Origin of the sequence: Corynebacterium sp. Marseille-P4611 (genome assembly GCF_916618765.1) — a bacterium.
GTDB lineage: Bacteria > Actinomycetota > Actinomycetes > Mycobacteriales > Mycobacteriaceae > Corynebacterium > Corynebacterium marquesiae.
Map to the genome: position 1 here is coordinate 1,940,921 of NZ_CAKAKD010000001.1, position 114,580 is coordinate 2,055,500.

General features: G+C 58.0%; 106 protein-coding genes, 2 tRNA genes, 4 pseudogenes and 1 riboswitch (2 of these 113 cut by a window edge). Of the genes and pseudogenes, 69 read left to right on the forward strand and 43 right to left on the reverse strand.

Features of this window, described 5'->3' with window-relative positions; genetic code table 11:
* A protein-coding gene (mptB, locus tag LG376_RS09305) for a polyprenol phosphomannose-dependent alpha 1,6 mannosyltransferase MptB (protein ID WP_225746920.1) crosses the window boundary here: on the reverse strand, window positions 1-252 show its 5' end (the start). 1,473 nt of this gene lie to the left of the window's left edge; 252 of the gene's 1,725 nt are visible here — the first part of the coding sequence; the start codon lies at window positions 250-252; its stop codon lies beyond the left edge, outside the window.
* 269 nt (window positions 253-521) lie between these two features.
* Here mptB and LG376_RS09310 point away from each other — a divergent pair, with 269 nt between their 5' ends.
* The 9 genes from LG376_RS09310 to LG376_RS09350 all read left to right on the forward strand — a co-directional run bounded on the left by LG376_RS09310 (window position 522) and on the right by LG376_RS09350 (window position 9,869).
* Window positions 522-1,259, forward strand: a complete 738-nt coding sequence (locus LG376_RS09310; protein WP_198493087.1) for a metalloregulator ArsR/SmtB family transcription factor — start codon at window positions 522-524, stop codon at window positions 1,257-1,259.
* Complete coding sequence (gene sufB, locus LG376_RS09315) at window positions 1,256-2,695, forward strand: Fe-S cluster assembly protein SufB (RefSeq protein ID WP_005324837.1); 1,440 nt, start codon at window positions 1,256-1,258, stop codon at window positions 2,693-2,695. The genes LG376_RS09310 and sufB overlap by 4 nt, the downstream gene beginning before the upstream one ends.
* A 5-nt stretch (window positions 2,696-2,700) precedes the next feature.
* The gene (gene sufD, locus LG376_RS09320; RefSeq protein WP_005328395.1) at window positions 2,701-3,855 is read left to right on the forward strand and encodes a Fe-S cluster assembly protein SufD; all 1,155 of its coding nucleotides are present in this window, start codon (window positions 2,701-2,703) and stop codon (window positions 3,853-3,855) included.
* A gap of 30 nt (window positions 3,856-3,885) precedes the next feature.
* Window positions 3,886-4,644 (forward strand): Fe-S cluster assembly ATPase SufC, encoded by a 759-nt coding sequence (gene sufC / locus LG376_RS09325; RefSeq protein WP_198493085.1) that lies wholly within the window; start codon window positions 3,886-3,888, stop codon window positions 4,642-4,644.
* Window positions 4,645-4,689: 45 nt separating this feature from the next.
* On the forward strand, window positions 4,690-5,937 hold the full coding sequence (locus LG376_RS09330) for a cysteine desulfurase (protein WP_225746921.1): 1,248 nt from the start codon (window positions 4,690-4,692) through the stop codon (window positions 5,935-5,937).
* The gene (gene sufU, locus LG376_RS09335) at window positions 5,934-6,386 is read left to right on the forward strand and encodes a Fe-S cluster assembly sulfur transfer protein SufU (protein ID WP_005324831.1); all 453 of its coding nucleotides are present in this window, start codon (window positions 5,934-5,936) and stop codon (window positions 6,384-6,386) included. The genes LG376_RS09330 and sufU overlap by 4 nt, the downstream gene beginning before the upstream one ends.
* Window positions 6,387-6,794: a metal-sulfur cluster assembly factor gene (locus LG376_RS09340; RefSeq protein ID WP_005324830.1), complete on the forward strand. Its 408-nt coding sequence runs from the start codon at window positions 6,387-6,389 to the stop codon at window positions 6,792-6,794.
* Between the two features lie 114 nt (window positions 6,795-6,908).
* Window positions 6,909-8,540 (forward strand): ABC-F family ATP-binding cassette domain-containing protein, encoded by a 1,632-nt coding sequence (locus LG376_RS09345; RefSeq protein ID WP_225746922.1) that lies wholly within the window; start codon window positions 6,909-6,911, stop codon window positions 8,538-8,540.
* Window positions 8,541-8,546: 6 nt separating this feature from the next.
* On the forward strand, window positions 8,547-9,869 hold the full coding sequence (locus tag LG376_RS09350) for a DUF2254 domain-containing protein (RefSeq protein ID WP_198493081.1): 1,323 nt from the start codon (window positions 8,547-8,549) through the stop codon (window positions 9,867-9,869).
* A 24-nt stretch (window positions 9,870-9,893) separates the two neighbouring features.
* Here LG376_RS09350 and LG376_RS09355 read toward each other — a convergent pair whose 3' ends face one another.
* Both LG376_RS09355 and LG376_RS09360 read right to left on the reverse strand, forming a co-directional pair.
* Window positions 9,894-11,258, reverse strand: coding sequence for a PFL family protein (locus tag LG376_RS09355; protein WP_225746923.1), 1,365 nt, complete (start codon window positions 11,256-11,258; stop codon window positions 9,894-9,896).
* A gap of 1 nt (window position 11,259) precedes the next feature.
* Window positions 11,260-11,529 carry an ACT domain-containing protein gene (locus LG376_RS09360; protein ID WP_198493077.1) on the reverse strand — a complete coding sequence of 90 codons (270 nt, stop codon included), beginning with the start codon at window positions 11,527-11,529 and terminating at the stop codon, window positions 11,260-11,262.
* Between the two features lie 104 nt (window positions 11,530-11,633).
* Between LG376_RS09360 and LG376_RS09365 the strand changes: the two genes are divergently transcribed.
* From LG376_RS09365 to LG376_RS09385, 5 genes are all read left to right on the forward strand, one after another.
* Entirely contained in the window at window positions 11,634-12,308 is a 675-nt protein-coding gene (locus tag LG376_RS09365; RefSeq protein ID WP_198493075.1) for an NAD(P)H-binding protein, read from the forward strand.
* Window positions 12,309-12,329: 21 nt separating this feature from the next.
* Window positions 12,330-13,301 (forward strand): nucleoside hydrolase, encoded by a 972-nt coding sequence (locus tag LG376_RS09370; protein ID WP_198493074.1) that lies wholly within the window; start codon window positions 12,330-12,332, stop codon window positions 13,299-13,301.
* Between the two features lie 126 nt (window positions 13,302-13,427).
* Window positions 13,428-14,195, forward strand: coding sequence for an ECF transporter S component (locus LG376_RS09375; protein WP_225746924.1), 768 nt, complete (start codon window positions 13,428-13,430; stop codon window positions 14,193-14,195).
* Window positions 14,195-14,887, forward strand: coding sequence for an energy-coupling factor transporter transmembrane protein EcfT (locus LG376_RS09380; protein WP_225746925.1), 693 nt, complete (start codon window positions 14,195-14,197; stop codon window positions 14,885-14,887). The genes LG376_RS09375 and LG376_RS09380 overlap by 1 nt, the downstream gene beginning before the upstream one ends.
* Window positions 14,878-16,014: an ATP-binding cassette domain-containing protein gene (locus tag LG376_RS09385; protein ID WP_225746926.1), complete on the forward strand. Its 1,137-nt coding sequence runs from the start codon at window positions 14,878-14,880 to the stop codon at window positions 16,012-16,014. The genes LG376_RS09380 and LG376_RS09385 overlap by 10 nt, the downstream gene beginning before the upstream one ends.
* Before the next feature lie 76 nt (window positions 16,015-16,090).
* Here the strand turns inward: LG376_RS09385 and LG376_RS09390 are convergent, their stop codons facing one another.
* A complete protein-coding gene (locus LG376_RS09390; protein ID WP_198493070.1) occupies window positions 16,091-16,666 on the reverse strand; it encodes a TetR/AcrR family transcriptional regulator in 576 nt (191 codons plus the stop codon).
* Between the two features lie 190 nt (window positions 16,667-16,856).
* Window positions 16,857-19,670 carry an aconitate hydratase gene (gene can, locus LG376_RS09395; protein ID WP_225746927.1) on the reverse strand — a complete coding sequence of 938 codons (2,814 nt, stop codon included), beginning with the start codon at window positions 19,668-19,670 and terminating at the stop codon, window positions 16,857-16,859.
* 329 nt (window positions 19,671-19,999) lie between these two features.
* Between can and LG376_RS09400 the strand changes: the two genes are divergently transcribed.
* The 3 genes from LG376_RS09400 (at window position 20,000) to LG376_RS09410 (ending at window position 24,753) form a co-directional block, all read left to right on the forward strand.
* On the forward strand, window positions 20,000-20,464 hold the full coding sequence (locus LG376_RS09400) for a DUF6676 family protein (RefSeq protein ID WP_225746928.1): 465 nt from the start codon (window positions 20,000-20,002) through the stop codon (window positions 20,462-20,464).
* A gap of 1,717 nt (window positions 20,465-22,181) precedes the next feature.
* Window positions 22,182-23,648, forward strand: coding sequence for an NlpC/P60 family protein (locus LG376_RS09405; RefSeq protein WP_225746929.1), 1,467 nt, complete (start codon window positions 22,182-22,184; stop codon window positions 23,646-23,648).
* Between the two features lie 31 nt (window positions 23,649-23,679).
* On the forward strand, window positions 23,680-24,753 hold the full coding sequence (locus LG376_RS09410; RefSeq protein ID WP_225746930.1) for a ferrochelatase: 1,074 nt from the start codon (window positions 23,680-23,682) through the stop codon (window positions 24,751-24,753).
* Here the strand turns inward: LG376_RS09410 and LG376_RS09415 are convergent.
* Window positions 24,750-25,523 carry a hypothetical protein gene (locus LG376_RS09415; protein ID WP_225746931.1) on the reverse strand — a complete coding sequence of 258 codons (774 nt, stop codon included), beginning with the start codon at window positions 25,521-25,523 and terminating at the stop codon, window positions 24,750-24,752. The genes LG376_RS09410 and LG376_RS09415 overlap by 4 nt on opposite strands.
* Window positions 25,524-25,556: 33 nt before the next feature.
* Here LG376_RS09415 and LG376_RS09420 point away from each other — a divergent pair, with 33 nt between their 5' ends.
* The gene (locus LG376_RS09420; RefSeq protein ID WP_225746932.1) at window positions 25,557-26,396 is read left to right on the forward strand and encodes a DUF3097 domain-containing protein; all 840 of its coding nucleotides are present in this window, start codon (window positions 25,557-25,559) and stop codon (window positions 26,394-26,396) included.
* On the opposite strand, the gene LG376_RS09425 is transcribed toward LG376_RS09420, so the two are convergent.
* Window positions 26,393-26,971: a MarR family transcriptional regulator gene (locus LG376_RS09425; protein WP_225746933.1), complete on the reverse strand. Its 579-nt coding sequence runs from the start codon at window positions 26,969-26,971 to the stop codon at window positions 26,393-26,395. The two genes, LG376_RS09420 and LG376_RS09425, sit on opposite strands and share 4 nt — an antisense overlap.
* A gap of 54 nt (window positions 26,972-27,025) precedes the next feature.
* A complete protein-coding gene (locus LG376_RS09430) occupies window positions 27,026-27,742 on the reverse strand; it encodes a TVP38/TMEM64 family protein (RefSeq protein ID WP_225746934.1) in 717 nt (238 codons plus the stop codon).
* Window positions 27,743-27,993: 251 nt separating this feature from the next.
* Between LG376_RS09430 and LG376_RS09435 the strand changes: the two genes are divergently transcribed.
* Window positions 27,994-29,196: an IS481 family transposase gene (locus LG376_RS09435; RefSeq protein ID WP_225746188.1), complete on the forward strand. Its 1,203-nt coding sequence runs from the start codon at window positions 27,994-27,996 to the stop codon at window positions 29,194-29,196.
* 53 nt (window positions 29,197-29,249) lie between these two features.
* Here the strand turns inward: LG376_RS09435 and LG376_RS09440 are convergent.
* Window positions 29,250-29,335: transfer RNA gene (locus LG376_RS09440), tRNA-Leu, on the reverse strand.
* A gap of 227 nt (window positions 29,336-29,562) precedes the next feature.
* Between LG376_RS09440 and LG376_RS09445 the strand changes: the two genes are divergently transcribed.
* Both LG376_RS09445 and LG376_RS09450 read left to right on the forward strand, forming a co-directional pair.
* Window positions 29,563-30,102: a YbhB/YbcL family Raf kinase inhibitor-like protein gene (locus LG376_RS09445; protein WP_225746935.1), complete on the forward strand. Its 540-nt coding sequence runs from the start codon at window positions 29,563-29,565 to the stop codon at window positions 30,100-30,102.
* Window positions 30,102-30,494, forward strand: coding sequence for a hypothetical protein (locus LG376_RS09450; protein ID WP_225746936.1), 393 nt, complete (start codon window positions 30,102-30,104; stop codon window positions 30,492-30,494). The genes LG376_RS09445 and LG376_RS09450 overlap by 1 nt, the downstream gene beginning before the upstream one ends.
* A gap of 90 nt (window positions 30,495-30,584) precedes the next feature.
* On the opposite strand, the gene LG376_RS09455 is transcribed toward LG376_RS09450, so the two are convergent.
* Window positions 30,585-31,700, reverse strand: coding sequence for a quinone-dependent dihydroorotate dehydrogenase (locus LG376_RS09455; RefSeq protein WP_225746937.1), 1,116 nt, complete (start codon window positions 31,698-31,700; stop codon window positions 30,585-30,587).
* Between the two features lie 4 nt (window positions 31,701-31,704).
* A complete protein-coding gene (locus LG376_RS09460; RefSeq protein WP_225746938.1) occupies window positions 31,705-32,751 on the reverse strand; it encodes a hypothetical protein in 1,047 nt (348 codons plus the stop codon).
* Between the two features lie 66 nt (window positions 32,752-32,817).
* Between LG376_RS09460 and LG376_RS09465 the strand changes: the two genes are divergently transcribed.
* From LG376_RS09465 to LG376_RS09500, 8 genes are all read left to right on the forward strand, one after another.
* Complete coding sequence (locus LG376_RS09465) at window positions 32,818-33,672, forward strand: undecaprenyl-diphosphate phosphatase (RefSeq protein ID WP_225746939.1); 855 nt, start codon at window positions 32,818-32,820, stop codon at window positions 33,670-33,672.
* A 25-nt stretch (window positions 33,673-33,697) separates the two neighbouring features.
* Window positions 33,698-34,936 (forward strand): cysteine--1-D-myo-inosityl 2-amino-2-deoxy-alpha-D-glucopyranoside ligase, encoded by a 1,239-nt coding sequence (mshC, locus tag LG376_RS09470; protein ID WP_225746940.1) that lies wholly within the window; start codon window positions 33,698-33,700, stop codon window positions 34,934-34,936.
* A 24-nt stretch (window positions 34,937-34,960) separates the two neighbouring features.
* Window positions 34,961-35,344, forward strand: coding sequence for a hypothetical protein (locus LG376_RS09475; RefSeq protein ID WP_198493056.1), 384 nt, complete (start codon window positions 34,961-34,963; stop codon window positions 35,342-35,344).
* A 184-nt stretch (window positions 35,345-35,528) separates the two neighbouring features.
* Window positions 35,529-36,194 (forward strand): HAD family phosphatase, encoded by a 666-nt coding sequence (locus LG376_RS09480; protein ID WP_225747382.1) that lies wholly within the window; start codon window positions 35,529-35,531, stop codon window positions 36,192-36,194.
* A 52-nt stretch (window positions 36,195-36,246) separates the two neighbouring features.
* Window positions 36,247-36,510 carry a phosphoribosyl-ATP diphosphatase gene (locus LG376_RS09485; RefSeq protein WP_198493055.1) on the forward strand — a complete coding sequence of 88 codons (264 nt, stop codon included), beginning with the start codon at window positions 36,247-36,249 and terminating at the stop codon, window positions 36,508-36,510.
* Window positions 36,511-36,539: 29 nt separating this feature from the next.
* Window positions 36,540-37,385, forward strand: a complete 846-nt coding sequence (hisG, locus tag LG376_RS09490; RefSeq protein ID WP_225746941.1) for an ATP phosphoribosyltransferase — start codon at window positions 36,540-36,542, stop codon at window positions 37,383-37,385.
* 109 nt (window positions 37,386-37,494) lie between these two features.
* Window positions 37,495-39,054 (forward strand): aspartate ammonia-lyase, encoded by a 1,560-nt coding sequence (aspA, locus tag LG376_RS09495; RefSeq protein ID WP_225746942.1) that lies wholly within the window; start codon window positions 37,495-37,497, stop codon window positions 39,052-39,054.
* Window positions 39,055-39,405: 351 nt separating this feature from the next.
* Window positions 39,406-40,713, forward strand: a complete 1,308-nt coding sequence (locus tag LG376_RS09500; RefSeq protein WP_225746943.1) for an anaerobic C4-dicarboxylate transporter — start codon at window positions 39,406-39,408, stop codon at window positions 40,711-40,713.
* Window positions 40,714-40,748: 35 nt separating this feature from the next.
* On the opposite strand, the pseudogene LG376_RS09505 reads toward LG376_RS09500, so the two are convergent.
* Both LG376_RS09505 and LG376_RS12695 read right to left on the reverse strand, forming a co-directional pair.
* A pseudogene (locus LG376_RS09505) lies at window positions 40,749-41,968 on the reverse strand (IS30-like element IS1513 family transposase).
* A gap of 19 nt (window positions 41,969-41,987) precedes the next feature.
* Window positions 41,988-42,437 (reverse strand): annotated as a pseudogene (locus LG376_RS12695) (helix-turn-helix domain-containing protein); the annotation flags it as partial.
* A 133-nt stretch (window positions 42,438-42,570) separates the two neighbouring features.
* Between LG376_RS12695 and LG376_RS09515 the strand changes: the two are divergent.
* Window positions 42,571-44,238: a formate--tetrahydrofolate ligase gene (locus LG376_RS09515; protein WP_225746944.1), complete on the forward strand. Its 1,668-nt coding sequence runs from the start codon at window positions 42,571-42,573 to the stop codon at window positions 44,236-44,238.
* Between the two features lie 12 nt (window positions 44,239-44,250).
* Here the strand turns inward: LG376_RS09515 and LG376_RS09520 are convergent, their stop codons facing one another.
* Window positions 44,251-45,081 carry a RecB family exonuclease gene (locus tag LG376_RS09520; RefSeq protein WP_225746945.1) on the reverse strand — a complete coding sequence of 277 codons (831 nt, stop codon included), beginning with the start codon at window positions 45,079-45,081 and terminating at the stop codon, window positions 44,251-44,253.
* Between the two features lie 46 nt (window positions 45,082-45,127).
* On the opposite strand from LG376_RS09520, the gene LG376_RS09525 reads away from it, so the two are divergent.
* From LG376_RS09525 to LG376_RS09585, 13 genes are all read left to right on the forward strand, one after another.
* On the forward strand, window positions 45,128-46,381 hold the full coding sequence (locus tag LG376_RS09525; RefSeq protein WP_225746946.1) for a M18 family aminopeptidase: 1,254 nt from the start codon (window positions 45,128-45,130) through the stop codon (window positions 46,379-46,381).
* 28 nt (window positions 46,382-46,409) lie between these two features.
* On the forward strand, window positions 46,410-47,246 hold the full coding sequence (locus LG376_RS09530) for a tRNA (adenine-N1)-methyltransferase (protein WP_005324783.1): 837 nt from the start codon (window positions 46,410-46,412) through the stop codon (window positions 47,244-47,246).
* Window positions 47,247-47,331: 85 nt separating this feature from the next.
* Window positions 47,332-48,897 carry a proteasome ATPase gene (gene arc, locus LG376_RS09535; protein WP_225746947.1) on the forward strand — a complete coding sequence of 522 codons (1,566 nt, stop codon included), beginning with the start codon at window positions 47,332-47,334 and terminating at the stop codon, window positions 48,895-48,897.
* A complete protein-coding gene (gene dop, locus LG376_RS09540) occupies window positions 48,894-50,426 on the forward strand; it encodes a depupylase/deamidase Dop (RefSeq protein WP_225746948.1) in 1,533 nt (510 codons plus the stop codon). Before arc ends, dop begins: the two co-directional genes overlap by 4 nt.
* 44 nt (window positions 50,427-50,470) lie before the next feature.
* Window positions 50,471-50,662 carry a ubiquitin-like protein Pup gene (locus tag LG376_RS09545; RefSeq protein ID WP_198493046.1) on the forward strand — a complete coding sequence of 64 codons (192 nt, stop codon included), beginning with the start codon at window positions 50,471-50,473 and terminating at the stop codon, window positions 50,660-50,662.
* 38 nt (window positions 50,663-50,700) lie between these two features.
* Window positions 50,701-52,080 carry a Pup--protein ligase gene (gene pafA / locus LG376_RS09550; RefSeq protein WP_225747383.1) on the forward strand — a complete coding sequence of 460 codons (1,380 nt, stop codon included), beginning with the start codon at window positions 50,701-50,703 and terminating at the stop codon, window positions 52,078-52,080.
* Window positions 52,081-52,116: 36 nt separating this feature from the next.
* Window positions 52,117-53,103, forward strand: coding sequence for a YafY family protein (locus tag LG376_RS09555; RefSeq protein ID WP_225746949.1), 987 nt, complete (start codon window positions 52,117-52,119; stop codon window positions 53,101-53,103).
* Between the two features lie 2 nt (window positions 53,104-53,105).
* Window positions 53,106-54,062 (forward strand): YafY family protein, encoded by a 957-nt coding sequence (locus tag LG376_RS09560; RefSeq protein WP_225746950.1) that lies wholly within the window; start codon window positions 53,106-53,108, stop codon window positions 54,060-54,062.
* Window positions 54,063-54,159: 97 nt separating this feature from the next.
* Window positions 54,160-54,423 carry a Sec-independent protein translocase subunit TatA gene (gene tatA / locus LG376_RS09565; RefSeq protein ID WP_005324774.1) on the forward strand — a complete coding sequence of 88 codons (264 nt, stop codon included), beginning with the start codon at window positions 54,160-54,162 and terminating at the stop codon, window positions 54,421-54,423.
* A gap of 108 nt (window positions 54,424-54,531) precedes the next feature.
* Window positions 54,532-55,626: a twin-arginine translocase subunit TatC gene (tatC, locus tag LG376_RS09570; RefSeq protein ID WP_225746951.1), complete on the forward strand. Its 1,095-nt coding sequence runs from the start codon at window positions 54,532-54,534 to the stop codon at window positions 55,624-55,626.
* A 21-nt stretch (window positions 55,627-55,647) separates the two neighbouring features.
* Window positions 55,648-58,464 carry an RNA helicase gene (locus LG376_RS09575; protein WP_225746952.1) on the forward strand — a complete coding sequence of 939 codons (2,817 nt, stop codon included), beginning with the start codon at window positions 55,648-55,650 and terminating at the stop codon, window positions 58,462-58,464.
* 32 nt (window positions 58,465-58,496) lie between these two features.
* Window positions 58,497-59,624, forward strand: a complete 1,128-nt coding sequence (locus LG376_RS09580) for a Xaa-Pro peptidase family protein (protein ID WP_225746953.1) — start codon at window positions 58,497-58,499, stop codon at window positions 59,622-59,624.
* Complete coding sequence (locus tag LG376_RS09585) at window positions 59,624-60,370, forward strand: SDR family oxidoreductase (RefSeq protein WP_225746954.1); 747 nt, start codon at window positions 59,624-59,626, stop codon at window positions 60,368-60,370. The genes LG376_RS09580 and LG376_RS09585 overlap by 1 nt, the downstream gene beginning before the upstream one ends.
* 14 nt (window positions 60,371-60,384) lie before the next feature.
* Here LG376_RS09585 and LG376_RS09590 read toward each other — a convergent pair whose 3' ends face one another.
* Window positions 60,385-61,170, reverse strand: coding sequence for a precorrin-3B synthase (locus LG376_RS09590; RefSeq protein WP_225746955.1), 786 nt, complete (start codon window positions 61,168-61,170; stop codon window positions 60,385-60,387).
* A gap of 85 nt (window positions 61,171-61,255) precedes the next feature.
* Between LG376_RS09590 and LG376_RS09595 the strand changes: the two genes are divergently transcribed.
* From LG376_RS09595 to LG376_RS09605, 3 genes are read left to right on the forward strand one after another with little or no spacing between them, the layout of a single operon-like run.
* A complete protein-coding gene (locus LG376_RS09595) occupies window positions 61,256-61,858 on the forward strand; it encodes an FxsA family protein (RefSeq protein ID WP_225746956.1) in 603 nt (200 codons plus the stop codon).
* 2 nt (window positions 61,859-61,860) lie between these two features.
* Window positions 61,861-63,387, forward strand: coding sequence for an apolipoprotein N-acyltransferase (lnt, locus tag LG376_RS09600; RefSeq protein ID WP_370633382.1), 1,527 nt, complete (start codon window positions 61,861-61,863; stop codon window positions 63,385-63,387).
* Window positions 63,388-63,392: 5 nt separating this feature from the next.
* On the forward strand, window positions 63,393-64,286 hold the full coding sequence (locus tag LG376_RS09605) for a polyprenol monophosphomannose synthase (RefSeq protein WP_225746958.1): 894 nt from the start codon (window positions 63,393-63,395) through the stop codon (window positions 64,284-64,286).
* A 78-nt stretch (window positions 64,287-64,364) separates the two neighbouring features.
* On the opposite strand, the gene LG376_RS09610 is transcribed toward LG376_RS09605, so the two are convergent.
* Window positions 64,365-64,748, reverse strand: a complete 384-nt coding sequence (locus LG376_RS09610) for an RNA polymerase-binding protein RbpA (RefSeq protein ID WP_023021567.1) — start codon at window positions 64,746-64,748, stop codon at window positions 64,365-64,367.
* 130 nt (window positions 64,749-64,878) lie between these two features.
* Between LG376_RS09610 and LG376_RS09615 the strand changes: the two genes are divergently transcribed.
* The 4 genes from LG376_RS09615 (at window position 64,879) to LG376_RS09630 (ending at window position 68,106) form a co-directional block, all read left to right on the forward strand.
* Complete coding sequence (locus LG376_RS09615; RefSeq protein WP_225746959.1) at window positions 64,879-65,220, forward strand: hypothetical protein; 342 nt, start codon at window positions 64,879-64,881, stop codon at window positions 65,218-65,220.
* Window positions 65,221-65,223: 3 nt separating this feature from the next.
* Entirely contained in the window at window positions 65,224-65,925 is a 702-nt protein-coding gene (locus LG376_RS09620; RefSeq protein WP_225746960.1) for a YceI family protein, read from the forward strand.
* 15 nt (window positions 65,926-65,940) lie between these two features.
* Window positions 65,941-66,105: a hypothetical protein gene (locus LG376_RS09625; RefSeq protein WP_204611469.1), complete on the forward strand. Its 165-nt coding sequence runs from the start codon at window positions 65,941-65,943 to the stop codon at window positions 66,103-66,105.
* A 1,092-nt stretch (window positions 66,106-67,197) separates the two neighbouring features.
* A complete protein-coding gene (locus LG376_RS09630) occupies window positions 67,198-68,106 on the forward strand; it encodes a Dyp-type peroxidase (RefSeq protein WP_225746961.1) in 909 nt (302 codons plus the stop codon).
* A 26-nt stretch (window positions 68,107-68,132) separates the two neighbouring features.
* On the opposite strand, the gene LG376_RS09635 is transcribed toward LG376_RS09630, so the two are convergent.
* Window positions 68,133-69,446: a class I SAM-dependent methyltransferase gene (locus tag LG376_RS09635; protein ID WP_225746962.1), complete on the reverse strand. Its 1,314-nt coding sequence runs from the start codon at window positions 69,444-69,446 to the stop codon at window positions 68,133-68,135.
* Between the two features lie 233 nt (window positions 69,447-69,679).
* Here LG376_RS09635 and LG376_RS09640 point away from each other — a divergent pair, with 233 nt between their 5' ends.
* The 4 genes from LG376_RS09640 to LG376_RS09655 all read left to right on the forward strand — a co-directional run bounded on the left by LG376_RS09640 (window position 69,680) and on the right by LG376_RS09655 (window position 74,238).
* Complete coding sequence (locus tag LG376_RS09640) at window positions 69,680-71,023, forward strand: NAD(P)/FAD-dependent oxidoreductase (RefSeq protein ID WP_005324756.1); 1,344 nt, start codon at window positions 69,680-69,682, stop codon at window positions 71,021-71,023.
* 159 nt (window positions 71,024-71,182) lie between these two features.
* Window positions 71,183-71,280: riboswitch (TPP riboswitch) on the forward strand.
* The gene (gene thiM, locus LG376_RS09645) at window positions 71,268-72,080 is read left to right on the forward strand and encodes a hydroxyethylthiazole kinase (RefSeq protein ID WP_225746963.1); all 813 of its coding nucleotides are present in this window, start codon (window positions 71,268-71,270) and stop codon (window positions 72,078-72,080) included. (Overlaps the previous riboswitch by 13 nt.)
* On the forward strand, window positions 72,081-72,710 hold the full coding sequence (gene thiE, locus LG376_RS09650; protein ID WP_225746964.1) for a thiamine phosphate synthase: 630 nt from the start codon (window positions 72,081-72,083) through the stop codon (window positions 72,708-72,710).
* On the forward strand, window positions 72,703-74,238 hold the full coding sequence (locus LG376_RS09655) for a bifunctional hydroxymethylpyrimidine kinase/phosphomethylpyrimidine kinase (RefSeq protein WP_225746965.1): 1,536 nt from the start codon (window positions 72,703-72,705) through the stop codon (window positions 74,236-74,238). The genes thiE and LG376_RS09655 overlap by 8 nt, the downstream gene beginning before the upstream one ends.
* Here the strand turns inward: LG376_RS09655 and LG376_RS09660 are convergent.
* The gene (locus tag LG376_RS09660) at window positions 74,235-74,837 is read right to left on the reverse strand and encodes a bifunctional 2-polyprenyl-6-hydroxyphenol methylase/3-demethylubiquinol 3-O-methyltransferase UbiG (protein WP_198493029.1); all 603 of its coding nucleotides are present in this window, start codon (window positions 74,835-74,837) and stop codon (window positions 74,235-74,237) included. The two genes, LG376_RS09655 and LG376_RS09660, sit on opposite strands and share 4 nt — an antisense overlap.
* 108 nt (window positions 74,838-74,945) lie before the next feature.
* Here LG376_RS09660 and LG376_RS09665 point away from each other — a divergent pair, with 108 nt between their 5' ends.
* The 4 genes from LG376_RS09665 to LG376_RS09680 all read left to right on the forward strand — a co-directional run bounded on the left by LG376_RS09665 (window position 74,946) and on the right by LG376_RS09680 (window position 78,903).
* On the forward strand, window positions 74,946-76,019 hold the full coding sequence (locus LG376_RS09665; protein WP_225746966.1) for a magnesium and cobalt transport protein CorA: 1,074 nt from the start codon (window positions 74,946-74,948) through the stop codon (window positions 76,017-76,019).
* A 23-nt stretch (window positions 76,020-76,042) separates the two neighbouring features.
* On the forward strand, window positions 76,043-76,951 hold the full coding sequence (locus LG376_RS09670; protein ID WP_225746967.1) for a trans-acting enoyl reductase family protein: 909 nt from the start codon (window positions 76,043-76,045) through the stop codon (window positions 76,949-76,951).
* Window positions 76,952-77,275: 324 nt separating this feature from the next.
* The gene (locus tag LG376_RS09675; RefSeq protein ID WP_225746082.1) at window positions 77,276-78,484 is read left to right on the forward strand and encodes an IS110 family transposase; all 1,209 of its coding nucleotides are present in this window, start codon (window positions 77,276-77,278) and stop codon (window positions 78,482-78,484) included.
* Window positions 78,485-78,708: 224 nt separating this feature from the next.
* Complete coding sequence (locus LG376_RS09680) at window positions 78,709-78,903, forward strand: hypothetical protein (protein WP_225746968.1); 195 nt, start codon at window positions 78,709-78,711, stop codon at window positions 78,901-78,903.
* Here LG376_RS09680 and LG376_RS09685 read toward each other — a convergent pair.
* Complete coding sequence (locus LG376_RS09685) at window positions 78,900-79,346, reverse strand: PaaI family thioesterase (protein WP_198493027.1); 447 nt, start codon at window positions 79,344-79,346, stop codon at window positions 78,900-78,902. The two genes, LG376_RS09680 and LG376_RS09685, sit on opposite strands and share 4 nt — an antisense overlap.
* A gap of 59 nt (window positions 79,347-79,405) precedes the next feature.
* Between LG376_RS09685 and gndA the strand changes: the two genes are divergently transcribed.
* The 4 genes from gndA to LG376_RS09705 all read left to right on the forward strand — a co-directional run bounded on the left by gndA (window position 79,406) and on the right by LG376_RS09705 (window position 84,014).
* Window positions 79,406-80,857 (forward strand): NADP-dependent phosphogluconate dehydrogenase, encoded by a 1,452-nt coding sequence (gndA, locus tag LG376_RS09690; RefSeq protein WP_005324746.1) that lies wholly within the window; start codon window positions 79,406-79,408, stop codon window positions 80,855-80,857.
* 107 nt (window positions 80,858-80,964) lie between these two features.
* Window positions 80,965-82,263, forward strand: a complete 1,299-nt coding sequence (locus LG376_RS09695; protein ID WP_225746969.1) for a DEAD/DEAH box helicase — start codon at window positions 80,965-80,967, stop codon at window positions 82,261-82,263.
* Between the two features lie 19 nt (window positions 82,264-82,282).
* Complete coding sequence (locus LG376_RS09700; RefSeq protein ID WP_225746970.1) at window positions 82,283-83,131, forward strand: 3-methyladenine DNA glycosylase; 849 nt, start codon at window positions 82,283-82,285, stop codon at window positions 83,129-83,131.
* Between the two features lie 40 nt (window positions 83,132-83,171).
* Entirely contained in the window at window positions 83,172-84,014 is an 843-nt protein-coding gene (locus LG376_RS09705) for a hypothetical protein (protein ID WP_225746971.1), read from the forward strand.
* Between the two features lie 286 nt (window positions 84,015-84,300).
* Here LG376_RS09705 and LG376_RS09710 read toward each other — a convergent pair whose 3' ends face one another.
* The 5 genes from LG376_RS09710 to secA2 form a co-directional block, all read right to left on the reverse strand.
* Entirely contained in the window at window positions 84,301-84,864 is a 564-nt protein-coding gene (locus LG376_RS09710; protein WP_225746972.1) for a MerR family transcriptional regulator, read from the reverse strand.
* A gap of 146 nt (window positions 84,865-85,010) precedes the next feature.
* Window positions 85,011-85,604 carry a bifunctional nuclease family protein gene (locus LG376_RS09715; RefSeq protein WP_225746973.1) on the reverse strand — a complete coding sequence of 198 codons (594 nt, stop codon included), beginning with the start codon at window positions 85,602-85,604 and terminating at the stop codon, window positions 85,011-85,013.
* Between the two features lie 38 nt (window positions 85,605-85,642).
* On the reverse strand, window positions 85,643-86,389 hold the full coding sequence (locus LG376_RS09720) for a MerR family transcriptional regulator (protein WP_049378120.1): 747 nt from the start codon (window positions 86,387-86,389) through the stop codon (window positions 85,643-85,645).
* A 98-nt stretch (window positions 86,390-86,487) separates the two neighbouring features.
* On the reverse strand, window positions 86,488-86,922 hold the full coding sequence (gene odhI, locus LG376_RS09725; protein ID WP_049378119.1) for an oxoglutarate dehydrogenase inhibitor Odhl: 435 nt from the start codon (window positions 86,920-86,922) through the stop codon (window positions 86,488-86,490).
* Window positions 86,923-87,007: 85 nt separating this feature from the next.
* Window positions 87,008-89,299, reverse strand: coding sequence for an accessory Sec system translocase SecA2 (gene secA2 / locus LG376_RS09730; RefSeq protein WP_225746974.1), 2,292 nt, complete (start codon window positions 89,297-89,299; stop codon window positions 87,008-87,010).
* Window positions 89,300-89,386: 87 nt separating this feature from the next.
* On the opposite strand from secA2, the gene LG376_RS09735 reads away from it, so the two are divergent.
* The 3 genes from LG376_RS09735 (at window position 89,387) to LG376_RS09745 (ending at window position 91,078) form a co-directional block, all read left to right on the forward strand.
* Window positions 89,387-90,544: an alpha/beta fold hydrolase gene (locus tag LG376_RS09735; protein ID WP_225746975.1), complete on the forward strand. Its 1,158-nt coding sequence runs from the start codon at window positions 89,387-89,389 to the stop codon at window positions 90,542-90,544.
* Complete coding sequence (locus LG376_RS09740) at window positions 90,544-90,933, forward strand: YchJ family protein (RefSeq protein WP_225746976.1); 390 nt, start codon at window positions 90,544-90,546, stop codon at window positions 90,931-90,933. Before LG376_RS09735 ends, LG376_RS09740 begins: the two co-directional genes overlap by 1 nt.
* Window positions 90,934-91,004: 71 nt before the next feature.
* Window positions 91,005-91,078 (forward strand) — tRNA-Pro (locus tag LG376_RS09745).
* Window positions 91,079-91,127: 49 nt separating this feature from the next.
* On the opposite strand, the pseudogene LG376_RS09750 reads toward LG376_RS09745, so the two are convergent.
* A pseudogene (locus LG376_RS09750) lies at window positions 91,128-91,459 on the reverse strand (cadmium resistance transporter); the annotation flags it as partial.
* A gap of 230 nt (window positions 91,460-91,689) precedes the next feature.
* On the opposite strand from LG376_RS09750, the pseudogene LG376_RS09755 reads away from it, so the two are divergent.
* Window positions 91,690-92,268: pseudogene (locus LG376_RS09755) on the forward strand (DNA-binding response regulator); the annotation flags it as partial.
* A 44-nt stretch (window positions 92,269-92,312) separates the two neighbouring features.
* Here LG376_RS09755 and LG376_RS09760 read toward each other — a convergent pair.
* The gene (locus LG376_RS09760; RefSeq protein ID WP_225746977.1) at window positions 92,313-93,695 is read right to left on the reverse strand and encodes a TetR/AcrR family transcriptional regulator; all 1,383 of its coding nucleotides are present in this window, start codon (window positions 93,693-93,695) and stop codon (window positions 92,313-92,315) included.
* A 204-nt stretch (window positions 93,696-93,899) separates the two neighbouring features.
* Window positions 93,900-94,073, reverse strand: a complete 174-nt coding sequence (locus LG376_RS09765) for an Rv0909 family putative TA system antitoxin (protein ID WP_198493015.1) — start codon at window positions 94,071-94,073, stop codon at window positions 93,900-93,902.
* 336 nt (window positions 94,074-94,409) lie between these two features.
* On the opposite strand from LG376_RS09765, the gene LG376_RS09770 reads away from it, so the two are divergent.
* Window positions 94,410-95,669 (forward strand): site-specific DNA-methyltransferase, encoded by a 1,260-nt coding sequence (locus LG376_RS09770; RefSeq protein WP_225746978.1) that lies wholly within the window; start codon window positions 94,410-94,412, stop codon window positions 95,667-95,669.
* Here the strand turns inward: LG376_RS09770 and LG376_RS09775 are convergent.
* The 3 genes from LG376_RS09775 to LG376_RS09785 are packed head-to-tail and all read right to left on the reverse strand — an operon-like array spanning window position 95,666 to window position 99,794.
* On the reverse strand, window positions 95,666-96,583 hold the full coding sequence (locus LG376_RS09775; protein ID WP_225746979.1) for a PHB depolymerase family esterase: 918 nt from the start codon (window positions 96,581-96,583) through the stop codon (window positions 95,666-95,668). The genes LG376_RS09770 and LG376_RS09775 overlap by 4 nt on opposite strands.
* 38 nt (window positions 96,584-96,621) lie before the next feature.
* A complete protein-coding gene (locus tag LG376_RS09780; RefSeq protein ID WP_225747384.1) occupies window positions 96,622-98,364 on the reverse strand; it encodes an ABC transporter ATP-binding protein in 1,743 nt (580 codons plus the stop codon).
* On the reverse strand, window positions 98,364-99,794 hold the full coding sequence (locus tag LG376_RS09785) for an ABC transporter ATP-binding protein (protein ID WP_225746980.1): 1,431 nt from the start codon (window positions 99,792-99,794) through the stop codon (window positions 98,364-98,366). The genes LG376_RS09780 and LG376_RS09785 overlap by 1 nt, the downstream gene beginning before the upstream one ends.
* Before the next feature lie 37 nt (window positions 99,795-99,831).
* On the opposite strand from LG376_RS09785, the gene LG376_RS09790 reads away from it, so the two are divergent.
* Complete coding sequence (locus LG376_RS09790; RefSeq protein ID WP_225746981.1) at window positions 99,832-100,632, forward strand: class I SAM-dependent methyltransferase; 801 nt, start codon at window positions 99,832-99,834, stop codon at window positions 100,630-100,632.
* A 2-nt stretch (window positions 100,633-100,634) separates the two neighbouring features.
* Here the strand turns inward: LG376_RS09790 and LG376_RS09795 are convergent, their stop codons facing one another.
* The 5 genes from LG376_RS09795 to scpB all read right to left on the reverse strand — a co-directional run bounded on the left by LG376_RS09795 (window position 100,635) and on the right by scpB (window position 105,966).
* Entirely contained in the window at window positions 100,635-102,020 is a 1,386-nt protein-coding gene (locus LG376_RS09795; RefSeq protein WP_225746982.1) for an anaerobic C4-dicarboxylate transporter, read from the reverse strand.
* Window positions 102,021-102,176: 156 nt separating this feature from the next.
* Complete coding sequence (der, locus tag LG376_RS09800) at window positions 102,177-103,757, reverse strand: ribosome biogenesis GTPase Der (RefSeq protein WP_225746983.1); 1,581 nt, start codon at window positions 103,755-103,757, stop codon at window positions 102,177-102,179.
* Window positions 103,750-104,445 (reverse strand): (d)CMP kinase, encoded by a 696-nt coding sequence (cmk, locus tag LG376_RS09805; protein WP_225746984.1) that lies wholly within the window; start codon window positions 104,443-104,445, stop codon window positions 103,750-103,752. Before cmk ends, der begins: the two co-directional genes overlap by 8 nt.
* Window positions 104,445-105,356 carry a pseudouridine synthase gene (locus tag LG376_RS09810; protein ID WP_225746985.1) on the reverse strand — a complete coding sequence of 304 codons (912 nt, stop codon included), beginning with the start codon at window positions 105,354-105,356 and terminating at the stop codon, window positions 104,445-104,447. Before LG376_RS09810 ends, cmk begins: the two co-directional genes overlap by 1 nt.
* A gap of 55 nt (window positions 105,357-105,411) precedes the next feature.
* Window positions 105,412-105,966: an SMC-Scp complex subunit ScpB gene (scpB, locus tag LG376_RS09815; RefSeq protein ID WP_225746986.1), complete on the reverse strand. Its 555-nt coding sequence runs from the start codon at window positions 105,964-105,966 to the stop codon at window positions 105,412-105,414.
* Between the two features lie 87 nt (window positions 105,967-106,053).
* Between scpB and LG376_RS09820 the strand changes: the two genes are divergently transcribed.
* Window positions 106,054-106,620 carry a GNAT family N-acetyltransferase gene (locus tag LG376_RS09820; RefSeq protein ID WP_225746987.1) on the forward strand — a complete coding sequence of 189 codons (567 nt, stop codon included), beginning with the start codon at window positions 106,054-106,056 and terminating at the stop codon, window positions 106,618-106,620.
* Here the strand turns inward: LG376_RS09820 and LG376_RS09825 are convergent.
* The 8 genes from LG376_RS09825 to recN form a co-directional block, all read right to left on the reverse strand.
* Window positions 106,617-107,414: a ScpA family protein gene (locus LG376_RS09825; protein WP_225746988.1), complete on the reverse strand. Its 798-nt coding sequence runs from the start codon at window positions 107,412-107,414 to the stop codon at window positions 106,617-106,619. The two genes, LG376_RS09820 and LG376_RS09825, sit on opposite strands and share 4 nt — an antisense overlap.
* A gap of 6 nt (window positions 107,415-107,420) precedes the next feature.
* Window positions 107,421-108,293: a ParA family protein gene (locus LG376_RS09830; protein ID WP_225747385.1), complete on the reverse strand. Its 873-nt coding sequence runs from the start codon at window positions 108,291-108,293 to the stop codon at window positions 107,421-107,423.
* 127 nt (window positions 108,294-108,420) lie between these two features.
* Window positions 108,421-109,428: a hypothetical protein gene (locus LG376_RS09835; protein ID WP_225746989.1), complete on the reverse strand. Its 1,008-nt coding sequence runs from the start codon at window positions 109,426-109,428 to the stop codon at window positions 108,421-108,423.
* 12 nt (window positions 109,429-109,440) lie between these two features.
* Window positions 109,441-110,331: a site-specific tyrosine recombinase XerD gene (gene xerD / locus LG376_RS09840; protein ID WP_225746990.1), complete on the reverse strand. Its 891-nt coding sequence runs from the start codon at window positions 110,329-110,331 to the stop codon at window positions 109,441-109,443.
* Window positions 110,328-110,966, reverse strand: coding sequence for an NUDIX hydrolase (locus LG376_RS09845; RefSeq protein WP_225746991.1), 639 nt, complete (start codon window positions 110,964-110,966; stop codon window positions 110,328-110,330). Before LG376_RS09845 ends, xerD begins: the two co-directional genes overlap by 4 nt.
* Before the next feature lie 3 nt (window positions 110,967-110,969).
* Window positions 110,970-111,872: a copper transporter gene (locus LG376_RS09850; RefSeq protein ID WP_225746992.1), complete on the reverse strand. Its 903-nt coding sequence runs from the start codon at window positions 111,870-111,872 to the stop codon at window positions 110,970-110,972.
* A gap of 3 nt (window positions 111,873-111,875) precedes the next feature.
* A complete protein-coding gene (steA, locus tag LG376_RS09855) occupies window positions 111,876-113,027 on the reverse strand; it encodes a putative cytokinetic ring protein SteA (protein ID WP_225746993.1) in 1,152 nt (383 codons plus the stop codon).
* 19 nt (window positions 113,028-113,046) lie between these two features.
* Window positions 113,047-114,580, reverse strand: the 3' portion of a protein-coding gene (recN, locus tag LG376_RS09860; RefSeq protein WP_225746994.1) for a DNA repair protein RecN. It continues 137 nt past the right edge of the window; 1,534 of the gene's 1,671 nt are visible here — the last part of the coding sequence; its start codon lies off the right edge, out of view; it ends in the stop codon at window positions 113,047-113,049.

Sequence of the window (114,580 nt, forward strand, 5' to 3'; positions counted from 1 at the left end):
TCCCAACGCGCCGAAGGCGATAAGCAGAGAACCCACTGTGCCCACCCAGCGCAGGATAAAAAACGTCCGCCATTGGGCGGTGGTGGTGCGCTTTAGGCCATCCGCATTGGCAGGGACAAAATCAAAACGCGAATCAGGTTCCGCGGCTCCGGTGTCCTCGGCGTGTAGTTGCGCAGACCGAGAACCAGCGGTGCCCAACTGCGGCAGCTCGGCCTTGACGCCGGAAAGAAAGCCGCGGAATTTGCCTGTCATGGGATAAGACCTTACGCGAATCCTCCGTCCCAACCCCAGCAGGCCCGCCCTTTTAGCGCGCGCAGCACCGCCGGTTGTGGCGATGAGGGGATCTAGCCACCCCCGTGCCACGCCGAAGAATGGCCAATGGTGGCATTCCGGAATGAATTAAGGAACACTAGTGTTGTCTAATAAAGGAGGCACAGCTGGACTGCGGTGCGGCTCACGGAATTACGGGAGTCGGTTGCAGGGCGGCTGTAAGTGAGCGAAGCACGAAGGGAGGTCCCAGCATGAGCACACCTCAGCGCGTAGAAACTACGCACAAGGCGGCTAAGGAATCCCGCACTACGGACGGCGATACCCGCCGGCAGGTGATGCTGTTGCTGCTGAAGGACGGGCCCGTTACCGCTTCCCACTTGGGTGAACGCCTTGGCCTTTCTGCTGCCGGAATCCGCCGGCACTTAGACAATTTGGTGGAAGAGGAACTGACGGAGGTTGTGCGCCGCCGCCCAGTTACCCGCAATTCAGCGGGTAGCGGCTCTGGTCGCGGGCGACCAGCCAAACACTTCCGCCTCACTGATCGTGGCCGGGCGCAATTCGGCCACGCCTACGATGATTTGGCCTCTGATGCCTTGACGGCGCTACGCGCCGTCGGCGGGTCTGAGGCTGTTAAGCACTTTGCCAAGGTCCGCTTCGAGCGACTCGTTGCAGACGTGCGTCCCTTGATAGAAGAGGGCGAATCTGTAGAGGACGTGGCCCGTAAGCTGGCTGAGGTCTTGGACGGGCACGGGTATGCCGCCACGGTGGACCGCGCTGGTCAGGGAGTGCAAATCTGTCAGCATCATTGTCCGGTCTCCCATGTGGCGGCCGAGCATCCGGAGCTGTGTGAGGCGGAACAAGAAGTCTTTTCTGCTCTATTAGGCAAACACGTACAGCCTTTGGCCTCCATTGCTGGCGGTCACGGGATCTGTACCACGAACATCCCCTTGACACCCGTTAATACAAATACTGAAAGGAGCGAGTCATGACCCAGGCACAATCGGCACCCGAGAACAAGATGACCGATGATGAAATTATTGATTCCATTGGTGCATACGAGTACGGCTGGCACGACTCGGACGCGGCTGGTGCTTCTGCTCGCCGCGGCTTGAACGAAGATGTAGTACGCGATATTTCCGCCAAGAAGGGCGAGCCGGAATGGATGCTTAACCAGCGCCTGAAGGCACTCAACATCTTTGATAAGAAGCCCGTTCCCACCTGGGGTGCGGATTTGTCTGGCATCGACTTCGACCAGATTAAGTACTACGTGAAGTCCACTGAGGAGCAGGCCCAGACCTGGGAAGACCTCCCAGACGACATCAAGGCCACCTACGATAAGTTGGGCATTCCAGAGGCTGAGAAGCAGCGCCTCGTTGCCGGTGTGGCAGCCCAGTACGAGTCCGAGGTTGTCTACCACCAGATTCGTGAGGACCTGGAAAGCCAGGGCGTTATCTTCGTCGATACTGATACCGCACTGCGTGACTACCCTGAGCTTTTCAAGGAGTACTTCGGCACCGTTATCCCGGCCGGTGACAATAAGTTTTCCGCGCTGAACTCCGCTGTGTGGTCCGGTGGCTCCTTTATCTACGTGCCCAAGGGCGTGCACGTAGACATTCCACTGCAGGCTTATTTCCGCATCAACACGGAAAATATGGGCCAGTTCGAGCGCACCCTCATCATCGTCGACGAGGACGCTTATGTTCACTACGTCGAGGGCTGTACCGCTCCTATCTACAAGTCGGATTCCCTGCACTCCGCAGTAGTGGAGATCATCGTGAAGAAGGGCGGCCGCTGCCGCTACACCACCATTCAGAACTGGTCCAGCAACGTCTACAACTTGGTGACCAAGCGCACCAAGGTAGAAGAAGGCGGCACCATGGAATGGGTCGACGGCAACATTGGCTCCAAGGTCACCATGAAGTACCCGGCCGTATGGATGACCGGTCCTTACGCCAAGGGTGAGGTTCTCTCCGTTGCCTTTGCTGGTGAGAACCAGTTCCAGGACACGGGCGCCAAGATGACTCACATGGCTCCGCACACCTCTTCCAATATCGTGTCTAAGTCGGTTGCCCGTGCCGGCGGTCGCGCCGCTTACCGCGGCTTGGTGCAGGTTAATCAGAACGCGCACCATTCCACCTCTAACGTCGAGTGCGACGCGTTGCTGGTGGACAATATCTCGCGTTCGGATACATACCCGTATAACGACATCCGCAATGATCACGTCACGCTGGGTCATGAGGCAACCGTTTCCCAGGTTTCTGAGGAGCAGCTGTTCTACCTGATGTCCCGCGGTATCGCGGAAGAAGAAGCAATGGCGATGATCGTGCGTGGCTTCGTTGAGCCGATTGCTAAGGAGCTGCCGATGGAGTACGCCCTCGAGCTCAACCGCCTCATCGAACTGCAAATGGAAGGATCGGTCGGCTAAAGAAAATGGTCGCTTCGAACGAATTCAATCCGGATAAGATTACCAAGGGTGATGTCTTTACCTCCACCAACGTGGAGGACTTCCCGGTGCCGCACGGCCGCGATGAGGTGTGGCGCTTTGTCTCCCTGCGCAAGCTCCGTGGACTGCACAATGGCGAGTTCGCTGAGGCAGTGGCACAGGACGTCACCGTGAGCGAACATCCCGGCGTAAGCTCCGAGACCGTCGCACGCGATGACGAGCGCTTGGGCCGCGTTGGTACCCCGTCTGACCGCGTTGCGGCACAGGCATGGACTTCTATGCCTGAAGGCCAGGTTGTCACCATTGACGCCGAGGCTCAGGTGGAAGAGCCCGTGGTCATTACCTACACCGGCAAGGGCGAGGGCGTAACTTCCTTTGGTGCCACCTCCATCGAGGTAGGCCACCATGCGGAAGCCACCGTTATCTTGAAGTACGTCGGTTCTGGCACCCACGCGGATAACGTCGAGTTTATCGTGGGCGATGGCGCTCACCTGACCGTCGTTGTTGACGTTGATTGGGAAGACGATGCCGTGCACCTGTCTAACCACGTGGCACAGCTCGGCCGCGATTCTGTGCTGCGCCACAACTCCGCCATCTTTGGCGGCGAGGTGGTACGCATCGTGCCTCGCGTGAACTTCACCGAGCAAGGCGGCGACGCAGAGCTGCTGGGCGTCTACTTCGCTGACGAAGGCCAGTACTTTGAAAACCGCATGTTGGTGGATCACTCCGTCCCTAATTGCCGCTCCCACGTCCTTTACAAGGGCGCACTGCAGGGCACCAAGGACAATGAGGCCCGCACCTGCTGGGTGGGCGATGTCCTTATCCGCTCCAATGCTCAGGGCACCGATACCTACGAGACCAACAACAACCTGATTCTGACCGAGGGCGCTCGCGCGGACGCAATCCCTAATTTGGAGATTGAGACCGGTGAAATTACCGGTGCAGGCCACGCGGCCACCGTTGGTCGCTTCGATGACATCGAGTTGTTCTACCTGATGTCTCGCGGTATTCCAGAGGCTGAAGCCCGCCGCCTCATCATCCGTGGCTTCTTCAATGAGGTCATCCACCGTATTCCGGTGCAGTCCCTGTCCGAGGAATTGGAAAACCGCATTTCCGAAGAACTGGAAAAGATCTCCGCCTAAATCTTTCATAGAAGGAAAACCACACACATTATGTCTACTCTGGAAATTAAGAACCTCCACGCCCAGGTGCTGCCGACGGAAGAAGGCGGCGAGCCGAAGGAAATCCTCAAGGGCGTTAACCTGACTATCAACTCCGGCGAGATCCATGCGATCATGGGTCCGAACGGTTCCGGCAAGTCCACCTTGTCTTACACCATCGCCGGCCACCCAAAGTATGAGGTTACCGAGGGCGAGGTGCTTCTCGACGGCGAAAATCTGCTGGAGATGCCCGTCGACGAGCGCGCTCGCGCCGGCCTCTTCTTGGCGATGCAGTACCCAACTGAGGTACCAGGCGTAAAGGTCTCTCAGTTCATGCGCTCTGCAGTCACCTCCATTCGCGGTGAAGCACCGAAGCTGCGTGAATGGAACAAGGAGCTTACCCAGGCCCGCGAGAATTTGAAGATTGATAAGTCCTTCATCTCCCGCTCCGTCAACGAAGGCTTCTCCGGCGGTGAGAAGAAGCGCCACGAAGTCATGCAGCTGGATATCCTGAAGCCGAAGTTCGCAGTTATGGACGAAACCGACTCCGGCCTGGACGTTGACGCTCTGCGCATCGTGTCTGAGGGCATCAATAGCTACCAGAAGGAAACCAATGGTGGCATCTTGATGATTACCCACTACAAGCGCATCCTGAACTACGTTAAGCCGGACTTTGTGCACGTCTTTGCAGACGGTCAAGTCATCAAGACCGGTGGCGCTGAATTGGCAGATCAGCTCGAGTCTGACGGCTACGACCAGTTCCTGAAGTAAGGACCGACCACGGGCCGGTCAACCGCGACTATCTAAAGAAGATTCATGACTGGATTTGATGTAAACGCAATTAGGGAACAGTTCCCGATCCTCCAGCGCACTGTGCGCGGCGATAAGCCACTGGTGTACCTGGATTCGGGTGCTACCTCCCAGCGCCCGCTGCCGGTATGGAAGGCGGAAGAGGAGTTTGTGCTGCACACGAACGCCCCTGTTCACCGCGGTTCCTATCAACTGGCAGAAGAGGCCGATGATGCCTACGAATCGGCGCGGCAAGCTATCGCCGCATTCGTGGGTGCGGACCGCGACGAAATCGCCTTTACCAAGAACGCCACCGAGGCCCTGAACGAAGTTGCCTATGTGCTGAGCGACGAGCGTGCGGGAGACCTCTACGTGGGCGAGGGCGACACCGTCGTGATCACCGAATTGGAGCACCACGCCAACTTGGTGCCGTGGCAGGAGCTCTGCGCTCGCACTGGCGCTACGTTGAAGTGGTATTCCATGACCGAAGACGGCCGTATCGATCTTGACTCGCTCGAGCTCGATGATTCCGTCAAGGTAGTTGCGTTTACTCACCAATCCAATGTCACGGGTGCCGTGGCGGACGTGGATGAACTGGTGCGCCGCGCCCGCGCGGTGGACGCCATGGTCGTCCTCGACGCCTGCCAGTCGGTGCCACATATGGCGGTGGATTTCCACGCCTTGGATGTGGATTTCGCGGCCTTTTCCGGCCATAAGATGTGCGGGCCCAGCGGCGTGGGTGTGCTGTACGGCAAGGATGAGCTGCTCAAGAAGCTGCCGCCCTTCCTGACCGGTGGCTCCATGATTGAGATCGTCAAGATGGAAGAGACCACCTTTGCCGAGCCCCCGACGCGCTTTGAAGCGGGCACGCAGATGACCAGCCAAGTGGTTGGCCTTGGCGCAGCGGTGAAGTTCTTGGAAGAAGTGGGCATGGACAATATCCACGCCCACGAAAAGAAGCTCACCGAGCGCGCATTGCGCCAGCTCAAGGAAATCCCTGGTCTGCGCATCATTGGTCCAGAGACCACCGAAAATCGCGGTGACGCCATTTCCTTCACTGTGGAAGGCGTTCACCCGCACGACTTGGGCCAGATCCTCGATGACCACGGTGTGTCCATTCGCGTTGGCCACCACTGTGCGTGGCCACTGCACCGCGCCTGCGGCGCACAGTCCACCGCCCGCGCTAGCTTCTACCTTTATAACACCGAGGAAGAAGTAGATAAGCTGGTGGACGCAATCAAGGCTGCCCGCGAATTCTTTGGAGTTGCCTCATGAACCTAGATTCCATGTACCAGGACGTCATCCTGGATCACTATAAGAACCCCCAACACGCCGGCCTGAGGGAGCCGTATCAGGCCGAGGTCCACCACGTGAACCCGTCCTGCGGCGATGAGCTCACCCTGCGCGTGCGCCTTTCGGACGACGGCAAGACCGTAGAGGACGTCTCCTATGACGCGGAAGGCTGCTCCATTTCGCAGGCTTCCACCTCGGTTATGGCTGAAGAGATCGTGGGGCTGCCGCTTGCGGAAGCCAATGAGAAGCTGGCCGAGTTCGAAAAGATGATTACCTCTCGTGGCCAAGAAGAAGGCGATGAAGACCTCATCGGTGACGGCGTCGCCTTCGCCGGTGTGTCCCAGTACCCAGCGCGCGTAAAGTGTGCGCTCCTCGGATGGAAGGCCTTCCAGGCTGCATCCGCCGATGCACTAACTGAAGTGGAGAACTAGATGACCGAACCCGTAGATCCTTATCAGAACGAGAACTCTTCATTCTCCGGCAGCGGCGAGCGCCCGGAGCAGACCGAAGAGCAGATTTCTAAGGCCTTTGATGTCACCGAATTCATGCGTGACGTCATTGATCCCGAGCTCGGCATTAACGTCGTTGACCTGGGCCTCGTCTATGACCTTTGGTTCGAAGAGGACAATGGCAAGGAAATCGTCATGATTAATATGACGCTGACTTCGCCAGCGTGCCCGCTGACCGATGTCATTGCAGAGCAGGTCGAGGACATCGTCAAGGCCAATAAGCTGGCCGATGCCGTCCGCATCAACTGGGTATGGATGCCGCCATGGGGCCCGCAGATGATCACTGAGGAAGGCCGCGAGCAGCTTCAGGCCCTCGGCTTCGCGGTCTAAAGTCGCGTATTAAACACACGCCCCCAGCAGCGCATTTCTCGGATTAGGAAAGTGGCTGTTGGGGGCGTTAGTGCGTCTTAGCGTTGGCCGCGTCAATTGCTAGACTATTTCTTCGTGATTGTAACCAATGATTTCGAAGTCAGGGTAGGAGCGCGCACGCTTCTCGACGCCCCCGGGCAGCACCTCCGCGTGCAGCCCGGCGACCGCATCGGCCTCATCGGCCGCAACGGCGCGGGCAAGACGACGACCATGCGCATTTTGGCAGGGGAGACGGAGCCTTATGGCGGCTCTGTGACCCGCTCGGGCCCCGTTGGTTATTTGCCCCAGGATTCCCGCGAGGGAAATATCGAGCAAACGGCGCGCGAGCGTGTTCTTTCCGCACGCGGTCTAGATGACCTCAAGCGCCGAATGGCGAAGCAACAAGAGCTCATGGAATCGGCCACGGACGATAAATTCCGGGATAAGGCTATCCGTAAGTATTCCCGCTTAGAGGAGCAGTTCGAGTCGCTCGGCGGCTATGAGGCTGATTCCGAGTGTGCGCAGATCTGCGATAATCTGGGCCTGCCACAGCGTGTTTTAGATCAGAAGCTTAAGACTCTTTCGGGCGGCCAACGCCGCCGCGTGGAGCTGGCACAGATCCTCTTTGCCGCTACCGAAGGCTCCGGCAAGTCCCAGACCACTCTGCTCTTGGATGAGCCAACTAACCATTTGGATGCGGACTCCATTACGTGGTTGCGCCAATTCCTGTCCAAGCACGAGGGCGGGCTCATTATGATTTCCCACGACGTCGAACTGCTTGAGGCCGTGTGCAATAAAGTATGGTTCCTCGATGCGGTCCGCGGCGAGGCCGATGTGTACAACATGGGCTATAAGAAGTACCTCGATGCGCGTGCTACCGATGAAGCGCGGCGTCGCCGAGAGCGCGCCAATGCGGAGAAGAAGGCGTCTGCACTGCAAAAGCAGGCGGCCAAACTCGGTGCCAAGGCAACTAAGGCCGCCGCGGCAAAGCAGATGCTCCACCGTGCTGAACGCATGATGAGCGAGCTCGATGAGGTCCGCGTGGCCGATAAGGTGGCTAATATCAAGTTCCCCGAGCCGGCGCCGTGCGGCAAGACGCCAATGAATGCCAAGGGCCTGACCAAGATGTATGGCTCGCTGGAGGTCTTCGTGGGCGTAGACCTCGCTATTGACAAAGGCTCTAGGGTGGTCGTTCTCGGCTACAACGGTGCAGGTAAGACCACCCTGTTGAAATTGCTGGCCGGTGTAGAACGCACCGATGGTGAAGGTGGCATCGTCAGCGGCCACGGCCTGCGTATCGGCTACTTCGCGCAGGAACATGACACCATCGACCCGGATAAGTCCGTGTGGCAAAACACCATCGATGCCTGTCCTGACGCGGATCAGCAGGAGTTGCGCGGCCTGCTTGGCGCCTTTATGTTTTCCGGCGAGAAGTTGGAGCAACCTGCGGGCACCCTCTCCGGCGGCGAGAAGACGCGCCTTGCACTGGCCGCCTTGGTCTCCAGCCGCGCGAATGTCCTGTTGCTAGACGAGCCGACCAATAATTTGGACCCAATTTCGCGCGAGCAGGTGCTTGATGCACTGAAAACGTATACGGGCGCTGTGGTGCTGGTGACGCACGATCCGGGTGCGGTTAAGGCACTGGATCCGGAACGCGTGATCATCATGCCCGACGGTGATGAGGACCTGTGGTCCGATGACTATATGGAGATCGTGGAGCTAGCTTAGGGATTTATGAAGACACTGCTGGAGAGGATGCCCGCCTGGCGGGAGAAGTTTTGGCTCATCCCCGCCGTGGCGGTGGCCATGGCCGCGATAGGCGCGGAATTGCTCATTGCGGTTGGTAGCAATTTTGATGTGTCGGCCACGCCCTTTTATAACGGCAGCGCCGATAGCGCGCAAGGGATTTTAAGCGCGGTAGCAACCTCGTCACTCTCCTTGGCCGGCACCGTCTTTTTCATCACACTGACCGCGCTATCCGGTGTCGTCACGGTGATGGGCCCGCGCCTACTACACGAGTTTTTAAAGGATCGCTCCATTCAATCCACGTTGGCGATCTACCTGGCAACCTTTATTTTTGCGCTCCTATCCTTGCGCGCGGTCCGTACCGGCGGCGGTGGGGAAGAAGAATATGTTCCTTCCCTCAATGTAGCCGTCACGGTGCTGCTGGCCATCGGCTGCGTTGTCTTCCTTATCTACTTCATCGTGCACATTGCGCAATCGATTAGCATGTCCCACGTGGTACACGTCGTTGCCCAAGATGTAGAAAGCCACATGCGCCGGCTCATCCGCCGCGGTGAGGAGGAAGAGAAAGTACATGCGCCGGGGCCAGAGTTCTACACGAACGCGCAAGAGCGCCGCAGTAGTGGGACTGGCTATCTCAAATTCGTGGACTATGACGCCATTGCTCAGGCTGCGGCGCGGGAGAATTGCGCGGTGCATCTGAGCGTGGCACCGGGAGATCTAGTGCTGGAAGGCGAGGTCATTGCCCACGGCGTGCCGCGTTTGCCGGAAGATATGGAGCGTCACATCGTACTCACCCAGCACCGCGAAAACGCGTCTGCCCACGACCCTCGGTTTACCGCCCGGCACCTTGCAGAAATTGCTGCCCGCGCTTTGAGCACCGGCGTTAATGATCCATTTACTGTGATTGATATCATTGACCGCTTTACCCAGATCCTCACCGTGATTGGGGATAAGCGGCTTCCGCAGGGCATTGTGCATGTGGGCGGCGAGTTTCGGCTGGATTATCAGACCTTTAGCTATGCCGAAATCGTCGAGGCGATGTTTACACAGATTCGGCGCGACGCGGCCGATAATGCGGAGATTTACCTTAGCATGCTGGATAACCTCGCTAAGGTCGTTGCCCTTCTTCGCACAGCGGAACGCCGGCGCGTGCTTGATGACGCCGCCCAGGCCATCTACTCCGATGCCCGCCGCCAGGTAGGCGGCGAGGTGGAGCTGCAACAGTTAGAGGATTCCTACCAGCACTTCCAGGCCAACCTAGCTGCGTGGGCGGAATCCGATAAGCCGGGCGAAGAGCACGCCGCGGAGTAGCCCACGGCGCGGTTGTCGCTGGCGCTAGTTGCGGAATCCATGCACCGGCGCGGGGATGAAACCGCCGCGGTTAATGAACTGCGTATTTCCCACTTGATTGACCGGGATGACAGGGGCGTAGCCAAGAAGCCCACCGAAGCTGACCTCGTCGCCTACCTGGGCGCCAGGTACCGGAATGACGCGTACGGCGGTGGTTTTATGGTTCATCACGCCAATGGCGGCCTCATCAGCGATCATGCCCGAGATCGTCGCAGCAGAGGTATCGCCCGGCAGGGCAATCATGTCGAAGCCAACCGAGCAAATAGCGGTCATGGCCTCCAGCTTGTCCATGGAAATGGAGCCGGACTTGACCGCATCGATCATGCCTTTGTCCTCGGAGACGGGGATGAAGGAACCAGACAATCCGCCCACGCGGGAACAAGCCATCATGCCGCCCTTCTTAACGGCGTCGTTAAGCAGAGCCAAGGCTGCTGTGGTGCCGTGGGTGCCCACCTGGTCTAGGCCCATGTGCTCCAAGATGTGCGCAACCGAATCGTCTAATTCGGCGGTGGGGGCAAGCGAAAGGTCGATGATGCCGAAAGGAACGCCCAGGCGCTCCGAGGCCATGGTGCCCACCAACTGCCCGGCGCGAGTGATCTTGAAAGCAGCTTTCTTCACCTCTTCTGCAACCTGGTCTAAGCTGGCCCCCTCGAGCGAACCCAGGGCGCGGTCGACCACACCCGGGCCAGAAACGCCCACGGAGACCACACAATCGGGCTCCTCAATGCCGTGGAAGGCGCCGGCCATAAAAGGATTATCTCCCACGGAGTTGGCAAAGACCACGAGCTTGGCGCACGCAATGGCGGAATCATCCTTAGTTAGCTCGGCCGCTTCCTTGATGACCTCGCCCATCTTCTTGGCTGCATCCATGTTGATGCCGGCGCGAGAGCTGGCGATGTTTACGGAGGAACACACGACGTCCGTAGTAGCCAGCGCCTCGGGAATGGAGCTGATGAGTTTCTGTTCCGCGGTAGTAGCACCCTTTTCTACCAAGGCGGAGTAGCCGCCCACGAAGTTGACGCCAACCTCTTTTGCTGCCTGGTCCAGCGCCTTTGCCGCATCAACGGGGTTTCCCTCTACGCCGGCCACCACCAACGAGATGGGGGTTACGGAGATGCGCTTATTGACGATGGGGATACCGAGCTCGCCCTCGATGCCTTCGCAAACCTCGACGAGGCGCCCTGCCTGCTGGGTGACGCGGTCATAGATGGCCTGGCAGGTAGCCTCCATGGTGGAGCGGGTGCATCCGAGAAGCGAGATGCCCATGGTCACGGTGCGGATATCGAGACGATAGTTCTCAATCATCTCGATGGTGTCCAAGATATTGGTGGTATTAAATCGCGTACTCATATTAAATTTCGTTCATGGCGGTGAAAAGGTCTTCGGACTGAATGCGGATGGACTGATGCTTTTCCTCCGCCACGGGGCGCATGCGCTCCTTGATGGTCTGGATCGTGACTTTGTCCGCATCGAATTCGACGCGCAGGATCATGGTGAAGTATCCGCCCATGAGCGTCTGGGAGACGTCGATGACGTTGATATCGAGTTCTGCAAGGGTAGTGGTCACCGCGGCGATGATGCCGGTGCTATCGGCACCGGTGACGGTCATAATGGCATACATGCATGCAATTCTATCTTCTTGCCGGGCCCGCCGCGATGGTTTGTGCGTGTCAGATAGGTGAGGGCGTCTGCACCCCGGCCGCGCCGTTGTTACGGTGGGGAGGTATGACTGATAAGAAGAAGATTCTGTACATCGGTGGACACGGCAAGGTCGGACAGCTCACCACCCCTAAGCTTGTTGATGCCGGCCACGACGTCCACTCCCTCATCCGCAACCCAGAGCAGAAGGCCGAGATTGAAAAGCTCGGCGCGACCCCGGTTATGGCGGATATTACTGAACAAACCGTGGGTCAGTGGGCAGAGCTTTTCGCCGCTTATGACGCTGTAGTCTGGGGCGCCGGCAATGGCGGCCGAGGTGGGGCAGACCTCACCTGGGCCGTCGACCGCGATGGCGCCCTCGCTACCCTCGACGCGATGGACAAGTTGCAGCAGGAGGGCAAGAAAGTGCCTGCCTATGTGATGATCTCTTACGTCGGCTCCCAGGTAGCAACCACGGATCCTGCCGATGAGAAGTGGTATGCCTATGTGGAGTCTAAGAAGGAAGTAGACAACCGCCTTGTACAGGCCAGCTACCCGCACCTCATCCTCAAACCAGCGATGCTGACCGAGGAGCCAGCCAAGGGCATTGAGCAGATTGAGGATAAGATGCTGAAGGAGTCTTTGACTTCTTCCCGCGAGCTGGTTGCGGACGTCATCGTCGAGGCCCTTGGCCGCGAAAACCTGCCGGAATCCCCGCTTGCCTTCGTTGATGGCGACAATCCCGTAAGCTCCATCAAATAAGGCGCTAGACTGGCTGGCATTATGACTGTTAAGCCACCAGCTGTGCTTATTGATTGCGATCCCGGCATCGATGATTGCCTTGCCCTCATGTACTTGGCGGGCCTGCATCATGCCGGTGAGATCGAGCTGGTGGGCGTTACCACCACGGCCGGCAACGTCGAGGTCCACCAGACCGCGGCTAATGCCCGCTGGATTATGGACCTTTGCTCGCTTGCCGACGTCCCCGTGGCCCCCGGCGTACCCCAACCCCTCAAGGTGGATCTCACCACCACCCCTGAGACTCATGGCCCGACAGGGCTGGGCTACGCACATGCCCCCGCTGCCGCCGCCAGGCTGCAACAGCGCGATTGGCAGCAGGTATGGGAAGAGGCATTAGCCACCCACGACGATCTGCAGCTGATCGTTACTGGACCGGTCACCAACCTTGCTGCTTTCGAGGCAACCCATCGCGAGGCTGCCGCGCGCTTCGGTGCCATCACAATCATGGGCGGCGCGGTCAATTACCGCGGAAACACCACGCCAACTGCCGAGTGGAACTTTTGGGTGGATCCACACGCTGCATCCCAACATTTTCATTCAACTGCCCCACGCGTTCTCACCACGCTGTGTTCCCTCGAAGTAACGGAACAGTTTCTCATCACCCCGCAGCGCCTAGACGCGGCCTTGGAATTGTTGGGGGAGCACCCCACGGCACAAATCCTGCCGGACGTGCTGCGATTTTATTTTGAATTCCACCAGGCACAGGGGGAGGGATATCAAGCTCAAATCCACGATCTCTTGACCTGCATGATTGCTCTCGGTCGCATCAATGTCGACGCGATAGAAACCACCGTGGACGTCGAGGCGGAGTCGCCACTGCTGCGTGGCACGAGCGTTGCAGATTTGCGCAATCACTGGGACCGCGCCCACAACGCGCGGCTGGTAACAAGCGCAGACATGGAAGCCGCACACCACGAATGCGCGCGGGGATTGACGTTATTGGCTTCGCATTAGTGGCTTTTAGCACGCAGAGCCTCTACTATTATCCGCGGCGCACGTGCCGTGCGAGATCGCTTTCCGAGGTGACATAGGAAAGCAGCACCATCCGCGGTCGGCGTTTACTTTGCCCATTTTTTCGGTATGTGGATTTGGACTTTTACTGTGTCACAGCTTTCTCTCACCCCCGCCCGCAAGGTTATGGTCATCGCGGGTGCACTCATCGTCGCCGCAACTTGGATTTATCTGGTTCTTCTGCGTCCTACTGATTGGGAATCCGTTGCCGGCTCTACAGAGGCGCTCATTACCCTCGCCGGCTACCTCGTTGGCGCCGCGCTTCTTCTAGCCGGCACCGTTCCGGCACTACCGGCGCGAACCATCGCCATCATCCCGGTAGCGCTAGTGCTCAATATTGTTGTCGGCGAAATTATCGGTTCTATCGGCGTTCCGCTGTATATCGACTCCGTGGGAACAATCCTGGTGGCCGCGCTCGCGGGCCCCATCGCCGGATTGGCTACCGGTACATTGTCCTCCGTCGTATGGGGGCTGTTGAACCCTGCCGCTCTGCCCTTCGCCGCCGTGTCCGCCGCTACGGGGTTCCTCTCCGGACTGGTAATCAAGAAGGGCGCTTTCACTAAGGTGTGGTGGGTCATTCTCAGCGGCGCCATCATCGGAATCATTTCTGGCATGCTCGCCGCACCAGTGGCTGCCTTTGTTTATGGCGGTACCGCAGGTCTTGGTACGGGCGCGGTTGTTTCGCTCTTCCGCGAATTGGGCAATTCCCTCATCGCCTCGGTTACGCTCCAGTCCTTTATTTCGGATCCCCTGGATAAGGCACTGGTCTTCCTCATTGTCTGGGCAGCGTTCAAGGCACTGCCGCAGCGCACCCGAGAATCCCTCCAGCCACGTTAATGCTAGGCCTTCATCCCGCCACCGTTATCACGATCGCGGCCTGCGGCTGGATCCTTACTTTGGCCCTGAATACCCCGGTGGCGTCGGCAAGCGTAGCCCTCATCGCCCTAGCCTGCGGTACTGCCGCTACCCGCAACGCCTCCGTAATTTTGACAACTGTGGCGCTAAGCGCCCCAGCGGCCCTTTCCATGCTGGTCATTCACGCCCCCTACGGTGATGACCCAGTGCTGCCCCTGGTAACAAGCGACGGTCTGGTGCTCGCCGCCACCCTCACCCTGCGGTTCTGCGCCCTCATGGCCTGCTTCATCGCGGCCATGGCAGCGCTGCGCATTGCTGATATCGCCAAGTGGCTGCAAGTTTCGCGTGCTGGCCACAAGGTCGCGTATATCGTCGGAGCCTCCCTACAAACCCTGCCCCAAGGTGCGCATGCTTGGCGTTGCGTCCGTGAAGCCAACCAGCTCGCCGGCATCACCGTGACCTGGCGCAATACTATCTCGCGTGTCATTATTCCCGTTATCGCTCGACTCCTTACCCAAGGAACCCAACGTGGCCAGGCCCTAGCCGCCGTCGGATTCGACCAAGAAGGGCAACGCACCCTCCTGCGTCCTGTTGCCGATTCCATGGTCTCTCGCGTCATACGCCTGGTCATTCCACTAGTTAGCTTTGCGGTGGTGATTACTACATGGATCTAGCCCGCATTAAGCCCACCCCTGGGGCCATTTATCAAGTACTCGTCGAACCTGATACAGCCGTCGAAGACGTTGCCGTGCAACTAGCGGAACGCCTATCTACCGAAGCCATTATCGGCACAGATGCTTCCGCACAAATTAGCTTCCTGCGGGAAACGTGCATCGAAGAAGTAGTTTTAGGCCTTGAAAATGCCGGCGTGCCTGCCCCTGAAATGCAGCGGCGCGGGGAGCGAATGCTTCGCGCTGTAGGACTGTCTGACTATTGCGAACATGACCCAACACAGCTATCCGGTGGCCAAACACGCAGGCTTGCGGCTGCCTGTGTCGCCATTCGCGAGCCAAAAGTCATGATTGTGTGCGAACCTGCAGCCGGGCTAGACGCAAACTCGCGCACGCAAGTGGTTCGCCTCTTGCAGGAGTTGCCCGAAACCTGCGTCATTTCTATATCCAGTGCTTCCTGGCCAGAACTGGGTGGGCACATCATTGGAACAGACCCGCTCGTAGCGGCCGTCGACTTACCACGGGTTTCTGCAAGCCCCCGGACAGGGAGTATCGGTCCGCTAACGGCATGCAGGAGTGCAGCAAAGAAGAAATGGTGGCACTTTTCTCAACCCCGTGGCACTTCCTTCAGCGTCGGACCAGTAGAAATCCCTATCGCGAAATCTGCGGTTACGTGGCTTCGAGGCGATAATGGCAGTGGCAAAACCACGCTCCTGCGGGCTGCTGCTGGGCTCGATGGCGCCGGAGCTGTCCCGAATCCACCCGCTCTTGCCTTGCAATCGCCGTTTGATCAGGCGATATTTCCAATGGTGGAAGAACTCGTCCCCAATGACACCTTGCGCAACTTGCTGGGACTAAATCCGGCAGATCATCCTCTCGATCTACCATCGTCTCGCCTGCGGCTTGCGCAGATTGCCCACGTGATCGGGCAGCAGCGATCGGTGGTCCTGCTCGACGAACCAGACACCTTGCTTTCAGCTGCCGACCGCTGGCTCATGCACCAAATGATCCACCACGCACTGCAGTCCGGCAGCGCCCTGGTGGTTACCTGTCACGATCCTAAGTTTGTGGCTGAAATAGAAACCTATGCCGAAGTAACGGAAAAGACACTGCCGGCGCAGCAGCTATAAGCGCATACAAAATTGCTCCCGGCTATTTCCAACATCAGTTAAGACGCTGCCGGGAGCAAAAGTAGTTGTATGGGGGTTACTGTGGGCTCGCCTGAACACCGCGAATGGATTGCTCTACTAAGTCAAGAACATTTTCCAGCTCCGCGGTATCGCCCAAGGCAAGCCGATTAATGAATCCGTCCATAAATACCTCAAGATAGATGGCTAAGGTATCGATTCCTACATCATCTCGTAGGCGACCCTTATCCGCATTAGATGCCAATCGTGCGCGAACCGCTTCATCACGAACCGATTGATTTTCTTTCCACCGAGCGGCGAACGATGGGTCAGTGCGTAGCAGGGAGGTGATTTCCAAGCGAGTGGCTAGCCAATCGTGGCGCTCAGGATGGTCGAGCATCTCTCGCATGACTTCTACCAAGCCATTTTGAGCCACGACTTCGGCTTGACGAGCGGCATCTTCTTGCGCCAAGGCAAGGAATAGTGACTCTTTGTCACCGAAGTGGTGAAAAATTGCGCCACGCGACTTACCCGTCGCTTGTTCGAGTAGCCGAACAGTCGCTCCCTCGTACCCGTGCTCTGCAAAGCAGCGGCGGGCACCTACGAGAATGTCGTGCCGGCGGCGGCTAAGCTCAGATTCGCTCACGATGGGCATAGCAGGGAACTCTCCTTAATGGGGATGTCTAAAGATTGCTTAATCAGTAATTTTAAATAAGAAATAAAATCGACGTGACGAAACGCGGGGCCGCATTGCCCTTCCTGGGGAGGGCGGTGCAACCCCGCGTTGTCGACTGAACTTAGTCCTTTAGCCCCCTCGGGTAGGCTGAAGGACTGCGCGAAAACGCTTAGTTCTTGACCATCTGACGCAGAACGTACTGCAAGATGCCGCCGTGGCGGAAGTAGTCAGCCTCACCCGGGGTGTCGATGCGGACGTCAGCATCAAACTCCACGGTCTCGCCGGATTCCTTGGTAGCGGTTACGTGGACGGTCTTCGGGATGGAGCCATCGTTGAAGGCGGAGATGCCCTCGATGTCGAAGGTCTCCGTACCATCCAAGCCCAAGGACTCGTGGGACTCGCCTTGCGGGAACTGCAGCGGGATAACGCCCATGCCAATCAGGTTGGAACGGTGGATACGCTCGAAGGACTCAGTGATAACAGCCTTCACACCAAGCAGGTTGGTGCCCTTGGCTGCCCAGTCGCGGGAAGAGCCAGTGCCGTACTCCTTACCAGCAATGACAACGAGCGGAATGCCGGCTTCCTTATAGTTCTGGCAAGCATCGAAGATGAAGGCCTGCGGGCCGCCTTCCTGGGTGAAGTCACGGGTGTAGCCACCGGTGACGTCGACCAGCTGGTTGGCCAGGCGAATATTCGCGAAGGTACCGCGCATCATAACCTCGTGGTTACCGCGACGGGAGCCCAGGGAATTATAGTCCTGGCGGGCAACGCCGTTTTCATCGAGGTACTGCGCAGCCGGGGTACCCGGCTTAATAGCGGAAGCAGGGGAGATGTGGTCAGTGGTGACGGAGTCGCCCAGCTTTGCCAGAACGCGCGCACCCTTGATGTCTTCAACCGGGTTCGGCTCGGTTGGCATGCCATCGAAATAAGGAGCCTTGCGGATGTAGGTGGAATCCTCATCCCACTTGAAGGTCTCGCCCTCCGGCACGTCCAGGTTGCGCCAAGCATCGTCGCCCTTGAAGACGTCGGCGTAGTCAGCCTCGTACATCTCGCGAGAGATAGCGGACTGGATGGTGTCCTCAATCTCCTGCGGGGATGGCCAAATGTCCTTCAAGAAGACATCGTTGCCTTCCTGGTCCTGGCCCAGTGGCTGTGCATCAAAGTCAAAGTCCATGGTGCCGGCAATGGCGTAGGCGATGACCATGATTGGAGAAGCCAAGTAGTTCATCTTGACGTCCGGGGAGATACGGCCCTCGAAGTTGCGGTTACCGGAAAGGACCGCGGTGGCAGCGAGGTCATTTTCGTTGATGGCTGCAGAAACCTCATCCGGCAATGGGCCGGAGTTACCAATACAGGTGGTGCAGCCGAAGCCGGAGAGGTAGAAGCCCATGGCTTCGAGGTCCTTCCACAGGTCTGCACGCTGGAAGTAGCCATCAACAACCTGGGAGCCAGGAGCACAGATGGTCTTAACCCATGGCTTGGACTGCAGGCCCTTTTCTGCTGCCTTACGGGCGATAAGGCCTGCGCCCACCATGACGGATGGGTTAGAGGTGTTGGTACAGGAAGTAATGGAGGCAATGGCAACCATGCCGTGGTCCAAGGTGAACTCGCCACCGTTTTGGGACTCAACGGTAATTGGGTTGGAGTGACGGCCCTTCGCGCCAGTAGCCGAGGACTCGCCGTGACCCTCACGAGCCTTGTTCAAGCCGCCGGTGACGTCCTCCATAGCCGGAGCGCCGCCTTCTGCGGACATGCGCTTTGCCTCGGCAGTGGATTCGTCAACGCAAACCTCGTCGGTAGTGTAGTTAGCCAGATCCTTGCGGAACTGCTCCTTGGCCTCGGTCAGCAGGATGCGGTCTTGGGGGCGCTTCGGGCCGGCAATGGAAGGAACAACGGTGGACAGGTCCAGCTCGAGGTACTCGGAGTACTTTGCCTCTGGAGCGTCCTCCTCCAGCCACATTCCCTGTGCCTTGGCGTACGCCTCGACGCGGTCGATCTGCTCCTGCGGGCGGCCGGTGAGCTCGAGGTACTTGGTGGTCTCCTCGTCAATCGGGAAGATCGCAGCGGTGGAACCGAACTCAGGAGACATGTTGCCGATGGTGGCGCGGTTTGCCAGCGGGACAGACTTAACACCGTTGCCATAGAACTCAACAAACTTCTGCACAACGCCGTGTTCGCGCAGCATCTCGGTGATGGTAAGAACGACGTCGGTTGCAGTAACGCCGGTAGGAATCTCACCGGTCAGCTTGAAGCCTACGACCTTCGGGATAAGCATGGATACCGGCTGGCCGAGCATGGCAGCCTCTGCTTCGATGCCGCCGACGCCCCAGCCAAGAATGCCCAGGCCGTTTTCCATGGTGGTGTGGGAGTCAGTACCGATACAGGTATCCGGGTAAGCGAGGCCCTCGTTGTCGAATACAACGCGGGACAGGTACTCGATGTTTACCTGGTGGACGATGCCGGTTCCCGGAGGAACAACGCGGAAGTTGGAGAAGTTCTCAGCACCCCAGCGGAGGAACTGGTAGCGCTCTTCGTTGCGCTGGTACTCAATTTCAACGTTCTTTTCCAACGCATCGGTAGAGCCGAAAGCCTCAACGATGACGGAGTGGTCAATGACCATTTCGGCCGGGTTGAGAGGGTTAACCTGATCCGGGGTGCCACCCAGTGCGGAGACGGCCTCACGCATGGTAGCGAGGTCAACAACGCAAGGAACACCGGTAAAGTCCTGCATGAGGACGCGTGCTGGGGTGAACTGGATTTCGGTGTCCGGCTCTGCCTCCGGATCCCAGTTTGCCAAGGCGTTGATGTGGTCCTTGGTTACGTTCTTGCCATCCTCGTTACGCAGCAGGTTTTCTGCCAGCACCTTGAGGGAATAAGGCAACTTCTCCAGACCGGAGACGGTGTTGATGTCAAAGTAGTCATAAGACTTACCGTTGACATCAAGGGTCTTCTTGGCCTCGAAGGAGTTCAAGCTTTCAGTCACAGGGAGCTCCATTCCTTGTTAATAAACAGTGTGTTCTGTTTGGTACTCGTCGCCAGTCGTCACCGCGGGGCAGTGCTCGGCGTCACTGGTCACTAGTGTGACGCGACGCGACCATGGGGCCCGCTGTGTTGAAGGCGACAAAGAACGCGATGGTTCACCTAGATATTGTAGAGGCTAAAACCTTCGGTCGCTGCCATTGTAACAGTACAAGCGTTCTGTTTTCACCTTTTCTGAAAAATCGGCGAGTTGAGGAAATGGGTTCCCGTGATCTGACCGTATCTTGGGGAGAAGAAGTTAGTTTAGGAGCCCTATATAAGGAAGAGATACACATGGTTCCCGCGGGCGTAGATGTAGCTGATTTGGCAGGTCAGCTCAAAGTGGACGGCGTGGCCTACACGTCCCCAGCACTCAGCCAAGATGCACTGCTCAACGCGGAGGTAGCTCAAGGCTTGCGAGACGGTGACGGTGTGGCCGTGGTTGATGTGATAGCTGATCGTGCGTCTGATGTCCGTGACATTGCCCAAGAGCTCCAGGACGCGACAGGCTTGAATACTGTCATCGTACAAACTCCTCGCCATGTTTCTTCCGTTAGTGACACTTATAGCCGCGCTGACATTGAGTCGGTACAGGCGCAGATCCCGCCTGGAGTTGAACAAGTAGACCTTCTGTCTGAGTACTACAGGGGACTAGACCAAATCAGCTTCCCGGTGGGCACGGTGGTGGGAGCGGTTGCCGTAATCGCCGTGATTGTATTCGTTAGCTCTTTCCTAGCGGCCGGCCGTCACACGCCCTAATAGTTGAAAGGGATCTACGGAAATTGGGGGTGTGAGTCGGGCGAGTGAAGAAAGCCGGGCGGGAAACGAGGAACTTGGCTTTCCAAAATTGAACAAATGCTCCTCGAAAAATCAGTTTGTTCGAAAAAGTATCGCGTTAAAGGGCGAAACTTTTGCGGGCCATTAATGTACGAAAATTTCGGGCAACTGGCCCGAAGGCGTGTACTGAAGGGCTCGGGGTGAATGTGGATGGCGCAGTTTCGTTCACTCACGGTTTGTTGAGAGAGTCGGTTGTGGATCGGGGGGAGAAGTTCGGTCGGGACTTAGCGTGAATCGGGTACCTAATTAGGGATCGTGAATGGGGCAGGGGAGTGGTCAAAGTAAACCCTTAGGGGTTGACATCCGGTGGGGGAGTGGTTCAGTTGTTCCAGTCGTGGCCTGGCTGGGGGTTGGAGGGGCGTATAGAACCCCAGTTAGTTCGTGATTAAAGTCACAATAACGGGATGGTAACAAAATCATTGCAGGTTAGGTGCACATGTTGAGTCATGTGAATTAACTTGACTCACGTGAATTGCGGGAAAATTGTGCGAAACGGGCGTGTCGTGACGTAAGGTTCGATTGTCGACTCAGGAGACATTTCTTGCTTCCTGGGTTCATGGGCTTAGCCTTGACTGTCACGAGAGAACTCGCACGGGTATGTGGGGAAGCACGCCTCGAGCGAAAGTTAGAACGTCGAGTGGCCGTTCTTGGGAGTCAATGAACCGGGACCCATCGAAAATGATTTGGGACGCAGGCAAAGAACTTGAGCGATTGCAATGTTCGAAAAATTACACATCAACCCACCTTCCGTTTATGAGGTGAGACGGGTTCATTAGAACTCCACCGTGTGGAAATTTTGGTGCGAACCTTTTATATGGTTAAGGCTGAAAGCCTGTCGTCACAGAAGGTGCGTACGGAGAGGTCCATAGGGATAGGGTCCGAGAACACCGAATCACTCCACAAGGGTCAGCCTCGTGTGGCCTGTTCATGGTTTGTGGCTGCTTGCCCTCGACGGCTCGGTAGTGCTCAAAAGGTTAGACCTTTTGGACTCCAGTTGGCGCCGCGGCGAGGTCCGCCAGAACCCGTAGAGCAGTTCTCACAGTGCTCAGTGCAACGAAGACGTGATCGGGGCATACGGAACCGCGGGTTGTAAAACGCACCCTGGAGCGTATGTCGCGCGCAGCGCAAGAGTAGAAGTGGATTTCACAGTCCGTGGGACTTTGTTTGAACAGAGGATAGTTGTAGACCATCTGTGTCCGACTTGTCGGGCTCGTGCAAGTAGACCTTTAGGCTTTCTTGCCGGGGTCCGAATTGTCTGGATGTCGCTGTTGTGGGGAAACAGTAGCGATTTGAGGCGGCCAAAATTTGGCGCGGCAAGTCCACAACTTTCTCTAGTTCCTACATGGAAGCCCTAAGGCTGCTGAGGGTCCACCGAAAGTGCACACCCGGAGTGAAGTCTCAGCCGAAGTAGGCAGTCCATCAATAATTACCGCTCTAGTGTCTGAGGGCACCAGGGGGTTAGCTTCGTGTATCTATTGATACCGACTCGAAGCGAACCTCTGGGCCACCCAATAAGGCATGCGATAACGCCTGTGTTTGTGCGAAATTTGCAGGCGGGGAGCCCGGGCATACCTATGTCCGGAGGTCTTCATGGACCCTCACTAAAGGAGCAGCGTGGGCCCAAACTAGGAGTATTTCAGTGGCCACCATTCGCCTTCCGCGCATTCGACATGTTCGCGCTTTCATTGCTGCAGTAGCAGGTACCGCAGCTATTTCAACGCTTTCCACCGTAGCCCCAGCGGGCGCCGATGAAGTATCAGCGCCAACCCCAGGTTCGGTCCAGGACCAAAACTCAGACCACGTAGCAATTGACCGTGCAATTGACCGTGCGGTTGCCAACGCAGATTCACTGCAGGGCGCTGTAGAGGAATCCCGGGCAGAGCTAGGTCGCGCGGAAGCAGATGTTTCCGCAGCGGAAGACCGTATTGCTCAGATTCGAACCCAATTGGAACAAGTGAACGGCGAGCCGGGCACTAATGAAGACTATGTTGCCAGCTTGGAAGATGAGCTGCGCCAGGCGGGTGAGGAAAAGCGAGAAGCCGAGAATCGTGTTGCGCAGGAGCGCCGAGAGCTGGCCCAAAATGAAGCGCGACTAAACGCTACCCAAAGATTTGCGGAAGCCACTTTTGCCCGCCAGCAGCAGGCTGCGCCCCAAGGGGAGGTGGCAAGCGGGGTGCAGCTCTCGCAGCAGGATTCTCTTCCAGTTGCGCCAAATCAAGGCGATAATCTTGATTCGGAGGTGTCAACAAATGCTTTCTCGGTCAGCCCTCATGACTTGACAAGAAAGGTCAAGCCGCAAGACTTTACGGATGAGGTAGTGGATCAGGGATCGTCCGAGGTTCCGGGCAGTGCGGACGTTGCCGATAATCCGGAGGATCCATCCGTTGCTGAGCAGGCGAAGACTACTCCAGAAGCGGACTTTGGAAACGCCCTCAATAAGGGTGCAACGCCTACGTTCCAGAACGTCGATTTCGGCACTGGGTCCTCTGTGAACGATGCGCTCGCACTTGCGAATGATATCGCTGCAGCCGTTGATGAGGACGATGTGCGCACCCTCATGCAGGGCTCGTCTGACCTACTAGGTTTGGACAGCCCGAATACTGCACCTGCCGCCAGTGTTGACGCTCCCGAGGTGGATGAGGTGGCTGAAGTAGAGGAAAGCACCACCGGTGCAGACGCGGGCCGAGACGCTCAGATTGAGGCCGTCATTTCTCGCGCTGAGTCTCAGGTCGGCGTCCCTTATGTGTGGGGTGGCGGCGATAATAACGGTCCTACTGGTGGGCTTCGCGATGGTGGGGTGGCTGATTCCTTCGGGGACTATGGACAGGCTGGCTTCGATTGCTCGGGGCTAGTAAAGTACGCCTACGCGGCAGCCGGCCTGGACCTTCCTCACTACACTGGTGCGCAGTACCAGCAGGGTAAGAAGGTTCCCCGCGAGAACGCACAGCGCGGTGACCTTATCTTCTACGGACCTGGTGGAAGCCAGCACGTAGCTATCTACCTAGGCGATGGCCAAATGATTGAAGCGCCACAGTCGGGTCAGACTGTTTCAGTAGTTCCGGTTCGCTGGGGTGGCGCTACTCCCGATGTCGTGCGCCTTCTCTAATCTCCAACTTTTGGTTGGTATGGTTTAGGGCATGACTGACGCACAACAGAATGCCCAAAACTTCGACGCCCTCCTCGTTCTTTCTTTCGGTGGCCCGGAAGGAAACGAGGAGGTCGTTCCTTTTTTGGAGAACGTTACCCGAGGTCGAGGTATCCCTCGCGAGCGGCTAGAAGTGGTGGGCGAGCATTATTACCACTTCGGAGGGGTAAGTCCGCTCAATGCACTTAACCGCGAAATCATCGATCATCTCGAAGGAGAGCTGAAAAAACGCGGACATAATCTACCGGTCTACTTTGGCAATCGAAATTGGTATCCCTTTGCCAGTGAGACTGCGGAGAAGATGTCTCAGGACGGGGTGCGCAAGGTAGCTGTCTTCGCTACCTCTGCATGGGGTGGGTACTCCGCATGCCGGCAATATGATGAGGACATTCAGCAGATGCGTGAGCATCTGGCGGAGCAGGGTTTGCCGGACATTGAATTTACTAAGATTCGCCAATTCTTCGATCATCCGAAGTTTGTGGCCGAAATGTCAGCCGCTGTCACGGAGGTCTGGGGAGAGATTCCGGAAGAAAAGAAGGAATCCACTCGCTTGCTATTTACCGCCCATTCGGTTCCCGTTGCACACGATAACGCGGGCGGCGTGGAAGGCGACAAAAACCTTTACTCCCGCCAGGTGGTTGAGGCGTCGCGGTTGGTGGCCGCACGGGCCGGTATTTCTGATTATGACCTTGTATGGCAGTCACGTTCGGGTAATCCACGCACTCCGTGGCTCGAGCCTGACATTGTTGATCACACCACAAACATCCATAACAACGAAGACGTCGACACGGTCGTGGTATGCCCGATTGGCTTCATCTCCGATCATATGGAGGTTGTCTGGGATCTTGATTCCGAGCTGCAGAAGGCAGCCGAAGAGATGGGTGTCAAGGTCCTGCGCACCCGTACAGCGGGTCCGACTCCACGTTTTGCGGAGATGGTTGTTGATCTTATCGATGAACTAGAGCAGAGCCGCGAGTGGGAGACCAGCGGGAGTGTCACGGTGCAAGGGTGCACAGTCAATGGTGAGCCGTGTGCAGCGGGGTGCTGCGATATTTGGTCCCGTTAACGGGAAAATTCTCCAAGCGCATAAGACACGCCCGTCATGCGGGCCTGGCGGATGTGACGCCACAAGCGAAGTAATTGTGGATCAAGGCTGTGGTCATTGATGCGGTCAGTGACGGTTTCGATGATCGCGGCTACCCGGTCAGCCCGGGCAAAGAGCTTGGCTGACCGGGCTGGCGTTGAACGGGGGAGTCCGGGGGTGTCATAGAAGTCGTTCAGAGTTCCCACGGTGAGGCGTGGGTTGGGCAAGGCCTCGGTGCTATACCCGGTTGCCGCGATGAGCTCGGCGGACTCATTGGTTGCTTGAGAAAGGAGTGCGTCGGCTTCACCGGGGCTTAGCCAGGCGGGCGCGGGGAGCTGCTGCTTTTCGACGACCACTTGCCACGCCGTATGGCTGTGGCGAATGTGGGGGATGAGGACTAAGTTACGCAGGGGATCATTGGTGCGAACTATGATTGCTCCGGTAGAACTTTGTGTAGCCGCGCGATAGGAGTCCGATCCCGCCGGCAATGCAGGCGGCTCGCCTGGCCCGGACAGTGCGAGGCGCACGATAGGTTCTGCACGTACACCGCGATGAGCGGTAAGCTCGGAGGTCTCCGCGCGCAGCATGGCTAACACATCGACGAAGGGGGATTCGTCCAAGTATTCTGGACGTCCGCCTAGTTCCGTAAGCGCGTCCAGCAAGTCATCGGTGGTTTCATGTCCCCACAGCCACGAGCCAAGCCAGACGGCGGTGTTTTGTAAAGGTGACCATACTTCGGCGCGCATATCCATGGCGAGCCAGTCTAGTAGATAGACTAACGGGCCATGAGTTTTGATCCTTATGGCGGAGATATTTTTGCTGGCCACTCGCGGTCGAAGCCGCGCCAGTACCCAGAAGTGCCAGCCGAGCCCGGAATGGTAGTGGAAGTGCGCGGCGATGACTTTGTGGGTGCTGTTATGGGCGTGGATAAAACCGTTTTCGGTGAGGTGGTACGCCTTGAGGATCGCCATGGCGTAGAACGGGTCTTTAACCTGGTTAAAGGCGGGTTCCTAGTGGAAGGCAAGCCAGTAACGCTTACCCGGTACGTCGAAAAGCAGGCTCCCCGTAAGTCCAACTCCGGCTCCCGCCGCGTAGAGAACGTGGAGGCCAAGGTTGCCGCGCCATCGCGCATTTGGGTGGAAGGCGTGCATGATGCCGCCATTGTGGAAAAAGTGTGGGGTCACGACCTGCGTGTGGAAGGCGTGGTAGTCGAATACCTCGAGGGTTTGGACAACTTGGAGGCGCGCCTCGCAGAGTTTCAGCCAGGGCCGGGCCGCAGGGTCGGCGTATTGGCGGATCACTTGGTTCAAGGCTCTAAGGAAACCCGATTAACGGAAACCGTGGGAGAGCATGTCCTGGTAACTGGGCACCCCTTCATCGATATCTGGGCGGCGGTAAAGCCGCAGCGCGTTGGCCTGCGTGAATGGCCAGATGTACCCTACGGCGAGGATTGGAAGACCGGTATTTGCCGCCGCGTAGGGTGGAGCGACCCGGAGGATGGGTGGCGTCATGTCTATAACGCCGTACATTCCTTCCGCGACCTAGACTCCAGCCTGATCGGCGCTGTGGAGCGCCTCGTGGACTTCGTTACTACACCTGAGTTGAGCAAGTCCGACTTGCTCTAGGGGTGGGCAAGGTTGGCGCGTTCAATTAGGTTGACGGCCAACTGCCACCCCGCCATCTCCGCGCTCCAGCCGGCCGCCTGGAGGCGTTGCGACATGGCTTGCTTGGAAATTCCTAGCTGTTCGGCGGCCTCATTCTGGTTGAGTCCTGCGCGGACAAGCGAGGTTGCTTCGCGCCCTTCGATGGTGCGCTTGTGCAAAACGTAGCCAAGCAGGGCAAAGGTGGCCGCGATGTCGCTCGCCTCCGAGGCGCGGCCGCGCTTATTGAGTTTGGCGTAGACTTGGCCCATGCGGGCGGACTTCCGCAATGCAGCGGTTGCTACCTGGCGCGCGCCTTCCTCATCTTCCTGGTTGCCGGGGCTAATGCCGATGCCGATGGCCCAATCGCCGTCGGCAAGCAAGGCCATGACCACGTCGCACACTGCTGTTGCTGAATCAACTACGGCGCAAATATCTTCCACGCCGAGCACGTGGAACTCGCCCACACCATTGAGGGTGGATAGAGCCGTTGCAGAGCGTTGGACCAACTCTGCGCGACGCACGGAGCGGCCCCGGTAGCGAGCGTGGACAGCAAGCACAGAAAATCCTCCTTAAGGAACCAATTGCGAAATAGTCTACCGCCCGTACTTGACTTATGGGCGAGTGGGTAGACGTGAATCCATATACAGCCCGCCCATACCGATGGCGGCAAAAGCTACCATGGCGACAACGATGCTGGGCGAGGTGTGGCCTGTGAGGGCATCGCCGAAGAAGACGCCGAGGGCAGTAGTCGGGATGGAACCGAGGAGGGTGGCCACGGTGAAATGGCTAAGCTTCACGGGCGTTAGTGCGGCAACATAATTCAGGAGACTGAAGGGGACGCCGGCCACCATTCGCAGCGAAGCGATGGCCAGCCAGCCGCGCCGCTCCAAGTGGGCATTGATTTTAAACACTGCGGGGTGAGTTAGGTGCGGCCGGATCCAGTCTCCGAGGAGCGTGCGGACGATGAGGAGCGACAGGGCCGCAGACGCCGTCAAGGCGCATAAGGAGAGGGTGAGGCCCTTCCATGGGCCAAAAAGTATTCCTGCGGCTACCGTCCAAAACGTCCGGGGGAATGGAAGCTGCGTAAATATGACATAACCTAGGGTGAAAAGGAGAGGGAACCACGCGCCATAGCGGGTAGAGGCGTCGCGAAGCTGGGACACGTCCGGCAGATCGAAGAAGTAAAGGAGGGTGACGCCGGTGACGATGGCGGCGAGGACGGCTACCCAACGACGCATCGACCACTGGGAAATTGACCGCCAAGCGGACCGAGCGAGCGATTTGAGGAAATGGCCGAAGCTGCGCGCCCAACTCAAAAGTGTGGTCATGGGGGAGATCGTAGTCCTTGTAGGAGTACTGAATAGAAAATCCGGCGGTTACCTTAGTGGTAACCGCCGGTCCGTTGTGCCCGAGGGGGTGTCTGGTTCGGAGACATCGTTCCGCATGTCTCATAAGATCGTTCCGGTCTAACCAGCACCAATGTCTCACCACATCGTTCCGGTAGAAGTGCCTGAAGCTAAAACTGCCCAGAAACGGTAAAAAGCGATGTCTCGAGACATCGATCCTCCATGCTTTAAAAATGGAGCAGAAATCAAAACCAAGCCCAAAAATCATCATCGAAACCATGCTTGCTACCGGCATGACTCAAGCCGAAGCCTCTGACCATTTCGGCGTCAGCACACGATGGATCCGAACACTTCAAGCCCGCTACCGAGAAGGCGGAATCAAGGCACTAGAACCACGCTCTAAACGCCCCCGCACTAACCCCCGAGCACTCAACCCCAGCACTGTCGACCGCATCCTTCAACTGCGCCAAGACCTAACAAAACGCGGTACCGATGCCGGTGCCCACACCATTCGATGGCACCTACAACAAGAGGGAATCGACCCACCACCAGCACCATCTACAATCCACCGAGTGCTAGCAAATAATGGCCACGTCATCGCCCAACCACAAAAGCGTCCCCGCAGCTCATGGATACGATTTCAAGCAGATCAGCCCAACGAAACATGGCAAATGGACTACAGTGACTGGACCATCGCAGGCCACAAGCGAGTAGCTATCCTCACCATCTTGGACGACCATTCCCGGTTCATCATCTCCTGCTGCGCCTACAACAACGCTACCGTGGCAAACGTCATGGAAAGCTTCATTAATGCAGGCCAGACACACGGCTACCCCCAGTCCACCCTCACCGACAACGGCCGAGCATTCACAACCAGCACAGACCGGACAAACCCCGCCCGAAACGGATTCGAGCAACTGCTCATAGACCTAGGAATCAAGCAGAAAAACGGCAAACCCTACCACCCCCAGACACAAGGAAAAGTTGAACGCTTCCACTACACCCTCAAACTTGCCCTAGCAAACAAAACACCAGCTCAAAGCCTCGATGAACTCAACGCGCAGCTAAAAGAAATTATCGAATACTACAACCACAAACGTCCCCATAGAGCCCTAAACAGAACCACCCCCGCAGAAGCCTACACAGCACTGCCCAAAGCTCTCCCAGCAGACATCAAACCAGACCACGACTACCGCCTACGCACCGACAAAGTAGGCACCAACGGCAAGACAACCCTGCGATGGGGTGGCAAACTACGCCGCCTCTACATCGGACGCAGATGGGGCGGCGAACCAATCACCATGATCTGCATCGACAACCACGTCGATATCAAAACAACTGCCACCGGGGCACAAATCGCTGCCTACACACTCACCGAAGAAAAGATCTACTACAACAAGAAAGACAACGAACTCAGCCCCCAACGGGGCAACTAAAAACGAAAAATCTCGAGACACCGACCGGAACGATGTCTCGAGACTTCACATTGTGCCCGAGGGGGGACTTGAACCCCCACGTCCGTTAATAGGACACTAGCACCTCAAGCTAGCGCGTCTGCCATTCCGCCACCCGGGCAGGGTGTTTATCAGCCTCTCGGCTGGGCACTCCGATACTGTATCCTGCTCGAGGCTTGCTTTACAAATCGCCTGCGTGTGGCGTGAAAAAGCTACCGTTAGCGGCGTGTGGAAATACATGGTTGTAAGTCTGGTTGGGGGCTTTCCACATGTGCGGCAAAACTTATGCAGGCTGCGGAGGTTACACCACATCGACATCGGCTTGTGAGGTGGGGTACAAATGGGTCTATGACTTCTTACGCAGATGATTCCCGCTTTCCTGGTCCAGATCCTTACGCACCGCTGCGCGATGTCCCGTCCTTCGTTCTCTCGTCCACTGATGTGGTGGAAGGAGACGAGCTCCAGGAAAAGCTCCGCGCCCCAGAGAGCGTATCTCCTCAGCTTGCGTGGTCCGGACTGCCGGAAGGCACTAAGTCCCTGGCCGTGACTTGTTTCGACCCAGATGCGCCAACGACTTCTGGTTTCTGGCACTGGGCAGCGTTCAATATCCCCGTCGAGGTAAGCGAGCTGCCTACCAATGCCGGTGCCGCCGAGGACTTGGGTATTGACGGCGTCATCAGCTTGCGCAACGATTCGGGCGAGCGCACCTACTTCGGTGCAAACCCGCCTGCCGGACACACCCCGCACCGCTACCTCTATGCCGTCCATGCAGTCGACGTAGAAAAGCTCGACATCGACCCAGATGCTTCGCCGACCGTGCTTGGGTTCAACCTGCATTTCCACGCTCTTGGACGCGCCATTTTGTGGGGCTGGTACGAGGCGAAGTAATGGCGAGTAGCTCTACTTCATCGCAGCCTTGTCCGCCGGCGGCGCTGCGGGTCGGCGGCGCCTTCATGGTGGTCGCATTCGTGTTGGTGCTCTTTGCGTTAATCTCCGTCTTCACGGATGGTTGGGGTGCCGATTTCGAATGGACGTATTTCAAAGCGGCGATTATTGTCGCCGCGGTCATCGTCGGGGCCTTTAGCACCATGAGCAAGAGTCAGGCGGGAAGCCGCGCGCAGGTTGCAGCATTGGTCATCGCCATTGTGATCATTGCAGCAAGCCGCTTTCTGCCCAGCGATATCCTATTCACTCAACCACAGTTTTGGGTCGTGTTCTACGCCGGCTTCGCGGTGTTGTGCGCACTGGTCCTGAAGCGCAGCGCCATGTCGCAGGCCTAGCCAGCACCGCAAAGATAAAGGGTCCGCCTACTTCCACTGTGTGCAGCAGGAGAAGTAGGCGGACCTTGAGTTGAGCAACCTTGGGCTGGACTAATCTAAGGGCTTCCAAGGAAGACCGGAGCCAACCGCCTGGGAAATATTGCTCATACCGTGGGCACGGATTTGAGCGGCAATGCCGCGGTGAATATCGCGGATCCAGTCCGGACCGCCGTAGATGAGACCGGTGTAGCCTTGCAGCAGGGAAGCGCCGGAAGTGATGCGTTCCCATGCTTGCTCCGGCGTGGAGATGCCGCCCACGGAGATGAGGGTGAGCTGGCCGCCGACTCGCTCATTGAGGCGGCGCAGTACTTCTAGGGAGCGCTCGGCTACCGGAGGGCCGGATACGCCACCGGCACCCATCTCCTTTACCTCGGCGGCTGGGGTCTTGAGTCCCTCGCGGGAAATGGTGGTATTTGTCGCTACTATTCCGTCGAGGCCGAGTTCGAGGGCTAGGTCTGCCACGGCGTCAACGTCGGCATCGGAAAGATCTGGGGCAATTTTCACCAGCACCGGAACCGCGGTGCATTCTTGCACGGCGGAGAGAATGGGACGCAGCGATTCCACTGCTTGCAGGTCGCGCAGGCCCGGGGTATTCGGGGAAGAAACGTTGACCACCAGGAAATCTGCCAAGTCGCCCAACACCGACGCGGAGCGGCGGTAGTCTTCTACTGCATGCTCGGCAGGGGTGACTTTGGTTTTGCCAATATTGATGCCAATGACATCGCTGTAGCGACGCTTGCGCAGGTTTTCTGCGGCGGCTGCTGCACCTTCATTGTTAAAGCCCATCCGGTTCAAGATGGCTTTATCGGCCTTCAGACGGAAGAGCCGCGGCGCAGGATTGCCGGGCTGTGCTTGGGCGGTGACGGTGCCCAACTCTGCATAACCAAAGCCAATGGGAGTCCACGTATCAGCAGCTGCGGCGTTTTTATCGAACCCGGCGGCAAGTCCCAACGGGCGGGGGAATTCTACACCGAAGACCTCTTGGCGCAGCACTGGATCGTTGACCGGCAGGATCTTTGCTAGGGCTCGGTTGACGGGGCCGGCAGCTTGGAGTCCGCTCAAGGCCGTATTGATGATCTCGTGTATCCGCTCCGGACTGAGCTTGAACATGCCGCGCAATGCAAGCTGGTAGGCCTGCGCGCGCAATTGGTCAATAGTGCTGGTCATCTTCTTAAGACTCCTTCTTCAGGTGCGGGGCGTCCACGAACTGCAGCCCGTGGCCGGTGGCGGAGGCGGCGACAAAGGTGCCGTCGCCAAGCATGGCAATATTTTGCGCATCCGGCACGGTCGAGAGATCTCCGCGCAGCTCTGGGACGCCTTTGGCAATCTCAAAGGCATAAGCCTTATTGGTATCGGTGGCGCTCACCCACGCCAGATTGCGCTTATTATCCCAGGCTACGCCCCATGGGGTGCCCTCTACGTTGCCGTATTGATGCAGGCGGACAACGTCATCGGAAGTGTAGACGGCCAAGCGGCCGCCCTCGGTATCGGAGGCGAGGACTACGCCGTTATCGCCCACCGCGATGCTGCCGACCCCCTGGCCAACGCGCAGTCGGCCGCCCGCGCGATCATTCGTCCAGTCCACGTTTTGGATAGTGGAATCCTCTCGGTGGATGCGCACCACTCCGTCATCGCCTGAGGAATTGGGCACGGCCAATAGCTGGTCCGAGCCGGCTTCCACCTCGATATCTCCGTCACGCTTTCCGTCCTTATAGATGCCTACCGTGGTGGAATCGGCCGAGGTGGCAAAGATCTCACCGCTGGATAGCTGGGTGGCGGCGGTAACTGGGGAGTCCTCCTCCATGTGGACCTCCTGGGGAGAATCCGGGGATGCAGGATCGATCAGCAGAACCTTATCTGGGCAGGCGAGGACGAAACCCGACTCCGAAGAACTGAGGTCACCACACTCCGCAGAAATGTCTAGCGAGGTAGCCTTCTTCTCTTCAAAATCCTTCTGGCTACCGATGAGAAGCTCGTCTTTGGTGCGCACTGCCAGCGAGTCATCAAAGGCGGCAAGGTCAGTGATGTCTCCCTTAAGGTCGACCACAGTGCCTTCCGGATCCGCCTTAGCCGGGGAGGCCGCTGGGGTGGCATTGCCCTTGACCGCGGTCTCTGGATCGGCGCCCACGCCCACTTCGGGCTGGCAGGCGACCAACGCGGTGGCGCTGAGCGCCAGCAAACTGGAAAGGATAAGTGCGGAGCCAGATTGAGATTTCACGGCTACTAATCCTAACAGCGCGCGTTGTAAAAACTCGAAGCCCAGCGCGGCTGTAGTGTGAAGCGGGTGATTTCTAATACCGCAACTGACGCTGTTTCTTGGGCGCAGGTCATTGTTTTGTCCATTGTGCAGGGGCTTACCGAGTTTCTTCCGGTAAGCTCCTCCGGTCACCTGCGCATTGTTTCCGAACTCTTTTGGGGCAACGACGCCGGCGCGTCCTTCACCGCAGTTATCCAGCTGGGTACGGAGCTGGCTGTGCTGGTCTATTTCGCCCCAATGATTTGGCAGATTCTCTCCGGCTGGTTCCGCGGCTGGGCCCATAAGTCCTCTCGTGGCCAGGACTGGCGCATGGGGTGGATGGTCATCGTGGGTTCCATTCCCATCGGAGTTATCGGCCTCGCATTCGAGGATGCGATCCGCGGCGCCCTGCGCAACCTGTGGGTTACCGCCGCAATGCTCATCCTCTTCTCCTTTGTCTTCATCGCTGCAGAAAAGCTGGGCAAGAAGGAGCGCGGCTTTGAGGAGCTAACCATGAAAGACGCCATTGTCATGGGTTTGTGCCAGTGCTTGGCGCTCATTCCGGGTGTTTCTCGCTCCGGCGGCACCATTTCCGGCGGTCTGTTCCTAGGGCTGGACCGCGAGGTAGCCACACGCTTTAGCTTCTTGCTGGCCATTCCGGCTGTGCTGGCTTCGGGGCTTTTCTCGCTTCCCGACGCCTTTTCTCCCGAATCCGGCCAAGCAGCCTCCGGCCTGCAGCTTCTGGTCGGCACTGGCATCGCCTTTGTACTGGGCTACGCCTCCATTGCGTGGCTACTAAAGTTCGTGGGCAATCACTCCTTCTCCTGGTTTGCCGCTTACCGCATCCCGGTCGGCGTGCTCGTCATGATCCTCCTGGCATTGGGAGTCCTGCAGCCGCTCTAAGACACACCGCGTTAGTATGGTGGCTATGCATTCTTGGCCAACACCTTCCTTCCGCCCTGTGCCGGGTGATGCGGAACAGCTGCGCTTGTACGATTCTGCGAACCAAACCATCGCTCCCGTAGAGGTCGCAGGGGATACCGCCACCATGTACGTGTGTGGCATCACGCCCTATGACTCCACCCACTTGGGCCATGCCGCTACGTACCTGACCTTTGACCTCATCTACCGTGCGTTCCTGGATGCCGGGAAGAAGGTTCACTACGTCCAAAACATCACTGACGTCGATGATCCGCTATTCGAACGTGCCGAACGCGACGGTGTAGATTGGCGTGAGCTCGGCACTTCTCAAATTGATCTCTTCCGTTCCGATATGGAGTTGCTCTCCGTATTCCCGCCGCAGGACTATATCGGCGCCATGGAGGCCATCGATGAGATCGTGGAGATGGTGCACAAGCTTCTCGACGCCGGAGCGGCCTACGTCGTAGACGACCCCGAGCACCCAGATATCTATGCCTCCGTCGAGGCCACCGAGCGCTTTGGGTATGAGTCCAATTACTCTGCCGAAGAGATGCGCACGTTCTTTGCTGAGCGCGGCGGCGATCCCGACCGCCCAGGGAAGAAGAATCCGCTCGACGCACTCATCTGGCGCGCCCACCGCGAGGGCGAACCAGCCTGGGAGTCGCCCTTTGGGCCTGGTCGCCCGGGGTGGCATATTGAATGTTCCGCCATCGCTACCAACCGCTTGGGTTCTTCCTTTGATATCCAGGGTGGCGGCAGCGACCTGAAGTTCCCGCATCACGAGTTTTCCGCCGCCCACGCAGAGGCTGCCCTACGAGTAGACCGCATGGCACAGTTCTATGTGCATACCGGCATGATTGGGCTCGAGGGCGTCAAGATGTCTAAGTCCTTGGGCAATCTCGTCTTCGTTCACAAGCTCGTAGAAGCGGGTGAAGAGCCCTCCGCTATCCGCTTGGGCGTCTTCTCCGGTCATTACCGCGACGAGCGCGACTGGTCCGACGAGGTGCTCGCCGCCGCTAAGCGCCGCCTCGCCGCATGGCGGGAGGCCTTGGCGCAGCCGGGAAGCATGGCAGGGGCCGAAGAGGTCGTCGCCAAGCTGCGTGCCGCAATCGCGAACGACCTTGATACCCCGGCCGCGCTCGCTGCCGTGGATGAGTGGGCAGAGGCCGACCGTGGCACGGACGAGGACGGCGCGGCCGATTTGGTTCGCACCGCACTAAATTCGCTCCTCGGCGTGCAGGCTTAGGCAAGATAGGGCAGTATCTACAGCATGAGCATTCGCGCTGATTTCCAACCCACCGTAGATGAGTTCATTAGTGACCTGAAGTCCTTCGCCACCGGCGATTACCTCAAGGAAGATGAAAAGGAGTTCTGGGAGGCACCGTTTGACGCCAACGTCCTCCCAGAACTGCGCGGCCACCTTGAGCAGATGCTCGATGGGCTGGATGCTCTTCCGGACGATCCTGACGGACCGCAGTTGGTCACCGTCTTGTCCAAGACCGTTCGTACGTTGGCAGATTTTAATCGCGCTCAGCACGATGCCGTTCTCGAGCCAGAGGAAAAGGAAGAGCTCTCTGAGCTTATCTACAACGCCAGCGCGGCCACCGGAGCAGACGACGAAGCCCTGTCGCAGATTCCGGAACTGGACTTTTAGATCTGACCCTTGCGCCTTAGTAAGCGCCAGCTGGCATCAACTGCGCAGCTGGCTCTTGCCGCCGTGTGCCCACAGCGCGGACGGCGAAACTATTTCCTTCCCGACAGAGAAAGCTAGCTTTATTCTTGTGCCGCACCCCACCGCCGCTTCCAGCCAGACTAAGCCCGCCGCCATCTTCTGGGATATGGATGGTACCCTCACCAATTCGGAGCCTCTCTGGGCGGAGGCAACATTTTATCTTTCAGAACTGCTGGGCAAGCGGCTTACTCCCACCCAACGCCTAGCTACTGTGGGCGCAACCTTTGATACCACCTTGGTAATCTGCGCGAATAATGCGGGGGTGACGCTGCAACCCGGTGACAGCGAGCGTTACCGCGCCCGAATGTTTGACTATGTCAAGGTCCTTTTTTCTCGTCAGCTGGAGATTTTCCCGGGAATCCCTGCGCTGCTTCAGGAACTGAAAGCCGATGGCGTGCCCATGATGGTCACTACCAATACAGAGCGCAATGTCGCTGACGCTGCTATCGATTCTTTGGGGCGGCATTATTTCGTCGATACTATCTGCGGGGATGAGGTTCCTGCCGGCAAACCAGCGCCGGATATGTACCGCGAGGCCGCCCGCCGCATTGGAGCAGATCCCGCGGATTGCTTAGTTTTCGAAGATTCCGCAACCGGTATGCGCGCCGCAGTTGATGCCGGCTGTGCGGTTATCGGTTTGCCCGAAGGTGATCAGGTTGAGGTACCGACCGAGGTCACCGAAATTTCTAGCCTCCGCGATTCGCGGCACCTCGCGGGAGCTAAGGCCACTGATGTCTATGAGTGGTTCGCTAAGATTTCGGTGCGGCAATAGAAATTTAGAGTTCCCCTACATTCTCTAACTACCTGTGGAACAATAGGTAGGCGTGAAGAACTTTGAGACTCTTTTTACGGAATTAGCCGAGAAGGCCGACCAGCGTCCAGCTGGTTCTGGCACCGTTGCTGCGCTGGATAAGGGCGAGCATTTCATCGGTAAGAAGATCATCGAAGAAGCCGGGGAGGTATGGATCGCCGCTGAATATCAGTCCAACGATGAGCTGGCGGAAGAGATGTCCCAGCTGCTTTATTGGACTCAGGTCATGATGCTTAAGCGCGGACTTACCCCTGAAGACCTTTATAAGTACCTCTAGGCAACACCCCACAGGATGGAAGGAACCGCATGATCAAGATAGCTGTCCCCAATAAGGGCTCGTTATCAGAAGCCGCCGTGGAGATCCTTGCAGAGGCCGGTTACAAGGGCCGCGGGCATTCCAAGGCGCTCAACGTAGTGGATTCCGATAACGGGGTCGAGTTCTTTTTCCTGCGACCGAAAGATATCGCCATCTATGTCGCCCGCGGGGTCTTAGACTTAGGCATTACTGGCCGGGACTTGGCGCTTGACTCTAAAGCGAACTTTGATGAAGTTTTGCCGTTAGGCTTCGGTGGCTCCACGTTCCGGTACGCAGCGCCGCAAGGGGAGGAGTGGGATATCTCTCAACTGGCTGGGCGGCGGATTGCGACGTCGTACCCCAATCTTGTCCGCGCAAACCTCGCCGCACAGGGAATTGAGGCCGATGTTATTCGATTGGACGGGGCCGTAGAGATCTCCATCCGGCTCGGGGTTGCCGATGTTATTGCTGATGTCGTGTCAACTGGTACTACTTTGCGCCAGCAAGGATTGGCGCCGTTCGGGGAGCCGATCATTGAGTCTGAGGCGGTAATTATTAAGCGCACAGGGGTAGAGGTCACTGAGGAAGAGCAGGTAGTTCTCGACCGCATTCAGGGAATTCTGCACGCTCGCACTTATCTAATGATCGACTACAACATCGCTCAATCCAACCTCGACGCAGCCGCTGGTATTACTCCAGGATTGACCGGTCCTACGGTGTCGCCGTTGGCGCGTGAGAACTGGGTGGCAGTGCGAGCGATGGTTCCGAAGAAGCAAGCTAACCAAGTCATGGACCGACTTTCCAAACTTGGCGCGGAAGCAATTTTGGCTTCTGATTTACGTATCGCCCGCTTTTAGGGGAGGGATTTTTCTGGGTCGGCCCAAATAGATTCAGTCGCGGCTAACATTAGCGGTTGAGGTTACTCATTCGAATATAAGTCTCGACAGGCAAAGGAGCCGAGCCATCATGGCAAAGTCCTCTAAGAAAGAAGAAAAGGTCACCAAGTCTGCAGCAAAGGACGTGAAGAAGAAGGAAGCTGACACTTCCACTCACGCCGCACAGCAGAAGGTGGCCGAGCAAAAGGCACCGAAGAACTCCAGCAAGAAGACTCGCACCGAGACCGACCTTCTTGGTTCTTTGGAGGTACCCGCTGACGCTTACTACGGTGTGCACACCGTACGCGCGATGGAGAATTTCCAGATCTCTTACGTGACCATCAACACCATCCCGCACTTCATTCGCGGCATGGTCCAGGTCAAAAAGGCGGCCGCCATGGCAAACCGCCGCCTGCACGTACTGCCCAAGAAGAAGGCTGAAGCCATCATCTGGGCCTGTGACCAGATCCTAGAAGAGGGTCGCTGCATGGATCAGTTCCCGCTGGACGTCTTCCAGGGTGGTGCTGGTACCTCGCTGAACATGAACACCAACGAGGTTGTTGCCAACCTCGCACTGGAGTACCTCGGTGAGGAGAAGGGCTCCTATGACATCATCAACCCGAATGATGATGTGAACATGTCCCAGTCCACCAACGATGCTTACCCGACCGGCTTCCGCTTGGGTCTGCACGCAGCAGTTGATCACCTCATTGAGCGCATGGATGGTCTGCGTGCCGCATTCCAGGTCAAGGGCAATGAGTTCCAGGACATCCTGAAGATGGGCCGTACTCAGCTTCAGGATGCTGTTCCGATGACCTTGGGTGATGAGTTCAAGGGCTTTTCCAATAACCTGAACGAGGAGCAGGCATTGCTGCGCGATGCACAGCGCCGCCTGCTCGAGATCAACCTGGGTGCAACCGCAATCGGCACCGGTGTGAACACCCCGGCTGGCTACCGTCACCAAGTCACCGCAGCCTTGTCTGAGGTCACCGGCCTGGAGATGAAGACCGCTCGCGATCTCATCGAAGCAACCTCTGACTGTGGCGCTTACGTGCTGCTGCACGCCACCATCAAGCGCGCAGCAATGAAGCTTGCCAAGATCTGTAATGACCTGCGCCTGCTGTCTTCCGGTCCACGCGCTGGCCTGGCTGAGATTAACCTGCCTGCCCGTCAGGCCGGATCCTCCATCATGCCGGGTAAGGTCAACCCGGTTATCCCGGAGGTTGTAAACCAGACCTGCTTCAAGATCTTCGGCAATGACCACGTCGTCACCATGGCCGCTGAGGCAGGCCAGCTGCAGCTCAACGTCATGGAGCCAGTCATCGGCGAAGCACTGTTCCAGTCCATTCGCATCATGGGCAACGCCGTCGATGCTCTGCGTGAGAAGTGTGTCACTGGCATTACCGCCAACGCGGATGTGTGCCGCGCCTACGTGGAGAACTCCATTGGTATCGTCACCTACCTGAACCCATTCATCGGCCACCACAATGGTGATCTGATTGCTAAGGAGTCCTTGGAGACCGGCAAGGGCGTCAAGGAACTCGTCCTGGAGAAGGGGCTGCTGGATGAAGCAACCTTGAATAAGGTTCTGTCCGTAGAAAACCTCATGCACCCAGAGTTCCGAGGCCAGCTCTTCATCGACGAGGACTAAGCCCACAACTCTTAAGGAGCAGCAGGGCATAGCGCCCGCGCAAAAGGCACCCCGCAGTCGCCGCCACTTTTACTTCACTGGGATGAAAAGCAGGCGGAGGCTGCGGGGATTTTGCATGATGGGGGAGCACCATTCGAATTAATCTTTTACGGCCCTATCCAGGAACAATGCACCTTAAAATACCGGTCATTTTATAGCGAAATCCTTAGTTTATGTGGGAATCAACACAAACAGGCATTTTAAATGAATAAATCACCACAGCGGGTGCAAAATAGAAGATGTTGAGGACGGCATGCACTCTTATAGAGATGCGTGCCCGTAGTTTGCATAGAGAGCGTATGGAGTACGTCCATGGTTATTGTTCATATAGTCATCGTTCTCGCCGCTATCGTTTTGGGCGCGAGAATTGGATCAATTGGCATCGGCATGGCCGGCGGACTCGGTGTGTTGGCACTGGGGCTCACCGGCGTTCCCATTACTAGGGAAGACATCCCCTTCGATGTCATTGGCATCATCATGACCGTCATCGCTGCTATCGCAGCAATGCAGCGAGCTGGCGGTATGGACTATCTGGTGCACATTGCGGAGAAATTCCTGCGCAAAAACCCAAAGCGGATCACCTTCTACGCGCCAGTTGTTACGTGGCTAATGACGGTTCTTGCCGGCACTGGTCACACAGCGTTTTCCACGCTGCCTGTAATTGTCGAGGTGGCCAAAGAGGGTAAGGTTCGCCCTTCACGTCCGCTGTCCATCGCGGTAGTTGCCTCTCAGATGGCAATCTGTGCTTCGCCTATTTCGGCAGCTGTGGTGTTGCTTGCTAGCCTGCTGGAGCCGACTGGGGTGGGCTACTTGCAGGTACTGGCGGTCGTTATCCCGGCAACATTCCTGTCTATCTTCCCAGCTGCCTGGGTAGCCAATAAGTTTGGCAAAGAGCTTGAAGATGATCCGGTTTACCTGGAGCGCAAGGCACAAGGCTTGGTCAAGGAACCACTCGGCGCAGCGAACTTTTCGCCGCAGAAGGGTGCCAAGGCTTCTGTTCTCGTGTTCTTGGTAGCCATCGTCATCGTGATGGCGTGGGCCACTCTGACCTCGGAGCAGGTAGGTCTTATCGCTGAGCCGACCCTGCCACGCAATGAAGCCATTATGACGGTCATGCTCACCGCAGCCACCATCATCGTCATGATGACGAAGGTCCCAGCGGGAGATGTTTTGAATACCCCGGTCTTTAAGTCCGGTATGTCCGCATGCATTTGTGTGCTGGGCGTGGCTTGGCTGGGCACCAGCCTCATCAACCACTACATGGACGATATTCAGTCTATGGCCGGCAGCATTATTGAGTCTTCGCCGTGGCTGCTCGCAGTGGTGCTATTCTTCGCCGCAGCGTTGCTGTATTCGCAGGCAGCTACGACCAAGGCCCTTATGCCGGCAGCCCTTGCTCTGGGAGTAAGCCCCATTACCGCAATCGCTGCCTTCCCGGCGGTGTCTGCTCTGTTTATCCTGCCAACCTACCCAACGTTGCTGGCGGCAGTAGAAATGGACGATACCGGCTCGACTCGTATTGGCAAGGCCGTATTCAACCACCCATTCCTGATCCCAGGTACGGTCAGCATCGTGCTCTCGGTCCTCTTGGGCTATGCATTCGGTTTCGTCCTCCTATAACTAAAGGAGGATAAAACCAACCCTAGGGGGCGGAATCAAGCGGTGGATGCGCCACGCTTGAATAGTTCGTTAAGTATTTCACGTGGGGTTGCGCCGCCGAGGATTTGTCGGGGTGTTTCGTTGAGCTCATTTTGCACCCACGCGACATGTTCGGGTGTGACGGTGGCAAAGTCGGTGCCCTTTTTGTAGAACCTGCGCCTGATCTCGCCGTTGGTGTTCTCGTTGGTTGGTCTCTGCCACGGTGAGTGCGGTTCACAGAAAAACACCTGGCAGCCGTCTTTAATCTGGACTTGTGCTGTGACAGCCATTTCTGCGCCTTGGTCCCATGTGATGGTCTTTAGCTGCTCGGTGTTGAGGTCTTTGACCATGTCCTGCAGGGTTGCGACCACGGTGTGTGAACTGTGCTCATCGGGAAGGTGTCCAAGCAGGGTGTAACGGCTGGTGCGCTCTACTAGGGTAATCAGCGCGCTTTTGCCACCTTTACCAATAACAAGGTCGCCCTCCCAGTGCCCGGGAATAGCCCTGTCATCAGCTTCCGGGCTGCGGTGGGTGATCTCAGCACCTTTGATCCAAGGGCGACCGGTTAACACGCCAGCGTTTCGGGCACGACGCTTGCGTGTTGAGCCGCCGCGGATAAGTACGTCTTTAGTCTTCATGACTTCTTCAAGCTCGGCTCGCAGGCTGCCTTTGCCTTGAATGTATAAGGCACTGTAGATCGCTTCGTGGGAAATACGCATGCTTTCATCATCGCTGAAAGCATGCTCAAGCCATGCACTAATGCGCCCAGGTGACCACCTGCGGGCAAGGCAATCGACTACTACACCCCGAAGCGTTGGGCTTTCATCGAGCTTGCGTAGTTTTGGCCGCACCATCCGACCAGCAGTAGAAACAGCAGCGTTGTGGGCGTTATACCGCAGCTGCTCTGTGCCGTCCTCATCGACGATCTTCCAACCATTACGGGTGATTTCACGAGCGACGACACTGTGGTGCCTATTTATTTTCTGCGCGATGGCTCGTGCCGAATCACCGACACGACATCCCGCTTCAATAGCAACACGGTCTTCAACAGTAAGCCTGCGACCACGCCCTACTAAGGCGTGTTTGTCGAATACGCCGCTAGGAAATCCATCAACGGCTTGAGTTTTCATCGGTGCTGGCATAACAGAATCTTTACCCAGCTTCTTGCCTGTATCTGGCAAAGACACCACCGCCTCATCAGGCGTTCGACGATGTCGCTGCCGGCGTAACTTCGCATACCGCTGCTTCCTTATCCACCCATACACGGTAGAAGGATGCACACCGATAGCATCAGCCACTGTCTGACAGCTCTCACCAGCAAGCACTCGCTCCACGGCCTGGGCACGTTTATCAGGTGACAAGTGGGCGCGTCTAGGCCGCACTTCGATTACACCAGCTTTCTTTAACCTGCTGTGAAGCAAGCCAGTCGATATTCCAACAGTCTGTGCTGCTTGACTGATCGACATACCTGCACGCACCAACCCAACAGCCTCACGGACAAACGGATCACGCAAACGACTCGCACGCCTGCCTGGAGGTTCGACACCTCTTACCCTCAACCAACCGTAAACCGATTCGGGGCCTACACCCACATCACGCGCGACCAGGCTAACTGCCTCGCCTGCCACCACGCGCTCAACAGCAGCATCCTTAACATCCTTCGGAGTCCAACGCGTCACAACTACCTCCCGGTCGAAGTGGCGCATTCACCCCTTGACAGCACGGGGCGCCCCTTCAGGGGCGCCTTTTTGATTGCTGCATCAGTGGGGCGAGTTAATCCATTTCACTTTCTTGCCTAAATGAGCCCTATTTAACTCCACCGCTCGGTAGGCTTAGGTCATGACTACTCAGCCATCCGATGTTGAAATTGCCCAAGCCCACCAATTGCAGCCGATTGCAGAGGTCGCAGCCAAGGCGGGCATTCCTGCCGATGCCGTAATTCCCTATGGCACCACCAAAGCCAAGGTAGATATCACCAAGGTTGACTATTCCAAGGAAAACAGGGGCCAGCTGGTGCTTGTCACCGGTGTATCGCCCACACCTGCCGGCGAGGGAAAATCCACCGTGCTCATCGGCCTTACCGACGCCCTGGATCAGTTGGGCAAGAAGGCCATCGTTGCCCTGCGGGAGCCCTCCCAGGGACCAGTGATGGGGATTAAGGGCGGCGCGGCTGGCGGCGGCTATGCACAGATTGTCCCCATGGAAGACATCAATCTTCACTTCACCGGCGATTTTCATGCCATTACCTCTGCAACCAACACCCTGGCCGCCATCATTGATAACCACATCCACCAAGGCAACGCCTTGGGCATCGACCCGCGGCGCGTGACATGGCAGCGGTGCATGGACGTCAATGACCGTGCCCTGCGCAACGTAGTGACCGGTCTGGGTGGTCCAGCTCATGGTGTGCCTGCAGAAACCGGTTTCACCATTACCGCGGCCTCCGAAATCATGGCTATCTTGTGCTTGGCCACGAACCTCGAGGACCTAAAGAAGCGCCTCGGCGATATCACCATCGGCTTCACCTATGATCAGCGCCCTGTTACTGCGCGTGATTTGAATGCGGAAGGTGCGCTCGCAGCGCTCATGCGTGATGCTCTCAACCCCAACCTTGTACAGACCCTTGGCGGCGTGCCGGCCTTGGTGCACGGTGGACCGTTCGCCAATATCGCGCACGGCTGCAACTCCCTACTGGCAACCCACACCGCACTGCAATTCGGCGATATCGTCTTAAGCGAGGCTGGGTTCGGTTCCGACTTAGGAGGAGAGAAGTTCGTCGACATCAAGGCGCGCTTTGGCGACCTAGATGTTGCTGGCGCCGTGGTCGTTGCCACCATCCGCTCGCAAAAATACAACGGCGGTGTGGCCAAGGATAAACTCACCGAGGAAAACTTGGATGCCCTCAAGGCCGGCATAGTCAACCTAGAGCGACACGTAGAAAACCTGCGCAAGTTCGGGATCAAGCCGGTAGTAGCGCTCAACCTCTTTTGGTCCGATACCGAAGCAGAACGCGAGTTCATGCGGCAGTGGGCCGAAGATTTCGGAGTGGCCTTGGAGGAAGCCAATGTGTGGTCCGAGGGCGGCGAGGGCGCTACCAAGCTGGCAGAGACCTTGCTGGAAAACCTGCAGGGCGGCGCCAAGCAGCTCTACGATCCGCAGGAGGGAATCGAGGCCTCCATCGAAACCATCGCGCGCGAGATCTATCGCGCCGACCGTGTGGAATACGGGGCAAAGGCGCTCAAGGATCTGAAGTACATCCAAGACAATGGCTGGGACAAGCTGCCGGTGGTCATCTCTAAGACACAGTATTCCTTCAGCGATGATGCCTCTGCTCTGGGGGCGCCGGAAGGCCATACGCTGCATGTGCGCGAATTGCTGCCGCGCACCGGTTCGGGATTTATCGTCGTGCTCACGGGCAACGTCATGACGATGCCGGGGCTGCCGAAGAAGCCTGCGGCCAATAATATCGATGTCGATAAGCAGGGCACCATTTCGGGCCTTTTCTAGGCAGGTGGGGCGCTAGTCCTTTGTATCTGCCGCGGAACCCGGCCAGCCCGGGTACTGCGGCGGAGTGCCGCCAAACTCTGGGCAGAGATCCTGGTGGGCACACCAGCCGCAGAGCTTAGACGGCTTCGGGCGGAAGTTCCCGGCGCGCCCGTCGGCCTCAATCTTTGCCCACAATTCGCCGAGATCGCGCTCGAAGTATTCGAGCTCCTCACGGTTTGGGCTAAGAAACATCGAGTCCAAGACCTTGAGGTACATCAGGCGCAACTGGTGGGGAATGGTGCCTAGGATGCGCCAGTAGACCAGCGCATAAAAGCGCATCTGGAACTGTGCATCGTGGGAATAGCGGGGAAGTGGCTTCTTGCCGGTTTTATAATCCACGACTCGGACCTCGCCGGTTGGGGCGCGGTCCACGCGGTCGATGAAGCCACGGACGGGGACGCCATTGGGCAGGACCGTATTGACGTACATCTCTGTTTCTTGGCAATCAAAGCCTTGTGGATTTTCCATCTGGAAATAGCCTTTGAGCAGTTCCCTGGCAGCAACGAAGAAGTCGTAGGTGTCTTCTTCTGGCACGAGCTCTAAAAGTTCCTCGTCTTTGGCGGTCATCTCTGCCCAGGAAGGCTTAATCATCTTTACCGCGGCAGGATAGGTCCGCTCGTCGCGCGGTAGCTTGTGCATCTCTTCCAGGACAGCGTGCACGAGGGTTCCTTTGACCTGCGCGATGGTCTTGGGCTCGGGCAACTTGTCAATGGCGCGGAAGCGATAGAGCAGCGGGCACTGCTTATAGTCGGAGGCGCGCGAGGGCGACAGGGCGAGTGGGCGGGGTGTAGATGAAGTAGCCATGGTGTATCTAGCCTATCGCCGCGCGATTCGTGGCAAGCTAGGAGGTATGAGTTATACCGCAGATTTCCTAGATTTCATTGCTGCTTCTCCTTCTTCGTACCACGCTGCCGATGAGGTATCCCGCCAGTTGTGCGAGGCGGGATTTGAGGTACAGGATGAGGGAACGCAGTGGTCCGCTGTACCTGGCGGCCACGTTATGGTGCGCGGCGGCGCGGTAGCGGCGTGGTACGTGCCAGAGGGCGCGGATAAGAATTCTGGTTTCCGCATCGTGGGGTCCCATACAGATTCGCCGGGCTTGGTTCTTAAACCCACGCCGGACTTTTCCGCGGCCGGCTGGCAACAGGTGGCAGTAGAGATCTATGGCGGGGCGCTACTGCATACCTGGTTTGACCGGGAGCTGACCGTAGCCGGGCAGATCATTAGCAAGGATGGCACGCGGCACCTAGTCAATACTGGCCCAGTGCTGCGCCTGCCGTCGCTTGCCATTCACCTCTACCGCAAAGATGAGTTTAAGCCGGACCGCCAGCAGAACATGCAGCCAATTTTGAGCGTCGGTGACCCAGAGGCGTCCATCGTGCAGGTAGTGGGGGAGAAGGTGGGCGTCGCCAAGCAGGATATTGCTTCCTTTAACCTGATTACGGCCGATGCCGCTCGCGGCGAAGTCTTTGGCGCCGGCGAGCAGTTCATTGCGGCTGGCCGCATGGATAACCTGTCGTCTGTATACGCCTCGCTAGCGGCGATGAAGAAGGCCGCCCAAGGCTATCAGGGCAAGGATGTCTTGGTCATGATGGCCTTTGACCACGAAGAGGTGGGCTCTAGCTCGCGCTACGGTGCGGGCGGTCCCATCCTAGCGGATGTACTCATCCGCACAGCGCGGGCGCTGGGTGCCAACGAGGAGGAACGCTTCCAGATGTTTTCCCGCTCGAGCTGTGTCTCGGCCGACGCCGCGCATTCGGTGCACCCGAACTACGTGGGCAAGCACGATCCCACGCACCATCCGATCATCGGCAAGGGTCCAGTGACCAAGATCAATGGCAATCAGCGCTATGCCTCCGATGCCACCACGGTGGCGTTATGGGAAGCAGCATGCGAGAAGACAGGCGTGCCGGTGCAGCGGTTTGTGGGCAATAATGATGTGCCCTGTGGCTCGACCATTGGTCCCATTACAGCGACGCGTTTGGGCATCGATACCGTCGATGTGGGCGTGCCCATGCTGTCTATGCACTCGGCGCGTGAAATGGTAGGCGAGCGGGACCAAGTATGGCTCGCGCAGGCTCTTGAGGCATACTTGGTGGGATAGTAACCGCAACCTCGAGGAGTCTTGAGACATGGCTTATTCCGGCCCCTTTGCCTATGGCGACCGCGTGCAGCTTACCGACGCCAAGCGGCGCCATTACACGGTCATTCTGGAAGAAGGAGGCCAGTTCCACTCCCACAAGGGCATCATTAACCATGATGACATCGTGGGCATGGATGAGGGCTCGGTTATCGAGTCCACCCTTGGCTCCTCCTTCCTCCTTTTCCGCCACTTGATGGTGGACCACGTGCTGTCGATGCCGCGTGGTGCTGCGGTGATCTATCCCAAGGATGCGGCGCAGATTTTGGTAGAGGGCGATATCTTCATGGGCGCGCGGGTGCTCGAGGCCGGCGCAGGTTCGGGTGCATTGTCTATGTCCCTGCTGCGCGCCGTGGGTCCAGAAGGTCATGTGTATTCCTATGAGGTCCGCGATGACCATCTTGAGTATGCGGTAGATAACGTGAAGGAATACTTTGGCGAGCAGCCCGAGTGGTGGTCGCCGCGCCTCGGCGATTTAGGAGACGTCACCGCCGAGGACTTAGGTGGGCCGGTAGACCGCGTAATTCTCGATATGCTCGAGCCCTGGGAGCACCTGGAGACCGTGCGCGATCTCCTCATCCCCGGTGGTGTGTTCATGACTTACGTGGCAACGGTGCCGCAGTTGATGAAGGTCATGGAAGGAATCCGCGAGCTCAAGTGCTTTACCGAGCCTAAGGCGTGGGAATCGCTGGTGCGCGAATGGAAGGTTGAAGGCCTGGCTACGCGCCCGGAGCACCGTATGAATGCGCATACTGCCTTCCTTATCTGGACTCGGCGCCTGGCCGATGGCGTCACTCCGCCGCGCCCGCAGCGCCGCGCCCGCAAGTAAGGCTGAAAATAGGCTCACCTCAACGCCCAGAATTTAAAGCGCAAGTCCCCTCTTTCGCCGACTGGGTCGCGTTAGAGTAGTGGGCATGGATGAAGCCACGGACTATAAGCGGCAGATCAGCCAGCTTGCTGCCCGCAATCAGAAGTTGGCGGGCTTATTAAAAGAATCGCGTGGGAAGCTGGAACAGCTTTTTGCGGAGCTTAACGCGCTGGCTGAGCCGGCATCGACCTACGGCGTTTTCTTAGGCTATTCGCCTACCCACAGCGAGGTGGGAACCACCGCGGAGGTCTACACCAACGGCCGCGTGATGCAGCTTAAAGTCTCGCCCAATGTGGAACCAGGCAGCCTAGTGGCCGGCCAGCAGGTTCGCTTGGGCGATGGCTTCGTGGTGGTGGAAGGGTGCGCACCCGAGCGCACCGGCGAGCTCGCCACAGTGGTCGAGCGCCTAGGAGATAGACGCCTCATCGTGGCAAATTCCTCTGGCGAGGAAAAAGTGGTGCTGCTATCGCAGACACTGCGCGAGGAAACCCGCGTGGCAGCAGGAGAAATCGTGCTGGTTGATCCCAAGGCTGCCGTCGCGCTGGAAAAGGTGGCAAAGACGGAAGTCTCCCAGCTCTCTCTTGAGGAGGTCCCTGATGTGCGCTACGAGGACATCGGCGGGCTCGATGAGCAGATTTCCCAGATCCGCGATTCCGTAGAACTGCCGTTTATCCATCCGGACCTCTACCACCAATACGAGCTACAGCCGCCTAAGGGCGTCCTCCTCTACGGCCCTCCGGGGTGCGGTAAGACGCTCATTGCCAAGGCCGTGGCCCATTCCTTGGCGCAGCAACTGGGCAGTGATGGGCCGAGTTACTTCCTCAATATCAAGGGCCCAGAGTTGCTCAATAAATATGTGGGGGAAACGGAACGCCGCATCCGCCTCATCTTTGAACGCGCCCGCGAATTAGCCCAGCTCAGCGCTGACCGGCCGGTGGTCATCTTCTTTGATGAGATGGAATCCATCTTCCGCACCCGTGGCTCAGGCGTGTCCTCAGATATGGAAACCACGGTGGTACCGCAGCTGCTCACGGAGCTCGACGGAGTCGAAAGCCTTTCCAATGTGATAGTCATCGGCGCTACCAACCGTGAGGAGCTTATCGATCCCGCCATCATGCGTCCCGGCCGGCTGGATATCAAGATCCGGGTCAACCGGCCGAATAAACAGGGCGCCCGCGAGATCTTTGCCCGCCACTTTGCAGAAACCGTGCCGCACCAGGGCACTCTAGAGGAGCTCATCGGCGCCGCGGTGGACGAGCTCTATGCCGATCGCCCCTTTGTGCAGCTGCACTTTTCCAGCGGCGAGCGCGAGGTATTGCACTACCGGGACTTTGTATCGGGCGCCATGATTGCCAATATCCTCTCCCGCGCCAAGAAGCTGGCTATTAAGGACGAACTGCAGCAGCGTGCGGGCAGTGAACAGGGGATAGGCGGGCGCCGTGGGGGCATCGCCAAGCAGCATTTGCTCCAGGCCATCGCGGCCGAGCGCGCCGAATCCGAGTATGTGCCTACCTCCACCAACCCGGAGGAGTGGACCAAGATCATCTCCCAAGACCATGCTGGTGCCCGCGTTGAGCGGGTGGAGCTACTGACCGCTAGGAGGAGCGCATGAGTCGCGTTGTAGGTACCGAGACCGAGTACGGCATTGCCACCCCGGAGCTGCCGGAGTATTCGCCCATCATTTCGTCCACCCACGCGGTGGTAGCGTACGCCGCGCTGCACACTGGGGCACGCTCGCGGTGGGACTTTGCAGAGGAGCACCCGCTGCGCGATTCCCGCGGATTCGATCTCAAGCGCTACCACACCGTGCCCGTGGTGGATCCCAACGCCATCGGTGTGGCCAATGTGGTCACGGCCAATGGCGCGCGCTTCTATGTGGACCACGCCCACCCAGAATATTCCGCGCCGGAATGCACTAATGCTTGGGACGCCACGCTTTACGACGCCGCAGGTGACGCCACGCTCCTGCAAGCCGCCGCGTCCGTAGCGGGGCTGAGCGCGCAAGGAAAGTCCGTCCTTGCCAACCATGACCCGTGCCCTGCCTTGCGCTTCTATAAAAACAACGTGGACGGCAAGGGCGCGTCTTATGGCTCGCACGAGAACTATCAGTACTCCCGTGCCACGGACTTTGACACTATGGCGCAGGCCCTTATCCCGTTTTTCGTGGCCCGCCAGGTAGTCATCGGCGCCGGGCGCATGGGGATCGGCGAGTTTGGCGAGGAGCCGGGATTCCAGATCTCCCAGCGCGCTGACTATATTGAGCAGGAAATCTCGCTGGAGACCACCCTCAATCGCGGCATCATCAATACCCGCGACGAGCCGCATGCGGTGCACGCGGACTATGGGCGCCTCCACGTCATCATCGGAGACGCGAATATGTCGCAGACCTCCACACTGCTCAAACTGGGCATGACCTCGCTGGTGCTCGATGCGATTGAGCAGGGTGTGGACTTTAGCGATCTCCGCTTGCAGGACGCCGTGGCGGAGGTCCCCCGCGTCAGCCGCGATCTCTCCCTTCAACATCGCCTCGAGCTTGCCGACGCCCGCCAGCTCACCGCCCTAGAAATCCTCGCCGAATACCGCGCTCGCATCACCCCACGCACCGACGCAGACCACAAGGTGCTCGCGGCTTGGGACGAGGCAGTTGCACTCTTGGCGGAAGATCCCATGCAGGCCGCGCACCTGTTGGATTGGGTGGCGAAGTATCGCTTGATTAAGGGCTACCTCGACCGCGGTATCGATCCGGCAGACCCAAAGCTGCGGCTCATTGACCTGCAATACGCGGAGATCGATCCGGCAAAGTCGCTACACCATGCGCTGGTGCGCAAGGGCCAGATGCGGCAGCTCTTTAGCGCTGAAGAGATCGAAAACGCCGCCACCATTCCGCCAGAGGACACCCGGGCGTATTTCCGAGGGCGAGTGACGCAGAAATTCGGGGAGGACATCATTGCCGCGAGCTGGCAAAACCTCACGGTGCGGGTAGGCGAGGCAACCACGGCACCCTGGGCCACGGTTCCTATGGATGAGACCACCGGCCTGACCCGCTCCCAGTGCGAGGAGATCATCGACACCGCACGTACGGTGGAGGATCTCCTTCAGGGACTAGCTGACAGCGGTATCCAGCCCGAGTACCGTAACTAATAGTCAAGCATCGAGGCAGAGGCGAAGGAAAGGACGTTCATAACATGTCAACCCACCAGTCGCAGGTCACCGGCGGTAACGGCGGCGATGACTCCGCCGGGGAGGAAGAGTTTACCTCCACGCAGCTGAGCATCAATACCACCGGTACCGATGAATTGCTCGATGAAATTGATGGCTTGCTAGAAAACAACGCCGAGGAATTCGTGCGCTCTTATGTCCAAAAGGGTGGGCAGTAAGGGTGCGTGACCAGCGTCCCGTCTTCGCCCGTCGCATCATGGGCATCGAGACGGAATATGGCTTAACCACCAGCGCGGGCCCTGGAGAACGCGCCTTGAGCCCCGATGAAGTGGCGCGCGTGCTTTTCCGGCCCATCGTCCAGGAACATTCTTCCTCTAATATCTTTTCCACCAACGCGAGCCGCCTGTACCTCGACGTCGGATCCCACCCCGAGGTAGCCACCGCCGAGTGCGATAGCTTAAGCCAGCTTCTGGCCTATGAATGCGCCGGCGATGCGATAGTCAACCGGCTGGGCGAAAAAGCGGAGCAAACCTTTGCTGCCGAGGGGCACCCGCGCGCGGTGTACCTGTTTAAAAACAATGTGGATTCAGCCGGCAATTCTTTTGGCTGCCACGAAAACTACCTCATCAGCCGCCACATGGTGCTCAAGGATTTGGGGCTGGCGCTCCTTCCGTTCCTTATTACCCGCCAGCTCATCTGCGGCGCCGGCATGATCCAGCCCGCTAAGGGCGATAAGCCTGCCCAATTCCTGCTCTCGCAACGCGCAGACCAGGTCTGGGAAGGCGTGTCTTCTGCCACCACCCGCTCGCGTCCCATCATCAATACCCGGGATGAACCGCACGGCGATTCGAAACGCTTCCGCCGCATGCACGTCATCGTGGGGGACTCCACCATGGCCGAGCCCACCATGGCGCTAAAAGTTGGCTCCACGCTGCTCATGTTGGAGATGCTGGAGGCTGGATTTGAGTTGCCGGAGTTCGACATCGACAAGCCAATTCACCATGTCCGCGCCATCGCACGTGATATGACGGGCTCGACCGAACTGCCGCTCACAGGAGGGGGATCCGTCACCGCACTCGAGGTCCAGCAACAACTATGTCAGCGCGCGAGCCAGTGGTTGGACAAGCGGGAGGACGCCGGCACTCCCACGGCAGAAATGCGGCGCGTGGTGGATCTCTGGCAGCGCATGCTGCAGGCCATTGAGACTCAAGACTTCTCCGGCGTGGACCGAGAAATCGACTGGGTCATTAAATTGGGACTGCTCGAGCGCTACCGCGCACGGCTGGGTGGCCACTGGGGCCACCCCAAGCTCGCCCAGATTGATATGACCTATCACGATATCCGTCCGAGCCGCGGGCTCTACCATGTCTTACTGCGCAAGGGCCTTATCGAACGCTGGATCACAGACTCCGAGATCGAATGCGCCATGGACACAGCACCACCGACCACCCGTGCCGCGCTGCGTGGGCAGTTCCTTGCCGCTGCCCGTAGCCTTGGAGCCAACGTCACCGTTGACTGGACGCGCCTTAAGGTCAACCGCCCAGAGCCGCGCACCGAGGAGCTACTTAACCCCTTCGTGGCCGACGATGATCGGGTCGAGGCGTTGCTAGACTATATGCGTCTACACCACAGCTAGAAGCACACGAGCCGCACCAGGGAGACAACACACCACGTGGCAGCACACAACCCCGCGCCGAAACGGCATGATGAAGCGGTAGAAAGACTCACCAACCTCTCTTTCGCGCTACAGGGCGCCGCCAATTCCGGCGGTAGCCCGGATCGCACCGCCGCCTGGATTCGTAGTCATGTGGCAGGATACGGCGATAAATCAGACGAAGCCTTCGCCAAATCGCTGGCACGAGATATCGCAACCCTCCAGCGCGCCGGGGTGCCCATTGTTCATTCCGGCGGCGAAGACGGGGCTAGCTATCGCCTCGACGCGAGTAGCTACCAGCTGCCGCCGGTAGAATTTTCTCCTGAGGAGGCCATGGTTTTAGGCATTGCAGGGGGAGTGGGTACAACCGGAGGCCTGAGCGATTTCTCCTTGTCCGGTTGGACCAAAATTGCCGCCAGCGGCGCCTCGCGCAACCTCGCAGGCGCACCGGTATATACGGCGGTCAATGACATCACGCGACTTGCCCCGGAAATCATTACCTCGGTGCTCGCTGCGGTGCGCAATCAGGTACGCATCACGTTTTCCTACCGTGCCAATCCTGCTATTGAGCCGGTACGCCGCGTCATGGATCCGTGGGGACTGGTCAACCGTGACAGTCACATCTATCTCGTGGGATTCGATGTGGACCGAAACGCCCCACGCGTCTTTCGCGCCCTCCGCGTCTCTGACATCAAACGCTCGCACGATCCCGCGGAGCACCCCAATCCCACTGAAGAACTGCAGGTATTGGTAGAGCGTGCACTACAGCGAGGAGAAAAGGTTAATGCGCGCCTCGTCATCCCAGAAGGGCAGGCGCGAGAGCTCATGGATGCCGGCGAGCAACAACCCGATGGCACGGTGCTACTGCAGAAGGTAGATAAGGATTGGCTCGTACGCACCGCGGCCGGGTATGCGCCGGAGGTACAAGTGGTAGAACCAGCCGAGGTCCGCCAGGAGGTCATTTCCCTTTTGCGCAGGGCAGCACATACGCAGGAAGGACGCTAGTCATGGCTGATGGATCGCAGAAGCTCCAGGCCCTCGTGCGCTCTTTGAACCTGATTCCGTACTTTAAAAATCATCCCGACAAGACGCCTATGGAAGCGGCCAAAGACTTAGGCATGGATCCCGGCGAGCTGAAGGAAGCTCTCGATCGCCTCTTTTGCTCCGGCACGGGGCGCAATACCGAGGACCTCATCGATCTCTCCTTCAGCTATCGGGATGGGGTAACCATCCATAATGATCAAGGCTTAAGCCAGGCACTACGGCTAACCCCGACTGAAGCAGGCGCCTTGCTCCTCACCCTGGAGTCCTTACAAGCGATGCCAGGGCTAATCGACGCCCATGCGGTCGAATCCGCCGCTGCTAAGCTGCGCGGCATCATGGATGAAAAGACAGTCGCCATCTATGAGTCGCTGTCTACTCCAGCCCCTGAAGAGACTGATATCCAGGCGCTTTTGACCCAAGCAATCAATGAGAGAAAGCGGGTACGGCTGCGTTACTGGAGCGCATCCTCAAATGCTGAATCCGAGAGAGTGGTGGATCCAGCCCGCATTTTCATCGTTGATTCCGAGCCTTACTTGGCCGCTTGGGAGGAAGCAAAGCAAGCGCATCGCACTTTCCGCATCGACCGCATTAGTAAGGCTCGTATCGTGGAGGAAAAATCCCAGCCACACCTGAAAGACCTCGACTTTGATGCCTCTTCACCCTTTAATTTGGGCGATGGGGACACCGTGCAACTAGCAATTAACCAAGAATTCACGTGGCTGGCTGAGTATTACGATATGCGTCTGGGCGAAGACCTGGGAAATGGGGAAATAGCTGCAACAATGCCTATGGGATCAGTGGATTGGCTTATTCGCTTTGCTTTGGGTCAAGCTGATAGGTTGCGGGTAGTGGCTCCTCAATCCGTGGTAAATCTCATTGCGGAGCGAGGAAACACCGCATTGAGCGGCTATACTCAGTAGCCAGTTACTTGCCCGTTTACTGCGCCCGCCCGCCGGCAGATAAGTTGGCGGTGATGCTTCCCGGCATGCTGGTGCACTAGTTGAAAGAGGTTTCTCCATGAGCCTAGGACCTATGGAAATTGGCCTGATCGTTCTTGCCATCGTCTTGCTATTCGGTGCAAAGAAGTTGCCGGAATTGGCACGTTCTATTGGCCGTTCCGCGCGCATCTTCAAGTCTGAGGTCAATGAGATGCATTCCGAGGATGCCCAGCGTTCTCAGTCTCAAGCACAGCTGAACCAGAAGCAGCAGTCCGATGAGGAATTCTGGAACCGACCAGACATGCAGCCGGGCCAGCAGAACAACACCAATACTCAGCAGTAAACGCCCCTAATCTGTCGTCGCGCGAACACCCCTGCAGCGCGCGGATATGCACCCGCAATCCGTGCAGTAGGGAAGTGTTCGCTTCTTTGCGTTGAAAGAGCCACACTGATGTCGTCACAGTCACAGCCTCTATCTCCCCAGAAGGCAAGCAAGAGCGTGAAGGGAAAGCTGCGCTTTTCGCGCAAGCAGAAGAACCCTACCGGAGAGATGACCTTGGTGGAGCACCTGCAGGAGCTGCGCCGCCGCATCATTATTTCCGTGCTAGCGGTTGTCGTCGGGGCCATCATTGGGTTCATTTGGTACCAACGAGCACCATTCGGGCTATCTCCGTTGGGCGAAATTCTACGAGAGCCGTATTGTGCGCTGCCCCCAGATAAGCGCGCCTCCTTCAGCGCGGACGGCGAGTGCCGTCTATTGGCCACCAGCCCGTTTGAAATGCTCCTGTTGCGCCTGAAAGTAGGCGCTTTGGCCGGCACCGTATTGTCCTCGCCGGTGTGGCTGTATCAGGTCTGGGCCTTCGTTGTGCCTGGTCTCCATAAGAACGAGCGCCGCTACACGTTGAGTTTTGTCAGCGCCGCGGTGGGCCTATTCGTTGCCGGTGCCGTGCTGGCCTATTTCATCTTGTCCGTGGGGTTGGAATTCCTCATGGGTATCGGCGCCGAGTATCAAACAGCGGCCCTGACCGGTGAGCGATATTTCTACTTCCTCCTGGCCCTGCTGCTTATCTTTGGCATTAGCTTTGAAATCCCACTGCTTATCGTGTCTCTGAACCTTATTGGCGTGCTCGAATATGAACACGTCAAAGACAAGCGTCGCATCATCATTGTCGTCGTGATGATTTTCGCCGCCTTCGTCACCCCAGGCCAGGATCCTTTCTCGATGGTGGTACTGGCTGGTTCACTCATCTTGCTCATCGAGATCGCATTCCAGTTCTGCCGCCTCCACGACAAGCGCATGCAACGCGAACGCCCCGAGTGGATGGATCTCGATGATGAGACTGCTTCGCCGCTTGGTGCTGGACCAGGAGCCATCGGCGGGCCAACCCCTGTCGAGGCGCCGAGCAGAGTAAACCCTTCACCGGGATCTACTCAACCCGTTTCACAGCCAATACAACAGGCACAGCAGCAGCCACAGCAGACATGGAGCACCGGCGCCAGTGGGACTTCGTCGTCCAGCGGCGTTTTTTTCGACGATGTCCTCTAGGCACGGGTAGCCTGGGGAGTCATGACTGAAACTCATCTGGATTCTTTTACCGCAGCCCTGCCATACCCGTTGGATGAGTTCCAGGTAAAGGGCTGCCAAGCCGTGGAGGACGGTCATGGCGTACTGGTTTGCGCGCCGACCGGCGCCGGCAAAACCATCGTGGGCGAATTTGCTGTCTCTTTGGCGCTGAGCCGGGGAACCAAGTGCTTTTATACGACGCCGATTAAGGCCTTGAGCAACCAGAAGTACCACGACTTGGTGGAAGAGCATGGCGAAGAAGCCGTAGGCCTGCTCACCGGCGACGTATCGATCAACTCTGATGCAGAGATCGTCGTCATGACCACAGAGGTGCTGCGCAATATGATTTACGCAGAATCCGCGGCCCTCGATCGCTTGACCCACGTGGTCATGGATGAGATCCACTTTTTGGCTGATGCCTCCCGCGGCGCAGTGTGGGAAGAGGTCATCCTCAACCTCGCGGATCATGTCTCCATCATCGGCCTATCTGCCACAGTGTCCAATTCGGAAGAATTCGGCGATTGGCTTTCTACAGTGCGCGGCGATACCACCGTCATCGTCTCCGAACACCGCCCAGTTCCCCTCGACCAGTGGATGATGCTGGGGCGCAAGATTTATCCGCTCTTCGAGCCAGAATCTGGCGGCCAGGTCAACTCCGAGCTAGAGCGTAGGATCCAGCGCCTTGAAGCCGGCGATACCGATGATGGTCGCGCAGACTATAAATCCGGCAAGGGTTTTCGTGCGCGTGCGCGTCACAAGGGTGGCGGACGCAGCGAATTCCACGGTAAGGGAAAGGGACGCTCCGGCGCCGCTCGGAAGCAGGATCGCTATCGCCCCTTAGGCCGCCCAGAGGTATTGAAGGTATTGCAATCGCAGGATATGCTTCCGGCGATCACCTTCATTTTCTCCCGTGCCGGCTGCGACGGCGCTCTTTATCAGTGCCTGCGCAGCCGCATGGTGCTTACCTCCCAAGAGGAAGCACAGGAAATCAAGGACATCGTCGATGCGGGTGTGGAAGGTATCCCTGAAGAAGATCTGCAGGTCCTGGATTTTAAGCGCTGGCGCGAAGCCCTCTCCCGTGGCTTTGCCGCGCACCATGCGGGCATGCTGCCCGCGTTCCGGCACATCGTGGAAGACCTATTCGTACGCGGCCTCGTTCGCGCCGTGTTTGCTACTGAAACGCTCGCACTCGGCATCAATATGCCGGCGCGCACCGTGGTGCTAGAAAAGCTCATCAAGTTCAATGGTGAAGCGCACGTCGATCTCACCCCAGGCCAGTACACGCAGCTGACTGGCCGGGCAGGACGCCGTGGCATCGATACGTTGGGCAATGCAGTCGTGCAGTGGGCCCCCGCCATGGATCCGCGTCAGGTAGCTGGCCTTGCTTCTACCCGTACGTATCCTCTCATTTCCACTTTTGCACCGGGCTACAATATGGCGATCAATTTGCTGGGAATGCTTGGTTTCGAGGATTCTCTCCGCCTTTTGGAAAAGTCTTTCGCGCAGTTTCAGGCCGATGGCTCCGTCGTGGAGGAAACTCGCGAGATTGAACGCGCCGAGCATCGCGTGCGGGAACTGCGCAACCAGCTCGATGATGCCGTGGCCTCACTTGCACCGCCTGCTAAAGACGGGGAGGATCCCGCCGAGGTTCTCATGGACTATGTCCGCCTGCGCCGCGAGCTCACAGCGGAAGAAAAGCAATCAAAAATCGATAGTGCCAATCAACGAAACCAAGAGGTTATCGCGGTACTGGGACGCCTCCAGTTGGGCGATGTTATTGCCATGCCCGGCAAGAAGCGTCCTATTCTCGCCGCGGTTGTGACTCCCGCTAACCAAACTGCGGATCCCCGCCCGTGGATTACCACTGAGTCCGGGTGGTCGGGACGTATCGATGCAGCCGGAATCAATAACCCACCGATCCAAGTCGGAAGCATCAAGATCCCCAAGCCGGTGCGCAAGAACCCGCGCCGCAATACTCGATATGTGCAGGATGTTTTGCACCGCGAACACTTCGACCGGCCCAAGCGCATGAAGTCGCACACCCGCGCCCGGCCAAATAAGCGGGTAGGTCAGTTGCGCGACGCACTGCGTGCTCATCCAGCTCACGAGTGGCCGGCTACTGACCGCGAACAGCTGGCGGGCCTGGCACAAAAGCTGGCACGGCGCGAGCGTGATCGGGACAAGCTCCAGTCCAAAGTCAATAAAGCTACGGATACATTGGGCCGCACCTTCGAGCGCATTGTGGACCTCCTCGCAGAGATGGACTACGTCGAGTTCACCGGGGTCGGTGCCGATCGCACGCCGGTGATCACGGAGGAAGGCGAGCGCCTTGCCAAAATTCACAGCGAGTCCGATCTGCTCGTCGCCCAATGCCTCAAGCGCGGAATTTGGGATGAACTCGATCCCGCAGAGCTGGCCGGCGTTGCCTCCCTGTGCTGTTTCGAAAACCGCAAGGCCACCAGTGGGCAACCGGAAGCCGCCACCGAGCGCATGGCTGATGCTATGAATGCCACGTGGCGCGTGTACACCGAACTCACCGCTGATGAGCAGCGCCACCGGCTGCCGCCCACCCGTGAACCAGAGGCCGGATTCGCCTTGGCGGTACACCAATGGGCGGCCGGCGCACCCTTGGGCTACTGCATGGCTGCGGCCAATGAAGCCGGCGCCGAGCTCACCCCGGGTGATTTTGTCCGTTGGTGCCGCCAAGTCATCGACCTGCTCCAACAAGTGGCTAAGACTGGGTACGACGGCGAAATTCAACGCAACGCCCGCCGGGCCATCGACGCAATTCAGCGCGGTGTCGTAGCCATTGGCGCCTAAAATCCGCGGCGCGGACGAGTAGACTCTGGGGCATGACTGATACTCAGACTTTTTCCGCTGATGTCTACGCCCAGCGTCTGCACGCCGCCCAAAAGGCAGCTGCGGACAAGGGCATCGATCTGCTCCTCATTGGCACGGGACCAGACTTTGCCTACCTCACCGGCTCCTGGGTTTCTTCCCACGAACGCTTGACGGTCTTGGTTGTGCCGCAGCGGGGCAATGCATGGATCGCCGCGCCAAATACCGATATCACCGATATCAAGGCTGCACCAGTAGGTGAGCTGGATGTAGAGTTGCGTGGCTGGAATGACGGCGAGGACCCATATAAGTTGGCACTGCGTGGCGCAGGCGACGGACTAGGCAAGGTAGCGCTGGGACAGTCGCTGACTGCAGATCACGTGCTGCGTTTCCAAGATCTGCTTCCACACGCCAGCTATGAACTGGCCACTTATGCACTGGCCGAGCTTTTTACCCGCAAGGATGAGGCTGAGATTGCTGAGCTGCGCAAGGCTGGCCATGCCATTGACGCGGTCCACGCGCAGGTACCGCAGCTTTTGCAGGCCGGTCGTACTGAGGCCGAGGTGGCCCACGAACTGGAAAAGCTCATCTTGCGGGAGCACTCCGTTATCGATTTCGTCATCGTCGGATCGGGCCCGAATGGCGCCAACCCGCACCATAGCTTTTCGGATCGCGTGCTGGCTGAGGGAGAGCCAGTCGTCGTTGATATCGGAGGCACTCTGCCTTCCGGCTACCACTCGGATTGCACCCGCACCTACGTAGTGGGCGGGGATATTTCTACGGCCCCGCAGGATTTTCAGGATGCCTATGCCGTGCTTGCCGACGCCCAAGCTGCCGCCCGCGCAGCATCCCACCCCGGCAGCACCGCCGCAGACATCGATGCCATTGCGCGCCAGGCGATCTCTGCAGCAGGCTGGGGCGACTACTTTGTCCACCGCACCGGCCATGGCATCGGCCTGTCGACGCACGAGGAGCCTTTCATCATGGAAGGCAACGATCTCGCCTTGGAAGAGGGCATGGCCTTTTCCATTGAGCCGGGTATTTACTTGGAAGGCAAGTGGGGCATGCGCTTGGAAGACATCGTGGTGCTGACCAATGACGGATACGAGTCCCTTAACCAAGCTCCGCGTGACGTCCGTTAATGGCTGGCGTACTGATTCTGGGCGGCCGCAGCGATATTGGCGGAGAAATCGCTAGGAGAGTAGCCCCAGGCCAAGATATTGTGCTCGCCGCTCGTGGCACCCACGGAATGGAGGGCATGGAAGGCCAGCTCAGGGCGGCAGGTGCGCGCAGCGTTCATCTACTTGATTTCGACGCCGCAGATTTTCCGTCCCATGCCGGTGTGGTTGAGCGCGCCATAGAGCTGGCAGGCCCCCTCGAGCTTGCTGTCGTCGCCTTTGGCATCTTGGGCGATCAGCAGCGGGCAGAACGCGATGCTTCGCACGCGGTCGACATCGCCACAATCGATTATGCCGCGCAGATTTCACTGCTTACGCTAGTATCCCAGCGCATGCACCGCGGCCACATCGTCGCATTTTCCTCGATCGCAGGCTGGCGCCCTCGCCGCGCGAATTACGTATACGGCTCCACCAAGGCCGGACTTGATGCCTTCTGTCAAGGCCTTGCCGATAAGCTGCACGGCAGCCAGGTAGGCCTTATTACTGCGCGCCCTGGCTTTGTCATCGGCAGCATGACGGAAGGAATGAAGCCGGCGCCACTTTCCGTGCGTCCGGCAGATGTGGCCGAGGCAGTAGTCGACTGCATTGACCGCGATGCACGGCGCGGTAAGCCGCGTTCGCGCACCGTGTGGATTCCTCGGGCTCTGCAGGGCCTAGCGTGGGTCATGCGGCTTGTACCGCGCCCACTCTGGCGGCATATGCCGCGCTAAACTCTGCGCTCTCTTTACTCTGCGCGTAGCAGGGGAGAGTTGATGTCGAAGATAAAACCGCGTGGGGCGAGTACGCGCAGCACCACTTCGGCATCACCCTCGGCAATATTGTGAAAGACTAATCCGCCCCACGGGGTGACGGTGATGTCTACCTCTAACTGGCCTATGAGCTGCGCAAACTCAGCAGGGATGGCGCCGCGGTGCACGCCCGCGCCGAGGTCGACAACGCCCGCAGGCAAATGAACATCTAACCAGCCAATGGGGCCTGGTTCTGCCAGGGCGGATGCCTTAGGCTCAGCGGAATCCGCGTGCTGGAGTACCTCCCCATAGTGCTGGGCAGCAGCCTGTGGAGTCAGTGGGGCAGAGGGGGCGTCGCCAAGCGGGGAACGCTCAAGGCGCAGGGCTCCGTCCCCGTCGATGCTAAGGCTGACTGCAGCCGCGCCGGTCGGTACGTCGTCGTGGGCGATAACGGCCAGTCCGGGTCCGCCTTTTGCCGCTCCTAGCTCAGCCGCGATATCCTGGGCCGTTTGCTTGGCCTCCGCCGACAAAGGCGAAGCCAGCACCGGCATCGCCGTGGCGCGCAATCGCAACTGCTGGAGCTGCTGATTGAGTGCCTCCGCATCCTTAATGCTGCGCAGCTCGATTGCGGAAAACCGGTCGATGTAGACATACCCATCCGCAACAGCACTGGCGCACTGCGCCAAAGTAACCCAATCCTGGGCGTGGGTGCTGCCACCGGCAACGTGGATGCGGATGCACGTGCCGTACTGGGGGTCTTCAAAAAGCGCAGGAGTAAACATGCGCACTAGTTTAACCTGCCGCGGCTGCACCTTCGCGCATGAGTGTTGCCAGCACTTTATCAGTCTGCCTCGTTAGACTGAGGCCATGCCGTTTATGTATTTTGCTCTCTACATGGTCGCAGAGACCCTGACCTTCTGGGCCGTTTGTCAATGGATCGGTGTTGGCTGGGCGCTTATCGCACTCTTTGTCACCATGTTCTTCGGAATGTCCATCGCTGGCATTGAAGTGCGCCGTTTGATGGGAAAGCAGGTCGAACGCACTGGGGACGGCGCATACGTCGTGCGCGACGGCAATGTGGGCAAGACCGCCAGCAATGTGGGCCTGACCTTGGTAGGCGGCATGTTGCTTTCTTTGCCGGGCTTCTTGACGACGATCCTCGGAGCCCTCTTTATCTTCTCGCCGACCCGCGCCGTCTTCCGCACGATGATGGCGGCCTCTTTGTACCGCAAGATCGAAAACATGGGCGTTAAGATCTACGAGGCCACCCCAATGGCGCAGCAGCACGACTCTTATGGCGACTTTGGCTCTTTTGGACGTGGCCAAGCAACCCAAAGCGGGCACCCCAGCACGCAGGATGCTGGCCCGCATGAGGTGTTGGATGAGGAGGAGATCCGCCGCTGGAGTGAGAACCTGGATCCAGATGACTTCGGCCCCTCCGGTGGCGAGTCCAAGGGCGGAAAGAGCTAGTGATGCTGACTCTTGCCCGCCTCGTTGTGGCGGGCCTTTCTGGTCTGCTCACGTATGCCGCCATAGAGCCCCGTGGCTGGTGGTGGGCTGCCGTTGTGGGCGTGGGTTTGCTGTACGCGAGCTTGCTGCCGTGGGATACTAGGCACGTTACCGCCCGCGTGGGTGCGCTTATCGCAGTAACACATTCGCTCGTGCTGTACTTGCTGACGTTGCCATGGATCGGCGAATTGGTGGGCAGCGGGCCATACATCGCTTTGGCCGTATGGCTTTCGGTATACGCCATTGTGCTGGGCTTTGGCGGCGCGGCGGTAGCGCGGTGGAAATACGGTTTTATTGCCTTCCCGTTCTTCTACCTCACGGTGGAGGTGCTGCGTTCCTCGGTACCTTTCGGCGGTTTCTCTTGGGTGAAATTGGCTTGGGGACAAGTCGACGGACCGCTAGCCAACCTGGCGCCGTGGGGTGGAACCTCGCTCATTACCGCAGCCACAGTTTTGTGCGGCTGCGGTCTCGCTGCGCTCCTGATTCAACGCGGATGGAAGGCCAAGAGCGCCGCACTCCTAGCAGCTATCCTTCCCCTTGCAAGCGCGACGGTGGCAGGCTTAGGCATCAACCGAGACGATTCCACTGTCGGAGAAGCAAAGGTTGCCGCAATCCAAGGAAACGTACCTCGCATGGGCCTAGACTTTGCCGGGCAACGCCAGGCGGTCCTCAACAACCACGTGGCCGCAACAAAGAAGCTGGCCGCACGCGAGAAGGATATTGACCTAGTCATCTGGCCCGAAAACTCCTCTGATATCAACCCATTCCGTGACGGCAAGGCAGCCGCGGCGATCAGCGGCGCCGTCGATGCGGTAGACGCACCTGTTTTGGTTGGCACCGCTACGCGGGATGAGGTGGGAGCCCGCAACACAATGCAGGTCTTTGCTCCCAGACATACGGTGGGAGACCACCACTATAAGAAGTACCTGCAGCCCTTCGGTGAAACCATGCCCATGCGGGATTTCTTTGGCAAGTTTTCTGACTATGTGGACCTCGCCGGCGATTTTAAGCCCGGTAACGGCCCAGGCGTTGTCTCCATGGCGGGCGTGCCGGTTGGCGTGGCAACGTGCTACGAAGTTTCCTTCGATAGCGCCTTTAGGGAGTCGGTGAAAAATGGCGCACAACTACTGACTACTCCCACAAATAACGCCACCTTTGGTTATTCCGATATGACCTACCAACAATTGGCCATGAGCCGGTTGCGTGCGATGGAGACGGACCGAGCCGTGGTGGTGGCGGCGACTTCTGGTGTATCCGCCATTGTTCACCCGGATGGACGCGTTAGCCAGTCCACGGATATTTTCACGGCGGACGCCTTAGTAGAACAGTTGCCCTTGCGTAGCGGCGAGACCTTTTCCGTGAGGTTTGGTTCGCCCCTGCAATGGCTCATGGTTATTATTGGAACAGTCTGCGCACTGGTAGCTTTGCGCACAAACCGCCTGCGACGCACCCCGCGCCGCTCCGGCACAGATACTTACGTAGGAGCATAAACACTGTGAGCACGCTTGAATCCTCGACCTTGGTCATCATCCCGACCTATAACGAGATCGAAAATCTTCCTCTCATTACTGGACGCGTCCGTGAGGCCGTCCCAGAGGTCCATATCCTCATCGTGGACGATAACTCTCCCGATGGAACTGGTGACAAGGCCGATGAATTCGCAGCGCAAGATGACCACATCCATGTTCTTCACCGCGAGGGCAAAGGTGGCCTGCTAGGCGCTTATATCGCCGGCTTTGAGTGGGGATTGGAGCGCGACTACCAGGTGCTGTGTGAGATGGATGCAGACGGCTCCCACGCCCCGGAACAGCTTCACCTGTTGTTGGAAGAGGTGGACAAGGGCGCGGACCTGGTTATCGGCTCCCGCTATATTCCAGGTGGCGAGACCGTCAACTGGCCAGCGTCCCGCGAATACCTGTCCCGTTTGGGCAATATTTACATCTCCGTAGCGCTGGGCGCTGGGCTGTCCGATATGACCGCCGGTTACCGTGCGTTCCGCCGCGAGCTGCTCGAGTCCATCGACTTTGATGAGCTGTCCAAGGCCGGTTACATCTTCCAGGTTGATCTGGCCTTCCGTGCCGTCAAGGCTGGCTTTGACGTCCGCGAGGTTCCCATTACCTTTACCGAGCGCGAATATGGCGAATCTAAGCTTGATGGTTCCTTCGTGAAGGATTCCTTGCTCGAGGTCACCAAGTGGGGCGTTGCCCATCGCGCTGAGCAGCTGCAGGACTTCGGTGGCGCCGTGTCCCAGTTGGTCAACCGTGAAGTCAAGGACGGCTCCATTCACGATCTAGGCGTTCAGGCCCGTAAGGGCGCCGGCTGGGTCTCTGACTTCGCCAGCGAGATCGGGCATCTGGCAAAGCACCAGATTGCGCAGCTCAAGAAGTAGGCGCAACCGCAACACATAAGGCCCGTACCGTCCCTTAGTTAGAGTAGGGAGGTACGGGCCTTTTGCTGCCGCAGAACTTTAAGAGTTCTTTTGCTGCTGCTCCTGCTGTTCCTTCAGGAGGCGGGCTGCGGAACGGCGGCGGGAGCGCAGGTGGTTAATGCGCTCTTCGAGCAGCTCATCGAGCTCCTCAATGGAGCGGCGCTCACGCAGCATATCCCAGTGGGTGCGTGGTGGCTTAGCGGGCTTAGACTCAACGCCTTCACCTTCTACCAGGTGGCCCAGCTTGCCGTTCTTGCACATCCATTCTTCAGGGATTTCAGCATCATCCGCGAAAGGCACCTCATAAATCTCGCCGTCTTCGGTGCGGTACTTCACCATCTGGCGCGGTGCGAGGTCGTGGTCGCGGTCGGTTTCGTAGCTGACTGCGCCCATACGGCTGCCACGGAGTACGCGATCTGCCATGCAACATCATCCTTTTCAAAGAGATCCCTGATTGAGTGCGAAGCAAAACTTCGCCTAAGAGCTACTAATTATAACGAACACCCACGCGTCTTTGTTCCCAGCCCGCCCAAAATGAACTAAAGTGTATCGGGTGATCCGTACAGCTAGTCGTGAACGCAACGTCGGTTCCTGCCAATGGTGTGGGAAGGACATTGACCAAGGCGGTAGGGGACGGCCACGGAAGTTTTGCAGCGCCTCCTGTAAGCAGCGTGCCTATGAGCAAAGAAATAACGTCAGTGGCACGGGGATTCCCGCAAATGCCGTCATCCTTACTCCAGAAAAGGCAGAGAGTTTGCGCGACAGACTTTTTGAACTACGTTGTTCCGCAGAAGATATCAATACCGCCGCGGAGGAAGGCGCTAGTGCGCAGGAGCTTGCCGGTTTGTGCGAAGAGCTTGTTGCCCTGGCGCGACGCCTAGAAGGACTTCGATAGAAGATGAAAAAGCTTTTTTATAACCGCAAGCTCGTCATCACCATCTTTGTGGTGCTGATTGTGTTGCTCACCGCCGTAGCCATTGGCCCGATGGTGTATTCGCTCCTCAAAGGCGCCGGAGTAAAGACCGAACCAGTTTCCGCCGGCGGCGCAAAGGCCGCATCAACGGAGCTCGATGGCACCTGGGAGGTAGCCAAGGGCCGTGCTAATAACCATACCTCGGTTGGTTTTACCTTTAATGAGGTTCTACCTGCGGAAAAGACCACCACATCGGGTTCAACCACGGAGGTAACCGGCCAGGCGGATATTTCTGATTCCACCTTGAAAGCCGCCACGGTCACCGTTGATATGGATGAACTGACCACGGATAAAAAGGTCCGTGATCAGAACATGAAGTCCAAGCTCTTTGAGACTCAGCTTTTCCCAGAGGCATCCTTTGAGCTGACTAAGCCGGCCTCGCTTGCCGATGTCCCGGATGACGGCTCCATTGGCACAGTCAAGCTCACCGGAGATCTGACTATCAAGGATGAAACGCACGAGATTTCCCAAGACTTCGACGTTCTTCGCGATGGCGATCAGATCGTCATCGGCGGCACCGTGCCAGTTAATCGTCTTGATTATGGCGTGGAGACCCCGGAGATGCTCGCCGCGAAGGTCGAGGAAAACGGCGAGGTAAATCTCCGCATTTCCTTCGAGAAGAACTAGCGAGGGCTTAAGCCTGTGAATTCCCGTCAGATTATCCCGTTTATGTGGCTGCGCCTCATCGTCGTCATCGGCTTTACCATTTTCGTCGCCGTGCAACAGATGTGGGTCATTGTAGCCATCTCGGTCCTTTTGGCGCTGTTGACTATCTGGCAGCTGTGGAGCGCTTACCGGAATCGCTAGTTGGGGCCTTCACGGCGTTGGGTTGTACTTCCTCGATTAACGTCAGTGTGACTTTATATAGGGGTGTAGTTTTAGTCCCGCCAGTAGGGCCTATTTTCGCCCGATATCAGGTTTTTCGGTCGCCGAGCGAAACACCGTCGCCAACGGTTGACCCCGGACTAAAAAGTCCCGAAAGGCAAATGGGGTCGGCTGCCGCAAATCCGAACTCCAATGAGCTACAGCCGGAATCGATACCTGCGCCTAAGTCTGGTGGCCGGCGGGTGGCGCGACAGGGACCGCGGGGCGTCGCCAAGCAAAGCGCCGTAATATCGCGTGGAGGGTTAACGAAGCTGAATCGGGGCCCAATAGATGGGCCGGGAAGATGTGTTAGCGCCCGGGCGCGATTGATTGAGGGCGACACATGAAGGTCCTCTAGATAACAGTAGTTGTCCGATAATGTACATTATGTCATTTTAACTAGGGGTGGTATTCCCCCTGTTGGTTCCTGACTCCATACATCGATACCTGCACCTCGCTTCTGTCGTTCGCTCCTGACAACACGCGCCCGAATGAAGCTTCCCAGATGTGCCATTCCTTCACGACAATTGAGCTCTCGTCATTTCTCATACGGCGGATGACTTCTTTTTCGGCTAGGCCTCTCGTAGCACATGCGGCCTTAAGCTCTGGATCGAATTCAGAGCTCGACGGATCCGATCCCTGCGCGTGTCCACCGCTAAATACGATATAAACCACTTCCGGATGGTGTTCTACATCCAGTGGACCTTTCCACCCACGCAGGTGTGCCTCTTCAGTCCAACAGGTTACCCCTGAGCGGTCTACACATTGTCCCATCGCTTTTTCTTGAGCGCGCGTCAGCGCAACACCTGCAAAAGACTCATCATATGAATCGTCTTTCCGCGCAAACAATACGAATATCCGCGCGGCGCTTCTTCTGCTTCTTCGTATCCATGTCGACATCTTCTCACCCGGCTATCGGTTATTTTTCAACTAAAATGCACACTAGCGCATACAAAGGCCAAGCAGGTCTCTATCAGTGGCGATTCCAAGCCAGCGAACGGACCTGGCCACTAAAGGGTGCGTAGAATCGATGTTATGACGATTCAGCATGTAGTAGATAAGCCTTCCCGCGCAGCTCTCTTTCTTGTCCTTGAAATCAAGGACGGCGGCGAGCAAGCCACCCGCGATATGCTCACGGGGTTTGCTGGACTGTTTAAATCCGTAAACTTCCGCTATAACGAGGGCGAGCTTTATACCGTAGTCGGCATTGGTGCCTCCATGTGGCCACGTTTGACCAGCGCACCTATGCCTGAACGCCTGAAGGAATTTGAGGCAATCGATGCCGCACATAAGGCCCCGGCCACGCCAGGCGATATTCTTCTCCACTTCCGTGCCAATACCTATGACCTGTGCCATGAGATGGCCCGCCAAGTACTGGACCAGCTGGGCGATGCCGCCAGGGTTATCGATGAGACCCACGGCTTTAAGTACCTGGATCAGCGCGACTTGCTGGGCTTTGTGGATGGCACCGCCAATCCCCTCGCCGAAGAGGCATTAGATACTGTGCTGCTTGGCGATGACGCCGACTACCCCCGCGGCTCCTATGTCACCGTTCAAAAATATATCCATGACCTTGCCAAGTGGAATGAGCTGAGCACTGAAGAACAAGAGAAAGTCATCGGCCGCACCAAAGCCGATGATATCGAGTTGGATGACGATACCAAGCCCACTAACTCTCACGTAGCCCTCAATGACCTAGAGGAAGATATTTATCGCGAGAACATGGTCTTCGGCTCTTTCGCCGCAGGTGAGATGGGCACCTACTTCATTGGCTATGCCAAGGATCCAGAAAACGTAATGGAGCGCCTGCGCAATATGTTCATTGGCAAGCCGGTGGGAAACTACGACCGCATCTTGGACTTCTCCACCGCGCTTACAGGCACCAATTTCTTTGTGCCCAGCGCGGATCTGATGAAGAACTTCGACGAGCTGCCGCCGGCCTAAGGGCCACCTGCTTAACGGCCGGCCGCCTAACGCCGTCCCCCGCGGTTGCGGTGGGCCAACCCAAATTGCACCGAGTCAATCATCCCGAGCGTCATAAGGGCCTCGCGGAGGGCAAATTGGAAGGTCCACAAGCGGCGGAAGACTGGGTCGAACCCAGCGGCCGCTGCCTCTCGCAGGTGCCCGTCGAAAAAGGATCGCTGCTGACGCAGGGACTCCAAATAATGAGTGCCCACGTGAGTTTCGGACACGATGCGCAAATTGGAGTTCTTATCTACTAGCTGGTGCATCTCCGTGGTGCGCGGATAGTCCAACCCCGGCCACACATAGGCTCGCAAGGCCTGAAGCGAGGCCTTACCGGCTTCCGTCATCGATTCGGTCGCCACGATGGATTGGATTCCTGCCCGCCCATTAGGCGTCAAGAACCGGTCGACTGCGCGGATGTAGTCTTTGCGCTCACTAGCGCTGAGTTGTTCTACCTTTTCTACGGTGACGATGGCGTCATAGTGCCCGTGCCACTGCTTGGGGTTCGGGACGACGCCGGGAATGCGCTCGATATGGATGGAATCGTCTGCCCCCTCTAGTACGAGGGCCTCGCGCATGTGGCTCATTTGGTCCACATCACTGGTCAAAACGTCTACCGTAGCGCGCCGCTTAGTCGCCCGCATCGCCGGCTGCATTCCGGCAGCCGGGTACACCAACAGGTGGGTTCCGGCGCCGCTACGGGTGACGTCAAGCAGCCAATCCGCCGCGCGGCGCTGCGCATCTCCTAGGTCATCCCTGTCCACACTCGTGGGCTCACTCAGCGTCGTGACATCGACGAAGTGGCTCTTCGGCTCCTTGCGGCCGGCCTTGGGGCTATAGCTTTCCACCGTTTCCCTAATGGTGGTCGGTACGCCACTGGAAAAAATCCCACCTACATGGCTTAATCCATCGCCGGCATAGAGCCGAACCAATTCCAGTGGCAGCTCCCCTGGCTCCGACTTACCAGCACCAAGCATTTTGGCCTTGGGGAGATAGCCTGCTCCCAATAGGCGGCCGAGCACCTTTACCAGCTGCGAGGAGGAGGTGACGGTCCACTCTCCTGCCATATAGCTTTCCGCAAATCCCAGCCAACCGCTAGCGGCAATGCGCTCAAACAAGGCATCATGCCCCACCTTGAGATCTGGTCCACCTTCGGCTTCGAGGTCAAGTTCTAGACCGGCATCATCGCAGGCCTTGGCAAATTCAGCCTCTGCCCGGCGGGCTTTCATTCCAGGCCAACGAGGTGCGGGAACCGTAGCCACATTGGGCCAGGATTCTGCATCGATAGAGCTCAAATGCTCAGGGCGGGTAAAAGACATAATGCCAGGTGCGCTCCTTGGTGGGCGGAGGAAGTCACTATCCGGAACAACCTTAGTCAGCTTTGTGCGCACCCCGGTTTAGGCGCTCCGCACAGCCTCGCCGGTTCTTCCCACGGAATCCGCAACGCAGCGGCGGAAGTTTATCAGTCATTAAGTATGCGCGTTCTGTTTGAAATGTTTAGACTGTATGGGTACTAAACATTAGCTTTCTTGAGGAAGGTCGCATTAAATCCATGACTGATACCCCTTATCGCCCCAACGGTGGCCGCCACCACGTCGTCGTGGTTGGAGCCGGCTTCGGTGGTCTCAACACCGTTCAGAAGCTGAAGAACGCCGATGTGGAAATCACCCTCATTGATAAGAAGAACCACCACCTGTTCCAGCCGATGCTGTATCAGGTAGCTACCGGCATGATTTCCGCCGGTGAGGTTGCCCCTTCCACCCGCCAGCTGCTGCGCGATCAGGACAACGTCCACTTCGTCAACGCTGAGGTAACTGATATCAATCTGGCGGATCAGACGGTGACCGCCGAGCAGGACGAGTTCTCCCGCACCTATGCTTATGACTCCCTGGTTGTCGCCGCAGGTTCCGGTCAGTCCTACTTTGGCAACGACCACTTCGCCGAGTTCGCTCCTGGCATGAAGACCTTGGACGATGCCTTGGAGCTGCGTTCCCGCATCATCTCGGCGTTTGAAAAGGCTGAGCTTACTGACGACCCCGCAGAGCGCGAGCGCCTGCTCACCTTCATCATCGTTGGTGCCGGCCCAACCGGCGTTGAGCTCACCGGCCAGATTGCCGAACTGGCAAACCGTACCCTCAACGATGTCTACTCCAACTACGGCACCACCTCCGCCAAGATCTACCTGCTCGATGGCGCCCCACAGGTACTGCCACCATTTGGCAAGCGCCTAGGCCGCAAGGCGCAGCGCACCTTGGAAAAGGAAGGCGTACAGGTTCACCTCAACGCCATGGTGACCGACGTAACCGCAGATACTGTCACCTACAAGGATATGAAGACCGAGGAAGAGACCACCCTGACGGGTGCTACCAAAATCTGGTCCGCCGGTGTGGCCGCTTCCCCACTGGGCAAGATGGTTGCAGAGCAGGCTGGTGTCGAGGCAGACCGCGCAGGTCGCGTCTCCGTCAACGAGGACCTGACCGTAGGCGAGCACAATAACGTCTACATGGTCGGTGACATGATCTCCCTCAACCGCCTGCCGGGTCTGGCACAGGTTGCAATCCAGGGTGGCGCGCACGTCGCTAAGCTCATTCAGGCCAAGGTGGACGAGGAATCTACCGCTAATGAGAAGGAAGCCTTCGACTACTTCGACAAGGGCTCCATGGCCATCGTCAAGCGCTTCAACGCCGTCGTTAAGCTGGGCAAGACCGAGTTCGGTGGCTTTGCTGGTTGGGTAGCATGGCTTGGCCTGCACCTGACCTACGTCATTGGTCTGCGCAGCCGCTTGGCCGTGCTGGTTAACTGGGCAACCAATATCCTCTCCCGCGACCGCGGCAATCTGGAAATCACCACCCAGCAGCGTATCGCGCGCAATATCATTAACAAGAACGAGAAGTAATATCTCCTCGCTCGCATCGCCGCCCCACCTGCTGCACGCAGGCTGCGGGCGGCGATTTTTATTTTCCCGGACTACCCGTTATTAGCGCCGGCGATTCCACAACTGGATACCCGGACGCTGGTTTTCGCACATAGTTTCCGTGACCTTTGTTAGGCTGAGAGACGCAACATGGGGTGCCGCACACGGTGCGGCTGAGAAATACCCATCGAACCTGCACTCAGTTAGAACTAGCGAAGGGATAGTTGTGGATTATGCTTTTCTGCGCGCACACGACGCTGTGCGCGAGTCCACGCCGCTTATTCAATGTTTGACCAATAAGGTCGTCAGCAACGTCACTGCCAATGCCCTGCTGGCCATCGGGGCTAGCCCGGCAATGGTCGATACGCCAGAGGAATCGCGCGAATTTGCGCAGGTAGCCAGCGGCGTACTCATCAATTGCGGTACGCCCAGCTCAGAACAATACGGCGGCATGCGCGAGGCCATCGCTGGGGCGAACTCCGCGCACACCCCCTGGGTACTCGATCCGGTAGGCGCCGGCGGCCTGAGCCGCCGCACCGACTTCATGCGCGAGGTGCTGCCACTTGGCCCGGGCGCGATCCGTGGCAATGCCTCAGAAATCATTGCCCTCGCAGGAACCGGACGGGGCGGCCGAGGCGTCGAATCTACCGATGGCGTGGAAGCCGCCCTGGATTCGGCAGTAGCACTTTCCAGGGATACCGGCGCCGTCGTGGCCATTTCCGGCCCCCGAGACCTTATCGTCCACGTCGGCGCTACAACGCGTGCCGTCTACCTCGAATCAGGGCACCCGATGCTCCAAAACGTCATCGGTACTGGCTGTTCCCTCGGTGCTATCTGCGCCGCATATCTGGCCGCGTGGGAGGATCCTTTCGAAGCGATCATCGCCGCCCACGCGCACGTTGGTGCGGCGGGAAGCGTGGCCGCCGAGAAGCACCACGCCCCCGGCTCCTTTGCCGTTGCTTGGCTGGATGCGCTCTATGATGTTCCGACCGCGGATATCGAGGGCCTAGTCAGGCTCAATGATGTGGAGGAGGTTTAAGTGGCTATTGACTGGACGCTCTACCTGGTCACCGATCCAGATCTGGCTGGCGGGCGAGACAACGTGGTCCCCATCGTGCAGGAGGCTGTACGCGGCGGCGTTACCGTTGTCCAGCTCCGGGACAAGGAAGCTAGCGATGAACAGATCGAGCGCACCGCACGCGAATTGCTTGACGTACTGGGCGATGTCCCACTATTTATCAATGACCGCGTCGAGGTGGCAGCAAAGCTCGGCTGCCACCTGCACATTGGGCAGGATGATATGGCTTTTCGCGAAGCCCGAGAGAAGCTGGGTGAGGGACAGCTTATTGGCTTATCCATCGGCAGTAACGAGGAGCTTGCTGCTATTGCGGACGATGCTCGCCCAGACGTCATCGGCATCGGGCCCGTGCATTCGACTGCAACGAAGAAAAACGCCCCAGCCGGCATGGGTACGGCTACGGCCGCAGCACTCGCTCACACCGCACATGAGCGTGGCATCGAGTCCGTCGCCATCGGTGGAATCAAGACCCATAATGCGCACGAGCTGGCGGGCAGCGAGTTTGCCGGAATTTGCGTAGTCAGCGACATCATGGCGGCCGAGGACCCCGCAGCAATCGCCGCCCACCTTAAGGAGGCTTTCCATGGCTAAAGGCATCTATCCCCGAGTACTATCCATTGCCGGTACTGATCCTACCGGCGGAGCAGGAATTCAAGCCGATCTGAAATCCATCTCTGCCGCAGGCGGCTACGGTATGAGCGTCGTGACGGCGTTGGTGGCTCAAAACACCCAGGGTGTCCGCAGCGTCCACGTACCACCGGTGGACTTTCTGCAGGAGCAGCTAGACTCCGTCATCGACGATGTGGAGATTGATGCGGTAAAGATTGGCATGCTTGCCGACGCCGCCATTACCGCCAAGGTCGCAGACTTCCTGCGGCGCCTGCCGGCCGATGTTCCCGTGGTACTTGATCCGGTCATGGTCGCTACCAGCGGAGATCGCCTGCTGGAAGAGGAAGCAGAACAGGCCGTGCGCGATCTCTGCTCCCAGGTGGATCTCATCACCCCGAACTTAAAAGAATTGGCAGTCCTTACTCACACGAACGAGGCGAGCGACCTAGAAGAGGCCATTGCCACGGCGAAGGAATGGGCGAAGGGTGCTGGTACCGCGGTCGTCGTCAAGGGCGGGCACCTCGATGCCGACATCGCCGACAATGCGGTGGTTAATGCGGATGGGGCTGTGCACCGCGTTGCTTCCAGCCGTGTGGACACGAAGAATACGCATGGTACTGGCTGTTCCCTTTCCTCTGCCCTAGCCACGCGCCTGGGAGCCGGCGATAACCCCGCCGCAGCTCTGGTTTGGTCCACCCAGTGGCTGCATGAGGCCATTGCCCATGCGGATGCGCTTCACGTGGGCAAGGGACACGGGCCCGTGGACCACCTGCACCGCTCGCAGCGTCTCATGCAGGCGGCGTCTACCCTGCCCCAGCCGTACTTATCCGGCAACCTGGTAGAACCGGCAAACGTCGACCAGCCCCGCGTTCCCGCGGCCGGCCCGCATACGCAACGCCTGTGGAACCTAGCCGGGGATCACTGGGAGGCGATCAAGGCGCTGCCCTTTATTCGGGCCTTGGGCACGGGAGCGTTGGAGAAGGATGCCTTTGGCTTCTACCTCGACCAAGATGCCCAGTACCTGAATGCTTACTCCAAGGCGTTGGCTCGCCTCGCCAGCCAAGCCCCAGAAGCGGCACAGCAACTGCACTGGGCTGAGGGAGCGCATGATTGCTTGGCGGTGGAGGCGGAGCTGCACCGCGGCTGGCTCGAGAGCGATATCACGACCGCAGCCTCCCGGGTAACTAGCGCCTATACGGATTTCCTGATCCGTTCGACGCATACGGATGACTACGTGGTGGGCGCTGCGGCGGTACTGCCCTGCTACTGGCTATATGCAGAAGTGGGCCTCCACCTCGCAGAATTTGATTCCCCCGAACACCCCTATCACTCATGGCTGTCCATGTATGGCGGCGAGGACTTCCTCAACGGGGTTCGCGCTAGCCTCGATATCGTCGAACAAGCTCTCTCCGCGGCGGATGAGCGCACCCGCCTGCGGGCCGAGCGCGCCTATATCACCGCCAGCCACCATGAGGTCGACTTCTTCGACCAAGCCGATAGGCGCTTTTAGGCCAGCAAGTCCGAACCAGGGCGCGAAAGAACGGCGACGAGGAAGGTGGAATGCTCCGAGAAGAGCTTCATGTCCCACGAGGAGAAAGTGAAGTCGACTCGGTAGCCCACCTTCTGCGCCATGTCGAGGAAATCAGCAAATTCCCACCCACGGCCCTCGCCAAAGCCACTGACGAGGCGACCGCCTGGTTTTAGAGAATTATAGATATTGCGCAGCGCGGGTTCGCGGCCGTCCTTTGCTAGAAAGCCCATGACATTGCCCGCGGACACGGCGATATCGAAGGGGCCTTCTGGCACCTCTTCCTCGCACAGATCTCCCACGAACCATTGCCCCTCTGGGAAATCGTGCTCAGCGTGCTCGATGAGAATGGGGTCTACGTCGACGCCCACAACGCTGTGGCCACGGCGAAGCAGTTCGCCGCCGACGCGGCCGGTGCCACATCCGGCATCGAGGATGGTGGAGTTGCGTTCCACCATGGCGTCGATAAGCCGGGCCTCGCCATTGATGTCTTTGCCCTGTGCGGCAAGCACCTTCCATTTGCGGGCAAAGTTATGGGAGTGCTCGGGATTAGCTTCGGTTACTTCTTTCCACGTAGGCATAGATTCGATTATATTACCCGGCTTCGGTGTAAGATTTACCCGCTGCGTAAAATCGCCGCCTGCCCATTGGGAAAATACCCGCACTACCGCGCAAAGGAGGCTGAAAAGATGCCATCCGTACCTTCACCCTTTAGGGGCCGCAAGAAATCCGAGCCTCCTAGTAAGCCCACTTCCCTGCCGGTACCACCGGAGCGCGCCATCGAACATTGCCGCGTTTTTGTGGATGGCGAGGCGCTTCCCGGGGAGTATTCCACCAGCTCCGCGCTGGAAGCCATAGAGGAATACGGCCGCGGATTTATTTGGGTGGGCCTGCATGAGCCCTATGAGTCCCAAATGACCAAAGTGGCCTCCCAGTTTGGCATCCATGAACTTATCGTGGAAGACGCCGTTATGGCCCACCAGCGCCCCAAGCTCGAGCGTTACGATGATCAGCTCTTCGTGGTCGCGCGTTCCGTGAACTACCGCGATCATGATGAGGTCACGGATAAGCGCCAGATCATTTCCACCGGTGAGATCCAGATGATCATGGGCTCCAACTTCATCATCACCGTGCGCCACGGCGCAAAGCTGCCCAACCTGGCTTATACCGTGGAAGATGAACAGGACTTGGTGGAGCTTGGCCCGGTGGCCATGGCCTGGAAAATCCTGGATATGATGGTGGACCGCTACTCGGAGATTTCCCGCCTTATCAGTATCGAAGTCGATGAGCTGGAAGAAGAAATCTTCACCCCGAACCTCAAGTTTGATGTGGACCGCATCTACATGTTCAAGCGTGAGGTGCTAGAGATGAAGCATGCCATTGACCCGCTCTCAGTGGCGCTGAAGTCCATGGTTTCTGACCACAAGGATTTAATTTCCAAACAATTGCGCTCCTACCTGCGCGACGTCAACGACCATGAGCTTGTGGTCAAGGACCAGGTCTCCAGCTTCGATGAGCGTCTTACCTCGCTTATCGACGCCTCGGTAGCCAAGGTAACCATGCAGCAGAACTCCGACATGCGCACGATTTCCGCAGTCGTTGGTATGTGGGCCGCGCCTACCCTGGTGGCGGGTATCTACGGGATGAACTTCGACATCATGCCGGAGCTGCACTGGGCGCTGGGATACCCCATGGCGATTATCATTATGATCTTGGTCGTTGTGAGCCTGTGGGCTTGGTTCCGAAAGAACCACTGGCTCTAATCCCTCCGGTACGCTCGTGCACTATGAGCGATATCACTGTTTACGGCGCTACCGGGCTGGTCGGCCAATTGGTGGCGCGCTACCTTGCCTCGATTAACGCGCCCTCTGTGACTCTGGCCGGCCGGAACCGACCGGTGCTAGCCGCACTGCGCGATGAACTCAATCAGCACTGGGACATCGCCATCGCCGCCGCCGATGATGCCGACGCTGTGGAGCACATGGTGGAAAATACCAAGGTACTAATCACCGTGGTCGGACCCTACAGCCTGTATGGCGGCCACGTCGTTGCCGCCTGCGCGCACCATGGCGTAGATTATGTTGACCTCTGCGGTGAGGTTCCCTTTATTCGCCGAAGCATCGATTCCCACCACGCCACCGCCCAATCCACGGGTGCGCGCATCGTTCACTCCTGCGGCTTTGATTCCGTCCCTTCGGATATTGGCATGCTCAATCTCTACCAGGCGGCAGGAAAGCCGTTTACACGGGTGCAGATGGTCGTCGACAAGCTCAAAGGCGGAATCTCACCGGGCACCATCGAGTCTTCCCTGCAGGTCTCGCACGCCGCGCACGCGGATAAAGATGTAGCCCGCAACCTGCACAATCCTTACTCACTGGACCCGGATCCCAAGGCCGGGCCACGCTTAGACGGCCTCCAGAATGACTTCGAAATCAAAGAAATCGACGGCGTGGGCTGGGTAGGACCATTTTTCATGTCCATGTTCAATACCCGCGTGGTGCGCCGCTCTAACGCTCTGCTAGGGCGCGCGTGGGGCACACGCCTGTTTTACAAGGAAGCATGGTGGGCGGGCACCGGTCTTCCCGGTCGCGCCCGCGCCTATGGGCTGGCGCTCGCCACCAAGCTACTTTTTGATGGCACTCAGTCGCGCCTGCGCCCACTGGTGGAAAAGGTCCTGCCCACATTACGTTGTTAGCAGTTCCACCTCAGGGCGCCGAAGATTCATGGTCTGTCCACCCGATTGGGCGGGTTATGTTTATTTCCGTTCCCTCCGTCTGAAAAGACAGTGGAACTAGTCGCTGGCTTCGGTATGGCTTATTCCCGCCCCTGTCTGAAAATGATCCGGGGGGTGATGCCGCCGAAGACAGTGACATACTCGAACTGCTAATAGGAACCTGACCCAGCCCAGGTGGTATGAGGTCTCACAGTAATGTGGATGCCAGCGCAAGTATGTCCGACAACCCCAGCGATGAAGCTTAAATAGTCCAACTTCTAATTCATCGCTAGGAGGCACACACCCATGGCCTATGACTTCGTCATTGGCGTGGACGTCGGCAAATACTTCCACCACGCCTGCGTCCTCGACCCTCAAGGCAGGCAAGTCCTGTCCAAACGCATCAACCAGCATGAAAGCTCATTACGCAAGCTCTTCGGCCAATTCATCGCCGACAACGCTTCGGTCCTTGTCATTGTCGATCAGCCCAACAACATCGGCCGTTTAACCGTCACAGTCGCCCAAGACATGGGGGCAGACGTTCGCTATCTACCCGGGCTTGCGATGCGGCAGCTCTCTCGCATCCACGTCGGCAACTCCAAGACTGATGTGCGCGACGCCTACGTCATCGCCCATGCCGGTCTTAACCTTCCGGACGCCCTGCGCAGCGTCGACCGCGTTGAGGAAGTCTTTATCCAGTTGAAAGTTCTCAACGGTATCGACGAAGACCTCGCTCGGGCCTACACACGCCTGATTAACCAGATGCGATCCGCGCTCGTAGGAACCTATCCTGCCTTCGAACATGTCCTGCGCGGACAGATGATTCACCGAAAGTGGATTCTCCACCTACTTGCGAAATACGGTGGCCCCACCAAGATTCGACGCATCGGCAGAACACGCCTGGCAGCCTTTGCACGCAGCCACAAAGCGCGCAATCCTGAACCTGTCATCGATGCCATGCTTGCTGCCATCCACGCACAGACCGTGTCCATTGCTGGCGCAGAATACGCCGAACTAGGCGTAGCAATGTCCGCCAAAGATGCATTGGCCAAATTAGAGAATCGCAAGGAAATCGAAGCGCAGGTACTTAAGCTCATTCAGGATATTCCTCAAACCGAGATTCTTTTATCCATGCCCGGCATCGGCCCGCGTAGTGCGGCGCAGATCCTCATGACTGCTGGCGATATGTCCGACTTCCCCGATGCAGCGCACCTAGCGTCCTATGCAGGCCTATCACCGCGGACGAATCAGTCGGGAACGTCCATTATGTCGAGTTCGCCCAACCGGGCTGGCAACAAAAAATTAAAGAACGCCCTATGGCAATCGTCTTTTGCATCGATCAGATTCCACGAGCGTTCCCGGCAATTCTATGAACGAAAACGCAAAGAAGGCAAAAGACACAACGCCGCAGTCGTCGCACTCGCACGCCGACGCCTAAACGTTCTCTTCGCCATGATGCGAAGCGGCGAGCTCTACCGAGACATCTCTACAGTCCGGGAGGCCGCAGCAGCCTAGAACCAACAGAACCGCACCTCAAGCCGATTGAGCAGCAAGCCCAATCGGCTCCTCAAGATGCCCGAAAACAACATCCACAACGTGAAGCAGAAACCCTTCACACCCCCAACAAGCCCACCCGCGGAGTTGACAACCTATATAGGAACACCCCCGGACCTAGCGGTGCACATTTCCAGGTCAGCCACCACGGCATTACCGAAGATGGCCAACGCTGGCGAGCAACTGTGTCGGCACAAGGCGACCCGGGCTATGAAGTCACCGCAATGATGCTGAGCCAGGCTGCGCTCTGCTTGCTCGATTCGCGCTCCGGTACTAGCCGCGCAGGCGGCGTACTCACCCCGGCCACCGGACTTGGAAAGCCCTATCTGCAGCGGCTTTCCGCCCACGGCATGTCTTTTACCGCCGCTCGGATGAACTAGCGCAGAATCATAGTGCGCAAGGTGGTGCGGGCGATAAGCTCGCGGCCTTGCCGCATCTCGACGCTCCACACATGGGTGCGGCCGCCTAGCTGGACCGGCGTGGCCACGGCTTCCAACTCGCCCTCGCCTGTCGAGCGAATGAAGTCGCTGGAGTTATTGACGCCGACTGCGGGGGCGTCGGCAGCCGCCACGCTGGCAATGGAGGCCACGGTTTCTGCGATGGAGCAATACAACCCGCCGTTGGCTACTCCCCAAGGTTGGTGATGCTCCGGCAGCACCTGCAGTTTCGCACGGACCTCGCGCGGGCCCACGTGGGTGAACTGCAGTCCTAGCAATTCCGCAAGGCCACCGTTTAAGGCATTGAGAGACTCCAGTTCTTCTGCGTTGAGCACTCGCGTGTGCGCGAGGTGGAGCAAGTCATTGAGTTTCTGCGTATCCGACATAGTCCACCAGCCTAGCCATTGATGCCAGCCTCGCAGCCTAGTGACGTAGGATAGGCAGCATGACTGATAAGAATGAACTTGCTCAGATTGGCGTCGTGGGACTGGCGGTCATGGGCTCTAATTTGGCCCGTAACTTTGCCCGCAACGGCAATACCGTAGCGGTGTATAACCGCAGCCCTGAAAAGACTCATGCACTCATTGAGGCCCACGGTGAGGAAGGCAACTTCGTGCCCTCGGAAACCATCGAAGACTTTGTGGCTTCCTTGGAGCGCCCGCGCAAGGCAATCATTATGGTCAAGGCTGGCAAGGCCACCGATGCCGTTATCGATCAGCTGGCCGAGGCCATGGATGATGGCGATATCATCATCGACGGCGGCAATGCCTTGTTCACTGACACCATTCGCCGCGAGAAGGACGTAGCCGCCCGCGGCAAGCACTTCGTCGGTGCCGGAATCTCCGGTGGCGAGGAAGGCGCGCTCAACGGTCCGGCCATCATGCCCGGCGGCCCCAAGGAGTCGTGGGAGACCCTCGGCCCGATTCTTGAGTCCATCGCTGCCAACGTGGACGGCACTCCGTGCGTAACCCACATTGGTGCGGACGGCGCCGGCCACTTTGTGAAGATGGTCCACAATGGTATCGAGTATGCCGATATGCAGGTCATCGGCGAGGCTTATCAGCTGCTGCGCTATGGCGCAGGCATGGAGCCGGCCGAGATCGCAGAGGTATTCCGCGAATGGAATTCCGGCGACCTTGATTCCTACCTCATTGAAATCACCGCCGAGGTTCTGGCCCAAAAGGATCCGGAGACTGGCGCTCCGCTGGTCGACATCATCGTGGACGCCGCCGGCCAGAAGGGCACCGGTCGCTGGACTGCCATCAATGGATTGGAACTCGGCGTTCCGATTACCGGTATTGCCGAATCCGTCTTCGCCCGCGCGCTGTCCTCCTCCACCGCGCAGCGCAGTGCCGCCCAAGAAGGCCAGCTTCCCGCCGGCACCATCAAGGCGCTCGATGTGGACAAGGCCGAGTTCATCGAGGATGTGCGCCGCGCGCTCTATGCCGCCAAGCTCATTGCCTACTCCCAGGGCTTTGACGAGATTAAGGCTGGGTCCGAAGAATTCGGTTGGGACGTTGACCCGCGCGATCTAGCAACCATCTGGCGCGGCGGCTGCATCATCCGCGCCAAGTTCTTGGATCGCATCCGCGCAGCCTATGACAATAATGCGGACTTGCCCGCCCTCATCCTCGATCCCTACTTCAAGGGCGAGCTGGAAGATCTCATCGACCCATGGCGCCGCGTGGTCGTCGCCGCTACCCAGCTGGGACTGCCGGCACCGGTCTTTGCGTCATCTCTCTCCTACTACGACAGCCTGCGTGCCGAGCGTCTGCCGGCCGCTCTCATTCAGGGCCAGCGCGATTTCTTCGGCGCCCACACCTTCAAGCGCACCGACAAGCCGGGCACCTTCCACATTGAGTGGTCCGGCGATCGCAGCCTGACCCAGACCGACTAGGTTCGCATTGACTTGATTGGGGCCCTTCGGGGCCCCTTTCACTTTTCTAACAGGCGTGTTGATTCGAATGCGGCGATTCGACTCGCTGCCGATAGGATGGGAAGGCGATGACTACCTTTGCCGATCTCGGCCTTCCCCAGCGCCTGGTGCACGTTCTGCACAACCAAGGCATTACCGAACCGTTTCCTATTCAAAAATCCGCGATTCCCGACGCCCTAGCCGGCAAAGACGTACTCGGCCGCGGCCCAACCGGGTCGGGCAAGACCTATACCTTTGGCCTGCCCATGCTTGCCCGCCTTGCCGGAACAGGCGCGTCCAAGACTGCTCATCCCCGTGCGCTCATCCTCGCCCCAACGCGCGAATTGGCTACTCAAATTTATCATCGCCTTGATGAACCTGCGGCGACGCTGGGCTTAAGAGTGCTCGCTGTCGTGGGCGGGGTAAACATTAATCACCATATCCGCTCCCTCGCCCGCCCCGTCGATGTCCTTGTCGCTACCCCTGGTCGTGCTCAGGACTTGATTGACCAGGGCAAGCTGCATTTGGATGCGGTCCAGATTACTGCACTGGATGAAGCCGACCAGATGGCCGATATGGGCTTTTTGCCCCAGGTACGCAGGCTTCTGCGCCTAACTCCGGTGCAAGGCCAGCGCTTGCTGTTTTCGGCGACGCTTGACGGCGAAGTCAATAAGCTGGTGGAGCAATTCCTCCATGACCCGGTGGTCCACTCCACAGCCCCGGTGCAAGCTGCAGTGGATTCCATGTCCCATCACCTCTTTTTCGTCGGCGAGCGTCCCGCCCGCAACGAGGTGGTGCTGCGCATCGCTGCCCGCCAAGGCAAAACCATCATGTTTATGCGCACCAAGCACGGCGTGGACAGGCAGGTCAAGAAATTGCGTCGCTCTGGCATCAACGCTTATCCATTGCATGGCGATAAAGGCCAAGGCGCGCGTACCCGCGCAATCGAAGGCTTCGCCGATGGCAGCATTCCGGTCTTGGTCGCCACCGATATTGCCGCCCGCGGTATCGATATTGCGGACGTTTCACTCGTCGTTCACGTCGATCCGCCCGCAGAGCACAAAGCCTATCTCCATCGCGCCGGCCGCACGGCACGCGGTGGTGCTGCGGGTACCGTGATCACTTTGGTCATGGATGAACAACGCAAAGAAGTAGCTGCACTCATAGAAAAGGCTGGCGTCACGGCTACCGAGCACGATATTTCTCACCGTGACAATCCTGCTGGCGCACCGATCCTTAAGGAGATTACGGGTGCTCGCAAGCCCAATGGCCCTGCCCTTCCCCCACCCGGGCAGGACGCGCCGCAGAAACCAGCAAAACCAGTCAAGAAATCCAATTCCCAACGCCGCCGCTCAGGCGGCAAAGTCGCCCGCCGCCGACGCCGCTAAGTCAAGGAGGTAAACGCTCATGCGCATCTTGAGCCCTGAGGACTGGAGTGCTCAACAGCATGAACACGAAAAGCAAGCCACAGACCGCTTGGAGCGCTTCCGGCATCCTGGCAGCTACCACCCTGTTTTCGATTTTCTCTTTGAGTACTACCCCGTACGTCCTTCTCACCTTAAGCGCTGGCACCCGGGTGTAGGAACTGCGCTAGCAGGCACTCCTCCGCACGCTGAATGGCGGGATTATTACGCCACCTCAGAAGGCATCACCGTCGACCTCGCCAGCTTTCTAGAGCGTCGTGGTGACTCGGTTCGCTATATCTCCAATCTGCTTCGGCGTTCCGCTACCAATCCGGTCCACTTTGACTGCTTCGGTCTGCATGAATGGGCAATGGTCTACCACACAGATTCCCCGCGTCATTCGCTGCCCTTGCGGCTCGGTGCGGACGGCACCAACCGGGTTGTCGATGAGCACTCAATTAAGTGTTCTCACTATGATGCCTTCCGGTTCTTTACCCCTCCTGCTCGCCCTCTTAACCTCACTATCCTGCATCGTGAAGATCAGCCCGACAATGACCAGGCAGGCTGCGTACACGTCACGATGGATCTATATAAGTGGGCCTGGAAGCTGGGACCTCTCGTACCAGGCGAACTTTTCCTTGAATGTCTGGATTTGGCGATTGAAGCGCGCATCCTTGACATGGAGGCATCTCCTTATGACTGCCGTGATTGGGGACTTGGCGTGGTACCCATCGAGACCCCTGAGGGCAAGGCCGAGTACGTCTCGAGGCAAAGAACGCTGGCGCTCACAGCTAAACCACTGCGAGACCGGCTTGTCGCTGTGATAGATCAGGCACTTGCCCCGCTAGAATGAGCCATTAACAACGGCAGTTTGCTTGGGAGGAAGACACCACATGGCACGGCATTCAAACGGGAAAAATAGCTTCGCAGTAGCGGGATGGGTTATTGCGGTGGCTATTATCGCGCTACTGGCCATAATTGCCTTGGTGGTCTTCCTTTTGCGCGGCGCAGGCAACGACGACGGCGAAGACTCCGCCGCACCCGCCGCAGTGGAAAGCAGCACCGAGGACGCACCGGAGAACAGTACGACAGCTACTTCCAGTGCTTCCACCTCCGCTGCCCCCAAGAGTTCTTCCCCGACAAGCTCCGCTGCAGCGACGAGTTCCGCAGCAGCTCCCAAGGCCGATGTGACGATGGCGGAGAATACGCTCCTCCTTCTGGATACATCTTCGGCCATGGCGCCGATGTACGGCCCTGTGGCCCAAGCCTTGGGCACCACTGCTTCTGATCTAGCCGCAGACGGCGGGGCAGTCTCGTTGTGGAACTACTCCTCTCCTATCTCTGAGACCGCCACGGTTGGTTTCCGCCAAAACCTAGGCTTTGGCGATGGCAACGCTGTATCCGGCACGCTCGGTGGCTTTGGAACCGGCGGTGTTCCGCAAACGCGCAGCGCCGTTGTAGCAGCTGTCGCGAATGCCGCCGATCAAGCCGCAGGAACTGGCGACAAAGCACGGGTAGTCGTAGTAACTACTGGCACCGAGCAGGACATGGATGATGCGCAATTCACATCCGCTCTTGACGACGCCGCCTCCAAGGACGTTTCCCTCAGCGTCGTTCATGTCGGTGAAGGCAATGTCGATGCCGCACTGAAGTCCGCAGCTGATAGCTTCACCTCTGTTGACTCAGCCGATGAGGCGACGGTCTCTAGAGCAATTAATAAGGCCGCAGGGGTCTAATACGCAGATCTTCCTTGCCTACGGCACCGAACGAGGCATCGTTCGGTGCCTTTCTTGTCGGCTCATAGTGGCTAGTGCTCCCCTACACCGCGGAGCTACGGGCACTTTCCCAAATATAAGCTGAGAGTCGGCTAGGGCACTAAGCGCTTGGGCTCGACCTCGATCCCGCGAGCCACGCAGCACGGAACAGGACGATCTTGCATGTTGTCATCGTGGCGATAGAGATCAAAAATCCACCCTTCTTCCCCGTGAGCTGGGAAGGAGGGTGGATTCTGTGTGGACGAGCTTAGGAGCTCTTGCGCTTGCGACGAGCAGCCAACTCGTCGAGGCCGACCACGTTGTCCTCGGCGAAGTCTTCGATGCGCTCCGAAGGGAAGGAAGAAATGGTGCCGGATAGTTCCTTCAAGATGCCCGGAACCGCAATGCCGAAGACGCCTTGACCGCCAGCGAGCAAGTCAATCACCTCATCGTTGGAACGGCATTCATAAACGGTAGTGCCATCGGATACGAGGGTGAGTTTTGCCAAGTCATTGACACCACGATCCCGAAGGGACTCAACTGCCAAACGGATATTCTGCAGGGAGATGCCTGTGTCCAGCAGGCGCTTAACGATCTTGAGTACCAGCACATCCTTGAAGGAGTACAGGCGCTGGGAGCCGGAGCCGCGCGCCGTGCGGATGGAAGGGTTGACCAGGTTGGTGCGAGCCCAATAGTCCAGCTGGCGGTAGGTGATGCCGGCAACTTGGCAAGCGATGGGAACGCGGTAGCCCACCTCTTCGTCGGGTCCGACGTCAAAGAGCGATTCCTGTACGTAGGTGGATTCGGACTGGGAGTCCTCGTTAATGCTCACGTAATTACTCCAATGGGGTTTGTTGGAAGTTCTAAAGATCAATTAAAAGCCAAGCGCATACGCCCGTCAAGCGCTGCTTGCTCAACTGTCAAGTACAACTTTAGACTTCTCAAACCCCATTGTCACCATTAGTCACACGCGTGTCATTAACTTTTTTCGTCGTCATCCCCCGATAGGAAATCCTTTTCCTCCATACCCAAAGACCTCATCATGGCTTCAAAATCCGCATCTGCCTGGGCATTTCCCGACGCCGAGGTCGAGGAATCATTGTTTTCGCTGGCCGGCAGATTATCGCCTGCGGCGTGGGTGGAAATTTCCAGGTCGAAGTACTCTTTCACGTCTGCATCACTGGCATACACGGAAACCTGGGCAAGGAGGTCCGCCTCGGCTGAAATGGGGACGTGGAAATATTCGGATACGGCAAGTGCGTCGCTCAACCGAGAGTCATAAACCTCGCCGTTCGGAGCCTTAATATCTACCATGAACGTTCCCTGGTGGTAGTTGGCAATTTCAATGGCCTCTACCCCGCCAGTGCCCTCTAGTACCTCGCAGATAAGATCGTGCGAGGTGGGACGATTAGGCTGGTGGCCGTCTAAAGCGGCAGCTAGTTGCATGCCTTCAATCGGGGAGATCCACACGGGGATCAACCGGTTCTCTTCCGGCCAGCGCAGCACAGCGCACACATCGTCTTCGGGGCCTACCTGGTGGATACCGTGAAACTCTAGGGATACATCACTCATAAATACCACTCTCCCACAAACGCGGGATTACGTGTGTATTAGGAGTGGTATTCGTCGCGCAGATCCGACTTCACCAGAGTTGCGTGCAGGGAGACCACTAGAGCGGTCATTTGCTGGGAGATTTCCTCTGCCTTCTGATGCGCGGTATCAGAGTTTGAGTGCGCCACGGGAGCTGCCGCCTGGGAGATCAGGTCTGCCTGCCGGCGGGCGTTATTGCGCAGGGACTTGAGCTCACGGGCGCCAAAACCAAATGCCTTAAGCGCCACTGCGGCAGAGACAATGGCCACGTCGTCGGTATTGAAAAAGCCTGCGGCATCTGGGCGGATGAGGCCATATTTAACCAAGGAAGCTACATCATCTTCGCTGGCACTAGCTTGGGTAGCTACCTCTACATCGGTCAGGCGCGTGACCACAGGGGCCCTAAACTGCTGCGGCGAGAGTAGGGTTTCTGCATTTCCCGCAGAAACAATGGCGGTCACCTGGCCGGAATCCATGGCTTCTAGCTGCTCGCGGATAACCTTCAGCGGCGTATAGTTATCGCGCTGAGTGGTGAGAATATACCGCAGTCTGTCCACGTCTTCTTGGGTGAAGCGGCGATAGCCAGAGGCCGTGCGCTGTGGACTGATGAGCCCCTCAGATTCGAGGAAGCGAATCTTAGACACCGTGACGTCTGGGAATTGCTGATTCAGCGTTTCCAAAACCACACCAATGGACATGGTCTTTGGCTTCTTAGCTTTAGGGCTGGTGCGGCGTACTGCTGCTGCCGAAGAATCTGCTGCGCTCACTGTGTCTATCTCTTAGGGGTACTGAAAGTTCTTATCGTGCCATAAGTAGACTACACCGCCCCTCCTAGTAAGGAAGCGCGGCTAGTCTACGTAAAAAATTAGCTCTGGTTAGCGATGAAAACCAAGCGGAACTTGCCAATCTGAATTTCGTCTCCTACCTCGAGCACCTGGGAGTTGCGAGGCTCGCGGTTAACGTAGGTTCCGTTCAGGGATCCCACATCAACTACCTCAAACTTGCCGTCATCATTCTTGCGAAACTCCGCGTGGCGGCGGGACACCGTAACGTCATCGAGGAAGATGTCTGCCTCAGGGTGGCGGCCGGCGGTAGTAGTCGCCTGATCCAATAAGAAGCGGGCACCTGCGTTCGGGCCACGCTTTACCACGAGGAGGGCCTGACCTTCCGCCAGGTTGTCGGTGCCGGCAACGGTAGCATCATTGCCATTCGCGCCGTTTTCCATCTCCTTGAGCAGGTCTGCGCGGAATACAGATGTGGTCTCTACCTGTGGTTCCGGGGTTCCGGTGTTCTCGCTCATTGTTACCTCCGGGGATTAGTTACGAGTTACTTATAACAATACTAGCGACTCATGTGAGTCCGTGACCCCTTCGTGGGGAATAATTTCACCGGAAAATGTTTCCGATGCCGCTCAGCACGGAATTTCCCTTGCCAGCAAGGGGGTTATCGGACACCATGTAGGTCCATGTAGCACTCGGACGAGCGAGGCCGGCGTCATCGAGGTGTGCCCCGGCGGCGTCGATAAGCACTGTACGGAAAGTCTCCACAGACTTGTCGACGGCCCTCTGAGCCAAGTCCTTAAACTCCCTCACCGCAATGCGGTGGTACTCGTCGATGGGAGTCTCTCGGGCGATGGCGCGCAGATGAATCGACTCGCGCACATCGTCCATGAGCTCTAGGTGGTCGGCCCAGGCCAAGTCCAAGTGATACAGCATGATTTCGCGCGCGGCCTTGATGCGGGCTTCCTCTGGAACCTCTGCTAGCTCTGCTGCACGCTCCGGAGCACGTTGGGATAGTTCCTGCCACGCTTGATCAGTATCCAATAGCTTGGTTCGGCGCTCATCAATAATAATGCGCTGATCAGCTAGAAGCTGGTTATACTTCCAGGTCTGGGCATGAATTTCGAGTAGTTGGCCCTCGGTCACCCGCTGGCAGTGTGCCACGAAATCGCTAACTCGCTTGGATTCAATGCGCCCGTCTTCTGCTGGTTGGGCACGCACAGTCTCGCCGTCGCCGCCTTGCTGGACCACATCGTCTTCGAGGGAGACGAAGAATAGGGACAGGCCCGGATCGCCCTGCCGGCCTGCACGGCCGCGCAACTGGTTATCCAAGCGGGCGGTGCGGTGGCGGGAGGTACCGATAACCGCCAAGCCACCCAATTCCGCTACCGCATCGTGGTCAGCTTCGTTTGCACCGCCCAGCTTAATATCGGTGCCGCGCCCGGCCATCTGCGTAGAGACGGTAACGCGTCCAATATCGCCGGCCTCGGCGACGATCTGTGCCTCCTGCTCATCATTTTTGGCGTTGAGTACATTGACTTCAATGCCCCGCTCGCGGAGAGCATCCGCCAGATCTTCCGACTCGGCTACATCCTGCGTGCCCACAAGGATGGGTTGCCCCGTGGCGTGAATGGTGGCTATTTCCTCCACGATGGCGGCGGATTTATCATCGACGGTCGCAAAAATGCGGTCTTGCTCATCAAAGCGCTGCAGCGGCTTATTGCGGTCGATCACGGATACATGAAGATCATAGAACTGCCGCAGCTGATCGGTCGCCTCCACCGCGGTACCCGTCATGCCGCACACAAGTGGATAACGCCGCATAAGTTCTTGCAGCGTGATGGTGTCGAGGATGCGCCCGCCTTCGGAAACCTCTAGGCCTTCCTTGGCTTCTACTGCCGCTTGGAGCCCGTCGGGCCAGCGTTGTAGGTCGGCAACGCGGCCCCGGGAGGCGTCAATAAGCTGCAGCTTGCCATCCACCACGATGTAGTGGATGTCCCGGATAAGCAGGGCCTTGGCATGCAGGGCGAGGTTGACCTTCACCAAGATGGTGCCGATATTCTCCTCCGAATAAAGCGAATCAATGCCCAATTCCTGCTCCACGCGGCGGGCACCAGTCTCGGTCAGTTGAACGGTGCGGCCGTCCTCAGAGATGGAGTAGTCCAGCTTTTCGCGCAGCCGAGAAACCACATTGGTGATGTGCCCAGTGGGGGCCTCACCTGGCCGATTACCGGCCAGCACTAGGGGCACAAGGGCCTCATCCACTAGGACGGAATCGGCTTCATCCACGAGGGCAACGTCGCCGGCTGTCTGCACCGTGTGAGAGCGGTCGGTAATTTGGTTATCGCGCAACAAGTCAAAGCCCAGCTCGTTGACCGGTGCGTAGATAATATCCTGCGCGTACGCAGCGCGTCGCTCATCCGGTGTCATGCCCTCCGTAACCGAGGCAACGCTCAATCCAAAGAACTCCACGACAGGACGCATCCATTCGGCGTCGCGGGCGGCAAGATAGTTATTGACGGTGACAACGTGGACGCGTTTGCCAGTCAACGCGAAACCCGTAGCCGCCATGGCACCCACCAAAGTCTTGCCTTCGCCGGTGGCCATTTGGATGACGTCTCCGGTAAGCAGGCGCAGTACGGCTTGGGACTGCACATTGAAGGGATGCATCCCTAGGGTGCGCTCGCACGCTACTGCCAGGGCCGCGAGGAACTGCGCCTTATCCGCAATCTCGCCGCCTGCAACGGCATCGCGTGCAGCTTGGGCTACAGCTGCGTCGTCCTGCTGGCCCAATGCCCGAGCCGCTTCATCGGCTGAACCCACGATGGCCTTGGATTTCTTATCGTTACGCTCGCTTTGCGAGCCCATTGCTTTCCAGAACCAATCGAACGCGCCCATACCTCATCCTCCTTATTTGGATTGCTCCTATCGACTGTAGTCAACCTGGTATGGCTTGCGGGTAAGAGGCCCGTTATTGTAGTTCTCATGCAATCCGTCAATGTTAAGCTGCCTTCGAGCCGGGGAACCGAGATGGCCGGAACCATCGACTTCCCGGATTCTCCCCCGATCGCCTATGCCATCTTTGCCCATTGCTTCGCCGGCTCGCGCCACACTCCCGGCGCCGCCCGCACTGCGAAACAGCTCACTGAGTTCGGCATCGCCACTTTGCGTTTCGATTTTCCCGGCCTTGGCCAGTCCGCCGGTGAATTTGGCGATACTACCTTTAGCCAAAACGTTGATGATATCCATGCCGCTGCCGCCTGGCTGACGGAGAACTACTCTGCCCCGCAATTACTCATGGGCCATTCGCTAGGTGGAGCTGCCGCGTTGAAGGCGGCCACCACCATGAAATCACTCAAGGCGGTAGCCACCATTGGCGCGCCCTTTGATCCTGCCCACTCCGTGCTGCACTATGCGGACAAAATCGGCGAGGTCGATGCCAACGGCGAGGTGGAAGTCATCCTCGGCGGCCGCGGCCTTATCATTTCCCGCAAGTTCCTCGAGGACTTGGCGGATACCAACCCCGAGGAGTACCTGCCCAAGCTCCGCAAGCCACTGATGGTGTTGCACTCGCCCATTGACCAAACGGTGGGCATAGACAATGCGCAAAATATCTTTCTGCTCACGCGCTACCCCAAATCCTTGGTTTCCTTGGACAAGGCCGATCATCTGCTCACCAAGCAGGGCACGGCAGCCCGCGCTGCGGATCTCATCGGTGCGTGGGCCGAGCAGTTTATCGTTCCTGACTATCGGCCAGAAGAAGTAGGAACCGACGCCGCAGTTGCGCAGCCGGCCACCGGCACCAAATTCGGCGTGGTCGTCCGCCACAATGACCACAGCCTCAGTGCCGACCGCACGAAGAAGAATGGCGGCAAGGGTAAGGGCTTTACCGCCGAGGGCCTAATTATGTCCGCGCTGGCCACGGCCGCTACCCAAGCAGTCAAGGATGCCGGCAAGAGGCTTGCGCTTGACGACGTCCACGTGAGCATCACCCAAACCGGCCCCGCCAGCTTTGAGCGCCGCATCGAGCTTGTCGGAAAACTCTCAGCGGAAGAAGAGGCTGCCCTGCGCTCTGCCGCGAAGGACACCGATGTGGAGCGCATGCTCGGCAACGTCACCATCGTGGACGTGGACGCGCTCTAATGGCGGCTTTTGATTCCTCGCGCCGCTGCCCGTGCGGCACCGGCCTGACCTACGGCGAGTGCTGTGGCAAGTACCATGCCGGCACCAACGCCCCCACTGCGGAGGCGCTCATGCGCTCGCGCTTTAGCGCCTTTGTTACTGGCGACGAAGCCTATCTCCTTCGTACGTGGGATCCCGATACTCGCCCTGCAGCACTCGACTTGGCTGATTCTCCCGTCCGGTTTTATCGCCTCGATATCCTGGATACCCAAGCAGGCGGATTGCTCGATAGTTCCGGCGTGGTGGAGTTTGAGGCCTTTTATAAAGGCGCGGCCGTTGGCTCACAACGCGAGCGTTCCTCGTTTCGCCGCGTCGGCGGCGCTTGGGTGTACTCCAGCGGCGAGTTTTAGCGCAGGTTACACCCCAAATTTCACAGTAGAATCCTACTGATGTAATCTAGACAAGTCGCACAGTTCGACGGCGGGCTATGGCGCAGTTTGGTAGCGCACTACACTGGGGGTGTAGGGGTCGCAGGTTCAAATCCTGTTAGCCCGACAAATATTCAGCCGGCACCGTGAAGGTGCCGGCTTTTTCTATTCCGCGTTTACACTGCAAGCAAGATCGCAATTCCCAGCAGAATGAGGACCGTGGGAAACAGCACGCTTTCCCACTTTTCCAGTGCTTCTGCAATGCCCGGCCGCGTTGCCACAAACCGCGCTGCCCACACTAGGGGCGCCACGAGGATTAAGAAGACCACGCAATAGATCGCTCCTCAGCCGGCGTAGAGGTGGTAAACGCCGGCACGTATACACCAATATTGTCCCCTCCGTTGGCAAAGGTCACTCCGGCTACCGCCAGTGTGCTCAGCTTTTTGCTGGAAACGTCCTCATCGTCGTCCTCGCCCCGAAATGCTTGCCACGCTGCCCATAGGCCCAAAACACTGGCGGTGGACAATAGCTGCGGGTTTGACGCTGACGAAAGCCTTTCTCGTGACCACGGCGGGATTGACGGTTTGTGCAAAGGCATAACAGATGCTGGCGGACAGCTGCTCCTTGCGCGCCGCAATGGCTGTACTCTGGCCTTGGTTACTATGAATGGCGACACGGACTTTCTTCCTCTTACTAGCGCCGGAGGCTCAGGCAATGACTTAACCCTTCCGATTTCTCATTGATGAGGACCAATCATTGGACCGTGGGGCGCTAGTTGCCCTCTTGGAGACAGAGCCGGATATCAGCGTTGTGGCTGAGTGCGCAACGGGCACAGAGGAGGGGGTCGTCGCCAAGCATGGCATCGACGTTGCGCTACTTGATATTGAAATGCCCGGTAAGAACGGTCTTGATGCAGCCGCTGAACTAGAGGGCATTGGTTGCCGCAGCCTGATTGTCACGACTTTTGGGCGCAGTGGCTACGTCAAACGTGCTTTGGAAACGGGCGTAGCTGGCTTCGTAGTCAAGGACACCCCACCCGAACAACTTGCCGAAGCCATTAGGCGAGTGCACGCCGGCCTAAAGGTCATTGACCCTGCACTGGCCCAAGAGACAATTTTCACGCCCGACAATCCACTAACCGCACGCGAAAGGGAGGTCACACGTCATGTCTTGGAGGGCAGCGACACCCGCCAGATTGCCGGGCACCTTCATCTGAGCACTGGCACAGTGCGCAATATTGTCTCTTCGCTCATCTCCAAAACTGAAACTGCACATCGCTATGAGACAACAACTACCTCGCAAGCACAAGGATGGATATTGAAAAGGGCGACCGCTGCGGGCCTCCTTTTATGTCTGGATACCTATTCTGGCTTCTTTAGCTCAAGGACATTGACCATGCCCTGAAGGACTACGTCCATCACCTTGGAAGCTAGGTTGGAGTAGAAATCAGCCGAGTGATAGCGCAAGGCTCCTACGGTACTCAACTGCGAGAAGCCGTGGATGCAGGCCCACAGCGCCGCAATCTGGGTGAAGAGAATCCATGGCGATCGCGGCCCATTCGACTCAGAAATGGCATCGCGCACCAGATTCATGATGAAGGTGAAGGCCTTACTCATATCGAATGGTTGCTCAGTATCGCCGGACTCTTCGAAAGAGACGGGAACAATCGAGCGGCTTGATACCTCAATGAGGGCGACAAAGCCGACGGGGTCTTCCAGCGCATACTCCAAATATCCGAAGCCGGTTGCCTTAATATAATCCAGCCCGTGGGATCCTTCTGGCACGGCCTGGTTCTGGCGCATGATCGCTAGCATATTGGCTTCATCCAAAGACTCTTCCAAAGAGCGCTGCAGGTGAGAATTACCATCGAAAAGATGCTCCGCGTCTGCCAAATCTACGCCTGCTCGCGCAGCAGCAGAGCCGAGATGCAAGCTAGGAAGACCGTTATAGGCAATCTCTTCCGCCGCACCACGGAAGATGGCTGCACGCTTTTCCTCAGCCGTAGACTTTGGCATGTCCTTTGCTGCTGTAGTAAACGGTCCCGCTGGTTCGCCAACGAGTGCTAGCGGTTCAAAGGGCGCAATCTCCCCGTCACGCAAGCTAAGTTCCAGCCCAGAGAATAAAGTCTCAATGCAAACATTGAAGGTCTGCTTCTTCGCAGTGGGCGAGAGGTGACGCATAATGCCGAACGTGGCCAAGTGAGTAATGCCCTGCAACTCAGATAAGAAAGTAAGTGCTTGGATCACTACCAAGCGGTGATCAAAATCGCCGCGTGCTGCAATGGCGGCTTCCCGCATGCGTTCAAGCATCCGGCGGAAAGTGGGCGGGAAGGCATCAAAGCTTTTCGACTCTTCAATGCCGTCCTCAAAGTTGGGAAAGCTCGTTGCCGTCTCGCAGTTGTTATAGGCGGCGAAGCAGGTGGGGTTATCAAGAGCCAAGTTGAAGTAGACCTTGGCAGACTCGCGAAGTTTCTGAATTGCGGTCGCGCCATCCGGCAGTTTATCGAGTGCCTCGTAGGAGGCTACTCGGAGACGCTCATCTAAGAACCGGATGGTCTGAATGTAAAGGTCATGGTCATCTTCAAATAAAGACTTAGCTTCATCGACGGGAACAGCGATCTGCTCCGCCACAGCACAAACCTTTAAAGCGTCGCGCCCACCCTTAGCCAGGATACGGGCACTCTGATCCAGCAAGCGCTGCCTAGTCGAGCCCGCATGGGAAACGGTGCCTTCAAGATTGTTCACAAACACAATCCTAGCGATTTCATGCAGATTTGCTTGGGATACATTCACTTTATAAGTTGAGTCACCCATAAAAAGGTGGAAGCACCTATATAGACCTTTGCCAGCTTTATGCTGCTGGTCTTTATATAGCTTTGGCCCCCAGCCCTTGCGGGCTGGGGGCCAAAATAAAAAGTAGCCATTCGCCCTTTAAGCGGGCGAAGCTATTTACTCGTTACCGAGCTTGCCGTCAGCTGCGTCACGAGCCTTGTCGATCTGGTCGGCCTTGTCCTCGCCGAGCTTGTCCTTAGCCGCGTCAGCTGCCTTGTCCAAGCCCTTGTCGCTGAGCTCTTCGCCCTTATCGGAGTTCAGTGCGTCCTTTGCCTTATCGAAGATACCCATGTGGTTATCCTTTCTTCTAGTTCTAGCTTTATCTAAAAGCTGCCATGTCCGGCAACACACCCCAACGTACCGACACTTGAGCCAACATGCCACCGAAAAGTCTCTTCGGCCACTAGACCAAATAAATTTTTCCGCCCCGCAGCGCGATTGTTCTCAGGGGCATCCAGACACCCCCGCAGCCTATCGAGCACCCAATAAGGCCTGCCGCTTTAGCCCTACCCTAGCGAAGTATAAGCAAAATCAGGATGCACAATTTAGCTTCAGGCCAAATTTCCTCAATCGTGCAAATGATAGCGTAAGACGGTATCGACGATTTACCAACGAAGGCTTCGCACCATGGCTTCAACTACCCCAGCGCCACCGTCCACTTCGGAAACGGCCAGGGAATTCTTTGGCTTAGTATGGCCGGGCAAAGAGGCTGCCCGAGCAGCCGCTAGCGCGCCGCTGACACAGCGTTTCACGCGTGATGCTGCGCTCAGCACAGCCTGTGACGCGGACAACGCCATTATTACGGCAGATAATCTTCCGGTTCTACAAGGGCTTGCCAACCGCGGGGAACTCTTTGACGTCATCTATATCGACCCGCCTTATAACACCGGCAAGGACTTTGTCTACCGCGATAACTATCGTTTACGCCGCCAGATGCGTTCCGGAAGCTATGCAGAATGGCACTCGCAGTGGCTGTCGATGATGCTTCCCCGACTCATCTTGGCCCGAGATGTACTTTCCGCACAAGGTTTCATTTTTGTCTCCATTGGAGAAGACGAAGTGGCCAATACGCGCAAGGTACTCGATGAAGTTTTTGGGGAGGAGTGCTTTGCCGGCCAGTTGATTTGGAAAAAGGCCGGCACCGGCAAAAACGATTCTAAGTACGCAGTGGTAGAGCATGAATATATTCTGTGCTACTCCCGAACTCCTAACAATCCCGGTTTCAATGTCGATCTCCAAGGCCATACTTCCACCAAATACAACCATGAGGACGACAAAGGGAAGTATTCCTTGGTGCGTTTAGATTCTAAGACCCTTGGGTATCTTCCCTCCCTCGACTTCCCTATCTCCGGTCCCGATGGCAAGGAGTATTGGCCGCACCAGCCGGCGGGAAAAGAAAAAGTCGCCCGTTGGCGCTGGGGCCAAGATAAGGTTGAGCAGCGCTTCGATGAGCTCGTCTTCCGGCGAGGTTTTGTCTATACCAAGAACTATCAGAAGGTGGGAGCGCGCCCACGCTCTATCCTTGACGGGGAGCGCTTTGGAGTAACCCGTACCGGCCGACGCGATGCTGAGGACATCATGGGGCTCGAGGGCGTTTTCGAGTTTCCCAAGCCGGTGCGCTTGATTAAGCACCTCATTTCCATTGCGGGTGGAAAGGATGCGCGCGTCCTAGACTTTTTTGCGGGTTCCGGCACCACTGCGCAGGCAGTAGTAGAACTCAATAACGACGATGGGGGCACTCGGTCTTTTCACCTTGTGCAAATTCCCGAGCCTACCTCCCCGCGTAGCGCTGCTCATCGCGCGGGCTTTTCTACCGTGGCAGACATTTGCATTGAGAGGGTGCGCAAGGTTCCAGGCGCTAGCTTTCATGTCTATAGACCGGACTAAGTCTGTGCGGTACCGGACGGGCGACCGGGAATACCGAAGAAGTCTAGGACGCGGTCGGTAGCAAAGAATTTGCCTACCTCATTGTGCGCGTCTGCTGTACCACCGGGCCATACGTGTGAGCCTCCGGCGATACGGATGTGTTCAAGCGGTGCGGTACAGCCGCTCCACTTCATATCGAGTGCATTGTTGACTAGGCGGGTCGTATCGACCTTGGTAGAGCAACCATTGCGTTTACGGTCTTGTTCCAGCACGGATTCCACGGAATAGTACTTGGTCTTATGGCGCGTTCCACCGTAGTAACCCACCACGGGGTCCACGGTGCCGTGAATATCCAATCGACCCACGGGGGAATGGGCACAGTCTTTAAGAATATCTTTGTAGTAGGCAGCGGAAACGGTAGCCACGGACTTAAAAACATCGGGCATCTGACAGGCCAGGTAGGCGGCAAACCCGCCGCCGTTCGACATGCCGGTAGCAAAAATCCGGGAGTCATCTACCCTATACGTTGCTCGAACGGCATCAATGATGTCGCGAACAAATTTTTTGTCTTCTGCTGTTGACGTCTTGGCATAAGGAGCAGGGCTCCAAGCCTTCTTTTTACCTTCTGCGAAAATGGTGATGGCATCAGCGGCATCGAGGCGGGAATAGCCGCGGAGATTTTCGGCAGATTGTCCCCAGCCTGGAAAGGCCAGGACGATGGGCCACTTTTTCTCCCCCTTGTAGTCCTTGGGCACGCTGAGGATAAAGGAACGGCCCGATGGCAGATTAACGGTGGTATAGCTTCCTGGCTCGGGTCCGCTTAGCGGTGCGGAGGTTGGAATCCCTAAGTTTTTCGTCTCAGTTGGGACGGCTTGGGGCGCGGAGTCGGGCGAGTCGGCCGAACATGATGCGCCGGCAACCGCAAGGAAACTCACTGCTACCGCACCAACTAGGGCCCGTAGCGACCTCGCGTTCATCTCTGTCGTCCCTTCTGCCATGCGGTCCATAGTTGCTTATAACGGCCACCATAATCTAACAGTTCGTGGTGACTGCCTTGCTCCACCACCCGCCCGTTATCCATCACGGCGATGCTATCGGCTCGTGCGGCTTGGTCTAGTCGGTGCGCCACTATCAGTGCGGTTCGCCTACGGGTGACCTCTGTCGCGGCTTCTTCCAGAGCTTCCGCCCCCACCGATCCGGCCTCTGCGGTGGCCTCGTCCATGATGACGACCTTGGGATCTAAAAGCAATATTCGCGCCAGCGCAAGCTGCTGTGCTGCTACTGGGTCAAGGTGGATTCCCCGAGCTCCAATGACCGTATCTAGGCCCTCCTCTAACCGCGCATACCACTGTGCGCCGACGCGCTGTAGTGCATCTTCCATTTGTGCGTCTGAGGCTTGCGGGGCGGCCAAGGACAAATCTTCGCGCAGGGTTCCTGAGAATACGTGAACCTCTTGGGAAATCATCGCTAAACGCGCCACCCTTTCGGAATCAGAAAGGGCCGATACCTCTACTCCATCCACCAAGACTGTTCCGGTAGCCGGGACTCGCAGTCCGGCCAGAAGAGCAGCGACCGTGGTCTTTCCCGCACCAGAGGCTCCCACTAAAGCTACGGTGTGTCCAGCGGGAAGCTTAAGGTTCACGTCTTGCACAGCCCAGCCGCCGTCATCGTAGCTGAAGCTCACTTCTTTTAATTCGGCAACCCCACCTGGGGTCGGCGCGCCGAAGTCTGGCACTGCCCGTGGCGGATCCATGACCACCCCAACTATTCGAGACAGAGAGGCATAGCCGGATTGAACGGTATCGATTACTCGCATCAATCCCATGAGCGGGCCCCGCAAGCGAATAAGAAGGAGCATGGCCGCGGTGACTGAGCCAACGGTGAGCGCCCCAGCCTGCACCACCCAAAAGCCGATGAGCAAACCGCAGACCAGCATAACTAACTCGATGACCGTCATCCATAGCTGCAAGACCATCATTGTCCTTCGCGCGGCGTACCCCTTGTCCACCACCTGTGCGGAGACACGTTCAATCCCAACGTGCATCTGATCTTCCATGCCAAAGGCGCGCACAGTCTTTCGCCCGCGAATTGACTCCAGGAGTCTGCGCGCCCGTTCCGCCATGGCAGCGCGTTCGTCGGTATAGCGCTGCGGAGCGCGCTGCAGGTACTGGCGCGCGGCAAATACATAAAGCGGCGCAACTGCACCTACGACCAGTAGGTATTGCCAATTGAGGCTGACTAGTGCCACCCCCGTAGTTGCGATGGCGAAAGCAGATTTGGCCAGCACGGGGACGGTCTCGGTGACGGCAGCAGAGAGTTCTGCTACATCATCGGTAGAGCGAGAGACCAAATCCCCAGTGCCGGCTTCCTCCACACGGTGGGTAGGCAAGCGGAGAGCGGTAGAAACCATATCTTCGCGCAAAGCGGAGATCACGCGTTCGCTCAGGCGGGAAAGGACATAGAACCCTGCCGCGGAAAACAATGCCGAGACCGCGGCCACCAGAACTAAGGAAATACCAATGGGCACAATGGCGCCCTGAGTAATGACTGCGTCGACGATCTTTCCCAACAGGATGGGAATCGCTACATTGCTGCCGGCCCCTGCGGTAAGCAAGGCTAAGGCCGCTGCGGCTTGGCAGCGGGCGGCGGGGACGTCGGAAAGCTGGCGACCCACTTCCTTACGCACTTGAGGCCAGGAGGCCGTAGGAAACCGCATCATAGCTCTGCCCCCACTGCTGCCCACGCCGGCGAGGTGGTGAAGACAAGCGTGGGCTTAGGCCCGCGGTGATGCGCCACCCGCTGGGCAATTTCCTGTTCGGTCACCGAGTCCACGGCGGTTGTTGGATCGGTTAAAACTAAGATCTCCGCGTCCGCAGCAATGGCTCGTGCCAGCGCTACGCGCTGTTGTTGTCCGCCGGAGAGGTTTCGGCCGCCTTCTCCCACCTGGCGGTCCAACCCGCCCGGTATATCTTCGCCCGCAGCTACGAAGAGGGCTCGTTGTGCCCTTGCGCTATCCGGATGAATATTGTCCCGCACGGTCCCCTCAAAAAGCATAGTTTCGTGTGGAACAACCAGGAACCGCTCGCGCGGCAAGAAGACGAGATCCTCTGGAATAGGCTCGGGCACCACGTTGACCCCAGGAGCGAGGGCCGGAACCTGCGGTTCACTTTTCTCTACCCCGGGTGCGGCGAGGACGGCAATAATACGCTCTGCGCTTGCCTGTGCGGCCGCCCACCGCGAGGCGATATTTCGGCCCAGCATCGTCATCGGGGTGATAATGAATTGCGTGAGGCCGATAACCGTAATGAGTTCACCTACGCTCACCATGGAGTGCATGGCCATCACGCCTGCACCAATGCCCACCGCAATGACATACACCGAGCCCAAAATCTCCGTAGTCGCATTAAGTCGCGCTTGGGCAGCATTGGCCTCTACTGTTCGTTCGAAGGCAGCTCCAGACACCGTGGAGTATCGGTGACTGACAGTGGCTACTGCACCCAGGCCCTTAAGGATCCGCAGGCCCTGGACCACATCGGTGGCCATGGAACTGGCCTTCGCCAACGCCGCTTGGCGGCTTCCGGAACGCGTGCGCAGAGGCTTCGCCGCGCGCACTGAGCCCCACACCATTAACGGCCCGCCACACAAAATGGCGATGCCTAAAGGCAGGTTAATACGGCTAGCCATGATCGCCACATACACAATGGCAGCGATCTCAGCGACGGGAAAGACCGTCATCATAACGGCATTCTGCACGCGCCGTGCGTCTGTGGAGGCGATGGCAAGCAGTTCGCCGGCGCTGCGGGGCTCGCCTGCAATGCCCCGCGGATCCTGAATCCTATCCGTGATGGCCCTGCGCAGATCGTGCCCAATTACTAGCATGGCTCGCGCGTTGAGGCCGCGTCCGAACCATGCGGCTATGGCATTAAGGCCAAAAGCTACCCCCAATACCACTAGCCACATGCCTAGTCGGTCAACGTCACCTTCCGAGACAGCTTCATCAATGGCATGTCCCACTATCACTGGAGTCGATCCGTTAAGCAAAAAAGATACAGCCATGCAGAGTGCAGCCGGCACGGTGAGGGATGGACGAGAAAAGACAGTCTTTAGCAGCCACCTGGGATCTGATGGTGCAGGAAGTGTCCTCATAGGCAGCCATTCTAATTCGCGGTAGGTTAGATGGGTTATGTCGACTCGCCGCCCCAATCCCAGCCACTTCCCTAGCTACCGCAAGCCCTCCACTAGACAAGGCCCTGGCTTCCGCGATGCCGCACAACGCACCGCTTCCGCTCAGGCCTTCCGTCACGGCGCGAGCACCTATCACGATGTGCGCCCCGGCTATCCGGACGAGGTTTCTGCCCTTATCGCTGACGCCCATACCGTTGCCGATATCGGGGCCGGAACTGGAAAACTCACCGCGTCCCTCCCCAATGCTCAGGTTTTTGCGCTAGAGCCTTCCGCCGATATGGCTGGAATCCTCGCAGCGCAGCTCCACCTGCCAGTCCTTCGTGCTACGGCCGAAAACACCGCGCTTGCCGACGCCTCCTTAGACGCCGCCTGCCTCGCCCAAACCTGGCACTGGGTCGACGTACCAGCCGTCTGTGCAGAGCTTGACCGCGTCCTCGCGCCGGGCGGGAAGATTCTCCTGGTGTGGAACACGCTTGATGTCAACGCGGACCCCTGGATCCTGCGGCTCTCGCGCATAATGCACTCTGGCGACGTGCACAAACCGGGTTTTTACCCCACCTACACCGCACCGTGGGTTTTAGACCGTGAATTGCGCTTGACCTGGGAACACGAACTTACCCCCGAGCAGCTTCACCAGCTGATGCACACCCGCTCCTACTGGTTGCGCAATGGCGAAACCATCCACGAACGCATGACCCACAACCTGGATTGGTACCTCTACGAGCACATGGGGTTTAAACCGGGGCAAAAACTACGCATCCCGTACCGCACGGATGCCTTCGTGCTGGTACGGGATTAGGATTAGAGCAGGACCTGCGCCAATAGCGAGCCCACCACGCAGGAGGTGAAGACCGAGATGGCGCCAGGGACAAGGAAGGAGTGGTTGATGACGAACTTGCCGATATGGGTAGTGCCTGTGCGGTCGAATCCGATGCAGGCTAGATCGGAAGGGTAGGTTGGCAAAATGAAGTAGCCATATGCTGCACCGTAGAAACCAACGATAACGGCGGGATCGATGCCGAGCTGCAGGCCAATCGGAGCGATGGCAACTAGGGCGGCGGCCTGGGAGTTGACCAGCTTGGACACGATGACCAATACCACCGCGTAGGCCCACGGGGCGGCCTCCACCACGGACCCGAGGTTGGACTCCAGAGCATCGATGTGGGCTTCGAAGAAGGTATCTGCCATCCACGCCACACCGAAGACGGAGAATACTGCCGTCATACCGGCCTTAAACACTGGAGCGGACGCGATCTTCTTCGGGTCAGCCTTGCAGCTGAGCAATATGATTGCGCCGGCAACAAGCATGACCATCTGGATAACCAGGTTCATAGATAGCGGGCTCAACTCGCCATCGTCGCCTGGAACGAGGGGGCGCAGGAATTCAAACGCACCGAGCGCCACCACGCTGGCAATAGCCAAAAGGAAGATAACCACCGCGCGTTTTGCTTCTGGCGAAAATTCCTCGTCCAGAAGCGACCCGGTGGACTGGTGAATGCTCTCTGCAAACTCCGGATCCTTCATTCGCTCCTGGAAAGCCGGGTCCTCGTCCAAATCCTTTCCGCGGCGCAGCGACCACAGCGAGGCAAGAATGACACCGGCAAGCGAGGCGGGCATAGCCACCATGAGGATCTGCGGAATAGAATAGGCGTGATCGATAGCGCCGGCATTTTCCGCGATGATAGATGCTAGGGACACGGTGGCCACAGATACTGGCGAGGCCGTAATACCCATCTGAGCCGACGTTGATGCGACGGCCATAGGACGCTCTGGGCGGATGCCCTTCTTCAGGGCAATATCCTCGATGATCGGAAACATCGTGTACACCACGTGGCCCGTACCGCACAGTACCGTTAGGAACCAGGTGGTCAGCGGCGCAAGGATGGTAATACGCTCTGGGTGGGCGCGGAGAAACTTCTCGGCAAATTGCATCATCACTTCCAGGCCGCGCGCCTGTTGCAAGGTAGCCGCGCAACCGATGACCGCAATGATGGTCAGCATCACAGATACCGGCGGCTCACCCGGGGCAAGGCCGAAGACAAAGACCATCAGCATCAAACCGATGCCGGAAATAAGTCCTAATCCGATGCCACCATATCGAGTGCCCAGAAGCAGGGCACTGAGAATGATGATGACTTGGAGCACGATGGCCAGAATTGAATCTGGCGCAATGACGCTGGCTAGCATGCTGAGCCTTCCATCACGAGAGAATTATTAACTGGTTATATCCTATCCAGACCCACATGATCGGACATAAACGGAAAGGCGAGCGAATTCTCACACCGTGTCCGGTGCAACAATCGCTCGCCTGAGTGCTATAATCCCAGCGTAACGGGCATACTGCTAGCGCTTCTTGCCGCGCCTCTCCCTCACTCGCACTGCGATGCGGATGGGCGTTCCGTGGAAACCAAACCGCTCGCGGAACTTCCGCTCAAGGTAGCGGCGATACGCCGCGTCCAAGAAGCCCGTCGTAAACAAGACGATGGTCGGCGGCTGAGTCGAGGCCTGCGTAGCGAACAATACGCGCGGCAGACGGTTATTCTTCATCGGCGGCGGATTAGCCGCGATAGCCTCACGCAACCAGTTATTCAACTGGCCCGTGGACACACGCTGATCCCAGCTTTCCAGTGCCTCAATCATGGCCGGCTCCAGCTTCTGCAGCGCGCGGCCTGTTTCCGCAGAGATATTCACACGCGTGACCCACGGCAAGTGGCTCAGCTGCTGATCAATCTCGCGGTCTAAGTAATAGCGGCGATCCTCATCCATAAGGTCCCACTTATTAAACGCAATGACTAGGGCCTTGCCGGCTTCGAGCACCATATTGAGCACGCGCTGGTCCTGCTCGGAGATCTCCTCAGAGGCGTCGATAAGCATGATGCAGACCTCGGCAGCATCGATAACGCCGCGAGTGCGCAAGGACGCATAGTACTCATGCCCCTGCGCGTTCTTCACCTTTTTGCGCAGGCCCGCAGTATCAATAAACTTCCACAGCTGCTCATCCAGCTGAACTAGAGAGTCAACCGGATCCACGGTGGTTCCTGCGACGTTGTCGACCACGGAGCGCTCCTCGCTGGTGAGCTTATTCAGCAGCGAGGACTTGCCCACGTTAGGCTTGCCCACCAATGCGACGCGGCGAGGGCCAGAGGTAATCGCGGTCTGCCGGGGTTCTTCAGGGAAGACCCGCAAAATCTCATCGAGCACGTCCGCACCGCCGCGGCCATGCTGGGCGGATACGGGCCACGGATCACCCAAGCCCAAGGCATAAAATTCCGCCATATCCGCGTACTGATTATCGGAGTCGAACTTATTCGATACCAAAATCACTGGCACAGGCGATTTCTGCAGGCGGCGAGCCATGACCTCATCCGTCTCCGTGATGCCCACCTTGGTGTCTACCACCATAACGATGACATCGGCGGTTTCCATGGCTACTTCTGCCTGGCGGGCAATCGCCGCATGGATACCCTTCACGTTGGGATCCCAGCCACCAGTGTCCTGTACCAAAAAGCGCTGACCGTTCCAGTCCGCAACGTAGGAAATTCGGTCACGAGTAACTCCAGGGTGGTCCTCTACCACCGCTTCGCGGCGTCCAAGGAAACGGTTAACCAAGGAGGACTTACCCACATTTGGGCGCCCGACTACGGCCACCGTGCACAAAGCTTCTTCGGTGTGATCATCGGACTCCACACCGAAAGCGCGGGAGAGTTCTTCCCACTCCTCTTCACTCAGCGGCTCTTCTGCGTGCGCACCGTCGCCATAATCAGCCTCACCAAATTCCGAGTCATCGAAGTCATAGTCGAATTCCTCGGTATTGAAATCATCGGCGGCCCAACCAGGAGAGGCTTCTACCACCTCATCATCGAATTTTCCGGCCGGGTAGTGGAACTGAGTCTCCGACTCTTCCTGGGGATCGTGATTAGTCATTGACCGACTCCTTTACCACGTTAATCAGAGCTTCCAGCACATCCTCTGGGCTCATATTGGAGGTATCGACTAGGGTTGCGTCTTCCGCCGGGCGCAGAGGTGAGGCCTTGCGGGAAGAATCCGCAGCGTCCCGGCGCTGGACGTCTGCGAGTACCGTCTCGTAATCCGAAGCGATGCCCGCCTTTTCATTTTGGGCTTGGCGGCGCTGAGCGCGGACCTCGGCAGAGGCAGTCATGAATGCCTTAGCGGGGGCGTCGGCAAGCACCACAGTGCCAATATCGCGGCCTTCTACAATCGCGCGGTGAGCCTCGCGGGCAAGCTTGCGCTGCAGCGCAACCAGATTCTCGCGTACCTCCGGAATGGCAGATACGGCGGAAACGTTCCGGGTGACTTCGTCTTCTCGAATAACGCGCGAGACGTCCTCGCCGCCGAGGAGCACCTCGGTGGAATCCGGGTCATCGGATACTCCCAAGGGCAGATTGGCCGTAGCCGCAATAACCGCGGCGGTGTCAGCAGGGTCAACGCCTTCACGCAGCACCGCAAGCGTTGCCACCCGGTACATAGCACCGGTGTCGACGTACTTTGCGTCCAACTGCTTGGCCAGTGCACGGCAGGTGGTCGACTTTCCAGTTCCAGATGGGCCATCCACGGCTAGGATGAGACCGTCATTCGGCATATTAGAAATCATTACATCTCCACCGCCTTGTACAGGCTAGTCAGCTCGCTGGAGTTGAGGGCACGCAGACCGCCAGGCTTCATATCGCCCAGCTGGACTGTATGCAGTTTGGTGCGCACCAGGCGCTGCACGGGGAATCCCGCCTCCTTCAACATGCGGCGCACAATATGCTTGCGGCCCTCATGCAGCTCAATACGCACTAAGGAAAAGCCCTGGTTGGTATCAACTACCTGCGCAAAATCGGCCTTTGCCACTCCGTCTTCCAGCTCGATGCCTTCCTTGAGCTGTCGCACGAGCTTCCTATCGGCCTCGCCCAATACGGTGGCGAGGTAGGTCTTGGTCACCTCGTACTTGGGGTGCATCAAGCGGTTGGCTAACTCGCCATCATTAGTGAGGATGAGCAGGCCTTCCGTATCGGCGTCGAGGCGGCCGACATGAAAGAGTCGCTGGCCGGCTGCGACCTTTTCTGAAACCACGTCACCCACGCACGGGCGCCCTAGGTCATCAGACATGGTGGACTGCATGCCGCGCGGCTTATTGAGCACAAAATATTCGTGCTTTTCATTGACATTGACGCGCACACCATCTACTCGGATGACATCAACGGAGGGATTTACCTTGACGCCTTGTTTGGCGATGATCTTGCCGTTGACCTCAACTCGGCCGGCATCGATGAGGATTTCTGCGTGGCGGCGGGAAGCGACGCCCGCCTTGGCGAGCACCTTTTGGAGGCGCTCTCCCTTGGGCTTGTCTTCATTGACCAGCCAATCGGCGCCCAATTCGCGGGCTACGGATTCTGCGGTAGCCTTCTGCTTTTTCTTTGATACATGCTGGTGGCGGGCCGGCTTGGCATTGGAGACAATGATGTCACTGTCTCGCTGCTTCTTATCCGGTGTGCCGTCACGGCGAGCGGGGGGAGTCACCTACGTGTCCTTTTCTCTCGAAGATATGAAATTACCTGGGCAATCCTACCCCACGCTAGTACTCTTCGTCGATCGCCTCTACGTCAGGCAACAGCGGCGCCAAGTCTGGCAGGCGCTCCAAAGAATCGATCCCCAATAGCTCGAGGAACAATTCTGTCGTCTCGTACCGGTGAGCGGAGCCCTCAAAATCATCCTGCGGCAACTCTCGGACCAATCCACGCAGGTTAAGGGTTCGCATAACACCGTCAACGTTGACGCCGCGAACCGCCGCCACCTGCTGGCGAGTAACGGGCTGGCGATAGGCCACTACCGCCAAAGTCTCCAGGGCAGCGCGGGAGAGTTTGGTTTGGGCGCCATCCAAGAGAAACTCTTCGACTGCCCCGGCATTTTCGGTGCGCGTATAAAAGCGCCACCCCTCCTGGCTCTCGCGCAGGTCAATACCAGAACCACGACTATCCAACTCCCGCTGAATAGAACGCAGGCAATCACTGACGACGTCCCTTTCCGCCCCCAGCGCACGCGCCAATGACTCCACAGAGGCTGGGGAGTCGAGCACAAGCAATATGGACTCAAGACGGGAACGCAGCTGCGAGATGAGGGGAAGATCCATAGCGCCCGAGTTTACTGGATAGGAAAAATTGCTGAAATTCCTCCAAATCACTTTCGGTGCCGTCTGTGACGCGTATAACATATTGTCATGGAAACTATCACTCGCACCGACAGACTCATCCTCATCCCGCTGTCCGCTGCAAATACCGAAGAGACCCACAAGGTCTACAGCGACGGACGAATTTGGAGCCACCGACCCAACGGGCGCTTCGCCGATATCCGCACCACCCGTGCACTCGCACAAGCATCCTCTCAGTCATGGGACGCCCACCACTTCGGGCCTTGGGCCGCCTATTTGCGCCACAACCCTTCGGAATTCGTCGGCGTTGGCGGCGCCATCTTCGTCGAAGATGGAAATTTCTGGGACATCAAATACCGCCTGCGTCCCGCCCATTGGGGTTCAGGCTTTGCCACAGAGATCACCTCGGCGGCGTTAAAGAGTATCCGCCAAGTTGATCCCGACTCCCCCATCACGGCCCGCGTTACGACAAACCACCCAGCGGCCATCCGCGTCATCGAAAAGCAAGGGCTCCAACAGGTATGGGAAGGGCGCCGCATAGGCACCGAGGACAACCCTGAGGAACCAGACGTACGCGTCTACTCCGACCGCGAGCTCTCCCCCGAGACGCTGAAATTCATCCAGCAGCGCCCTTAGTCCCAGTTCGCTGCGGCAACTACCGCTGGGTCAACATCTAGGCCTGTCCACGATAGGTCCAGCTGACCCAGCGCTTCTTCTTGTTGTGCATCAACCGCCTTGGCCTTGTACAACTCCAACAGGGCCAAGAAACGCCCCACTACCTGCATAGAAACCGTACAGTCGCGGGTTAGAGCACCAAAGCTGGTCCATTGACCTGCGCCGAGTAGCTTGAGCGTTTCCAAAATCTTGCCGGCCTGCTCTGGCACCGATACTGCTACGGTGTGTACGTGACCGGTTGCCACTTCCTCCGGTGGCTTGGGACGGAACACGCCCGCCGCTAGCTCGGCAAAACTGGTCGGCGTATGGCCGAGCGAAACTGGAGGCAAAAGTTCCGCAAACTTCTCCTCGATGGAAACCGCACGCGGATAGCTGCGCTGCGCCTCGCGCTGCCACACGGCGAATTGGTCCGCTGCTTGCTTATAAGCCTTGTACTGCAACAGACGGGCAAAAAGGAGGTCGCGCGACTCCAGCAGTTCCAAGTCTTCAATATCGTCGACATCACCGCGCGGCAGAAGCCGCGCTGCCTTCAAATCCAAAAGCGTGGCTGCCACCAATAAAAAATCAGTGGTCTCATCCAGATCAGCAGATGCGCCCAACTGGCGTGTATACGCCACAAATTCGTCCGTTACTTCTGACAGCGCAACCTCCGTCACGTCCATCTTCTTCGACTGAATAAGCTGCAATAGCAGGTCAAAAGGGCCTTCAAAATTTCGCAGTGCAATGCGAAAGCCCGTAATCTCCGGCTGGGTCACGATACCTTAAAGGGTCGAGCGCTCGATGACCTCTTTGGCCAGGTTCCGGTACTGCTGTGTGGCCGGGGAGCTGGGTGCCCAGGTAGTAATCGGCTCGCCGGCTACCGAAGTCTCTGGGAATCGAACGGTCCGGGTAATGACTGTGTCAAAGACCTTATCGCCAAAGTAATCCACCACTCGGGACATCACTTCCCGGGCGTGCTTGGTCCGGCGATCAAACATGGTCACTAGGATTCCCATGACCTCAAGATCAAAGTTAATGCGATCAGAAACCTTCTCCACGGTATCGGTCAACAGCGCCAAACCGCGCAGGGAGAAAAACTCGCACTCCATAGGGATGATCACACCCTGTGAGCAAGCAAGGGCGTTGACGGTAAGCAAGCCCAAGGAGGGCTGGCAGTCAATAATGATGAAATCATAATCGCGGCGCACCGGACGCAAGGCGCGGGCAAGGGTGTGCTCGCGACCGACTTCATTGACCATCTGTATTTCCGCAGCAGAAAGGTCGATATTCGCCGGCACCAGATCCAAGCCCGATACCCCGGTGTGCTGGATAGCGGAATGAATAGAGGTGTGACTATCGAGCATCACGTCATAGATGGTGTCCTCGATATCGTCATGCGTGAGCCCGAGACCCGCCGAAAGCGCGCCCTGGGGGTCAAGGTCAACCAAGAGGACTTTACGGCCGTATTCCGCCAAGCAGGCACCCATATTGATCGTTGAGGTGGTTTTACCTACGCCACCCTTTTGGTTACACATCGAAATGATGGTGGCCGGCCCATGTTTTTCCAAGGGTGCGGGTTCCGGTAACTCACGGATAGGACGACCGGTCAGCCCCACCTCTACGTCAGAGGCAGAAAATAGACCCTCTTCGCTCACAGTCACACCTGCTTCCTTGACGCCAAGTTCCGGACCATGACACTTGGCTTAGGGTTGATTACAACGTTGTCATTAAAGCGTACCCGTTACAGGTTAAAAGTACCGAGACTTAGTCTATATCAAGTGTTTAGCGTTGACTGGAACGGCGTTTGCGGATTGCCACCAGAGCTATGAGCGCGATGAGTACCGCCGCAGCTGCCCCTCCAATAATCCAGCCCAAATGTGAGCCGCCGTCTTCTTCTTTGGGTTCCTTTCGCTGGCGCTCATCGAGGTTTTCCGCGGCGGATTGATAGTTAGGGTCCTGTAGGGTGACGATGAGTGCGGCCCCAGAACCGTCATTGCGAAGCAACTGCATGATAAAGGGATTATCAGGCGCCTCGCCCTCCGGATAAGTCAAGGTGAGGGTTCGAGAAGAGGCATCCACGTCACGCTTTACGCCTTGGATGATATTGCCCTCGCCATCGAGGTAACGCAGCGTGACGTCGTTTTCTTGCGTGTCCTTGAACTGCTGGTAGAGGTCAAAGGCCTGCTTGAAGCCCATCTTCGCGGTAATAGTATTGCCTTCGATTTTGGATTCAAGGTTGACGTATTCCGCGCCTTCAAGGTTGGCTTCCCCAGCAGGCTTGCGCTCCGGCTTTTCACCTGGAACAACCGGCAAGTTGCTATTTTCCTTCGACGGCGCGGGCTTGCCATCTCCGCCCTCGGCACCTTTTCCTGCTGGAGCATTATCACCTCCAGTCGGCTTATCAGAGCCCGAATCTGGCGCTGGAGCTGGGGCCGGTCCGCCTTCCGCGTCATCAATTTCTTCCTGAATGTCCTCCTGCGCAACCGACCCATCGGCTACCAGCGTCAGGGTCGCATTCATGCCTTGGGCGGAGACAGGAACCGAGACTTGGCCGCCTTCCGCTGGGGCGGTGATGGTAGCGGAGGTACCAGAGGCAGACACGCTCCACCCATCGCCGGAGTAGCTGGCTTCGGCCGGCACGGGCAAGCTTACAGTCGTGGTCTGGCCGGCAGGAACCGAAATGGGAGCGGCAATAGCAGCCTCTACTTCCGGCGGCAGCTGGGCGTGTGCCACCGCTGGGAAAAACAAAGCGGTAGATAGCACCGCACCAGCTACACGAGTTGAAAACATATTGGTCCTTTCTTAGGCACGGGGATGCGCAGTGCGCCACACCTCGCGCAAGGAATCGGCAGTGACGTGAGTATATATTTGCGTTGTCGTCACCGAGGAATGTCCCAGCAATTCTTGCACGGTGCGCACATCTGCGCCGCCTTCAAGCAGGTGCGTCGCAAAAGAATGCCGCAACGTGTGCGGAGAAATGGACTTTCCCAATTGCGCCCGCTGCGCTGCCGTCTTCAATACAGTCCATGCACTTTGACGCGATAGAGCCCCACCGCGGGTATTGAGAAACAGCGCGGGCGTCTTCCCTTTGCTCAGCGCTGGACGAGCCCGCACCAAGTAGGCATCGAGAGCCTGGCGGGCATGCGAGCCCACTGGCACAATCCGCTCTTTGTCTCCCTTGCCCCGCAGGCGTATTACCTCTTGCGCGGCGGACACGTCATCAACGTTCAGGGAAATAATTTCCGAGATTCGCGCGCCGGTGCCATAGAGCATCTCCAGCAGGGCACGGTCGCGCACATCTACTGGGGTCTCAGTAGTAGTCGCTTCAATGAGGGCGGTGACCTCGCCTACCGATAATGTCTCAGGCAAATGCTGCCCGGTTGACGGAGGAGTTACCTCAACCGCGACATCGACGTCCACTATGCCCTCTGACACGGCAAATTTATGCAGTCCGCGAGCAACGATGAGCGCTCGGTTGGCTGAGGACACAGCCATGTGTGCGCGCAGGTCTTTAAGATAAGCTTCTACCATCGGTCGCGTCACCGACCGCAGATCCTCTACCCCGTTATCCCCCAGCCAGGCAAGGTAGCGGCGGACATCGCGGCGATAGTTGCTCAAGGTATTGGCGGACACGCCGCGCTCGACTGCTAGATGATTAAGCCAGGTCTGCGCAATGCTTTCGAGCGCACTCACAGCTGTTTTAGGTCCGCGCCCGTGCGGCGGGAGCTCATTGAGGTCGGTCGAAGGTCGAACGGCTCCTCCACACTGCGGGTTCCCTTGCCGCCGCGCAGCACCGCGTAGGCCGCCAAGATGCCGCTACAGGCGATGGAATTGACGATGTCACCGCGCAGTACCTTGTCAACTGCCTCATCGAGTCCCACCCAGGCGATTTCCATATCGGCTTCTTCGTCGCCGGTAGCCTCCATCCGGGGGACGTCGGAAAGCTCCGAGGCAAGGAATACGCGAACCGCCTCCTCGCAGAAACCCGGCGAAGTCACAAGGTCCGTCAACACGGACCACGTCTGCGCGCTTAGGCCGGCCTCCTCCTGCAATTCACGCTGGGCGCCGGTCAGCTCATCCTCACCGCGAACGTCGAGCAATCCCGCCGGCAGTTCCCACAAGCGCTTTCCCACGCTGTGGCGGTACTGATACACCATCGCAATACGCTCGTCTGAGTCTACTGCCACAACGGCCACAGCACCTAGGTGCTCGACTACTTCCCGGGAGGCGGAAACGCCACCGGGCATGACTACCTCGTCGCGGCGCAGGGCAATAATGGGGGCTTCAACAAGAAGTTGCGAATCAAGCACCTTGAAATCATGCGCCATGGGCTATTCCTCTCCCGGCAAGGCGGAGTCAGCGGTTTCGGTGGCGCCATAGTGCCCCTGGCCACCATCAAGTTGTTCCTGGGTGGCCAGAATGACCGCAATGCGCTCCACTGCCCGTTCGGTGCCATCGACCGTAGACAGCTCCGCGTCCTGATCACGCACTTGGGCTAGCGCCTTATCATCCTGAGTCTGCTTGGTGCGCCCGCTCAACACCACGGAGCCATTGACATCATCCAAACCGGTGGCGAATTCTGCCAGCGCGGTGGACGGATAGCCTCGCAGGCCATTTCCAGAAACCACGACGATGGCCTGCGCAGGCACGATGGTGCCGTCCTCGTAATCAATAAAGCCCTCATCGCGCAGCTTATGAAGCACGTCTGCACGCTCGTCTACCGAGGCCAAAGGCTTCGTGCTCTCAGGATGCATAGACAGCGCAGTACCCAGGACCTCACCACTGAGGGCTCCTGCAGAATCCAAGTCCTTGATATCTGCCTTCTTGGGCGCAATATCTTTCAAGATGGGAAGCAGCTTGTCCTTAGTTTCGGGGCGAAAGAAGTCCTTGGTCAGCTTAATCTCGCCGGCCTCCGTGGCGTCAGAAGACTCCAAGAGCTTCCGAATCGCGTCCACGTCTCCGCCATTGGCGTCATCGGTGGTCACGATGAGCACTGGGCGCTGCGACAATGTCCCGTCAACCATTTCCGCGCCAGAATCGGCCACGAGTTTGTCGCTGGCCTCATTCTGGGTCTGCAGAATCTTATTGTCTTGGACCACCTTGCGGTGCTCCTCGCGTATCGGATCGTCGTCCGCCATGCTGGTGGTCAAGTTCGGCGCAATCACTAGAGCGCCTAAGGCTACGCCTACCGCGGCGCCGAAGCCCAAGCCTGCTACGAGCTCAGTCTTTGCCATGCCTTATGCGCCTCCAAAGAGGCTAGACCAGGTTTCGCTAAGGTTGCTGGCAAAGTCCTGGCTGCCGCCGAAACCGACGATGAGGATGACTGCCGCAATGGCAACCAGGATTCCCAGTACTGCCCACAACCAGCCGAGGTTGGAGGACGGCGCACTGTAGAGATTGATCACTGCATCGGCATCTACCACCTTCGTACCGGCCTTGAGGCGGGACAGCACGGCCGAGGGGTTGGTGCGGTCAGCAAAGATATCATCGAGGTCTACCCCACCGCCGGCCTGCACGATGAGATCCGCGCCGTGGTAATCAGCAAAGAGCAGGCCTAGGTCGGTACCTGAGTGTGTTGCTGCGGGGAAAGTCATCGCGCCGATGCCGAGGTCCTGGATGCGGTCGAGGCCTTCTACCTCCCCTTCCGGGTTCGCAGGAACGATTACGCGGGCGCCGCAACGCAAAGCTTCATCGCTCACGCCATTGGGATCCCCGATAATGAAATCTGGCTTATACCCTTGGGCCAGCAAGGAATCTGCCGCCGTTCCCACTGCGACCAGCAGCGGCTCATACTCGCGAATAAAGTTGCGCAGCTGCTTGAGCTGTTCGCGGTGCCTATCGGTAGGCGAAAAGAGGACAACCTTCCGGCCGGCGATTTCGGAACCGGAAGCAGGGACGCCGAGGCCGTCGATAAGCAGCGGGCCTTCCGAGTTAATGAAATCAATGGAATTGCCAAAGAAGGATTCCATATGGTCAATCAGCGCGCCCTGCGCCGCGGTGAAGTTCTTTTCTGCTCGCTCGCGGGTTACCACGCGGCCGGTGCCGAGTGCTTTATCGCCGCTAAAGACGGTGCCGTCTTCCCCGATGCGCGCCTTTTTGCCCTCTTTGAACTCGGAAACAAAGGACTGTCCCACGCCTTCAAGGAGGGTAATGTCGGCGTCAAGCAACATGTGCGGGCCATAATTAGGGACCGTGCCGGTAGAAAATTCCGCCACGTTAATGACGGCGGAGGGCTTAAGGTCTACGAGAGTTTGAGCCTCGTGGCGAGAGATATTGGCCACATCAATTACGGCGACATCGCCTTCACTAAACTTTTTCATCCCCTTAGCGCCTGGAGTGCAATCGCGCAGTGCACCAGGCTGCTCGGGGTTACGGGAAAACAGAGCCATGAGCCCTATTGTGGCGTGATTATGGTTTCGAGTGGGCGAGGCGCGCGGAAGCTTCTTCCTGCGCGCGGTCAAAAAGCTCCTGTGCGTGCGCGCGCCCGGTCTCGGTATCGTCCAACCCCGCCAGCATGCGGGCCAATTCCTCTACGCGCTCCTCCTGTGAAAGCTCGGCCACGCCAGAGGTAAATTTCTCCTTCGATACATGCAGGTGCGCATCCGCGTACGCTGCGACCTGTGGCAGGTGTGTTACCACAATCACTTGGTTATGCACGGCCAAGCGCGCCAGGCGGCGGCCGATCTCTACCGCTGCGCGTCCGCCCACGCCGGCATCGACCTCATCGAAGACTAAGGTGGCGCCGTCCTCGTCTGCCAGCACGACCTCCAAGGCCAGCATGACACGGGAGAGTTCGCCGCCCGAAGCAGCAGAGGCAATCGGCTTACCATTCAACTGCAGCTCGGCCGCGTCTGCGCCGGACTTAGAATATCTCGCTTGCTTAAGCTCGACCGTCAGCGTCGAATTCGGCATGGCCAAGCCGTGGAGCTCCTGCGTCACCTGCTCGCCTAGGGCCTTCGCCGCTTTCCGACGCCCCTTTGTCAGCTCCCCTGCCCGCTCAATCATCACCGCTTCAGCGTCTTTGACCTGCTTTTTTAGCTCCTCCAGGGCTTCTGTGGAGGTATCCATGGACTCGAGTTTTGCCGCTGCCTCATTGCGCCAAGCTACGACGCCATCAATATCCCCCGCGTACTTCCTAGTCAACGTGCGCAATTCCTGCTGCCGTTGGAGGGACTTTTCCAACAGGTGTGGGTCCGCCGGAAGTCCGGCTAGATACCCACCGAGCTCGCCGGAGATATCGCCCAACTGCGTCGAGATCTCGCTGAGCCGTTCGCCCAAGGCCGCCAGTTCCTTATCGGTGGACCCCGCCAAGGCAGAAACCGCCCGGCCTAGCAGTGCCGAGGCGGCCTCTTCCAGTTCCTCGGTACCGTCGATGGAAGCCAACGCGATTTCCGCGGACTCGCGCAGCCCATCGACGTCTTGCAGCTTGCGAACCAGCTGCACCAGTTCCTCGTCCTCGCCGGGTTCTGGGGCGATGCCATCGATCTCATCGACGGCGAATTGCAAGCGGTCAACCTCCTGCGCCAACTCGCGGCGCTGCTCCGTACGCCGCTTATAGTCCTTGGCGAGGCTGCGCCACTCTTTGAAGGCCTCGGTATAGCGATCCCGCACACGGGTCAATTTCGGATCCGCACGGTCTACCGCACCCAGTTGTTCTTCGGGCGCGAGCAAACGCAGCTGATCATTTTGCCCGTGGACCGTTATAAGCTCGCGCGCGAACTCGCCCAGGGTTGCAGCCGGTACTGCGCGGCCGCCTAAATAGGCCCGCGATCTTCCCGCGGCGGAGACTGTGCGCGAAACGATATATTCTCCGTTTTCGTCGGGCTCTCCGCCTACCGAATCCACTAACTCACGGATCGAGTCCTTTGCGGAAGAAAAATGCCCCTCTACTGCGGCCTTTTTCGCGCCATCGCGCACCCGGGAGGCGTCCGCGCGACCACCG

What these genes read in the sequence shown, in the direction of transcription:
- LG376_RS09310 (WP_198493087.1), top strand. Translation starts at nt 522, where the DNA reads ATGAGCACACCTCAGCGCGTAGAAACTACGCACAAGGCGGCTAAGGAA.
- sufB (WP_005324837.1), top strand. Translation starts at nt 1,256, where the DNA reads ATGACCCAGGCACAATCGGCACCCGAGAACAAGATGACCGATGATGAA.
- sufD (WP_005328395.1), top strand. Translation starts at nt 2,701, where the DNA reads ATGGTCGCTTCGAACGAATTCAATCCGGATAAGATTACCAAGGGTGAT.
- sufC (WP_198493085.1), top strand. Translation starts at nt 3,886, where the DNA reads ATGTCTACTCTGGAAATTAAGAACCTCCACGCCCAGGTGCTGCCGACG.
- LG376_RS09330 (WP_225746921.1), top strand. Translation starts at nt 4,690, where the DNA reads ATGACTGGATTTGATGTAAACGCAATTAGGGAACAGTTCCCGATCCTC.
- sufU (WP_005324831.1), top strand. Translation starts at nt 5,934, where the DNA reads ATGAACCTAGATTCCATGTACCAGGACGTCATCCTGGATCACTATAAG.
- LG376_RS09340 (WP_005324830.1), top strand. Translation starts at nt 6,387, where the DNA reads ATGACCGAACCCGTAGATCCTTATCAGAACGAGAACTCTTCATTCTCC.
- LG376_RS09350 (WP_198493081.1), top strand. Translation starts at nt 8,547, where the DNA reads ATGAAGACACTGCTGGAGAGGATGCCCGCCTGGCGGGAGAAGTTTTGG.
- LG376_RS09355 (WP_225746923.1), bottom strand. Translation starts at nt 11,258, where the DNA reads ATGAGTACGCGATTTAATACCACCAATATCTTGGACACCATCGAGATG.
- LG376_RS09360 (WP_198493077.1), bottom strand. Translation starts at nt 11,529, where the DNA reads ATGTATGCCATTATGACCGTCACCGGTGCCGATAGCACCGGCATCATC.
- LG376_RS09365 (WP_198493075.1), top strand. Translation starts at nt 11,634, where the DNA reads ATGACTGATAAGAAGAAGATTCTGTACATCGGTGGACACGGCAAGGTC.
- LG376_RS09370 (WP_198493074.1), top strand. Translation starts at nt 12,330, where the DNA reads ATGACTGTTAAGCCACCAGCTGTGCTTATTGATTGCGATCCCGGCATC.
- LG376_RS09375 (WP_225746924.1), top strand. Translation starts at nt 13,428, where the DNA reads ATGTGGATTTGGACTTTTACTGTGTCACAGCTTTCTCTCACCCCCGCC.
- LG376_RS09380 (WP_225746925.1), top strand. Translation starts at nt 14,195, where the DNA reads ATGCTAGGCCTTCATCCCGCCACCGTTATCACGATCGCGGCCTGCGGC.
- LG376_RS09385 (WP_225746926.1), top strand. Translation starts at nt 14,878, where the DNA reads ATGGATCTAGCCCGCATTAAGCCCACCCCTGGGGCCATTTATCAAGTA.
- LG376_RS09390 (WP_198493070.1), bottom strand. Translation starts at nt 16,666, where the DNA reads ATGCCCATCGTGAGCGAATCTGAGCTTAGCCGCCGCCGGCACGACATT.
- LG376_RS09400 (WP_225746928.1), top strand. Translation starts at nt 20,000, where the DNA reads ATGGTTCCCGCGGGCGTAGATGTAGCTGATTTGGCAGGTCAGCTCAAA.
- LG376_RS09410 (WP_225746930.1), top strand. Translation starts at nt 23,680, where the DNA reads ATGACTGACGCACAACAGAATGCCCAAAACTTCGACGCCCTCCTCGTT.
- LG376_RS09415 (WP_225746931.1), bottom strand. Translation starts at nt 25,523, where the DNA reads ATGGATATGCGCGCCGAAGTATGGTCACCTTTACAAAACACCGCCGTC.
- LG376_RS09420 (WP_225746932.1), top strand. Translation starts at nt 25,557, where the DNA reads ATGAGTTTTGATCCTTATGGCGGAGATATTTTTGCTGGCCACTCGCGG.
- LG376_RS09430 (WP_225746934.1), bottom strand. Translation starts at nt 27,742, where the DNA reads ATGACCACACTTTTGAGTTGGGCGCGCAGCTTCGGCCATTTCCTCAAA.
- LG376_RS09435 (WP_225746188.1), top strand. Translation starts at nt 27,994, where the DNA reads ATGGAGCAGAAATCAAAACCAAGCCCAAAAATCATCATCGAAACCATG.
- LG376_RS09445 (WP_225746935.1), top strand. Translation starts at nt 29,563, where the DNA reads ATGACTTCTTACGCAGATGATTCCCGCTTTCCTGGTCCAGATCCTTAC.
- LG376_RS09450 (WP_225746936.1), top strand. Translation starts at nt 30,102, where the DNA reads ATGGCGAGTAGCTCTACTTCATCGCAGCCTTGTCCGCCGGCGGCGCTG.
- LG376_RS09455 (WP_225746937.1), bottom strand. Translation starts at nt 31,700, where the DNA reads ATGACCAGCACTATTGACCAATTGCGCGCGCAGGCCTACCAGCTTGCA.
- mshC (WP_225746940.1), top strand. Translation starts at nt 33,698, where the DNA reads ATGCATTCTTGGCCAACACCTTCCTTCCGCCCTGTGCCGGGTGATGCG.
- LG376_RS09475 (WP_198493056.1), top strand. Translation starts at nt 34,961, where the DNA reads ATGAGCATTCGCGCTGATTTCCAACCCACCGTAGATGAGTTCATTAGT.
- LG376_RS09480 (WP_225747382.1), top strand. Translation starts at nt 35,529, where the DNA reads ATGGATGGTACCCTCACCAATTCGGAGCCTCTCTGGGCGGAGGCAACA.
- hisG (WP_225746941.1), top strand. Translation starts at nt 36,540, where the DNA reads ATGATCAAGATAGCTGTCCCCAATAAGGGCTCGTTATCAGAAGCCGCC.
- aspA (WP_225746942.1), top strand. Translation starts at nt 37,495, where the DNA reads ATGGCAAAGTCCTCTAAGAAAGAAGAAAAGGTCACCAAGTCTGCAGCA.
- LG376_RS09500 (WP_225746943.1), top strand. Translation starts at nt 39,406, where the DNA reads ATGGTTATTGTTCATATAGTCATCGTTCTCGCCGCTATCGTTTTGGGC.
- LG376_RS09515 (WP_225746944.1), top strand. Translation starts at nt 42,571, where the DNA reads ATGACTACTCAGCCATCCGATGTTGAAATTGCCCAAGCCCACCAATTG.
- LG376_RS09520 (WP_225746945.1), bottom strand. Translation starts at nt 45,081, where the DNA reads ATGGCTACTTCATCTACACCCCGCCCACTCGCCCTGTCGCCCTCGCGC.
- LG376_RS09525 (WP_225746946.1), top strand. Translation starts at nt 45,128, where the DNA reads ATGAGTTATACCGCAGATTTCCTAGATTTCATTGCTGCTTCTCCTTCT.
- LG376_RS09530 (WP_005324783.1), top strand. Translation starts at nt 46,410, where the DNA reads ATGGCTTATTCCGGCCCCTTTGCCTATGGCGACCGCGTGCAGCTTACC.
- arc (WP_225746947.1), top strand. Translation starts at nt 47,332, where the DNA reads ATGGATGAAGCCACGGACTATAAGCGGCAGATCAGCCAGCTTGCTGCC.
- dop (WP_225746948.1), top strand. Translation starts at nt 48,894, where the DNA reads ATGAGTCGCGTTGTAGGTACCGAGACCGAGTACGGCATTGCCACCCCG.
- LG376_RS09545 (WP_198493046.1), top strand. Translation starts at nt 50,471, where the DNA reads ATGTCAACCCACCAGTCGCAGGTCACCGGCGGTAACGGCGGCGATGAC.
- pafA (WP_225747383.1), top strand. Translation starts at nt 50,701, where the DNA reads ATGGGCATCGAGACGGAATATGGCTTAACCACCAGCGCGGGCCCTGGA.
- LG376_RS09560 (WP_225746950.1), top strand. Translation starts at nt 53,106, where the DNA reads ATGGCTGATGGATCGCAGAAGCTCCAGGCCCTCGTGCGCTCTTTGAAC.
- tatA (WP_005324774.1), top strand. Translation starts at nt 54,160, where the DNA reads ATGAGCCTAGGACCTATGGAAATTGGCCTGATCGTTCTTGCCATCGTC.
- tatC (WP_225746951.1), top strand. Translation starts at nt 54,532, where the DNA reads ATGTCGTCACAGTCACAGCCTCTATCTCCCCAGAAGGCAAGCAAGAGC.
- LG376_RS09575 (WP_225746952.1), top strand. Translation starts at nt 55,648, where the DNA reads ATGACTGAAACTCATCTGGATTCTTTTACCGCAGCCCTGCCATACCCG.
- LG376_RS09580 (WP_225746953.1), top strand. Translation starts at nt 58,497, where the DNA reads ATGACTGATACTCAGACTTTTTCCGCTGATGTCTACGCCCAGCGTCTG.
- LG376_RS09585 (WP_225746954.1), top strand. Translation starts at nt 59,624, where the DNA reads ATGGCTGGCGTACTGATTCTGGGCGGCCGCAGCGATATTGGCGGAGAA.
- LG376_RS09590 (WP_225746955.1), bottom strand. Translation starts at nt 61,170, where the DNA reads ATGTTTACTCCTGCGCTTTTTGAAGACCCCCAGTACGGCACGTGCATC.
- LG376_RS09595 (WP_225746956.1), top strand. Translation starts at nt 61,256, where the DNA reads ATGCCGTTTATGTATTTTGCTCTCTACATGGTCGCAGAGACCCTGACC.
- lnt (WP_370633382.1), top strand. Translation starts at nt 61,861, where the DNA reads ATGCTGACTCTTGCCCGCCTCGTTGTGGCGGGCCTTTCTGGTCTGCTC.
- LG376_RS09610 (WP_023021567.1), bottom strand. Translation starts at nt 64,748, where the DNA reads ATGGCAGATCGCGTACTCCGTGGCAGCCGTATGGGCGCAGTCAGCTAC.
- LG376_RS09620 (WP_225746960.1), top strand. Translation starts at nt 65,224, where the DNA reads ATGAAAAAGCTTTTTTATAACCGCAAGCTCGTCATCACCATCTTTGTG.
- LG376_RS09630 (WP_225746961.1), top strand. Translation starts at nt 67,198, where the DNA reads ATGACGATTCAGCATGTAGTAGATAAGCCTTCCCGCGCAGCTCTCTTT.
- LG376_RS09635 (WP_225746962.1), bottom strand. Translation starts at nt 69,446, where the DNA reads ATGTCTTTTACCCGCCCTGAGCATTTGAGCTCTATCGATGCAGAATCC.
- LG376_RS09640 (WP_005324756.1), top strand. Translation starts at nt 69,680, where the DNA reads ATGACTGATACCCCTTATCGCCCCAACGGTGGCCGCCACCACGTCGTC.
- LG376_RS09655 (WP_225746965.1), top strand. Translation starts at nt 72,703, where the DNA reads ATGGCTAAAGGCATCTATCCCCGAGTACTATCCATTGCCGGTACTGAT.
- LG376_RS09660 (WP_198493029.1), bottom strand. Translation starts at nt 74,837, where the DNA reads ATGCCTACGTGGAAAGAAGTAACCGAAGCTAATCCCGAGCACTCCCAT.
- LG376_RS09665 (WP_225746966.1), top strand. Translation starts at nt 74,946, where the DNA reads ATGCCATCCGTACCTTCACCCTTTAGGGGCCGCAAGAAATCCGAGCCT.
- LG376_RS09670 (WP_225746967.1), top strand. Translation starts at nt 76,043, where the DNA reads ATGAGCGATATCACTGTTTACGGCGCTACCGGGCTGGTCGGCCAATTG.
- LG376_RS09675 (WP_225746082.1), top strand. Translation starts at nt 77,276, where the DNA reads ATGGCCTATGACTTCGTCATTGGCGTGGACGTCGGCAAATACTTCCAC.
- LG376_RS09685 (WP_198493027.1), bottom strand. Translation starts at nt 79,346, where the DNA reads ATGTCGGATACGCAGAAACTCAATGACTTGCTCCACCTCGCGCACACG.
- gndA (WP_005324746.1), top strand. Translation starts at nt 79,406, where the DNA reads ATGACTGATAAGAATGAACTTGCTCAGATTGGCGTCGTGGGACTGGCG.
- LG376_RS09695 (WP_225746969.1), top strand. Translation starts at nt 80,965, where the DNA reads ATGACTACCTTTGCCGATCTCGGCCTTCCCCAGCGCCTGGTGCACGTT.
- LG376_RS09700 (WP_225746970.1), top strand. Translation starts at nt 82,283, where the DNA reads ATGCGCATCTTGAGCCCTGAGGACTGGAGTGCTCAACAGCATGAACAC.
- LG376_RS09705 (WP_225746971.1), top strand. Translation starts at nt 83,172, where the DNA reads ATGGCACGGCATTCAAACGGGAAAAATAGCTTCGCAGTAGCGGGATGG.
- LG376_RS09715 (WP_225746973.1), bottom strand. Translation starts at nt 85,604, where the DNA reads ATGAGTGATGTATCCCTAGAGTTTCACGGTATCCACCAGGTAGGCCCC.
- odhI (WP_049378119.1), bottom strand. Translation starts at nt 86,922, where the DNA reads ATGAGCGAGAACACCGGAACCCCGGAACCACAGGTAGAGACCACATCT.
- secA2 (WP_225746974.1), bottom strand. Translation starts at nt 89,299, where the DNA reads ATGGGCGCGTTCGATTGGTTCTGGAAAGCAATGGGCTCGCAAAGCGAG.
- LG376_RS09735 (WP_225746975.1), top strand. Translation starts at nt 89,387, where the DNA reads ATGCAATCCGTCAATGTTAAGCTGCCTTCGAGCCGGGGAACCGAGATG.
- LG376_RS09740 (WP_225746976.1), top strand. Translation starts at nt 90,544, where the DNA reads ATGGCGGCTTTTGATTCCTCGCGCCGCTGCCCGTGCGGCACCGGCCTG.
- LG376_RS09765 (WP_198493015.1), bottom strand. Translation starts at nt 94,073, where the DNA reads ATGGGTATCTTCGATAAGGCAAAGGACGCACTGAACTCCGATAAGGGC.
- LG376_RS09770 (WP_225746978.1), top strand. Translation starts at nt 94,410, where the DNA reads ATGGCTTCAACTACCCCAGCGCCACCGTCCACTTCGGAAACGGCCAGG.
- LG376_RS09780 (WP_225747384.1), bottom strand. Translation starts at nt 98,364, where the DNA reads ATGCGGTTTCCTACGGCCTCCTGGCCTCAAGTGCGTAAGGAAGTGGGT.
- LG376_RS09785 (WP_225746980.1), bottom strand. Translation starts at nt 99,794, where the DNA reads ATGAGGACACTTCCTGCACCATCAGATCCCAGGTGGCTGCTAAAGACT.
- LG376_RS09790 (WP_225746981.1), top strand. Translation starts at nt 99,832, where the DNA reads ATGTCGACTCGCCGCCCCAATCCCAGCCACTTCCCTAGCTACCGCAAG.
- LG376_RS09795 (WP_225746982.1), bottom strand. Translation starts at nt 102,020, where the DNA reads ATGCTAGCCAGCGTCATTGCGCCAGATTCAATTCTGGCCATCGTGCTC.
- der (WP_225746983.1), bottom strand. Translation starts at nt 103,757, where the DNA reads ATGACTAATCACGATCCCCAGGAAGAGTCGGAGACTCAGTTCCACTAC.
- cmk (WP_225746984.1), bottom strand. Translation starts at nt 104,445, where the DNA reads ATGATTTCTAATATGCCGAATGACGGTCTCATCCTAGCCGTGGATGGC.
- scpB (WP_225746986.1), bottom strand. Translation starts at nt 105,966, where the DNA reads ATGGATCTTCCCCTCATCTCGCAGCTGCGTTCCCGTCTTGAGTCCATA.
- LG376_RS09820 (WP_225746987.1), top strand. Translation starts at nt 106,054, where the DNA reads ATGGAAACTATCACTCGCACCGACAGACTCATCCTCATCCCGCTGTCC.
- LG376_RS09835 (WP_225746989.1), bottom strand. Translation starts at nt 109,428, where the DNA reads ATGTTTTCAACTCGTGTAGCTGGTGCGGTGCTATCTACCGCTTTGTTT.
- LG376_RS09845 (WP_225746991.1), bottom strand. Translation starts at nt 110,966, where the DNA reads ATGGCGCATGATTTCAAGGTGCTTGATTCGCAACTTCTTGTTGAAGCC.
- LG376_RS09850 (WP_225746992.1), bottom strand. Translation starts at nt 111,872, where the DNA reads ATGGCAAAGACTGAGCTCGTAGCAGGCTTGGGCTTCGGCGCCGCGGTA.
- steA (WP_225746993.1), bottom strand. Translation starts at nt 113,027, where the DNA reads ATGGCTCTGTTTTCCCGTAACCCCGAGCAGCCTGGTGCACTGCGCGAT.